General features: G+C 54.1%; 108 protein-coding genes and 1 other RNA gene (2 of these 109 cut by a window edge). 67 read left to right on the forward strand and 42 right to left on the reverse strand.

Going from position 1 to position 115,343, the window contains the following annotated elements; all coding sequences use genetic code 11:
• The 5 genes from C7433_RS19755 to C7433_RS19775 form a co-directional block, all read left to right on the forward strand.
• Window positions 1–872, forward strand: partial view of an adenylosuccinate synthase gene (locus tag C7433_RS19755; protein ID WP_033740036.1) — the 3' portion only. The gene continues 427 nt to the left of window position 1, outside the view; only the last 872 of its 1,299 coding nucleotides appear in the window; its start codon lies off the left edge, out of view; its stop codon occupies window positions 870–872.
• 222 nt (window positions 873–1,094) lie between these two features.
• Entirely contained in the window at window positions 1,095–1,538 is a 444-nt protein-coding gene (nsrR, locus tag C7433_RS19760; RefSeq protein ID WP_006120936.1) for a nitric oxide-sensing transcriptional repressor NsrR, read from the forward strand.
• A gap of 16 nt (window positions 1,539–1,554) precedes the next feature.
• The gene (gene rnr, locus C7433_RS19765) at window positions 1,555–3,990 is read left to right on the forward strand and encodes a ribonuclease R (protein ID WP_006120935.1); all 2,436 of its coding nucleotides are present in this window, start codon (window positions 1,555–1,557) and stop codon (window positions 3,988–3,990) included.
• 66 nt (window positions 3,991–4,056) lie between these two features.
• Window positions 4,057–4,791 carry a 23S rRNA (guanosine(2251)-2'-O)-methyltransferase RlmB gene (gene rlmB / locus C7433_RS19770; protein ID WP_033740035.1) on the forward strand — a complete coding sequence of 245 codons (735 nt, stop codon included), beginning with the start codon at window positions 4,057–4,059 and terminating at the stop codon, window positions 4,789–4,791.
• An 85-nt stretch (window positions 4,792–4,876) separates the two neighbouring features.
• Window positions 4,877–6,505 carry an isovaleryl-CoA dehydrogenase gene (locus tag C7433_RS19775; RefSeq protein ID WP_110268758.1) on the forward strand — a complete coding sequence of 543 codons (1,629 nt, stop codon included), beginning with the start codon at window positions 4,877–4,879 and terminating at the stop codon, window positions 6,503–6,505.
• Here C7433_RS19775 and bsmA read toward each other — a convergent pair.
• Both bsmA and C7433_RS19785 read right to left on the reverse strand, forming a co-directional pair.
• On the reverse strand, window positions 6,479–6,805 hold the full coding sequence (bsmA, locus tag C7433_RS19780; RefSeq protein WP_033740034.1) for a biofilm peroxide resistance protein BsmA: 327 nt from the start codon (window positions 6,803–6,805) through the stop codon (window positions 6,479–6,481). The two genes, C7433_RS19775 and bsmA, sit on opposite strands and share 27 nt — an antisense overlap.
• Before the next feature lie 57 nt (window positions 6,806–6,862).
• Complete coding sequence (locus C7433_RS19785) at window positions 6,863–8,794, reverse strand: methyl-accepting chemotaxis protein (RefSeq protein ID WP_054633018.1); 1,932 nt, start codon at window positions 8,792–8,794, stop codon at window positions 6,863–6,865.
• Window positions 8,795–8,948: 154 nt separating this feature from the next.
• Here C7433_RS19785 and yjfP point away from each other — a divergent pair, with 154 nt between their 5' ends.
• From yjfP to rplI, 5 genes are all read left to right on the forward strand, one after another.
• Window positions 8,949–9,698: an esterase gene (yjfP, locus tag C7433_RS19790; RefSeq protein ID WP_054633019.1), complete on the forward strand. Its 750-nt coding sequence runs from the start codon at window positions 8,949–8,951 to the stop codon at window positions 9,696–9,698.
• 261 nt (window positions 9,699–9,959) lie between these two features.
• Window positions 9,960–10,355 carry a 30S ribosomal protein S6 gene (gene rpsF, locus C7433_RS19795; RefSeq protein ID WP_006120928.1) on the forward strand — a complete coding sequence of 132 codons (396 nt, stop codon included), beginning with the start codon at window positions 9,960–9,962 and terminating at the stop codon, window positions 10,353–10,355.
• 6 nt (window positions 10,356–10,361) lie between these two features.
• Window positions 10,362–10,679, forward strand: coding sequence for a primosomal replication protein N (priB, locus tag C7433_RS19800; protein ID WP_006120927.1), 318 nt, complete (start codon window positions 10,362–10,364; stop codon window positions 10,677–10,679).
• A gap of 4 nt (window positions 10,680–10,683) precedes the next feature.
• Window positions 10,684–10,911 (forward strand): 30S ribosomal protein S18, encoded by a 228-nt coding sequence (gene rpsR / locus C7433_RS19805; RefSeq protein ID WP_000135199.1) that lies wholly within the window; start codon window positions 10,684–10,686, stop codon window positions 10,909–10,911.
• Between the two features lie 39 nt (window positions 10,912–10,950).
• A complete protein-coding gene (rplI, locus tag C7433_RS19810; protein ID WP_006120926.1) occupies window positions 10,951–11,400 on the forward strand; it encodes a 50S ribosomal protein L9 in 450 nt (149 codons plus the stop codon).
• Between the two features lie 379 nt (window positions 11,401–11,779).
• Here rplI and C7433_RS19815 read toward each other — a convergent pair whose 3' ends face one another.
• Entirely contained in the window at window positions 11,780–12,445 is a 666-nt protein-coding gene (locus C7433_RS19815) for an OapA family protein (RefSeq protein ID WP_158281346.1), read from the reverse strand.
• 220 nt (window positions 12,446–12,665) lie between these two features.
• Between C7433_RS19815 and fklB the strand changes: the two genes are divergently transcribed.
• On the forward strand, window positions 12,666–13,286 hold the full coding sequence (gene fklB, locus C7433_RS19820) for an FKBP-type peptidyl-prolyl cis-trans isomerase (protein WP_006118358.1): 621 nt from the start codon (window positions 12,666–12,668) through the stop codon (window positions 13,284–13,286).
• 34 nt (window positions 13,287–13,320) lie between these two features.
• Here fklB and C7433_RS19825 read toward each other — a convergent pair whose 3' ends face one another.
• The gene (locus C7433_RS19825; protein ID WP_033740025.1) at window positions 13,321–15,261 is read right to left on the reverse strand and encodes a bifunctional 2',3'-cyclic-nucleotide 2'-phosphodiesterase/3'-nucleotidase; all 1,941 of its coding nucleotides are present in this window, start codon (window positions 15,259–15,261) and stop codon (window positions 13,321–13,323) included.
• A gap of 294 nt (window positions 15,262–15,555) precedes the next feature.
• Between C7433_RS19825 and cysQ the strand changes: the two genes are divergently transcribed.
• On the forward strand, window positions 15,556–16,299 hold the full coding sequence (gene cysQ, locus C7433_RS19830) for a 3'(2'),5'-bisphosphate nucleotidase CysQ (RefSeq protein WP_006118356.1): 744 nt from the start codon (window positions 15,556–15,558) through the stop codon (window positions 16,297–16,299).
• A 37-nt stretch (window positions 16,300–16,336) separates the two neighbouring features.
• Here the strand turns inward: cysQ and C7433_RS19835 are convergent, their stop codons facing one another.
• Complete coding sequence (locus C7433_RS19835; protein ID WP_110268759.1) at window positions 16,337–16,900, reverse strand: YtfJ family protein; 564 nt, start codon at window positions 16,898–16,900, stop codon at window positions 16,337–16,339.
• Between the two features lie 310 nt (window positions 16,901–17,210).
• On the opposite strand from C7433_RS19835, the gene C7433_RS19840 reads away from it, so the two are divergent.
• Window positions 17,211–17,417: a DUF1107 domain-containing protein gene (locus C7433_RS19840; RefSeq protein WP_003855513.1), complete on the forward strand. Its 207-nt coding sequence runs from the start codon at window positions 17,211–17,213 to the stop codon at window positions 17,415–17,417.
• A gap of 32 nt (window positions 17,418–17,449) precedes the next feature.
• Here C7433_RS19840 and C7433_RS19845 read toward each other — a convergent pair whose 3' ends face one another.
• A complete protein-coding gene (locus C7433_RS19845; protein WP_033740022.1) occupies window positions 17,450–18,769 on the reverse strand; it encodes a hemolysin family protein in 1,320 nt (439 codons plus the stop codon).
• 513 nt (window positions 18,770–19,282) lie between these two features.
• On the opposite strand from C7433_RS19845, the gene C7433_RS19850 reads away from it, so the two are divergent.
• The 4 genes from C7433_RS19850 to C7433_RS19865 all read left to right on the forward strand — a co-directional run bounded on the left by C7433_RS19850 (window position 19,283) and on the right by C7433_RS19865 (window position 26,930).
• On the forward strand, window positions 19,283–20,998 hold the full coding sequence (locus C7433_RS19850) for an autotransporter assembly complex family protein (protein WP_199227872.1): 1,716 nt from the start codon (window positions 19,283–19,285) through the stop codon (window positions 20,996–20,998).
• Window positions 20,995–24,762, forward strand: coding sequence for a translocation/assembly module TamB domain-containing protein (locus tag C7433_RS19855; RefSeq protein WP_110268761.1), 3,768 nt, complete (start codon window positions 20,995–20,997; stop codon window positions 24,760–24,762). Before C7433_RS19850 ends, C7433_RS19855 begins: the two co-directional genes overlap by 4 nt.
• A gap of 2 nt (window positions 24,763–24,764) precedes the next feature.
• Window positions 24,765–25,121 (forward strand): gamma-glutamylcyclotransferase, encoded by a 357-nt coding sequence (locus tag C7433_RS19860; RefSeq protein WP_058708626.1) that lies wholly within the window; start codon window positions 24,765–24,767, stop codon window positions 25,119–25,121.
• Window positions 25,122–25,448: 327 nt separating this feature from the next.
• Window positions 25,449–26,930 carry a glucosyltransferase domain-containing protein gene (locus C7433_RS19865; protein WP_110268762.1) on the forward strand — a complete coding sequence of 494 codons (1,482 nt, stop codon included), beginning with the start codon at window positions 25,449–25,451 and terminating at the stop codon, window positions 26,928–26,930.
• A 132-nt stretch (window positions 26,931–27,062) separates the two neighbouring features.
• Here the strand turns inward: C7433_RS19865 and ppa are convergent, their stop codons facing one another.
• From ppa to C7433_RS19880, 3 genes are all read right to left on the reverse strand, one after another.
• On the reverse strand, window positions 27,063–27,593 hold the full coding sequence (gene ppa, locus C7433_RS19870) for an inorganic diphosphatase (protein ID WP_006118350.1): 531 nt from the start codon (window positions 27,591–27,593) through the stop codon (window positions 27,063–27,065).
• 100 nt (window positions 27,594–27,693) lie between these two features.
• The gene (locus tag C7433_RS19875) at window positions 27,694–28,143 is read right to left on the reverse strand and encodes a DUF441 domain-containing protein (protein WP_039341815.1); all 450 of its coding nucleotides are present in this window, start codon (window positions 28,141–28,143) and stop codon (window positions 27,694–27,696) included.
• Window positions 28,144–28,201: 58 nt separating this feature from the next.
• On the reverse strand, window positions 28,202–28,612 hold the full coding sequence (locus C7433_RS19880; RefSeq protein WP_110268763.1) for a lysozyme inhibitor LprI family protein: 411 nt from the start codon (window positions 28,610–28,612) through the stop codon (window positions 28,202–28,204).
• A gap of 177 nt (window positions 28,613–28,789) precedes the next feature.
• Here C7433_RS19880 and C7433_RS19885 point away from each other — a divergent pair, with 177 nt between their 5' ends.
• Window positions 28,790–30,349, forward strand: coding sequence for a methyl-accepting chemotaxis protein (locus tag C7433_RS19885; protein WP_039341822.1), 1,560 nt, complete (start codon window positions 28,790–28,792; stop codon window positions 30,347–30,349).
• Between the two features lie 36 nt (window positions 30,350–30,385).
• Here the strand turns inward: C7433_RS19885 and fbp are convergent, their stop codons facing one another.
• Window positions 30,386–31,393 carry a class 1 fructose-bisphosphatase gene (fbp, locus tag C7433_RS19890; protein ID WP_006118345.1) on the reverse strand — a complete coding sequence of 336 codons (1,008 nt, stop codon included), beginning with the start codon at window positions 31,391–31,393 and terminating at the stop codon, window positions 30,386–30,388.
• A 167-nt stretch (window positions 31,394–31,560) separates the two neighbouring features.
• Here fbp and mpl point away from each other — a divergent pair, with 167 nt between their 5' ends.
• Window positions 31,561–32,916, forward strand: a complete 1,356-nt coding sequence (gene mpl, locus C7433_RS19895; RefSeq protein WP_033740016.1) for a UDP-N-acetylmuramate:L-alanyl-gamma-D-glutamyl-meso-diaminopimelate ligase — start codon at window positions 31,561–31,563, stop codon at window positions 32,914–32,916.
• A gap of 84 nt (window positions 32,917–33,000) precedes the next feature.
• Here mpl and yjgA read toward each other — a convergent pair whose 3' ends face one another.
• Window positions 33,001–33,546, reverse strand: coding sequence for a ribosome biogenesis factor YjgA (yjgA, locus tag C7433_RS19900; protein WP_033740015.1), 546 nt, complete (start codon window positions 33,544–33,546; stop codon window positions 33,001–33,003).
• Window positions 33,547–33,659: 113 nt separating this feature from the next.
• Here yjgA and pmbA point away from each other — a divergent pair, with 113 nt between their 5' ends.
• A complete protein-coding gene (gene pmbA / locus C7433_RS19905; RefSeq protein WP_006118343.1) occupies window positions 33,660–35,000 on the forward strand; it encodes a metalloprotease PmbA in 1,341 nt (446 codons plus the stop codon).
• 95 nt (window positions 35,001–35,095) lie between these two features.
• Window positions 35,096–35,482 carry a cytochrome b562 gene (gene cybC, locus C7433_RS19910; RefSeq protein WP_006118342.1) on the forward strand — a complete coding sequence of 129 codons (387 nt, stop codon included), beginning with the start codon at window positions 35,096–35,098 and terminating at the stop codon, window positions 35,480–35,482.
• A gap of 32 nt (window positions 35,483–35,514) precedes the next feature.
• On the opposite strand, the gene C7433_RS19915 is transcribed toward cybC, so the two are convergent.
• Together C7433_RS19915 and C7433_RS19920 are read right to left on the reverse strand one after the other, a co-directional pair.
• Window positions 35,515–36,315, reverse strand: coding sequence for a DeoR/GlpR family DNA-binding transcription regulator (locus C7433_RS19915; RefSeq protein ID WP_133745666.1), 801 nt, complete (start codon window positions 36,313–36,315; stop codon window positions 35,515–35,517).
• A gap of 34 nt (window positions 36,316–36,349) precedes the next feature.
• Window positions 36,350–37,246, reverse strand: a complete 897-nt coding sequence (locus C7433_RS19920) for a sugar kinase (RefSeq protein WP_110268764.1) — start codon at window positions 37,244–37,246, stop codon at window positions 36,350–36,352.
• Window positions 37,247–37,412: 166 nt separating this feature from the next.
• On the opposite strand from C7433_RS19920, the gene yihU reads away from it, so the two are divergent.
• From yihU to C7433_RS20005, 17 genes are all read left to right on the forward strand, one after another.
• The gene (gene yihU, locus C7433_RS19925) at window positions 37,413–38,318 is read left to right on the forward strand and encodes a sulfolactaldehyde 3-reductase (RefSeq protein ID WP_110268765.1); all 906 of its coding nucleotides are present in this window, start codon (window positions 37,413–37,415) and stop codon (window positions 38,316–38,318) included.
• A gap of 14 nt (window positions 38,319–38,332) precedes the next feature.
• Window positions 38,333–39,208, forward strand: coding sequence for a sulfofructosephosphate aldolase (yihT, locus tag C7433_RS19930; RefSeq protein WP_110268766.1), 876 nt, complete (start codon window positions 38,333–38,335; stop codon window positions 39,206–39,208).
• A 13-nt stretch (window positions 39,209–39,221) separates the two neighbouring features.
• Entirely contained in the window at window positions 39,222–40,463 is a 1,242-nt protein-coding gene (yihS, locus tag C7433_RS19935) for a sulfoquinovose isomerase (RefSeq protein ID WP_033740011.1), read from the forward strand.
• 26 nt (window positions 40,464–40,489) lie between these two features.
• Window positions 40,490–41,332 carry an aldose-1-epimerase gene (locus C7433_RS19940; RefSeq protein ID WP_110268767.1) on the forward strand — a complete coding sequence of 281 codons (843 nt, stop codon included), beginning with the start codon at window positions 40,490–40,492 and terminating at the stop codon, window positions 41,330–41,332.
• A 40-nt stretch (window positions 41,333–41,372) separates the two neighbouring features.
• The gene (locus C7433_RS19945; protein WP_110268768.1) at window positions 41,373–43,430 is read left to right on the forward strand and encodes an alpha-glucosidase; all 2,058 of its coding nucleotides are present in this window, start codon (window positions 41,373–41,375) and stop codon (window positions 43,428–43,430) included.
• Window positions 43,431–43,442: 12 nt separating this feature from the next.
• Window positions 43,443–44,354: a sulfite exporter TauE/SafE family protein gene (locus C7433_RS19950; protein WP_006118334.1), complete on the forward strand. Its 912-nt coding sequence runs from the start codon at window positions 43,443–43,445 to the stop codon at window positions 44,352–44,354.
• A 43-nt stretch (window positions 44,355–44,397) separates the two neighbouring features.
• Entirely contained in the window at window positions 44,398–45,792 is a 1,395-nt protein-coding gene (locus C7433_RS19955; RefSeq protein ID WP_033740007.1) for an MFS transporter, read from the forward strand.
• Between the two features lie 25 nt (window positions 45,793–45,817).
• Window positions 45,818–47,257 (forward strand): MFS transporter, encoded by a 1,440-nt coding sequence (locus C7433_RS19960; RefSeq protein ID WP_110268769.1) that lies wholly within the window; start codon window positions 45,818–45,820, stop codon window positions 47,255–47,257.
• Between the two features lie 297 nt (window positions 47,258–47,554).
• On the forward strand, window positions 47,555–47,899 hold the full coding sequence (locus C7433_RS19965) for a glycine dehydrogenase (protein WP_044241509.1): 345 nt from the start codon (window positions 47,555–47,557) through the stop codon (window positions 47,897–47,899).
• A gap of 28 nt (window positions 47,900–47,927) precedes the next feature.
• On the forward strand, window positions 47,928–48,284 hold the full coding sequence (locus C7433_RS19970; protein WP_006118330.1) for an SFCGS family glycine-rich protein: 357 nt from the start codon (window positions 47,928–47,930) through the stop codon (window positions 48,282–48,284).
• Window positions 48,285–48,287: 3 nt separating this feature from the next.
• Window positions 48,288–48,584, forward strand: a complete 297-nt coding sequence (locus tag C7433_RS19975; RefSeq protein WP_033740005.1) for a DUF4312 family protein — start codon at window positions 48,288–48,290, stop codon at window positions 48,582–48,584.
• 33 nt (window positions 48,585–48,617) lie between these two features.
• Window positions 48,618–49,394, forward strand: coding sequence for a DUF4311 domain-containing protein (locus tag C7433_RS19980; RefSeq protein WP_006118328.1), 777 nt, complete (start codon window positions 48,618–48,620; stop codon window positions 49,392–49,394).
• 13 nt (window positions 49,395–49,407) lie between these two features.
• A complete protein-coding gene (locus tag C7433_RS19985; RefSeq protein WP_054633034.1) occupies window positions 49,408–50,052 on the forward strand; it encodes a DUF4310 family protein in 645 nt (214 codons plus the stop codon).
• A 53-nt stretch (window positions 50,053–50,105) separates the two neighbouring features.
• Complete coding sequence (locus C7433_RS19990; protein WP_054633035.1) at window positions 50,106–51,239, forward strand: amidohydrolase/deacetylase family metallohydrolase; 1,134 nt, start codon at window positions 50,106–50,108, stop codon at window positions 51,237–51,239.
• The gene (locus C7433_RS19995; RefSeq protein ID WP_110268770.1) at window positions 51,223–52,338 is read left to right on the forward strand and encodes a DgaE family pyridoxal phosphate-dependent ammonia lyase; all 1,116 of its coding nucleotides are present in this window, start codon (window positions 51,223–51,225) and stop codon (window positions 52,336–52,338) included. The genes C7433_RS19990 and C7433_RS19995 overlap by 17 nt, the downstream gene beginning before the upstream one ends.
• Window positions 52,338–53,078 (forward strand): KDGP aldolase family protein, encoded by a 741-nt coding sequence (locus C7433_RS20000; protein WP_033740000.1) that lies wholly within the window; start codon window positions 52,338–52,340, stop codon window positions 53,076–53,078. The genes C7433_RS19995 and C7433_RS20000 overlap by 1 nt, the downstream gene beginning before the upstream one ends.
• A gap of 118 nt (window positions 53,079–53,196) precedes the next feature.
• Complete coding sequence (locus C7433_RS20005) at window positions 53,197–55,110, forward strand: transcription antiterminator (RefSeq protein WP_110268771.1); 1,914 nt, start codon at window positions 53,197–53,199, stop codon at window positions 55,108–55,110.
• Window positions 55,111–55,148: 38 nt separating this feature from the next.
• On the opposite strand, the gene C7433_RS20010 is transcribed toward C7433_RS20005, so the two are convergent.
• Window positions 55,149–56,048 carry a LysR family transcriptional regulator gene (locus C7433_RS20010; RefSeq protein WP_033739998.1) on the reverse strand — a complete coding sequence of 300 codons (900 nt, stop codon included), beginning with the start codon at window positions 56,046–56,048 and terminating at the stop codon, window positions 55,149–55,151.
• Window positions 56,049–56,177: 129 nt separating this feature from the next.
• On the opposite strand from C7433_RS20010, the gene C7433_RS20015 reads away from it, so the two are divergent.
• Window positions 56,178–56,882 (forward strand): pirin family protein, encoded by a 705-nt coding sequence (locus tag C7433_RS20015; protein WP_006118324.1) that lies wholly within the window; start codon window positions 56,178–56,180, stop codon window positions 56,880–56,882.
• 203 nt (window positions 56,883–57,085) lie between these two features.
• Here the strand turns inward: C7433_RS20015 and dolP are convergent, their stop codons facing one another.
• The 4 genes from dolP to C7433_RS20035 are packed head-to-tail and all read right to left on the reverse strand — an operon-like array spanning window position 57,086 to window position 60,667.
• Entirely contained in the window at window positions 57,086–57,658 is a 573-nt protein-coding gene (dolP, locus tag C7433_RS20020; protein WP_006118323.1) for a division/outer membrane stress-associated lipid-binding lipoprotein, read from the reverse strand.
• A 14-nt stretch (window positions 57,659–57,672) separates the two neighbouring features.
• Window positions 57,673–58,260, reverse strand: coding sequence for a DnaA initiator-associating protein DiaA (gene diaA / locus C7433_RS20025; RefSeq protein ID WP_006118322.1), 588 nt, complete (start codon window positions 58,258–58,260; stop codon window positions 57,673–57,675).
• Window positions 58,261–58,274: 14 nt separating this feature from the next.
• A complete protein-coding gene (locus C7433_RS20030; protein WP_006118321.1) occupies window positions 58,275–58,670 on the reverse strand; it encodes a YraN family protein in 396 nt (131 codons plus the stop codon).
• A complete protein-coding gene (locus C7433_RS20035; RefSeq protein WP_110268772.1) occupies window positions 58,628–60,667 on the reverse strand; it encodes a penicillin-binding protein activator in 2,040 nt (679 codons plus the stop codon). Before C7433_RS20035 ends, C7433_RS20030 begins: the two co-directional genes overlap by 43 nt.
• 62 nt (window positions 60,668–60,729) lie before the next feature.
• Between C7433_RS20035 and rsmI the strand changes: the two genes are divergently transcribed.
• The 5 genes from rsmI (at window position 60,730) to tdcC (ending at window position 66,008) form a co-directional block, all read left to right on the forward strand.
• Window positions 60,730–61,590 carry a 16S rRNA (cytidine(1402)-2'-O)-methyltransferase gene (rsmI, locus tag C7433_RS20040; protein ID WP_006118319.1) on the forward strand — a complete coding sequence of 287 codons (861 nt, stop codon included), beginning with the start codon at window positions 60,730–60,732 and terminating at the stop codon, window positions 61,588–61,590.
• 54 nt (window positions 61,591–61,644) lie between these two features.
• Window positions 61,645–62,020: RNase P RNA component class A (gene rnpB / locus C7433_RS20045), an RNA gene on the forward strand.
• Between the two features lie 460 nt (window positions 62,021–62,480).
• Window positions 62,481–64,091 (forward strand): glucan biosynthesis protein, encoded by a 1,611-nt coding sequence (locus C7433_RS20050; protein WP_110268773.1) that lies wholly within the window; start codon window positions 62,481–62,483, stop codon window positions 64,089–64,091.
• Between the two features lie 431 nt (window positions 64,092–64,522).
• Entirely contained in the window at window positions 64,523–64,669 is a 147-nt protein-coding gene (locus C7433_RS23660; RefSeq protein ID WP_155550063.1) for a hypothetical protein, read from the forward strand.
• Between the two features lie 10 nt (window positions 64,670–64,679).
• Complete coding sequence (gene tdcC / locus C7433_RS20055) at window positions 64,680–66,008, forward strand: threonine/serine transporter TdcC (protein ID WP_054633048.1); 1,329 nt, start codon at window positions 64,680–64,682, stop codon at window positions 66,006–66,008.
• Between the two features lie 58 nt (window positions 66,009–66,066).
• Here the strand turns inward: tdcC and C7433_RS20060 are convergent, their stop codons facing one another.
• Complete coding sequence (locus C7433_RS20060; RefSeq protein ID WP_006118315.1) at window positions 66,067–67,041, reverse strand: glutathione S-transferase family protein; 975 nt, start codon at window positions 67,039–67,041, stop codon at window positions 66,067–66,069.
• A gap of 257 nt (window positions 67,042–67,298) precedes the next feature.
• On the opposite strand from C7433_RS20060, the gene C7433_RS20065 reads away from it, so the two are divergent.
• The gene (locus C7433_RS20065) at window positions 67,299–68,219 is read left to right on the forward strand and encodes a formyltransferase family protein (RefSeq protein ID WP_110268774.1); all 921 of its coding nucleotides are present in this window, start codon (window positions 67,299–67,301) and stop codon (window positions 68,217–68,219) included.
• A 26-nt stretch (window positions 68,220–68,245) separates the two neighbouring features.
• On the opposite strand, the gene C7433_RS20070 is transcribed toward C7433_RS20065, so the two are convergent.
• The 11 genes from C7433_RS20070 to C7433_RS20120 form a co-directional block, all read right to left on the reverse strand.
• The gene (locus C7433_RS20070) at window positions 68,246–68,938 is read right to left on the reverse strand and encodes a VIT family protein (protein ID WP_006118313.1); all 693 of its coding nucleotides are present in this window, start codon (window positions 68,936–68,938) and stop codon (window positions 68,246–68,248) included.
• Window positions 68,911–69,534, reverse strand: a complete 624-nt coding sequence (locus C7433_RS20075; protein ID WP_039341887.1) for a cytochrome b/b6 domain-containing protein — start codon at window positions 69,532–69,534, stop codon at window positions 68,911–68,913. Before C7433_RS20075 ends, C7433_RS20070 begins: the two co-directional genes overlap by 28 nt.
• A gap of 174 nt (window positions 69,535–69,708) precedes the next feature.
• On the reverse strand, window positions 69,709–70,119 hold the full coding sequence (locus C7433_RS20080) for a DoxX family protein (RefSeq protein WP_033739992.1): 411 nt from the start codon (window positions 70,117–70,119) through the stop codon (window positions 69,709–69,711).
• Between the two features lie 202 nt (window positions 70,120–70,321).
• Entirely contained in the window at window positions 70,322–70,606 is a 285-nt protein-coding gene (locus tag C7433_RS20085) for a YqjK-like family protein (RefSeq protein ID WP_006118310.1), read from the reverse strand.
• Entirely contained in the window at window positions 70,606–71,001 is a 396-nt protein-coding gene (locus tag C7433_RS20090) for a phage holin family protein (RefSeq protein WP_006118309.1), read from the reverse strand. The genes C7433_RS20085 and C7433_RS20090 overlap by 1 nt, the downstream gene beginning before the upstream one ends.
• Window positions 71,002–71,003: 2 nt before the next feature.
• Window positions 71,004–71,309 (reverse strand): YqjD family protein, encoded by a 306-nt coding sequence (locus tag C7433_RS20095; protein WP_006118308.1) that lies wholly within the window; start codon window positions 71,307–71,309, stop codon window positions 71,004–71,006.
• Between the two features lie 35 nt (window positions 71,310–71,344).
• Window positions 71,345–71,719 carry a DUF1090 domain-containing protein gene (locus C7433_RS20100; RefSeq protein WP_033739991.1) on the reverse strand — a complete coding sequence of 125 codons (375 nt, stop codon included), beginning with the start codon at window positions 71,717–71,719 and terminating at the stop codon, window positions 71,345–71,347.
• A gap of 184 nt (window positions 71,720–71,903) precedes the next feature.
• Window positions 71,904–72,251: an EnvZ/OmpR regulon moderator MzrA gene (gene mzrA / locus C7433_RS20105; RefSeq protein ID WP_006118306.1), complete on the reverse strand. Its 348-nt coding sequence runs from the start codon at window positions 72,249–72,251 to the stop codon at window positions 71,904–71,906.
• The gene (locus C7433_RS20110) at window positions 72,248–72,922 is read right to left on the reverse strand and encodes a DedA family protein (protein ID WP_006118305.1); all 675 of its coding nucleotides are present in this window, start codon (window positions 72,920–72,922) and stop codon (window positions 72,248–72,250) included. Before C7433_RS20110 ends, mzrA begins: the two co-directional genes overlap by 4 nt.
• A gap of 313 nt (window positions 72,923–73,235) precedes the next feature.
• Window positions 73,236–74,012, reverse strand: a complete 777-nt coding sequence (gene exuR, locus C7433_RS20115) for a transcriptional regulator ExuR (protein ID WP_006118304.1) — start codon at window positions 74,010–74,012, stop codon at window positions 73,236–73,238.
• Window positions 74,013–74,099: 87 nt separating this feature from the next.
• Window positions 74,100–75,404, reverse strand: a complete 1,305-nt coding sequence (locus tag C7433_RS20120; RefSeq protein WP_110268775.1) for an MFS transporter — start codon at window positions 75,402–75,404, stop codon at window positions 74,100–74,102.
• A gap of 399 nt (window positions 75,405–75,803) precedes the next feature.
• Between C7433_RS20120 and uxaC the strand changes: the two genes are divergently transcribed.
• Genes uxaC through C7433_RS20135 form a run of 3 tightly spaced genes read left to right on the forward strand, consistent with a single transcriptional unit; the run spans window position 75,804 to window position 80,163 of the window.
• Window positions 75,804–77,219 (forward strand): glucuronate isomerase, encoded by a 1,416-nt coding sequence (gene uxaC / locus C7433_RS20125; protein WP_033739988.1) that lies wholly within the window; start codon window positions 75,804–75,806, stop codon window positions 77,217–77,219.
• 2 nt (window positions 77,220–77,221) lie between these two features.
• The gene (locus tag C7433_RS20130; protein WP_110268787.1) at window positions 77,222–78,673 is read left to right on the forward strand and encodes a tagaturonate reductase; all 1,452 of its coding nucleotides are present in this window, start codon (window positions 77,222–77,224) and stop codon (window positions 78,671–78,673) included.
• Entirely contained in the window at window positions 78,673–80,163 is a 1,491-nt protein-coding gene (locus C7433_RS20135) for a UxaA family hydrolase (protein ID WP_110268776.1), read from the forward strand. The genes C7433_RS20130 and C7433_RS20135 overlap by 1 nt, the downstream gene beginning before the upstream one ends.
• Window positions 80,164–80,218: 55 nt before the next feature.
• On the opposite strand, the gene C7433_RS20140 is transcribed toward C7433_RS20135, so the two are convergent.
• Together C7433_RS20140 and C7433_RS20145 are read right to left on the reverse strand one after the other, a co-directional pair.
• Window positions 80,219–81,190 carry a TerC family protein gene (locus C7433_RS20140; protein ID WP_033739986.1) on the reverse strand — a complete coding sequence of 324 codons (972 nt, stop codon included), beginning with the start codon at window positions 81,188–81,190 and terminating at the stop codon, window positions 80,219–80,221.
• 259 nt (window positions 81,191–81,449) lie between these two features.
• Window positions 81,450–82,430 carry a Gfo/Idh/MocA family protein gene (locus C7433_RS20145; RefSeq protein WP_039341902.1) on the reverse strand — a complete coding sequence of 327 codons (981 nt, stop codon included), beginning with the start codon at window positions 82,428–82,430 and terminating at the stop codon, window positions 81,450–81,452.
• A gap of 134 nt (window positions 82,431–82,564) precedes the next feature.
• On the opposite strand from C7433_RS20145, the gene C7433_RS20150 reads away from it, so the two are divergent.
• Window positions 82,565–84,253, forward strand: coding sequence for a chloride channel protein (locus C7433_RS20150; protein WP_110268777.1), 1,689 nt, complete (start codon window positions 82,565–82,567; stop codon window positions 84,251–84,253).
• On the opposite strand, the gene C7433_RS20155 is transcribed toward C7433_RS20150, so the two are convergent.
• Window positions 84,250–84,753, reverse strand: coding sequence for a M48 family metallopeptidase (locus C7433_RS20155; protein ID WP_110268778.1), 504 nt, complete (start codon window positions 84,751–84,753; stop codon window positions 84,250–84,252). The genes C7433_RS20150 and C7433_RS20155 overlap by 4 nt on opposite strands.
• A gap of 82 nt (window positions 84,754–84,835) precedes the next feature.
• Here C7433_RS20155 and rlmG point away from each other — a divergent pair, with 82 nt between their 5' ends.
• Window positions 84,836–85,954, forward strand: a complete 1,119-nt coding sequence (gene rlmG, locus C7433_RS20160; protein ID WP_033739973.1) for a 23S rRNA (guanine(1835)-N(2))-methyltransferase RlmG — start codon at window positions 84,836–84,838, stop codon at window positions 85,952–85,954.
• Here rlmG and C7433_RS20165 read toward each other — a convergent pair whose 3' ends face one another.
• A complete protein-coding gene (locus C7433_RS20165; RefSeq protein WP_110268779.1) occupies window positions 85,955–87,976 on the reverse strand; it encodes an NADPH-dependent 2,4-dienoyl-CoA reductase in 2,022 nt (673 codons plus the stop codon).
• Window positions 87,977–88,146: 170 nt separating this feature from the next.
• Complete coding sequence (locus tag C7433_RS20170) at window positions 88,147–88,854, reverse strand: polyphenol oxidase family protein (RefSeq protein ID WP_110268780.1); 708 nt, start codon at window positions 88,852–88,854, stop codon at window positions 88,147–88,149.
• A gap of 109 nt (window positions 88,855–88,963) precedes the next feature.
• Between C7433_RS20170 and C7433_RS20175 the strand changes: the two genes are divergently transcribed.
• The 4 genes from C7433_RS20175 (at window position 88,964) to C7433_RS20190 (ending at window position 94,137) form a co-directional block, all read left to right on the forward strand.
• On the forward strand, window positions 88,964–89,773 hold the full coding sequence (locus C7433_RS20175) for a 5'-nucleotidase, lipoprotein e(P4) family (RefSeq protein WP_110268781.1): 810 nt from the start codon (window positions 88,964–88,966) through the stop codon (window positions 89,771–89,773).
• 571 nt (window positions 89,774–90,344) lie between these two features.
• Window positions 90,345–90,977 (forward strand): carbonic anhydrase, encoded by a 633-nt coding sequence (locus tag C7433_RS20180; RefSeq protein WP_033739968.1) that lies wholly within the window; start codon window positions 90,345–90,347, stop codon window positions 90,975–90,977.
• Window positions 90,974–92,449, forward strand: coding sequence for a SulP family inorganic anion transporter (locus C7433_RS20185; protein WP_110268782.1), 1,476 nt, complete (start codon window positions 90,974–90,976; stop codon window positions 92,447–92,449). Before C7433_RS20180 ends, C7433_RS20185 begins: the two co-directional genes overlap by 4 nt.
• A gap of 263 nt (window positions 92,450–92,712) precedes the next feature.
• The gene (locus C7433_RS20190; RefSeq protein ID WP_033739966.1) at window positions 92,713–94,137 is read left to right on the forward strand and encodes a GGDEF domain-containing protein; all 1,425 of its coding nucleotides are present in this window, start codon (window positions 92,713–92,715) and stop codon (window positions 94,135–94,137) included.
• Window positions 94,138–94,156: 19 nt separating this feature from the next.
• On the opposite strand, the gene ddlA is transcribed toward C7433_RS20190, so the two are convergent.
• Entirely contained in the window at window positions 94,157–95,254 is a 1,098-nt protein-coding gene (ddlA, locus tag C7433_RS20195) for a D-alanine--D-alanine ligase (protein WP_110268783.1), read from the reverse strand.
• A gap of 527 nt (window positions 95,255–95,781) precedes the next feature.
• On the opposite strand from ddlA, the gene C7433_RS20200 reads away from it, so the two are divergent.
• Window positions 95,782–97,359: a diguanylate cyclase gene (locus tag C7433_RS20200; protein ID WP_033740108.1), complete on the forward strand. Its 1,578-nt coding sequence runs from the start codon at window positions 95,782–95,784 to the stop codon at window positions 97,357–97,359.
• Between the two features lie 27 nt (window positions 97,360–97,386).
• Here the strand turns inward: C7433_RS20200 and C7433_RS20205 are convergent, their stop codons facing one another.
• Window positions 97,387–99,168, reverse strand: coding sequence for a GGDEF and EAL domain-containing protein (locus C7433_RS20205; RefSeq protein WP_006118233.1), 1,782 nt, complete (start codon window positions 99,166–99,168; stop codon window positions 97,387–97,389).
• A 342-nt stretch (window positions 99,169–99,510) separates the two neighbouring features.
• On the opposite strand from C7433_RS20205, the gene C7433_RS20215 reads away from it, so the two are divergent.
• The 3 genes from C7433_RS20215 (at window position 99,511) to C7433_RS20225 (ending at window position 104,043) form a co-directional block, all read left to right on the forward strand.
• Window positions 99,511–100,980 (forward strand): methyl-accepting chemotaxis protein, encoded by a 1,470-nt coding sequence (locus tag C7433_RS20215; RefSeq protein WP_039341927.1) that lies wholly within the window; start codon window positions 99,511–99,513, stop codon window positions 100,978–100,980.
• A gap of 392 nt (window positions 100,981–101,372) precedes the next feature.
• Window positions 101,373–101,612, forward strand: coding sequence for a hypothetical protein (locus tag C7433_RS20220; RefSeq protein WP_033739962.1), 240 nt, complete (start codon window positions 101,373–101,375; stop codon window positions 101,610–101,612).
• A gap of 331 nt (window positions 101,613–101,943) precedes the next feature.
• Window positions 101,944–104,043 (forward strand): EAL domain-containing protein, encoded by a 2,100-nt coding sequence (locus C7433_RS20225; protein WP_033740106.1) that lies wholly within the window; start codon window positions 101,944–101,946, stop codon window positions 104,041–104,043.
• Window positions 104,044–104,650: 607 nt separating this feature from the next.
• On the opposite strand, the gene C7433_RS20230 is transcribed toward C7433_RS20225, so the two are convergent.
• A complete protein-coding gene (locus tag C7433_RS20230) occupies window positions 104,651–104,893 on the reverse strand; it encodes a biofilm development regulator YmgB/AriR family protein (RefSeq protein WP_033739960.1) in 243 nt (80 codons plus the stop codon).
• A gap of 743 nt (window positions 104,894–105,636) precedes the next feature.
• On the opposite strand from C7433_RS20230, the gene C7433_RS20240 reads away from it, so the two are divergent.
• From C7433_RS20240 to C7433_RS20255, 4 genes are all read left to right on the forward strand, one after another.
• Entirely contained in the window at window positions 105,637–105,942 is a 306-nt protein-coding gene (locus C7433_RS20240) for a hypothetical protein (protein WP_033739956.1), read from the forward strand.
• 277 nt (window positions 105,943–106,219) lie between these two features.
• A complete protein-coding gene (ycgZ, locus tag C7433_RS20245; protein WP_033739954.1) occupies window positions 106,220–106,459 on the forward strand; it encodes a regulatory protein YcgZ in 240 nt (79 codons plus the stop codon).
• A gap of 134 nt (window positions 106,460–106,593) precedes the next feature.
• On the forward strand, window positions 106,594–106,863 hold the full coding sequence (locus tag C7433_RS20250) for a hypothetical protein (protein WP_033739952.1): 270 nt from the start codon (window positions 106,594–106,596) through the stop codon (window positions 106,861–106,863).
• Window positions 106,864–106,994: 131 nt separating this feature from the next.
• Window positions 106,995–107,267, forward strand: coding sequence for a biofilm development regulator YmgB/AriR family protein (locus tag C7433_RS20255; RefSeq protein WP_054633066.1), 273 nt, complete (start codon window positions 106,995–106,997; stop codon window positions 107,265–107,267).
• A gap of 105 nt (window positions 107,268–107,372) precedes the next feature.
• Here C7433_RS20255 and C7433_RS20260 read toward each other — a convergent pair whose 3' ends face one another.
• The 3 genes from C7433_RS20260 to C7433_RS20270 form a co-directional block, all read right to left on the reverse strand.
• Window positions 107,373–107,570: a hypothetical protein gene (locus tag C7433_RS20260; RefSeq protein ID WP_033739941.1), complete on the reverse strand. Its 198-nt coding sequence runs from the start codon at window positions 107,568–107,570 to the stop codon at window positions 107,373–107,375.
• Window positions 107,571–107,695: 125 nt separating this feature from the next.
• Entirely contained in the window at window positions 107,696–107,953 is a 258-nt protein-coding gene (locus C7433_RS20265; protein ID WP_033739939.1) for a hypothetical protein, read from the reverse strand.
• A 279-nt stretch (window positions 107,954–108,232) separates the two neighbouring features.
• Complete coding sequence (locus C7433_RS20270; protein ID WP_054633067.1) at window positions 108,233–110,161, reverse strand: methyl-accepting chemotaxis protein; 1,929 nt, start codon at window positions 110,159–110,161, stop codon at window positions 108,233–108,235.
• 910 nt (window positions 110,162–111,071) lie between these two features.
• Between C7433_RS20270 and C7433_RS20275 the strand changes: the two genes are divergently transcribed.
• A complete protein-coding gene (locus tag C7433_RS20275) occupies window positions 111,072–112,616 on the forward strand; it encodes a methyl-accepting chemotaxis protein (RefSeq protein ID WP_110268785.1) in 1,545 nt (514 codons plus the stop codon).
• A 100-nt stretch (window positions 112,617–112,716) separates the two neighbouring features.
• Here C7433_RS20275 and C7433_RS20280 read toward each other — a convergent pair whose 3' ends face one another.
• Entirely contained in the window at window positions 112,717–113,301 is a 585-nt protein-coding gene (locus C7433_RS20280) for a phage repressor protein (RefSeq protein WP_006118225.1), read from the reverse strand.
• 426 nt (window positions 113,302–113,727) lie between these two features.
• Between C7433_RS20280 and C7433_RS20285 the strand changes: the two genes are divergently transcribed.
• The 4 genes from C7433_RS20285 to C7433_RS20300 all read left to right on the forward strand — a co-directional run.
• Complete coding sequence (locus C7433_RS20285) at window positions 113,728–114,096, forward strand: hypothetical protein (protein WP_033739936.1); 369 nt, start codon at window positions 113,728–113,730, stop codon at window positions 114,094–114,096.
• A 66-nt stretch (window positions 114,097–114,162) separates the two neighbouring features.
• Window positions 114,163–114,381, forward strand: coding sequence for a DUF2732 family protein (locus C7433_RS20290; RefSeq protein ID WP_006118223.1), 219 nt, complete (start codon window positions 114,163–114,165; stop codon window positions 114,379–114,381).
• A complete protein-coding gene (locus C7433_RS20295) occupies window positions 114,381–114,608 on the forward strand; it encodes a TraR/DksA C4-type zinc finger protein (protein WP_006118222.1) in 228 nt (75 codons plus the stop codon). The genes C7433_RS20290 and C7433_RS20295 overlap by 1 nt, the downstream gene beginning before the upstream one ends.
• A protein-coding gene (locus C7433_RS20300) for a replication endonuclease (protein WP_233255803.1) crosses the window boundary here: on the forward strand, window positions 114,605–115,343 show its 5' portion. Its footprint extends 1,343 nt past the window's final position; the window shows 739 of its 2,082 coding nt (coding positions 1–739); the start codon lies at window positions 114,605–114,607; the stop codon falls past the right edge of the window. The genes C7433_RS20295 and C7433_RS20300 overlap by 4 nt, the downstream gene beginning before the upstream one ends.

The raw sequence follows: 115,343 nt of genomic DNA on the forward strand, positions 1-115,343 counted from the left end.
CCCGTCGTGCACTGCGCGTCAGCGACCTGTTCAACAAAGAAACCTTTGCTGCCAAGCTGAAAGAAGTGATGGATCTCTATAACTTCCAGCTGGTGAATTATTACAAAGAAGAAGCCGTCGACTACGATAAAGTGCTGAACGATGTCATGGCGGTTGCCGACATTCTGACCGGCATGGTGGTCGATGTGTCTGAACTGCTGGATACGGCGCGTAAGCGTGGCGATCTGATTATGTTTGAAGGCGCGCAGGGAACACTGCTGGATATCGATCACGGTACCTATCCTTATGTGACCTCGTCCAACACCACCGCCGGTGGTGTGGCGACAGGCTCAGGTATCGGCCCGCGTTTTGTCGATTACGTACTGGGTATTGTTAAAGCCTACTCAACGCGTGTGGGTGCGGGTCCGTTCCCTACCGAGCTGTTCGATGAAACCGGTGAGTTCCTTTGCAAGCAAGGTAACGAATTTGGTGCCACTACAGGCCGCCGCCGTCGTACGGGCTGGCTGGATGCCGTTGCGGTCCGCCGTGCGGTGCAGATCAACTCACTGTCTGGTTTCTGTATGACCAAGCTGGACGTACTGGATGGTCTGAAAGAAGTAAAAATTTGCGTGGCTTATCGCATGCCTGACGGCAGTGAAGTCACCACTACGCCGCTGGCTGCTGAGAACTGGGAAGGCATTGAGCCGATCTATGAAACCCTGCCGGGCTGGAGCGAAACCACTTTTGGCGTTAAAACGCTGGAAGGCCTGCCTCAGGCGGCGCGCAACTACATCAAACGTGTAGAAGAAGTGACCGGTGTTCCGATTGATATTATTTCAACCGGCCCTGATCGTAGCGAGACAATGATTCTGCGTGACCCATTCAGCGCGTAATCATCAGCTGGCCGGACAATGTCCGGCCTTTGTTTTTTATGTGATTTAATGCCACTAAAATTCCCTTCGCTTGTCCAACTCTACACTGGCTGAAAAAAATACACAGCCGCCAACACTCTGGTTTATCATCGTAGCGAAATACGTCAGAACCAGTTCAATATTGAAATAAACAGCAGGACGGGCGAGCATACAGGTGCCACCGAATGATTGACTGAGGTCACTGTGCAGCTAACAAGTTTTACCGACTACGGCCTGAGGGCGTTGATTTATATGGCCACGCTGCCGGAAGGCAGACTAACCAGTATTACAGAGGTCACCGATACGTATGGCGTGTCGCGTAATCATATGGTCAAAATTATCAATCAACTTAGTCGTGCTGGGTTTGTTGCGGCCATACGTGGCAAAAATGGGGGCATTCGTCTGGGAATGCCTCCGGGAAATATCATCATTGGTGATGTGGTTCGCAAAATGGAACCTTTGCAGTTGGTTGACTGCGCCCGGTGCTCTATCACGCCTGCCTGTCGCCTTAAGCAGGCCTTACATGATGCCGTGCAGTTATTTTTAAAAGAACTGGACGGCTATACGCTGGCAGATTTAGTGGAAGGTAATACGCCTTTATATGAAATTGTATTGTCTGAACCGCCGGTGGCAATGAATACTCAATGACATCGGAGGAACCGTAATGTCAAAAGATCCTTTTCTGGACAGAGAAGCTGAAAAGTACGAAAACCCTATTCCAAGCCGTGAATTTATTCTGGCTTTATTAGAAAAACGCGAAAAACCCGCCAGCCGCGAAGAGCTGGCACAAGAAATGAATTTGCAGGAAGAAGAGCACCTCGAAGCCTTACGCCGTCGTTTACGTGCAATGGAACGTGATGGCCAGTTAGTTTTCACCCGCCGCCAGTGTTATGCCCTGCCTGAACGTCTTGATCTGCTGCGTGGAAAGGTCATTGGTCATCGCGATGGCTATGGCTTTTTACGCGTTGAAGGGCAAAAAGACGATCTGTATCTTTCTGCCGAACAGATGAAATTTTGTATGCATGGCGATGTCATCCTGGCGCAACCGCTGGGGGCCGATCGAAAAGGTCGCCGCGAAGCGCGTGTCGTTCGGGTTCAGGAACCGCGCAATAATCAAATCGTCGGCCGTTATTTCACCGATGCCGGCGTCGGCTTTGTTGTGCCCGACGACAGTCGTCTGAGCTTCGATATTCTGATCGGGCCTGAAGAAACCATGAATGCCCGCATGGGGTCCGTCGTGGTCGTTGAGCTTTTACAACGTCCAACCCGGCGTTCGAAGGCAATCGGTAAAATCGCCGAGATTCTTGGCGATGATATGGGCACCAGCCTGGCCGTGGATATGGCGCTGCGCACCCATGAAATTCCGCACAGCTGGCCGCCAGAGGTTGAAGCTCAGGTGAGCAAGCTGAGTGAAGAGGTGCCCGAGTCGGCGAAAAAAGGCCGGGTCGATCTGCGCCAGTTGCCGTTAGTCACTATCGACGGTGAGGATGCCCGCGATTTTGATGACGCGGTTTACTGCGAGAAAAAGCGCGGAGGTGGCTGGCGTCTGTGGGTGGCCATTGCGGACGTCAGTTACTATGTTCGCCCCGGCACACCGCTGGATAACGAAGCACAGCAGCGCGGGACATCGGTATATTTCCCTTCGCAGGTAGTGCCGATGCTGCCGGAAGTGCTGTCGAACGGCTTGTGCTCGCTGAATCCTCAGGTCGATCGCCTGTGTATGGTGTGCGAAATGACCGTATCGGCAAAAGGTAAACTCACCGGCTTTAAACACTATGAAGCGGTGATGAACTCCCATGCGCGTCTGACCTACACCAAAGTGTGGAATATTCTGCAAGGCAACCCGGAGCTGTGTGAGCAGTACGCGCCGCTGGTCAAAGACCTGCAGGAACTGCACAACATGTACCAGGTGCTGGAAACCGCCCGCGAAGAACGGGGTGGTATCTCCTTTGAGACAGAAGAAGCGAAGTTTATTTTCAACGCTGAACGCCGCATCGAACGCGTTGAACGCACCTCGCGCAATGACGCCCACAAGCTGATTGAAGAGTGCATGATTCTGGCAAACATTGCTTCTGCCCGCTTCGTGGAGAAGAATCAGGAGCCTGCGCTGTTCCGCGATCACGATCGCCCCAGCGACGACAGCATCAAAAGTTTCCGCACCGTATTAAATGAACTTGGCCTGAGTTTGCCAGGAGGCAATAAACCGCAGCCTGTCGACTACGCCGCGTTGCTGGAGCAGGTTGCCGATCGTCCGGATGCGGAAATGCTGCAAACCATGCTGCTGCGCTCCATGAAACAGGCGGTGTACGACCCGGAAAACCGTGGGCACTTTGGCCTGGCGCTGGCGTCATATGCTCACTTCACTTCACCCATTCGCCGTTATCCGGATTTACTCCTGCACCGCGCCATCAAGTATTTGCTGGCTAAAGAGCAGGGCGACGTGAAGGGCCTGACGACACCAACGGGCGGTTATCACTACGATATGCAGCAGATGCTGCAACTGGGCCAGCACTGTTCCATGACCGAGCGTCGTGCCGACGAAGCCACCCGCGATGTCGCCGACTGGCTGAAATGTGACTTTATGCAGGATCAGGTCGGTAATGTCTTCAATGGTGTCATCTCCAGCGTTACCGGCTTTGGCTTCTTTGTCCGTCTCAGCGATCTGTTTATCGACGGCCTGGTGCATGTGTCGACACTGGACAATGATTACTACCGCTTTGATCCGGTGGGGCAGCGGTTGATCGGTGAATCCGGTGGACGCACGTATCGCTTAGGTGATGCGGTTGAAGTGCGTGTTGAAGCGGTCCATATGGACGAGCGCAAGATTGACTTTGCGTTGATCTCCAGCAAGCGTCAGGTGCGCGGCGAAGGGAAAACCGAACGTGACAAGGCGAAGCGGGACGGTAAAGCACCAACCAAACGCCGTCGCCAGGCCAGCCGTAAAACCAACTTTGAACCGGATTCCGCTTTCCGCAAGAGTGGCAGCAAGCCTGCTGCGGCAAAGACTGAGAAAAAAAGTAAAAAAGTTTCGGAGAAAACCCGTAAAATCGCCGCCGCCACTAAGGCGAAGCGCGCCGCGAAGAAGGCGAAGCCTGCCTGATGCGCCCAGGCCTCTGCGTTCGCGCAGGGGCTGTTATCCATTTATTTCCAACCACTGAGCAGATTGATGAGCGAAATTATTTTTGGTATCCATGCCGTGCAGGCGTTGCTGGAACGTGACCCGCAACGTTTCCAGGAAGTCTTTATTCTCAAAGGCCGCGACGATCGTCGCCTGCAACCGCTGGTGACCGCGCTGGAAGCTCAAGGGATCGTCATTCAGCTGGCCGACCGCAAATGGCTGGACAGCCAGGTCGAAGGCGGCGTACATCAGGGCATCGTGGCACGTGTTAAGCCGGGTCGGCAGTATCAGGAGGGCGATCTGCCGGATCTGCTGCAGAGCCTGGAGAAACCCTTCCTGCTGGTGCTGGACGGCGTCACCGATCCGCATAACCTGGGTGCCTGCCTGCGCAGTGCCGACGCGGCGGGGGTACATGCCGTTATCGTGCCGAAAGATCGCTCTGCGCCCCTGAACGCAACCGCTAAAAAAGTGGCCAGCGGTGCAGCGGAAAACATCCCGTTAATCAGGGTCACGAATCTGGCGCGTACGTTACGTCTGCTACAGGAATATCACATCTGGGTTGTGGGTACCGCTGGTGAAGCCGACCACACCGTTTATCAAAGTAAGATGACAGGCCCGATGGCGCTGGTCATGGGCGCGGAAGGCGAAGGCATGCGCCGCCTGACGCGTGAGCACTGTGACGAACTGATCAGCATTCCAATGGCAGGAAGCGTTTCCTCGCTCAATGTTTCAGTCGCAACGGGCGTCTGTTTGTTTGAGGCGGTGCGTCAGCGCAACGCGTGATCGCCGCCGCAAATTAGGTTTTCTGTCCGGTCATAATGGCCACTCACCTTACATACTGAGTGAGTGACATCCGCGAGGAGCCGTTATGACCTGGACAACTCACACCGTTTTTAATCAACCTTTTCCTCTCAGTAACAGCAACCTGTTTCTGTCTGACGTGCCGTTATGTGACGCGCTGTTGCGTGAAGGCGGCGGAGGGGACAGCGACTGGCTGGCATCGGTAGGCAGTCAACTGGGCAGTGCAGAGTCGCTGGAGCTGGGGCGGCTTGCGAATACCTGTCCTCCTGAACTTCACCGCTATGATGCGCGCGGCGTAAGAGTGGATGACGTGCGCTTTCATCCTGCCTGGCATCTGCTGATGCAGGGCGTGTGCAGCAGCCGTCTGCATAATCTCAGCTGGCAGCCTGATGTACAGCCAAACGCCAGCGTGGCGCGCGCGGCCCGGTTTATTTTGCATGCCCAGGTTGAGGCCGGCACGCTTTGCCCGGTGACGATGACGCACGCCGCGATTCCCTTGCTGCAACGCTATCTGCCCACCGCGTTTCGGGGCTGGCTTGAGCCATTACTCAGCGATCGTTACGACACACATGCGATGCCGGGCGATCAGAAGCGTGGACTGTTGATCGGCATGGGGATGACTGAAAAGCAGGGCGGCAGCGATGTGCTGACGAATACCACGCGCGCAGAGCCGCTGCAGGGACGGGGAAGTGGCGAAGCGTATCGCCTCATCGGCCATAAATGGTTTTTCTCTGTACCGCAAAGCGATGCCCACGTCATCCTGGCGCAAACGCAGCAGGGACTCAGCTGTTTCTTTCTGCCTCGCCTGCTGCCGGACGGGTCACATAACGCCATTTTCATTGAGCGCTTAAAAGACAAACTCGGTAACCGCGCCAATGCCAGTAGTGAAGTGGAGTTCAAAGACGCAACCGGCTGGCTGCTGGGTGAAGAGGGCGAAGGCGTGCGCCTGATCCTGAAAATGGCCGGCATGACGCGCTTTGACTGTGCGCTGGGCAGCCACGGACAAATGCGCCGGGCCTTCTCCGTCGCCCTTTACCATGCCCACCAGCGCCAGGTGATGGGAAAAAATCTGGTGGATCAGCCCCTGATGCGTCAGGTGTTAGCGCGTCAGGCGCTACAACTGGAAGGGCAAACGGCCTTACTGATGCGGCTGGCGCGTGCCTGGTCGCAGGCGGATGACGCGAATCAGGCGGCGTTTGCCCGGCTGTTAACCCCCGCGGCGAAGTTTGTGATTTGCAAAGCGGGCATGCCGTTTGTAGCGGAATCCATGGAAATGCTGGGAGGAAATGGCTACTGCGAGGAAAGCGAACTGCCCCGGCTTTACCGTGATATGCCCGTTAACAGCATCTGGGAAGGCTCAGGCAATGTGATGTGTCTGGATGTTCTGCGTGTGATAAGCAAAAAGAGCGGCATCGTGGAGGCGTTAATTCGGGAATGTGATGAGGTAAAGGGCGTTAACCGCCACTTCGACAGACGCTGGCGTCAACTGAAGCTGCGCCTGGGCAAACACGATGAAGCCCAGGCGCGGACGTTAACACAGGACATCCTGCAGTTGGCCACAGCGGTTCAGCTGTTACGCCACGCTGAACCGCGACTGGCGGATGCCTGGTGCGGCCAGTGGCTGGATACGCGGGGCGAACCCACTATCGATGCGGCACTGGCCGATCGCCTACTGGCGCGCGCCAGCGGCCGGTGAGGCACCGTAGAGGATCGCGGTGGTATACCAGATGCCAGGCGTTATCGTTTCGTCGACCATCAGAATCTGATAATAAACGGCGCCTGCCTGATTCGCGCGCGCAGCAATCGCCCGCTCCGCGTCATCCGGTGAGCCTCTCACGCTGGCGCTAATCGTACCGAGCTTCGGTAAACCATAGCTTTGCGCGCGGGTAATCGACTGCGCCTGAGCCGTTGGCGCGGGCGGGGCTTTCGGCGTCTCCTGAAACGCCGCGCAGCTACTCAACAACAGACTCAACGTCAGTAACACAACATAACGCATAGCTAATCCTTGAGAGTCACCTTAACAGGATAAGTGTAAGCCACCGCCCCGCGATCATCACGACTTAATCGAGAAAACGCTGACAAGCTGCGTCAGGTGGTGGCCTTTATCACTCAGGCTCTGGGCTGTCTGTTCTGCCTGCGTAACCAGTTCACTGTTCTGATGCGTGGCCTGGCTAATCTGATTCATCGCCAGGTTAACCTGGCCAATGCCGGCCGTTTGCTGTTGTGCGGCGACGTTAATTTCACCCATTAACGCCTGAACCTGCTCAATATGCGTCACAATTTCGCTCATCGCATCGCGGGTTTGTTCCGACAATGCATGGCCTTCAGCAACGTGACGTATTGAGGTCGCAATCAACGTATCAATTTCTTTTGCTGCCTGGGCGGAACGCTGTGCCAGCGCCCGTACTTCGGCGGCAACCACGGCGAAGCCGCGCCCGTGCTCACCCGCCCGGGCGGCTTCAACCGCGGCGTTCAGCGCCAGAATATTGGTCTGGAAGGCAATGGACTCAATAACGTGCGTAATGTCAGCGATGCTCTGCGACGAAACGTTAATGGCGGACATGGTGTTGACCGAACGGGTGACCGTCTGGTTGCCGTTATCCACGATACTGCTGGCCTCGGCCACCAGCGACATGGCCTGACGCAGGCTGTCGGCGGTATGCTCAACGGTCGCACCAAACTGCTCCATGCTGGCCGATGTCTCTTCAACGCTGCTTGCCTGGCGCCCAATTTGCTCACTGATGTTGTGACTGCTGGCGGCAATGGTATCCGTGCCATCGCTGATTTCCTGCGCGGCACGGCGAACCTGCGCGACTATTTTCTCCAGCCCTTCGCCAATCCCGTTAATGGCATTAATCAGCTGACCCACTTCATCGTGGCGCGTCGTAGCCAGATGAACCAGTAAGTTACCGGCCGCGTATTGCTCAGCCAAATGGATGACCTGCTGTAACGGACGCGTAATGGCACGACGGCTGTACCAGACAAAACACGGCGCAAACAGCAAGACCAGAATCAGGCCGGTTATGAGGAACATATTGCGGCTGTGAATCACCGGTGCCAGCAGGCTGTCGCGGTTGACCTCACCGACCACAATCCAGTTCCAGCCAGGCAACTGTTGCCAGGCCAGCATTTTGGTTTCCCCATCAATATCGGCTTGCTGTACGCCCTCAGGCTGCGTCAGCATCGCGTTCAGCACGCCCTCCTGCCAGTCGGGACGTTTACCTTCAGCCTGTTTATCAAACAGGTACTGCCCCTGCATAGCACCTGGCGTGCCGTTTAACACGTAGAAATGCCCACTGTCGCCCAGACGACGTGCCAGCACTTTTTCGCGCATCAGTCCGTACTGTTTATCGATCTGTACGCCAACAAAAATGATGGCAATCACGGTACCGCTGTCGTCTTTAACGGGCTGATACTGCGTGATATAACGGTGACCAAACAGGGTGGCCAGTCCACGGTAGATCTCGCCTTGCGTCACTTTTTTCCAGGCCCCACTGGTCCGATCAAGCTGGGTGCCAATGGCCCGGCTGCCATCTTCTTTTTTCAGCGAGGTGGAAACACGAATGAAATTATCACCATCACGCACAAAGATGGTGGCGACGGCCGACGTACGATCCGTAAAATCATCTACGGCAATTTGATCGAGGTTCAGCGTTTTGAGCCCGGCGCGCAGGGTCGGTGTTGAAAACTCGCCCACCTGAATACGTGAAGTTTCATCGCGGCTGAAACGCTTAGGCAAAAAGCTGACAAACAGTTGAGTATAATTGCCCACTTCCTGCGTCAGCGTCGCGTTAAACATGGACGCCATTTCAGTAATGCCCTGCACCTGATTGACCATGTCATCCATGGCGAGACTTTCCAACTGGCGTGAAGCATTTTGACTTTGAATCAGCGTCAAAACTAACAATAAAACGCCTACACTTACTGAAGTTATGGCGCACAGCTTCACTCCAAGGCTTGTTCTGCTGAGAGAGAAACGTTTCATAAAGTACCTTTATTTTTTGTCAAATATGCACTAACAACGGCAGCGCGGCGCAAATGTTTAGTTAAGAAATTATTGCCTTTATGATGTTGTGAAGCGCGGAATTACATTAAACCCCTAATATGTCGTCTCAATTTGTCGTCGGAGAGGAGAAAAAATGATAGAGCTCACCACGGAAAGGTTTGCAGGAATCGAGTGCCTGCATGCTGCGCCTGCGGGTCAGCGTCGCCAGCGCTTACCCACCCTCGTTTTCTATCACGGGTTTACCTCATCCAAAGAGGTGTACGCTTACTTTGCCGTTGCGCTGGCGCAGGCAGGCTTCCGTGCCGTTATGCCCGATGCCGACATGCATGGTGCGCGTTATAACGGTGATGCCGAGACGCGGTTGCGCCATTTCTGGGACATCCTCAGACAGAACATTGATGAATTTCCGGCTATTGAGGCCGCCTTACGTGCCGACGATCTGATTGCCGATGCGCGCTTTGCCGTTGCTGGCGCCTCAATGGGAGGCATGACGGCGCTGGGGATTATGGCGCGCTATTCACACATCCACAGCGTTGCCTGCATGATGGGGTCAGGCTACTTTATGCAGCTCAGTCATACGTTGTTTCCGCCTGTGGTGGTAACGAATGAAGAACAGAAAGCCCAGTTCACAGCACGTATGGCATCGCTGGCAGACTATGATCCTTCAGCCCGGCTGCAGAACCTGGCGAACCGGCCACTTTTGTTGTGGCACGGTGATGCCGATGAAGTGGTGCCTTTTGCTGAAACTCAGCGCCTGGATCGGGCATTACGCGAAAAGGGGCTTGATGCCCACCTGACCACGCTGTCCGAAACGCATATCGGACATAAAATTACGCCGTCAGGTCTGACCGCGCTGGTCAGCTTTTTTAAGCGTCAACTCTGATCCGTTAACGAAACCGCCCTCTTGCTTTGGCCCTTGCTTGCTTTTCACACATAAGCGCGTGAGCGGGGCGGTCTCCCGCCGATTTAAATGAAATCCCCGCTTGAGTTTGTCCGCCCACGCCAGTATGATTACGCGTCAATTTTTCAGCTGCATTCAGAGGTGTGTGTCATTTCGGTGATTCACAACCTATAACGTTCCTTGCTTCCGTGGGCCGCAGCTGACCCTGACAGGAGGCTGAATAATCCGTAAGGAGCAATTTCGATGCGTCATTACGAAATCGTATTTATGGTTCATCCTGACCAGAGCGAACAGGTTCCTGGCATGATCGAGCGTTACACTGGTGCTATCACTGGTGCAGAAGGCACGATCCACCGTCTGGAAGACTGGGGCCGCCGTCAGCTGGCTTACCCAATCAACAAACTGCACAAAGCACACTATGTTCTGATGAACGTAGAAGCGCCGCAGGAAGTGATTGACGAGCTGGAAACGAACTTCCGCTTCAACGACGCCGTTATCCGCAGCATGGTTATGCGCGTTAAAAACGCGGTAACTGAAGCATCACCGATGGTTAAAGCGAAAGACGAGCGTCGTGAGCGCCGCGAAGATTTTGCTAACGAATCCGCTGATGACTCAGATGCTGGGGATTCTGAAGAGTAATCCATCGTGACGGTTAATCGGCTGCGCCTGTCTGGCACCGTGTGTAAGACGCCAGTTCGAAAAATTAGCCCGTCAGGAATTCCGCACTGTCAGTTCGTGCTTGAGCACAACTCGGTGCAGATGGAAGCCGGATTTCACCGGCAAGCCTGGTGTCGAATGCCTGTTATTCTTAGCGGCAGCGCCCATCAGGTGATTACTCAACATATAACGGTCGGCACGCAACTCATTCTCGAAGGCTTTATTAGCTGCCATCAGGCGCGAAATGGTCAGAGTAAAATGGTGTTACATGCCGAGCAGATTGAATTGATAGATTCTGGAGACTAGCCAAATGGCACGTTATTTCCGTCGTCGCAAGTTCTGCCGTTTCACCGCGGAAGGCGTTCAAGAGATCGATTATAAAGATATCGCAACGCTGAAAAACTACATCACTGAAAGCGGCAAGATTGTACCAAGCCGTATCACTGGTACTCGCGCAAAATACCAGCGTCAGCTGGCTCGTGCTATCAAGCGCGCGCGTTACCTGTCTCTGCTGCCGTACACTGATCGTCATCAGTAATCGGCAACTGTCCATTAACGACTTTAAGAGGATAAGGTAATGCAAGTTATTCTGCTTGATAAAGTAGCAAACCTGGGCAGCCTGGGTGATCAGGTTAACGTTAAAGCGGGCTACGCTCGTAACTTCCTGGTTCCACAGGGTAAAGCTGTTCCTGCTACCAAGAAAAACGTTGAATTCTTCGAAGCACGCCGTGCAGAACTGGAAGCCAAACTGGCTGACGTTCTGGCAGCATCTAACGCGCGCGCAGAAAAAATCAACGCACTGGGCACTGTTACCATCACGTCTAAAGCAGGCGATGAAGGTAAACTGTTCGGTTCCATCGGTACCCGCGACATCGCTGACGCTGTTACTGCAGCTGGCGTTGACGTTGCTAAGAGCGAAGTTCGTTTACCGAACGGCGTTCTGCGCACCACCGGTGAGCACGAAGTGGACTTCCAGGTTCACAGCGAAGTATTCGCGAAACTGATCGTGAACGTGGTTGCAGGTTAATTTTTATTAGCCTGCCGCACCTGAACGCCGACACTTGTGTCGGCGTTTTTGTTTTCAGTCGTTAACACCCTTTCTTTTTCTGCCCGGCCCCATCCCTCTTCACCGGCACCCGCATCTTCGCCATCACATAAAGGCGTACCGGACAACCCGATCCTCATGCGATCAACGCGCTGTTTGCCGATTAAAAGGTGACGATGATATGTGCGGCTAAACCCTCAGCGCATCAGGGTGACGACGCGACATCAGCGACCACGCTCCGTCATCTGTGCTGACGCGGCTATCCGCTTGCGTTGCGGTTGGTCTGCCCGGAAACCGGGCGGGCAAATAAAATGACGGCCATGAAGGGCGCAACCGGTGACGGACCGCCACCGGGGAGGACTTATTCTACACGTAAAAAGCTGCCGTCCGGCTGGCGGGTAAACAGGACAGGACCGTTAGCGCCTTCCAGCGTTAAGCCTGTAACGACGCCATTCGCATCCCGACGGATCTTCACCTGCTGCCCCTGCTTCAGCGTACTGAGCGGCTGATCGTTGCCCTCAACGCGTGCCATGGCAAACACATCATTGACCGGCAGATTATTGTCGCGGAACAGCTGTGCCAGCGTTTGTCCGGCGGCAATCTGATAGCTGTGCCAGTCACCCTGCGTGTCCGCCTTCGGTTCGGATTGTGCAGAGGAGCGAGACGGTTTGTTATCGTAGATATCCGCCTGCATCGGCACGTCTTTTTCGGCCGACGGTGTCACAGGCCGTTCGACCGGATACTGCGGCGTACTGGAGGGCCAGAGAAAGGCCAGCAGCAGTATGATGACGGCAATGACGATCCCCCGACGGTGGAAAGCCGGGAGCGGGTCCATCCAGCGAATATCGTCTGTAAAATGCCAGAGGCGATACAGCCAGTTGGGCAGGCGAGACGGGACGTCTGAAGTCATATCGGGTTCCTCCGCTCCGGCACCTTGCGACCGCGTTCGTTGCGGCAGTAAGTTCTGTAACCGGGTTAAAATACGCAGTGCATGCGTCCTGCGGCGACGAGGGGCTATCTGGCCCATATTCTCTCTCTTTCTTATAGTGCCACTGACAAGGGGGAACTTGTCACTTATACAGTATGGGCAATGTGGACGCGAAGTGCCTGCCAGCATTGGTAAATTTGACCTGCGTATTGTTTCTCTTTCGCCGACAAAAGTCATCTGTAGCGCTGCGGATTTTACGCCAGCGGCCTGCGCTGTTATGCTGCCCGTCTTACTATATCCGAGAGTGAAAGGAACGAAGATGACTACCCCTTCTTTCGACAGCGTCGAAGCACAAGCAAGTTACGGTATTGGTTTACAGGTTGGCCAGCAGCTGCTGGAATCTGGTCTGCAGGGGCTGCAGCCAGAAGCACTGCTCGCGGGCCTGCGCGACGCGCTGGAAGGGAACTCACCTGCGGTGCCTGTCGATGTGGTACATCGCGCCCTGCGTGAAGTACATGAGCGTGCGGAAAGCGTGCGTCGTGAGCGCGTGGAAGCCATGGCCGCAGAAGGCCAGGCTTTCCTGCAGGACCATGCTCAGCGTGAAGGCGTCAGCAGCACCGAGTCAGGTTTACAGTTCAGCGTGATTACGCAGGGCGAAGGCCCGATTCCTTCGCGCCAGGACCGCGTACGCGTGCATTACACCGGTAAACTGATCGACGGCACGGTGTTTGACAGCTCTGTTGCACGTGGCGAGCCGGCGGAATTCCCGGTCACCGGCGTGATTGCGGGCTGGATCGAAGCGCTGACGCTGATGCCGGTTGGCTCGAAGTGGGAACTGGTGATTCCCCACAACCTCGCCTACGGCGAGCGTGGAGCGGGCGCGTCCATCCCGCCATTCAGCACCCTGATTTTTGAAGTTGAGCTGCTGGAAATCCTGTAAGGATAAAGGGCGGTGCGATGCCGCCCTTACCCCTCTACTGCTGTAAGTTTACCTGCCAGAGAGCGAATCCCGTCTCGTCATTCCCTGTCGCCTTCATGGGATATTGCGCATGCTGCTGAATAAAGTGTGTGGCTTTATCGCCGGGTGCGGTTTCAAAGCGAATATCAAGAGGCTGCGCGGCAGGTATTGCAGCCAGTCGCCAGTTATTATCCGCCTGTGGGCGCACTTCACCGTGCTTTTTGGTTTCGGCACTGATATACGCCGCCAGAATCGCGCGGTTTTCATCAGGCGAGGCAAAGGCAATGTATTTGTCGCCCGTTCCGGCAAACTTGCCCGCGTAGGCCCGGTAGTTATTGGTTGCTACCAGGAAGGTCGCCTTAAGATCGATGGGTTTTCCCTGCCAGCGAAGATCTTTAATGCGTGACGCGTCCGGATGGATCAGGTTGCACTCTTCGTCGTAACGGGCGGGTTGTGTGACATCAATCTGATAGCTCACGCCGTCAATCACATCGAAGTTATAGGTGCGGAAATTCCAGTTGATCAGCGGCTGTGTGCGGCGACTGGTCGGATCGATTTGGTTAAACTGACCCGCAGAGCACTCCAGCCAGTCTTTCACCTGCTCGCCGCTGACTTTCATCACCACCAGCGTATTCGGATACAGATAGAGATCGGCTGCGTTGCGGAAGGTCAGGTTGCCTTTCTCAACTTCCACATAGCTGGCAGGATCGTTTTTACGTCCCCCGGCTTTAAACGGCGCGGCGGCAGACAGTACCGGCAAGTGCGCCAGATCGGGATCGCCCTGGATAAAATGCTCGACGTAGGCGCGCTGGGCGTTATTCACAATTTGCACAGTAGGATCGTCCTGCACCAGCGACAGATAGCTGTACATCACATCCGCAGATTTTCCGATAGGCTGGGCGACAAAGGTGCGAGTGGCATCATGATCGTCTTTCAGAACCTTAACCAGTGCAGGATCTTCAGCAGCCAGCGCAGTTTTATGCGCGATATCGTAGATCGGACGCGCCTGCGCGGTACCGCTTGTCACCTGCCAGTGATCGCCCTCCTTGCTCAGCACCAGGTCCACCACACCAAGATGATCGCCCCACATGCCGGGCATGACCGCAGGCACACCGTTTAATGTTCCTTTCTCAATGTCTGCACCTTTGATCCCCGCAAACTCTTTCCCGGGGAATACGGCATGCGCATGACCAAACATAATGGCACTGATGCCCGGAACTTCGCTGAGGTAATAAACCGAGTTTTCTGCCATCGCCTGATACGGCTCGCTGCTTAACCCTGAATGGGCTAATACGACAACCACGTCCGCTCCTTTAGCGCGCATTTCGGGCACGTAGCGCCGGGCGGTTTCTGTAATATCGTCCACCCGCACTTTGCCCTGCAGGTTGCCTTTATCCCACACCATAATCTGCGGCGGGACAAAGCCGATATAGCCGATGTTCACCGTCTGCGTGTTGCCGTCGCGATCGGTCACTGTGGTGGGTTTAATCAGATAAGGCGTAAACAGTGGCTTACCGCTCTTCAGATCGATGACGTTGGCATTGACGTAAGGAAAATGCGCGCCCGCCAGGGCTTTTTGCAGATAGGGCAGACCATAATTGAATTCATGATTGCCCAGCGTTCCCGCGCTGTAATCCAGCGTATTCATCGCCTTATAGACGGGATGGACTTCACCCTGTTTGAGCCCTTTTGCAGCCATATAGTCGCCTAACGGGCTACCCTGGATCAGATCGCCATTGTCCACCAGCACGCTGTTCGTGACTTCCTGACGCGCGGCATGGATCAGGGACGCAGTGCGCACCAGACCATATTTTTCTGTGGGCGTATCTTTGTAATAGTCGAAGTCCATCATATTGCTGTGCAGATCGGTCGTTTCCAGCACGCGTAAATCCACGGTGGCTCCCTGTGCTGCAACTGAAACGCTCAGTGCCAGTAACATCATTCCCGCCTTAACCATGTTCACTCCCAACGTTAAAAGATCAAGGCTACAAAAGTAATGTAAAAGGCTAATGAAAGGGCAGATTAAAACGTGATGCAAATAACGTTTTGAGCCTGACTGGTGCTGCTTCAGTCATATCAGTGCAGAGGCCAGCGTGAAAAGAGGTCTTTGCCATTGTGGGCTATTGTGTTGATATAGCTGAAAAAGGATTCAAAATGTTTACCTGAAACCAGGGGCGAGCATGAAGCTGCTAAAATGTACCCCAACAGGCATAACAGTTAACGCGTAGCATTCGCATACATGAGGTGACAAATGTTAGAGCAAATAAGCCAACTGGCGCGTGAGGCAGGCGACGCGATTATGCAGGTCTATAACGGTTCGGTTCCCGCTGATGTTTCGCATAAAGCAGACGATTCGCCCGTCACAGCAGCCGATCTGGCCGCGCATGATGTGATTGTGAAGGGCCTGAAACAGCTGACACCGGATATTCCGGTGTTGTCAGAGGAAGATCCGCCCGGTTGGGAAGTCCGTCAGCACTGGCAGCGCTACTGGCTGGTGGATCCGCTTGACGGCACCAAAGAGTTTATCAAACGCAATGGTGAGTTTACGGTCAATATTGCGCTGATCGAGCAGGGCAAACCGATCATTGGCGTGGTGTACGCGCCTGCGCTGGGCGTGATGTACTCGGCAGCAGAAGGTAAAGCCTGGAAGGAAGAGGGCGGAGAAAAGCAGCAGATTCACGTTCTGGATGCACGTCCACCGCTGGTGGTGGTGAGTCGTTCCCACAACGATGATGATGAGATGAAAGAGTACCTGAAGCAGCTAGGGGAACATCAGACGGTGGCAACCGGCTCATCGTTAAAGTTTTGCCTGGTCGCTGAAGGTAAGGCCCAGCTTTATCCGCGCTTTGGACCCACGAATATCTGGGATACCGGCGCGGGTCATGCCGTTGCTGTCGCGGCAGGTGCCCACGTCCACGACTGGCAGGGAAGAACGCTGGATTATGCGCCGCGTGAATCTTTCCTGAATCCGGGCTTCCGTGTATCGCTGTTCTGACGTCAGACGGGAGGCACTCGCCTCCCGACTTCACCTGTCAGGATGCTTTTAACAGCGTTTTTAACAACGTAATGACTTCTTTGACTTCCTGCTGCGTCAGTGCCCCGTCTTTGACATATTTCACCTGACCGTTTTTATCCAGCACCACAATGGTCGATCCGCCTTGCTGCAACTGCCAGGCGTGCTGCACATTGCCCTTGCTGTCGACGATAAACTGCGACCATGGATACTGCTTTTTATTACTCTGAATGCTGCTGCGAACAAACAGGCTGGTGCCGGGAATGGCATCATCGGTGTTCACAATCGTCGTGGTCTGATAGCGATCGTGCGGCAGTTTCGCTGACTTGATGGCCTCAACCAACGCTGCATTCATCTCTTTAGCCGATGAGCGGCCTGCAATGTGCTGTATGACACGTACTTTTCCGTTCAGTTGCGCGCTGTTCCAGTCTTTATAACTGAATTTTTCCTGCGCCAGGATCAACTCGCCTTTGTCATTGACGCCCACGGGCGGCACGCGTTTTCCCGTCTCAAGATTGTGGGCCAACGCACTTACAGGAAGCAGCAGTGACAAGGCCAGTGCGGCCAGAGTAATACGCCTCATTATTTTCTCCAGTGATCAGACCAGTTAGTCATCCAACTGTAATAGTAAGCAGGGATGATGCGGCTGTCTCAAAAAGCTGTCAGCTTTGTTATCAACCACACAATTCTGTAACGAACGAAGGTTTATACTGAATAGTGAAAAGTAAATAACAGAGTATTCTGTAATGTTCTGTCAGCACGGTAAAAAAAGTTATTTCTGGTCGTGCGAAGTAAGCAGAGTGTTCTATAGTTTATCTCGCATTCGCGCTTCATGGACCCGTACCGAATTTGGCAACGGTGAAGCGTGCTTAAAAATTAAGGAGTTAAGAAGTATGAAAATCTTCCAGCGCTATAATCCGCTACAGATAGCAAAATATGTTAAGACGCTGTTTAAAGGAAGGTTGTACATCAAGGATGTGGGCGCGTTTGAGTTTGATAAAGGTAAAGTCCTGATCCCCCGGGTCAAAGACAAACAGCACCTGAGCGTGATGTCAGAAATTAACCGCCAGGTCGTTCGTCTCAAGCTAGAGTTTAACTAAAAAACAGGGCGCCGATGGCGCCCTGAGTGTTTCTATTCTTCGCTTTTCGTCACGTTCAGCATCGGCGGTCGTTCATCAATCCGTGTCACCAGCAGCTGATCAATGCGGTAACTGTCGATATCGACCACTTCAAACTTGTAGCCCGCAAATTTCACAAAGTCGGTACGTTTCGGGATTTTACGCAGCATATACATCATAAAGCCGCCAATCGTTTCGTAGTTACCCGACTGCGGAAAATCATCGATATCCAGCACGCGCATAACATCATCAATCGGCGTCCCGCCTTCCACCAGCCAGGAGTTTTCATCGCGCGCAACAATCTGTTCTTCCATGCCCTGACCCACCAGGTCGCCCATCAGCGTTGTCATCACATCATTCAGCGTAATGATACCGACCACCAGCGCATATTCGTTCATGATGACCGCGAAGTCGTCGCCCGCCGTTTTAAAGCTTTCCAGCGCCTCAGACAACGTCAGCGTATCCGGAACAATCAGCGCGGAACGAATCTGCACGCCGCTGTTCAGCGCCATGCTCTGATTGCCCAGTACGCGCAGCAGCAGCTCTTTCGAATCGACATAGCCAACGATGTGGTCGATGTCCCCATTACAGACCAGGAATTTCGAGTGAGGATGTTCAGCGATTTTTGTTTTCAGGCTGACTTCGTCTTCGTGCAGATCAAACCAGACGATATTTTCACGTGACGTCATGGAGGAGGGCACGGTGCGTGATTCCAGCTCAAACACGTTCTCAATCAGTTCGTGTTCCTGCTTACGCAGCACGCCAGCCAGCGCACCGGCTTCCACAACCGCGTAAATATCGTCGGACGTGATATCGTCTTTGCGTACCATCGGCAGCTTAAAGACGCGAAAAAAGACGTTGGCCAGGCCGTTAAACAGCCAGACCAGCGGCCGCATCACCAGTAAACAAAAGCGCATGGGATTGATAATCCGCAGGGCAATGGTTTCTGGCGCGATCATGCCTACCCGTTTTGGGGTTAAGTCGGCGAACAGAATAAACAGGCTGGTGACGATGGTGAATGAGCAGATAAAACTGAGCTGTTCGGCCAGTTCGTGAGACATAAAGCGATTGAAGAGGGCGGAAAATGCCGGGGAAAAGGCCGCATCACCGACGATACCACCCAAAATAGCGACGGCGTTCAGGCCAATTTGCACCACGGTGAAGAACATGCCGGGCGTTTCCTGCATCTTCAATACCCGCTGAGCGTTAACGTTGCCTTCGTCAGCCAGCAGTTTCAGCTTAATCTTGCGGGCGGCAGCCAGCGAGATTTCGGAGAGAGAAAAAAAAGCACTGATTACGATCAGTAGCAGAATGACAAGTAAGCTATCAAGCATAAGTAATCCAAAGAGTTATCCACTTGTCATTTTTGGCCTGGGCAGCGTGCGGTTGAGGCGCTTATTCCCTGTACGTACGACGCAGAGGAGCTATCCGTGCCAAAAATGTCTGCGCCCGTTCGACAAGGTTGTAAGGGGAAAGGGGCAGAAATGAAGACAGGCGGGATGCCTGCGGTGGGTGATTATAGCAGCAGCGAGGAGGCCGCCGCCAGAGGGCAAACAGTGGCTTATAATGAGGTTTTCAGCTCAGGATGCATGTGTAATGCAGGAGAGCGGTCTACTGGCGTGCGGCCTGTCTGGACAACAAGGTCGTTGTATCGTGCGTCCGTTTTACCGACAATAATGCGCAATTTGACTTAGAACGCGTTACAGACTGCCCTTTGGCAAAAAGTGCGGCTATGATGAGTAAGTTGCCGTTGCGATTGTGACGGCAACAAGGATTAACACGCGCCCTGCGGAATGGGGCGGGCATGAGAGACAGGAGTACAGGTGCCACGATTTTATGTTTATTGCATGGCGGGCTTATTGCTCGTCGCGCCCGCCTTTGGGGCGGCACCGGTTCGACTACAGCTTGAAGGGCTGACCGGCGAACTGCAAAAAAACGTCAGGGCACGCCTGTCGACCATCAGCAGCGACGAAGTCACCAACGATGGCCGTTTCCGCGCGCGTGTATCGGCCGCTATCAAAGAAGGGCTTCGCGCGCTCGGCTACTATGAGCCTGATATCGACTTTGAATCACGCCCTGCCCCTGCGCAAGGTGGCCGTCCGGTGCTCATCGCGCGCGTGACGCCTGGCCAGCCGGTAAAGATTGCCGGTAGTACGATCATTGTCACCGGTCAGGCAAAAAACGATGCAGACTATAAAAACTGGATCGCCCGGGGCCGCCCTAAAGTTGGCACAATCCTCAATCATGGTCAGTACGATAAATTCAAAAGTGGCTTTACCAACCTGGCGCTGCGCAACGGCTATTTCGATGGCGAATTTGAAAAAAGTCAGTTAGGCGTTTCCGTGGCGCGCCACGAAGCCTTTTGGGATATCGACTACAATAGCGGACCGCGTTACCGCTTCGGCGATGTCACCTTCCAGGGCTCACAGATCCGTGACGCCTATTTGCAAAATCTGGTGCCGTTTAAAAAGGGCGACTATTACAGTTCCCGTGATTTGGCTGAACTGAATCGCCGCCTGTCGGCGACGGGGTGGTTCCAGTCGGTGGTCGTCGCGCCGGAATTTAAAGAGGGACGCAAAACCAAAGTCCTGCCGTTAAATGCGGCCGTTTCCCCTCGGGCAAAAAATATTGTTGAAGCCGGTGTCGGGTATTCGACGGATGTCGGGCCGCGTCTGAAAGGCACCTGGAGAAAGCCCTGGGTTAACGACCGTGGCCACAGCATGATGGCCAGTGCCTATATTTCTGCGCCTGAGCAGCAGGTGGATCTCAGCTACAAAGTTCCGTTACTCAAAAGCCCGCTGGAGCAGTACTACACTTTTTCAGGCGGGCTCAAACGCACCGATCTGAACGACACCAAAGCGGACACCAGCACGCTGGCAGTATCGCGTAACTGGGACAGCAGCAGTGGCTGGCAAAGGGCTGTCAATCTGCGCTGGAGCCTTGACCACTTTACCCAGGGGAATGTCACCAATACCACGATGTTGCTTTATCCCGGCGTCAGTCTGAACCGCACGCGCTCACGCGGTGGCCTGATGCCGACCTGGGGCGACTCGCAGCGTTATTCTGTCGATGTGTCCGATACCACCTGGGGATCGGATGTCGATTTCCTGATCCTGCAGGCGCAAAACGTCTGGATTCGTACGCTGGGCGAAAAGAACCGCTTTATTGCACGCGGCACGGTGGGATGGATTGAAACCAACGACTTCGATAAGGTGCCGCCGGATCTGCGCTTTTTCGCCGGGGGTGACCGCAGTATTCGCGGCTATAAGTACAAAAACGTCTCGCCACGTGACAGTGATGGCAAACTGACCGGGGCCTCAAAAATGGCCACCGGTTCACTGGAATACCAGTACAACGTCAGCGGAAAATGGTGGGGCGCGGTGTTTGTTGACGCCGGTGAGGCCGTCAATGACATCAGCCAAAGCGATATTAAAACCGGTGCCGGTATCGGCGTGCGCTGGGCATCGCCTGTGGGACCCATTAAGTTTGATATTGCGCGTCCCATTGGCGACAGGGAGGAGCACGGTTTGCAATTTTACGTAGGATTGGGGCCTGAACTATGAAGCGCTGGAAAAAGGTCCTGACTGGCTTTCTGATTTTTTTGGTCTTGTTGTTGGCTGGCGTGGCATTTTTGATTGGTACGACGCCGGGCCTGCATTTAGTGTTAAACGGCGCGTCGCGCTGGGTACCGGGATTATCCATCAACAAAGTGGATGGCGGCTGGCGTAATCTTACGCTCAGCGGTCTGCGTTACGACATGCCGGGCGTCAGCGTTAACGCGGGCAATATCCATCTGGCATTAAATCTCAATTGCCTGCTGCACTCGTCGGTCTGCGTCGATGACCTGACGCTAAAAGATATCAGTGTGGTCGTTGACAGTAAAAAGATGACGCCGTCGGCGGCGGCACCCGAAGATGATAACAGCGCGACCAATCTCAGTACGCCGTACCCCATCAGCCTGCGCCACGTCGGGCTGCATAACATCAGTGTGAAAGTCGATGATACCGCGATTTCGCTGGTGGATTTTTCCACCGGCTTACACTGGCAGGCGCGGGCGTTAACGCTGAATCCTACCCACATTCAAAGCCTGTTAATTGCGCTGCCTAAAGCGGCAGCGGTCGCGAAGGAACAGGTGGTCGATCCGAAAGTACAGCAGCCGCAGCCAAACGAGAAGCCGCTGGGCGAAACGCTGCAGGCGATGTTTGCCAAACCCCTGCTACCGACACTGCCGGACTTCCAGTTACCGCTGGATATCGATGTTCAGGACATCGTGGGCGAACAGCTCCGCATTACCGGCGATACCGATATCGTTGTGAATCAGCTGCGTGTGAAGGCCAAAACGCTTGACCGCCATATACAACTGCAAACGCTGGACGTGGACTCAAACCTCGGCAGGCTCAACGGCAGCGGCCAGGCCACGCTCGCAGACAACTGGCCCGTTGATTTTGCCCTGAATGGCGATGTGAATGTTGATCCGGTTAAAGGGGAAAAGCTGAATCTGACCTTACAGGGCGCGATGCGTGACGAGCTGAAGCTGGCGCTCAACCTCTCTGGCCCGGTCAGGGCGCAGCTGGATGCCCGCGCTCAGCCTGCCGTTGCCGGTCTTCCGCTGGCATTAACCCTGACCAGTCCGCAACTGCGCTGGCCACTCACCGGGGCGGTTCAGTACCAGGCGGACAATCTCGACTATCAGTTCAAAGGCAAGGCGACCGACTACGTGATGTCGCTGCGCACGGCGGTGAAAGGCGAAGCGGTGCCGCCTGCCACGATTACGCTGGACGGTAAAGGGAATAGTGAACAGTTCAGCCTGGACAAGCTGCGTGTGGCAGCGTTACAGGGCACTATCGATCTGACGGCGCTGGTGGACTGGAGCAAAGCCATCAGTTGGCGCAGTGAACTGACGCTGGCGGGCATCAATACCGCCCGCCAGTATCCGGACTGGCCAGCCAGACTGGAGGGTAAAATCACTACGCGCGGCAGCCTGTATGGCGGCAGCTGGCAGCTGAGTGTGCCGCAACTGATGTTGAAGGGTAACGTCAAACAGAACGCGGTCAGTGCGGACGGAACATTACGGGGCAACAGCTACAACCAGTGGGATATTCCGGGTATTAAGATTGCGCTGGGCCGCAATCATCTGGATATCAAAGGCAGTCTGGGCGAAACGCTGAACCTGGATGCCAACGTGGATGCCCCCCATCTTGATAACGCATTGCCGGGACTTGGCGGTGTGGTCAAAGGGGATATCAAAGCCCGCGGATCGCTGAAAGCCCCTCAGCTGCTGGCGGATCTGACGGCCACTGGCTTACGTTGGCAGCAACTGCTGGTCCGGCGCGTAACGCTGAAAAGCGATGTACGCTCCAGCGACCAGATCGCCGGTAAGCTGCAGTTGCGCGTTGAACAACTGAAGCAGGATGCGCTTAACATTAATCTGTTGACGCTCAATGCTGATGGCGACGAAAAGCAGCATCAGCTTAAACTTAACGTGCAGGGCGAGCCGGTATCGGGTCAGCTCGCGCTGAACGGTAGCTTTGACCGCAAGACGGAGACATGGAAAGGCAGCCTGAACAATACGCGTTTTAATACGCCCGTCGGGGAATGGCGTCTGACGCGCGCTATGGCGATCGACTATGTTAATCAGAAGCAGACTGCGTCAATCGGCCCGCACTGCTGGCAAAACCCCAACGCGCAGCTTTGTGTGCCAGAACCGATTGAAGCCGGCCCCAGCGGTCACGCTCATGTGGTATTAAACCGCTTCGATCTGGCGATGCTAAAACCCTTCCTGACTGACCAGACCCAACTGAGCGGCGTGTTCAGCGGTGATGCCCGCGTTAACTGGACGGCGGATGGCAAACTGCCCGTCGGGACGCTGGCGCTGAAGAGTAATAATGTGAAAGTCGCGCAGGATGTGCAGGGCAATACGCTGCCCATCGCGTTTAACACAATTAATGTCAATGCGGCACTGCGGGACGGACGTGCACAGCTCGACTGGCTGATTCGCCTCGTCAATAACGGCCAACTGGATGGCAATGTGCAGATTACCGATCCGCAACAGCGCCGTGAGCTGGGTGGCAATGTGAATATCCGCAATATCTCGCTGGCGATGATCAATCCCGCCTTAATGCAGGGCGAGAGCATCAAAGGCCTGCTGAACAGCGATCTGCGCCTGGGCGGCACAGTGCAGCAGCCGCAGCTTTTTGGGCAACTGGGTCTGAAAGATGTGAATGTGAAAGGCAACTTCATGCCGGTGGATCTGACCAGTGCTAGTCTGAACATGGTGTTTAACGGCATGAGTTCGACACTGAATGGTCTGCTACAGACCGCACAGGGCAATATCAACCTGAGCGGCGATGCGGACTGGAGCCAGTTGGATAACTGGCGTGCGCGCGTAGCCGCCAAAGGCAGCCGGGTCCGTGTCACGGTGCCGCCAATGGTGCGCATGGATGTGTCGCCGGATGTGGTATTTGAAGCCACGCCAGCCGCCTTTAATCTTGACGGGCGCGTCGATATTCCCTGGGCACGTATCACGGTACAGGAGGTTCCTGAGAGCGCAGTCGGCGTATCGTCTGATGAAGTTATGCTGGATAAAAACCTTAAACCGATTGCGCCTAAAACGGCCTCAATACCGATTAACAGTAACCTGACCATTCATGTTGGAAACGACGTGCGTCTGTCGGCCTTTGGACTGAAAGCCCGTCTGAATGGCGATCTGAAAATGGTCCAGGATAAATCAGGACTGGGACTCAACGGACAGATCAATATTCCATCCGGCCGTTTCCATGCTTACGGTCAGGACTTGATCGTGCGTAAAGGCGAGCTGCAGTTTGCGGGCCCGCCAGACCAGCCTTATCTCAACCTGGAAGCGATTCGTAATCCGGATGCGACCGAGGATGGCGTAACGGCAGGATTGCGCGTTACGGGGCTGGCGGATGAACCGAAAGTGGAAGTGTTCTCCGATCCGGCGATGTCACAGCAGGAGGCCCTTTCTTACCTGTTACGCGGTCAGGGACTGAATAGCGACGGCGACAGTAACGCGTTAACGTCAGCGTTAGTCGGCTTAGGGGTTGCACAAAGTGGGCAGGTTGTGGGTAAAATCGGCGAGACATTCGGTGTCAGTAATCTTGCCCTTGATACGACCGGCGTTGGCGACAGTCAGCAGGTACAGGTCAGTGGCTATGTGTTGCCGGGTCTACAAGTAAAATACGGGGTTGGCATCTTTGATTCACTGGCAACGTTAACCTTACGTTACCGACTGATGCCCAAACTCTATTTGGAAGCCGTGTCCGGTGTGGATCAGGCTCTTGATTTGCTCTATCAGTTTGAGTTTTAGTAATGCGAATAATTGTCTATGGCAGTTTACGGCGCAAACAGGGAAACAGTCACTGGATGACACATGCGCAATGGTTGGGTGATCACCAGATTGAGGGTTATGAACTCTACAGTCTGGGTCACTATCCTGGCGTGATCACGGGCGAAGGAACGGTATATTGCGAAGTCTACCGAATTGATGCCTCCATTCTCGCCGAGTTAGATGCGCTTCGGACCAAAGGTGGTGAGTACAAACGCCATCTGATTCAGACGCCGTTTGGTAGTGCGTGGCTTTATGTCTATCAGCGTTCGGTCGCGGGTCGCCAGCGTATCCAGAGTGGAGACTGGCTGAAGCGTGATGAGGAGCAGGAAAGCCACTAATACGTTGCGGTTGCGTGTATCAGGCTAAATGCTTCTCAGGTAAAAGGGTTCATGATTGTTATGTGCCCTTTTATCCATGCACTAAAGTGGCTTAAAGCCCTCTCTGTTTCTTCCTGCGCCAACCTGATAGCGGTAATTTTCCGATCATTCACTTTTACAGCGTAATCGTACATCCGCGGGGTTAGTTATAAAAAAGCGGTTTGCGAAAAAGAAATATACATTGATAATCGCGCCCACATGACGCTTGCGAGTCTGTACGCATGCGAGAAAATCGCATAATGGTGCCATTATCACGACGCCAGCAAAACTTTACCAAAGTGAAAAGCAATGAAAAAAACAATCAATATTTATCTTATCGCAGTTTTTTTATTTTCATTACCGTTGTTGCTTGCCAATACTTTTTACATTGATGACAACGGAAGAGCCATTACAGGGAATGCGCTTTGGGGCCGGGATGGGAGGCCTTTAGCTGACCTGCTAATGAAAATATTATTTCTTAGTTCTCACGTTTCAGACATTTTTCCTTTACCGCTGATCATCACAAGTGTGCTTATCGCAGTGGTATTAGCGCACTATCATCGCCGCCACTTTACGTCACTCAAAACCTGGGTCGGTGCTTTAGCCGCGCTGAGTTTTTTTGCTAACCCTTATCTTGCTGAAATCTTTTCCTATCGTTTTGACGTGCTCACCATAGGTTGCGCGCTGGTGTTGAGCATCGCATGGATTTTATTTCCTGTGCAGAAAACATGGATACAGTTCTTAGTGGCTGTACTGGCTATCGTTGCCATCTTTAGCCTCTATCAGATTGCGGCAAACATTGCTGTGATGATGGTGTTCGTGATCGTCTTTGGACAGATGGTCAACAATGCCCCTGCCACAGAGATCATTCGTGGGCTTATACTGCGAAGCGCAGAGTTTATCGTCGCCTCAGCTGTTTACCTCAAAATTGTTTTACCATTGACTTTTTCAGGTGAGTACGCAGCTAATCATCCGGCTATAGCCTTTGAGCAATTGTGGCTCACCGCTTGCAATAATGCGCTCGCATACTGGCACTTCGTTAATGCCACCTTTTATAAAGATGGTAAAGGAATGGCTGTGCTCATGGTTGTCCTGAGTGCGTCAGTGGTTTCCGCAGCAATAATCGCTTCGCGTTATATAAAGCAACAACGTAATCCAGCCAGGATTATTGTTGCAGTTATAGCGCTGTTTTTACCTTTCGCTGCATTCCTGATGATTCCCGGTAGCCTGCTCATTTTACAAAATCCATTACTTGCACCTCGGGTCATGCTGGCAGTGAGTGGGTTTATGTTGTTCAGTGCAACATTACTGGCGTGGGCGATGAAAGGAAAATGGTCATTCGTAAACATGGTTATCGCAATTCCTTTGCTCTATGCCTTTACAGGTATATATGCCTATGGGAATGCCATTCATCAGCAAGATGAGATTAATGCCGCAATCACACAACGGTTAAAACAGGACACCAATGCATTATCCGTTGGCTCCCTCTATATGCAGTTTTATGGGGCCTCGCCGCGTTCCCCAGTATATCTTAATTCCCTAAATAACTATCCGGTTCTCAGCGCGCTGATTCCTGAATATTTCGCTAACTGGTGGTTTCCATTTCCTTACATGGCGATAAGGGGCTTTCAGGCTAAAAATCCTATTCAGGACAATATTACTGTGAGCAATGAAGATTTGGTTATGGCGCTGTGTCACGGAGAGCGCATTGCACATAATCAGGATTATGATTTATATAAGTACCATGACCGACTGACCGTCGACTTTACGCTAAAGGGTTGCCAGCACTAATGTATAAGAGCTTGCTGTAATTTATTAGTTTTGAGACAAAAAAACAGGCCCATTGCTGGGCCTGTTTATATCAACAGATTTAGCGTGTATCCTGTGCTGCAACTTCAGTTTTATTTCACAGCACAAGTGGCATTACTTCTTCGCCGCACGCTCAAAAGACGAGACGATCTCGGCTTTGGCTGCTTCGGCGTTATCCCAGCCGTCAACCTTAACCCATTTGCCTTTTTCCAGATCTTTGTAGTGCTCAAAGAAGTGGGTGATCTGCGCACGCAGCAGTTCTGGCAGGTCGTTCACATCTTTGATGTGATCGTACTCTTTGGTGAGTTTGGTGTGCGGGACAGCAACCAGTTTGGCATCTTCGCCAGACTCGTCGGTCATTTTTAACACGCCAACCGGACGGCAGCGGATCACTGAGCCGGGCTCCAGTGGGTACGGTGTTGGAACCAGTACGTCTACCGGGTCACCATCCAGCGACAGCGTATTGTTGATGTAACCATAGTTGCATGGATAGAACATTGCCGTAGACATAAAGCGATCCACAAACAGGGCTCCAGAATCTTTATCAACTTCATATTTGATCGGATCGGCATTCGCCGGGATCTCAATAATTACGTAGATATCTTCTGGCAGGTCTTTACCTGCTGGCACCTGGTTCAAACTCATCGGGTATTCCTTCAGTCGTCGTATGTTGAGTGTCGGCTATTATAGCCAACTGACTGTGAAAGTACGCCCCCTTTTTGGCGTTTCAGAATGCTCCTCAACGCTATTTGGCCGTGACAAACAGGGATACAATGCCCGCAGCAATCAGTGGCCCTACCGGAACGCCACGGAAAAACGCCACGCCGATTACTGTTCCTATCAGCAATCCGCCAATGACTGAAGGCTGTACGCTCATAAAACTCACGCCGCGCCCGCCCAGCCAGGCCACGAAAATGCCTACCAAAATCGCGACAATCGACTGCCAGTTGGCAAAGGATTTCAGCAGGGATGACGCAGGCAGCGAACCACTGGCCAGCGGGGCCATTACGGCTACGGTAAGGATAATAATGCCCACTGTAATGCCCTGTTTTTCCACATAAGGAAAGAATTGCGACAGCGGTGTCATTTTGATGATCAGCAGGATCAGAATGGACAGGGTCACGGCAGTGTTGTGGACGAAGTAACTCAGTACAGCAAGGCAGATCAAGATCAGCGTGGAGGCGTAAGCAACCATAGTTTTTCCCTGAAAATGAATGAAGACAGTTATGACTGACTTTAAAGGGTTACATTAATCAACAATCGTCGGGGTTCGCGCAACTGCCAGTGGCTAAAGATTGCAACTGTAGAGTTTGATTGCGGACCAGCGCGGTGCTCTGGGTGGCCAGCGCAACGGGGCCGAGAGTGCCCTGCGTGTTGAGTTGGCTGCGGCTCACCGCTAACCAGGCTTCCCGGTAACGCAGCCAGGCGCGCTGGGCGATACGCAGTTTCTCTCTGGGTTCTCCGCTTAATTTTTTCATCAATGCACTGTACTGCGCGTTCATTTCCGCGTCCCATTGCTGGGTTGCCGTATCCTGACATTGCATCAAGGCCAGCGTGGTATCGGCTTGATTAAGGCATTGATTTAACGTGACATCAATCGTGGACTGCTCAGCCACTGCAAGCTTACAACTCAAGAACGCTATCAACATTACCCTTTTTTTCATCGATTTCCCCTTTGTTTCCTTAACAAAATACCTTCAATTTCATTAACAGGTTAGCGGCAAGCACGGGATTAATCATTCACAGGCGTTAAAGTTTGCGAATCGCAATGCCGATACTTTCTCCGTTTAAGGGTTGTCGAAATTATTTCGCCTTTTACTACTCATACGGAAACGATCAAGATGAAACAGTTATCACTACGCACGGGGTTGCTGGCGTTGCTGGCATTCATGACACTGCTGTTGTTGGCGGTGAGTGTGATGGGCATTGTGGCAATCAACAAGGGCAACCGCTCGCTGGATGTGATTAACCGCATTCAGGGGATTGAGTTAAACAGTCTGTATCGCAGTAACGCCGATTTAATGCGCGCGCGTGCCAGTGCTGCGCTTGCAGTACGCAAGATTGAGATTGGCTTACTGGATGAGGGCGCGCAGGTCACCAAAACGGCGCAGGCCGATGTCGAGTCCTCTCAGCGCAATTTAAAACGTTTTGTGGATGCCGGAACCGTGACGGCGGAAGGCAAAATCATGGCCGATGCCATTGCATCAAGCTATAAGGATTACCTTGATCAGGGCATCCTGCCGATGATGAAGGCGCTCGACAAGCAGTATAACGATGAATATTACCAACTGCTGGAAGGTAAACTGGAGCCTTTATCGGCGAAGTACACCAAAGCGGTAGAGACCTTTGGCGCAAAAGCCGACGAAATTACCCAGGCACAGTTAGTTGAAGCTCAGCGCAATGAAATCATGATGAAAGTGCTGATCGCCGTGGCGGTGGGGCTCTCCGTGCTGCTGCTGGTACTGGCCTGGGTGCTGCTGCGCCGCATGTTACTGACGCCGTTGAACAATGCGATTATTCACCTTGAGCAGGTGGCGGCGGGCGATCTGTCTCAACCGTTGCCGCTGGCGGGCAACAACGAACTGGGTCGTCTTAACAATGCGCTGGCGGGCATGCAGCAGGCTCTGCGTGACTCGGTGAATAAGGTGCGTGAGGCCGGGCTGAAAATCGACAGCGGCAGCCGCGAGCTGGCGGCGGGCAACGTTCACCTTTCTCAACGTACCGAAGAATCCGCCGCGTCGCTGGAGCAAACGGCGGCCAGTATGGAACAGTTGACCGCAACGGTTCGTCTGAACGCCAGTAACGCGCAGCAGGCTCACCAGTTGGCGAATGCCGTTTCTGACAGTGCCGATCGCGGGGCGGAAGTGGTGAACTACGTGATGGAAAAAATGCGTGAGATCACCGAGAGCGCCAATCGCATCGGCGATATTCTGAGCGTGATCGACGGCATTGCCTTCCAGACCAACATTCTGGCGTTAAACGCCGCCGTGGAAGCGGCACGTGCCGGTGAACAGGGGCGCGGTTTTGCCGTCGTCGCGAATGAGGTGCGCACCCTGGCGCAGCGCAGTGCCAGCGCGGCGAAAGAGATTCGCACGCTGATCAGCGATTCACAGACGCGGGTGAAAGAGGGCAGTGAAATGGCCACGCGTGCAGGCGAAACCATGGATGATATCGCTGGTGAAGTCATGCGCGTGACGGCACTGATGAAAGAGATTTCGATGGCTTCAGAAGAGCAAAGTCGGGGCATCGATCAGGTCAACCATGCGGTGACGCAGATGGATGAAGCGGCGCAGCAGAACGCAGCGCTGGTGGAGCAGGCCACCGCCGCCACGCATTCACTGGAGGCGCAGTCAGAGCAGTTGCAGGCTGCTATGGCGCTGTTCCGGCTTCAGCAGGCATAAGACAAAATAAGGGCGCGACACCCGCGCCCTTTATGCTTAGCCCTGACGACACTCCGGGAACTCTGCCAGGAAGCGCTCTACGTCATCCACCATGGCGGTGTTGCCACAGTAGAACGGGCAGCGCTGATGCAGCGTTACCGGGGGGATATCCAGAATACGGTTTTGCCCGTCGCTGGCTTTACCGCCCGCCTGCTCGGCCAGGAAGGCCATGGGGTTGCACTCATACAGCAGGCGCAGTTTACCCTTCGGATGGCTGGCCGTGCTGGGGTAAAGGTAGATACCGCCTTTCAGCAGGTTACGATGGAAATCCGCCACCAGTGAACCGATGTAGCGTGAGGTGTAAGGACGGTGCGTTGCCACATCCTCTTCCTGACAGAATTTCAGGTATTTTTTCACGCCCTGCGGGAAACGAATGTAGTTACCTTCGTTAATGGAATAGGTGTAGCCCACTTCCGGATACGTCATCCGTTCGTGACTGAGGCAGAACACGCCCAGTGACGGATCGTAGGTAAACGCGTGTACACCACAACCGGTGGTGTAAACCATCATGGTAGACGAACCGTAAACCACATAACCGGCCGCGACCTGTTTGTTGCCCGGCTGCATGAAGTCTGCTTCGACGACCGGTGTGCCGGGTTCACTGACGCGACGATAGATTGAGAAAATGGTGCCGACAGAGACGTTAACGTCGATGTTTGATGATCCATCCAGCGGATCCATCAAGACCACGTACTTGCCGTTTTCCTCGCCCTCAAAGATGACAAATTCGTCCTCTTCTTCAGAAGCGATACCGGCAACGATACCGCGCGCTTTCAGTGCGGCTTTGAGTTTTTCGTTGGCGAACAGATCCAGTTTCATCTGCTGTTCACCCTGAACATTCTCGACGCCGCTGGCCCCCAGGATATCCACTAAACCGGCTTTGTTAATATCGCGGTGGATAATTTTGGCACCCAGCTTAATCGCTGAGATAAGCGCCGTCAGTTCACCTGTAGCGTGCGGAAAGTCGTGTTGCTTCTCGACGATAAATTCGCCCAACGTTTTCATAACACATTCCCTGAATCATCGATGGAGTGGCAGCGGCATACTTCACTGCCGACGGATGCGTACGCAGTTTAGCCGATTGAACTTCAAAAACCATAGTCCTAATCCGTTTCTTCCGCTCGCAACCGAGGTTACACTGTGCGCCGAACTTTTGAGTTATGGACGTTTTTATGCGCATTCACATCCTCGGGATATGTGGCACGTTTATGGGCGGGCTGGCGATGCTGGCACGCTCCCTTGGCCATCAGGTGACAGGCTCAGATGCCAATGTTTATCCGCCGATGAGCACCCTGCTTGAGCAGCAAGGTATTGAATTAACAGAGGGTTATGATGCCAGTCAGCTTGATCCTCAACCAGACCTGGTCATCATCGGCAATGCCATGACGCGCGGTAATCCCTGTGTGGAAGCGGTTCTGGAACGCAACATTCCCTACCTTTCAGGTCCCCAATGGCTGCATGATTTCGTGCTGCGTGACCGGTGGGTGCTGGCCGTGGCCGGCACGCACGGTAAAACCACGACGGCAGGCATGGCAGCGTGGATTCTGGAGGCGTGTGGTCTGGAACCGGGCTTTATTATCGGCGGTGTACCCGGCAACTTCGATGTTTCAGCAAAATTAGGAAAAAGCCCATTCTTTGTGATTGAGGCTGACGAATATGACTGCGCGTTTTTCGATAAGCGCTCTAAATTCGTTCATTACTGCCCACGTACGCTGATTCTGAATAACCTGGAATTCGATCATGCGGATATTTTTGACGATCTGCGGGCGATCCAGAAACAGTTCCATCACCTGGTGCGCATCGTGCCGGGCCAGGGGAAGATCCTGCTGCCGGAGCACGATCATAACCTGAAGCAGGTAATGGCGATGGGCTGCTGGAGCGAGCAGGAACATGTCGGCGACGGCGGTCACTGGCAGGCGAAAAAACTGACGCCTGACGCCTCACACTGGGAAGTCTGGCTGGACGGCAACAAAGTGGGTGAAGTGAACTGGGCACTGGTCGGCGAACACAACATGCACAATGGTTTAATGGCCATTGCGGCAGCCCGTCATGTTGGCGTGAAACCCGAGGATGCCAGCCAGGCACTGGACAGCTTTATCAATGCCCGTCGTCGTCTGGAACTGCGCGGCGAGGTCAACGGCATCAAGATCTATGATGATTTTGCCCATCATCCGACCGCGATTCTTGCCACGCTGAGCGCGCTGCGCAGCAAAGTGGGCGGGACGGCGCGTATCCTGGCCGTGCTCGAACCGCGTTCAAACACCATGAAAATGGGCGTGAATAAAAATGAACTTGCCCCGTCACTGGCGCGTGCCGACGAAGTGTTTCTGTTCCAGCCGAGCCATATTCCCTGGCAGGTCGCGGATGTCGCAGAAGCCTGCATGCAGCCTGCGCACTGCAGCGCGGATATTGATGCGCTGGTAGAAACGATCGCCAAAACGGCGCAGCCGGGCGATTCCATCCTGGTAATGAGCAACGGGGGCTTTGGTGGGATTCATCAGAAGCTGCTGGATCGTCTGGCTCGTTAACCGGTAGCCGATCCTTTTCTCCCCGAACGAGGGGAGAGAAAACCCTGCGGCTGGGCACTGCTCAGCCGCACATCACCGCCAGGGTCAGACGGCTTCTGCTAATTCGCGCAGGTACTGAAAAATCTGACGGGCAGATTTTGGCGGTTTGTTACCCGCTTTTTCCTTCTGTGCATTACGAATCATGCTACGCAGTTGCTGACGATCGGCCTGAGGATAAAGGGCAAGCACGTCGGTCATCGCCTCATCGCCTTCTTCAATCAGGCGATCGCGCAGCATTTCCAGCTTGTGAAACAGCGCAACCTGCTGGTTATGGCGGTTTTTAAGCTTATCCAGTGCGGTACGAATCGGTTCAACGTCGATGCTGCGCAGCAGCTTACCAATTAACTGTAACTGACGGCGGCGGCCTTCTTTCTTAATACGCTGCGCCAGTTCAATCTCGGTACGCAAACGCTCATCCAGCGGAATTTTATCCAGCGAGTTTTTCCCCAGGTCGACCAGTTCGGCCCCCAGGCGTTTCAGCTCTTCAGCATCGCGTTTGATTTCGCTCTTACTAACCCAAATAATCTCTTCATCTTCTTCTTCGTGATTATCGGGCACATCATCGAGCCACTCTTCAGGCTGCTTAGTCATATCTGGCTCCAAAAAAAAGAGGCTAATCCTACCAGTTTATCGGGTGACTGCGAAATTGTTCTCTGACTCTGATAGACTCAAATTATTCAACCATAAGATTAGACGGCAGGTCGATGAACGTATCAACTCAAGTTGCAGAACAGCGAAAAGCACTGGAACAGGCAATTGCACAGGCGCTTGAACTGGCAAAAGCAAGTACGGATGGCGCGGAAGTCGCGGTGAGCAAGACCACCGGTATTGGTGTCAGTACCCGTTACGGCGAAGTGGAAAACGTCGAATTCAACAGTGATGGCGCACTGGGCATCACCGTTTACCACCAAAACCGTAAAGGCAGTGCCTCATCGACCGATCTCAGCCCGGATGCCATTAAACGAACCGTGCAGGCGGCGATTGATATCGCACGCTATACCTCGCCGGATCCCTTTGCCGGCCCGGCGGATGCCGAACTGCTGGCTTATGACGCACCGGATCTGGATCTCTACCATCCGTGGGAGATCGATGCCGATTATGCTATCCAGCTGGCGGCACAGGCAGAGCAGGCGGCATTGCAGGCAGATAAACGCATCACCAATACTGAAGGCGGTAGTTTTAACAGCCATGTCGGTATCAAAGTCTTTGGTAACAGCCACGGCATGCTGCAAAGCTACTGTTCCAGCCGTCATTCGCTGTCCAGCTGCGTCATTGCTGAGCAGGACGGCAATATGGAGCGTGATTATGCGTACACCATTGGCCGCGCCATTGAGGACTTAAAGAGCGCGGACTGGGTTGGGGCTGAGTGCGCTCGCCGGACGCTGTCGCGCCTGGCACCGCGTAAGCTCGATACCATGAAAGCGCCGGTCATTTTTGCGCCGGAAGTCGCGACCGGCCTGTTCGGCCATCTGGTCGGCGCCATCAGCGGCAGCAGCGTCTATCGTAAATCCACATTCTTACTGGATGCGATGGGCAAACAGATTCTGCCTGAATGGCTGACCATTCAGGAGCAGCCGCATCTGTTAAAAGGCCTGGCCTCCACGCCGTTTGACAGCGAAGGCGTACGTACACAGGCCCGCGACATCATTAAAGATGGCGTGCTGCAAACCTGGCTGATGACCAGCTATTCTGCGCGCAAGCTGGGCCTGACCAGCACCGGTCACGCGGGCGGCATTCATAACTGGCGCATCGCCGGTCAGGGGCACAGCTTCAACGACATGCTGAAGCAGATGGGCACCGGGCTGGTCGTGACCGAACTGATGGGACAGGGCGTCAGCGCCATCACGGGCGATTATTCGCGTGGCGCAGCCGGTTTCTGGGTGGAGAATGGCGAGATTCAGTATCCGGTAAGTGAAATTACGATTGCAGGTAACTTAGGCGATATGTGGCGGAACATTGTTACCGTAGGCGATGACATTGAAACCCGCAGCAATATTCAGTGTGGTTCTGTTCTGTTACCCGAAATGTATATTGCCGGACAGTAAAATCTCTTTTAAGTTGTGTAGGCGATAGCAAGCGGAGGGCATCGACCCTCCGCTTTTTTATAAGCAGCGTTTTCACAATAAAAAGGAAGCTGAGCATGCGTAAAGCGTTTATGTCGTTGTTAGCTGTTGCCTTGTTATCTGTTAATGTCACCGCCGGTGCGGCTTCTCTTGAGCACGATATGAAAGAGATGGCGGGTATTTACAAGTCGCTGGATGGGGCGAAAAGCGCCGATCAGCTGCACAAAATGTTAGGTGATTTGCGCGCCAAAGCCGAAGATGCCAAAAAAGGCACCCCGGACAAACTGGAAGGCAAAGCACCGGACAGCCCGGAAATGAAAGACTTTCACAAAGGCATGGATGATTTGATTGCCCAGATTGATAAAGCCGATGCACTGGCTAAACAGGGCAAGCTGGATGAAGCCAAAGCAGAAGCGCAAAAACTGGCTGCTATCCGTAACGAAAACCACAAGAAGTTCCGCTAAACACACGCTAACCCCGGCACTGCCGGGGTTAATTATTCCGCCCCCTCATCGCCACCCGGCTTAGCCAGGATCACTTCAACCTGATGGGTTTTTAGCAGGTTTTGCAGCGCCGTACCCGGCAGTTTATCAGTGAACAGGGCTGTCGCCTGCGCCACGCTGCCCATCTCCACCGCGGCCGAGGCCTGGAATTTAGTATGATCGGCGGCGAGCAATATATGACGCGAATGCGCCATCATCGTTTGTGCAACGTTGGCCTCATTGACGTCAAATTCCAGCAGCGCACCGTCACTCTCAATGGCGCCCATGCTGGTGACGAGATAATCCGCCCGGAAACTGGCCACAAAGGCCGTGGTCACCGGACCAATAATGCCACCATTGTGTGGGCGCAACGTGCCGCCGGGCACCATGACTTCAAACTGGGGGCATTTATACAGAATATGTGCCACCCGCAGGCTGTTGGTGATAACCCGCAGATGCTTATGGTTCATCAGGGCGCGGGCCACATGCTCCACGGTGGTGCCAATCGTAATAAACACCGTGGAACCATCAGGAATGTAGTCAGCGATGGCGTCAGCGATAGATCGTTTTTCATCGGTTTGTGAGACTTCGCGCTGTTCAAAGGCGGTATTGACCACGCTGGATGCGCGGCCTGCGCCGCCATGATGACGGGTAATCAATCCCTGTTCGCTGAGTTTGCGAATGTCGCGGCGTACCGTTTGCGTCGACACATCCAGTAGCACCGCAAGTTCATCAATATTCATGTAGCCACGTTCGGCGATCAGGCTGAGTAAACGATCGTGGCGAGGATTACCGGTTACGTCCGTGAGGATCATGAGCTGCTCTCTGAAGACCACTTTGGCTGTCAGTTTAACCATTAACTGACATAAAAGAACAGGTTTGCTCATAATCGGGAATACCGGCCCGGCCACCCGGGCGCGTACATTTTAAGGCCGCGACAGCGCTGGCAAAGCGCACCGCTTCCGCCACGGCGGGCTTTTGGGCCAGCCTGAATGCCAGTGCGCCATGAAACACATCGCCGGCACCGGTCGTGTCGACCACCCTGACATGAAAAGCTGGCTGATGCTGTAATCTGCCCGCATCAAGCCAGAGGCAACCCTGAACGCCTTGTGTCACATAGACATGTCCCTTTGTGAGCATTTGTGCTTTTTTCAGCGCACTGGCGTCACTTTCCATACCGGTCAGGCGCTGCAAACCGGGTGCGGAAAACGCCGCGTGGTCGCTCAGCGTTACCAGTTCAGCAATGTTTTGTGGCGTCACATCGCCATCCAGAATGGTGGGAACGCCGGACCTGCGTGCCAGCGTAAAGGCGCATTTTGCGCCCTGATGCCAGCGGACATCCGCCAGCACGGCATCCCACTGAGAAAAATCGATTTCCGTTAGCCAGTCTGCCTCGTCGGGTAAATCCGGGCTGGGATAGTTGGCGATGATACGTTCGCCTTCAGCATCCACAAGAATGGCAGATTGCGAGGAGCGGGCAGCTTTAAAAATCTTTGTATAACGTGTATTTACGCCGTAACTGTTTAACTCGGATAGCAGCCTTTTCCCGGTGTCATCGTCCCCGACCCGGCCAATAAAATCTACCTGCGCACCCAACTTTGCAGCCGCGACGGCTGCCGTGGCCGCCGGGCCACCGCCGACTTCCCGATAGTTGCTGGCGACATATTTTCCGCCCTGATGCGGTAACGTTTCCAGGTACCAGATGCGATCCAGTACGGTGATCCCTACACAAGCTATGCGCGTCATCACTCTTCCTCAGACATTTTCTCGTGCTGTCATTTTAATTTCATCAAATGTTTTAAAAGTGACACCTGTCAATTTTTTGACCATAAATTACAAATATGATCCGAAAAAGACAGTAAAAATCATATATCGGACAAAATGTGACATTCATCGGGTTTGGGAGAGCGGTATGGCGGAAGTAGCGTTTATTGGACTGGGGCAAATGGGGGCGCCGATGGCGAGCAATCTGCTTAAGCAGGGCCATCAGCTCAGGGTGGTTGACGTCAATCCCGAGGCGGTTGCCAGGTTAGTGGAAAAAGGCGCACAGGCTGCCCGTTCTCCAGCCGAGGCCGCCGAAGGGGCTGAATTCGTTATCACCATGCTGCCCAATGGCGATTTGGTGCGCGCTGTCCTGTCAGGTGATCAGGGCGTCTGTACCACCCTGTCGCCTTCGGCACTGGTGATCGATATGTCGACGATCCATCCGCTACAGACCGACCAGATGATTAACGAGATGCGGGCGAGCGGCTTCAGCATGATGGACGTGCCGGTTGGGCGTACATCCGATCATGCTATCGCCGGCACGCTGTTGCTGCTGGCAGGCGGAACACTGCAACAGATTGAGCGGGCAAAACCGCTGCTGTTGGCTATGGGAAATGAGGTGGTGGTGGCTGGCGGACCGGGCATGGGGATTCGCGTCAAGCTGATTAATAACTACATGAGTATCGCCCTGAATGCGCTCTCTGCAGAGGCGGCGGTGCTGTGTGAAGGGCTGGGGCTGCCGCTGGACGTTGCGCTACAGGTCATGAACGGCACGCCAGCAGGGAAGGGGCACTTCACCACGACCTGGCCAAATAAGGTGCTGAAAGGCGACCTGTCACCGGCCTTTATGATCGATCTGGCTCATAAAGACCTGGGCATCGCGCTGGATGTGGCTAACCAGCTGCATGTGCCCATGCCGCTCGGGGCCGCCTCACGTGAGGTTTACAGCCAGGCGCGCGCCGCCGGACGCGGACGTCAGGACTGGACCGCCCTTCTCGAACACGTGCGCGCCAGCGCAGGCCTCTCACCTTCGACAACTCCTTGTGACGCTTAATCAGAGGAAAGCACATGACTCATTACACCCTTAAAGACATCGCCCGGCCATCAGGTGGTTTCGCCATGCTGGCTGTGGATCAGCGTGAAGCGATGCGGCTGATGTTTGCCGCCGCGGGTGCGCCACAGCCGGTCAGCGATCAGGTTCTGACCGAATTCAAAGTGAATGCCGCCAGCGTGTTATCGCCTTATGCCTCCGCCATCCTGGTGGATCAGCAATTTTGCTTTCAGCAGATTGTGGAGCAGCGGGCTGTGTCGCCCGGTTGCGGCATCATTGTCGCGGCGGATGCGTTTATACCGGGTAACGGCATTCCGGTTGACAGTGTGGAGATTGATCACCGCGTCGATCCTCAGGCCGTCAAACGTGACGGGGCAAAGGCGCTCAAGCTGCTGGTGCTGTGGCGCAGCGATGAAGACGCACAGCAGCGGCTCGATATGGTGAATACCTTCACTGCGCGCTGTCACCGCCATGGTCTGCTCAGCATTATCGAACCCGTTGTCAGACCGCCGCGCCGGGGCGATCGCTTCGATCGCGAGCAGGCGATCCTCGCTGCAGCGAAGGAACTGGGTAACAGCGGAGCGGATCTTTATAAGGTGGAAATGCCGCTGTACGGCAAAGGTTCACAAGCCGACCTGCTGACGGCCGCGCAGAAACTTAACGATTTGATCATGATGCCGTGGGTCATCCTCTCCTCTGGCATTGACGAAAAATTATTCCCACGAGCCGTCAGAGTCGCCATGCAGGCGGGTGCCTCCGGATTCCTGGCGGGCCGCGCAGTCTGGTCTTCGGTTATTGGTTTGCCCGATACCGACCTGATGCTGCGGGATATCTCTGTTCCCAGACTGCAACGGCTGGGCGAGATCGTAGATGAAATGATGGCGAAACGTTAATAGGGAGAAGCAGATGAAATGGTTTAACACCTTAAGCCACAATCGCTGGCTCGAACAGGAAACCGATCGGATTTTCAGTTTTGGCAAGCATGCGGCGGTGCCAACCGGATTTGGCTGGCTGGGTAATAACGGTCAGGTCAAACCCGATAAGGGAACGCACCTGTGGATCACCGCCCGCATGTTGCACGTCTATGCGGTGGCGGCCTCAATGGGGCGGCCCGGGGCTTATCAACTGGTTGAACATGGTATCAATGCGTTAAACGGTGCGCTTCGCGATAAAAAATATGGCGGCTGGTACGCCTGCGTCAACGATGAAGGCGTTCTCGATGCCTCCAAGCAGGGCTACCAGCATTTTTTTGTATTGCTGGGCGCCGCCAGCGCCGTTACCACCGGTCATCCGGCGGCACGTCCATTGCTGGATGAGGCGATCAAGGTCATTGAACGTTACTTCTGGAGTGAAGACGAGCAGATGTGCCTGGAATCCTGGGACGAGGCATTCAGCAAGACCGAAGACTACCGGGGAGGGAACGCCAATATGCACGCCGTTGAAGCGTTCCTGATCGTGTATGACGTCACGCACGATAAGAAATGGCTGGATCGCGCGCTGCGCGTCACGTCCGTAATCATCCATGATGTCGCGCGTCAAAATAATTATCGCGTGAATGAACACTTTGACACGCACTGGACGCCACTGCGCGATTACAACAAAGACAACCCTGCCCACCGCTTCCGTGCTTATGGTGGCACGCCCGGCCACTGGATTGAGTGGGGGCGACTGATGCTGCATCTGCACGCCGCGCTTGAAGCGCGCTTTGAAACCCCACCGGCCTGGTTAGTGGAAGATGCCAAAGGGTTATTTCACGCCACCCTGCGTGATGCCTGGGCGCCCGATGGTGCAGACGGTTTCGTTTATACCGTGGACTGGGACGGCAAGCCCGTGGTGCGCGAGCGGGTACGCTGGCCTATCGTCGAAGCGATGGGAACCGCCTATGCGCTGTATACCGTCACCGGTGAGGCGCAATACGAAGCCTGGTATCAGAAGTGGTGGGACTACTGCATGACCTATCTGATGGACTTCGAAAACGGTTCCTGGTGGCAGGAACTGGATTGCGAAAACAAGGTGACGACCAAAGTCTGGGACGGCAAACAGGATATCTATCACCTGCTGCATTGCCTGGTCATCCCACGCCTTCCGCTGGCACCGGGCCTGGCTCCCGCTGTCGCCGCCGGATTACTGGACTGTAACGCAAAATAATTCCAAAACAGACGGGAGTACCAGCTATGCACAGCAGCGGAAAAACCCTTGTACTGCGGGCCGGAGACTATCAGGCCACCCTTGTCACCGTGGGCGCGGGTCTGGCTGAACTGACATACGCAGGTCAGCATCTGGTGCTCCCCCATTCCCCTGAAACCCTGCCGCTGGCGCACATGGGGAAGGTACTGATTCCCTGGCCCAATCGCGTCGCGAAGGGCACCTGGTACCATAACGGTAAATGGCTTCATTTACCGATCAATGATCACGAAGGGGGAACCGCCATTCACGGTTTGCTGGCGTGGCGTGACTGGCAGATTGCGGAACATACCGACAGCACAGCGAGGCTGACAATCTTTTTACCGCCCAGCTACGGGTATCCGTTTGCCCTGGTTTCAACGGTGACGTACCGGCTGGATGCCATGCAGGGCCTGCTGGTGACGCTCGACAGTCAAAATACAGGACGTGAACCTGCTCCTTATGGCGCAGGTGCGCACCCGTATCTGACCTGCAACAGAATGCCGCTGGACGAGTGCCTGCTCACGTTGCCTGCCGCGATAGCGCAAGGCGATTTCCTTTCCCCACGTCTGCTCGGCGCAACGCAAATTGATGACAGCCTTCGCACAGGCACGGACGGCCAGCAGTGGGAAGTGCGCCTGACCAGCCGGAAGCCGTCCCTTTCTGTTTACTTACGTAGCGATCAGCCCTGGCTGCAAATTTACACCGGCGAAAAACTGGGCCGCACCGGGCTGGCAACCGAGCCCATGAGTTGCCCGCCTGATGCGTTTAACTCCGGCGTTGATCTGGTCTGGCTCGCACCGCAGGCGACGCATCGGCTGGCCTTCACCCTTGGCTGCGATCGCCCCGGATAAAGATCACCTTACCGCCTTACCCTACAACTAAGAGGCCAGTATGCACTTACAACATCTTGAAACGGCAGGGGTAAAACTCACTGCCACTGATAACGGCTTTTCACTGGTTTATCACGGCCGCGTTATTCTGAGCCACAGCCCGGAAGCGCCCTGTCTGTGGATGGGGCACGGTCGGGCCGACATTAAAATGTTTCGTGGCAACTTCAGTATCAAAGATCGGCTGAATGAAAAGCTGGCTCTGACTGAGGTCACCATGACGTCGCAGGCCGACTGTTGGCACATCCGTTTCTCGCGCGGCAACGTCATCAGCGCCACGCTGACGGTTGGGCTGGATGCCGGCGGGCGTTTACTGCTCACACTAAATAATGACGCCGACAGTCATAACCGCATCTGGCTACGGCTGGCAGCGCAGCAGGCGGATCACATCTACGGCTGCGGCGAACAGTTTTCCTGTTTTGACCTGCGCGGGAAACCGTTCCCGCTCTGGACCAGTGAGCAGGGCGTCGGACGGAATAAAAACAGTTATGTTACCTGGCAGGCGGACTGCGCGGAGAATGCCGGCGGCGATTATTACTGGACGTTTTTCCCTCAGCCCACCTTCGTCAGCAGCCAGAAGTATTACTGCCATGTGGACAACAGCGGCTACATGAATTTTGACTTCAGCGCACCCGATTATCACGAACTGGCGTTCTGGGAAAACCGCGCGACGTTACGCTTTGAATGCGCCGACAGCTATATTGCGCTGCTGGAAAAACTGAGCGCCTTGCTGGGCCGCCAGCCTGAATTGCCTGACTGGGTTTACGATGGCGTGATTCTGGGCATTCAGGGCGGCACCGACGTGTGTCAGCAGAAGTTAGACAAGATGCGTCAGGCGGGTGTGAAGGTTAACGGTATCTGGGCTCAGGACTGGTCCGGTATTCGCATGACGTCGTTTGGCAAACGTGTCATGTGGAACTGGCAGTGGGACAGCGAACTCTATCCGCAACTGGATACACGCATTCAGCAATGGAAAGCCGAAGGCGTCCAGTTTCTCTCTTATATCAATCCTTATGTCGCCAGCGATCGCCCTCTGTGCGACGAGGCCGCCCGGCACGGCTATCTCACCAAAACGGCTTCCGGTCAGGACTACCACGTTGAATTTGGTGAGTTCTATGCGGGCGTTGTCGATCTGACTCATCCTGATGCTTATAACTGGTTCAAAGAGGTTATCAAACAAAATCTGATCGGCCTGGGCTGTGGCGGCTGGATGGCGGATTTTGGCGAATATCTCCCAACCGATACGGTTCTGCATAACGGTGTCCACGCCGAGATTATGCATAATGCCTGGCCTGCGCTGTGGGCAAAATGTAACTACGACGCGCTGGCAGAAACCGGCAAGCTCGGCGAAACGCTCTATTTTATGCGCGCGGGTTATACCGGCAGTCAGAAATACGCCGTGATGATGTGGGCCGGGGATCAAAACGTTGACTGGAGTCTGGACGATGGCCTCGCGTCGGTAGTGCCTGCCGCCTTGTCGCTGGCAATGAGTGGGCACGGTTTGCATCACAGTGACATTGGTGGCTATACCACGCTCTACGGTATGAAACGGAGCAAAGAACTGCTGCTGCGTTGGTGTGATTTCAACACCTTTACGCCCATGATGCGTACCCATGAAGGTAACCGTCCCGGCGATAACTGGCAGTTTGACAGCGATGACGAAACCATGGCGCATTTTGCCCGTATGTCGACGATCTTTACTTCCTTAAAGCCTTACATCAGGCAGGCGGTGGCGCAGAATGCCCGCAGTGGTCTGCCTGTTATGCGGCCACTTTTCCTGCACTATGAAGCGGATGCCCGCACCTACTCGCTGAAATACCAGTACCTGTTTGGTCGTGATTTGCTGGTCGCGCCGGTGTATGAAGAGGGCCGCCACGACTGGACGCTCTATCTGCCGGAGGATCGCTGGATAAACCTCTGGACCGGTGAAGCGGCCAACGGTGGCGAGATCACGGTGGCCGCACCGCTTGGCCAGCCGCCCGTATTTTACCGGGCTGAAAGTGAATGGCAGGCGTTATTTGCCTCATTACGGCTGATCGACAGTGCCGGTTCGACGCGATAAAGGAGAAAGGGTATGGATTTCTTCACGCTTTTTACTCCCGACGGGCTTGAGCTGAGTATTGAGGTTGTCTGCATCATCATCGCCATCATGTTCCTGTATACCTTCATCGGTATCTGCGCAGGCTTTGGTGGCGCGCTGGTGACGATGCCGCTGATCACCTTGTTGCTGCCGGTCAAAATGGCGGCACCTATGTCGGTCATTGTCGGGACAGCCACTGCGTTATATGCCACCTGGTTGTCACGTAACGAAACCCACTGGCGATCTGCGCTGGTGCTTATCCTGTTCTCCTTTGCCGGCATTCCCCTGGGGATTTATGCGCTCGCCAGTTTCCCGGACAACATCATGAAAACCGGGCTGGGCACTTTCCTGATCCTGTACGCGTTTTACAGCCTGTTTGTTCCTCGTCTGCCCGTCTGTGACAAAAACTGGCTAGTGGTGCCGACGGGCATCATCGCCGGCGCTCTGGGGTCGGCTTTTGCGACCAACGGCCCGCCGGTAGTGATTTATGGCATGTTGAGAAATCTGGCTCCAGCGGCGTTTCGTGGCACGCTCAATGCGTTTTTTACCGCCAGTAACATCGCCATTATTGGCGGCCTGACGACCAGCGGCATCTTAACGCTGTCAACCGTCAAGCTGGTGCTGTTCTGCGTGCCCACCATGATCCTGGGCTCGCTGGTGGGCCAGTATGTTCACCAACGCATCTCTGTCAGCACTTTCCGGCTGATGGTGCTCCTGCTGCTGATCGCATCCGGCGCCATGCTGATCAAGGGGGCGTTGGCGATTCCGGCATGGTCGGTACTGGTGCCGGTGTTTGGCCTGCTGGCGATTATGCAGTGGGTATTGGGCAAAAAAGTTGCGGCGATACGCGCGGAAACACAGCAGCAAGCGGAAACACAGCAGCAAAACGCTTCCCCTTCATCCTGAGCAAGGTTACCCGCCAGGCGGGCGGGTAAACCGGAGAACCATCATGAATCAGCAAACTGTATCTTCTGCCGGCGAGCCTGCGACGCTGCGGTTGCCGTTCCGGGAAAAAGTGGCCTATGGCATGGGCGATCTGGGTTCTAACATCCTGTTAGATATCGGGACGCTTTACTTACTGAAGTTCTATACCGATGTGCTGGAGCTGCCGGGAACGTACGGCGGAATTATCTTTCTGGTCGCCAAATTCTTCACGGCGTTTACCGATATGGGCACGGGCATCATGCTGGATTCGCGGCGCAGGATTGGCCCGAAAGGGAAGTTCCGGCCGTTTGTCTTGTACGCCGCGTTTCCGGTCACGCTTTTGGCTGTCGCCAACTTTATCGGTACGCCGTTTGAAATCACCGGTAAAGCGGTCGTCGCCACGGTGTTGTTTATGTTGTATGGCCTGTTCTTCAGCATGATGAACTGTTCGTATGGGGCGATGGTGCCCGCCATCACCAAAAATCCTGATGAGCGCGCCTCCCTGGCCGCCTGGCGGCAGGGCGGTGCAACGCTGGGGTTACTGATTTGTACTGTGGGTTTTGTGCCGGTGATGAACCTGGCAGAAGGCAGCGCGCAGTTCCGCTATATCGCTGCAGCCACACTTTTCTCGGCATTTGGTTTGTTCTTTATGTGGTGGTGCTATGCCGGTGTAAAGGAGCGCTATGTCGAACAGCCGTCTGCCCACCCCACGCAAAACCCGGGCCTGTTAGCCTCCTTCCGCGCTATCGCGGGTAACCGTCCGCTGTTTATTCTCTGTATTGCCAACCTGTGCACACTGGGGGCGTTCAACGTCAAGCTGGCGATTCAGGTCTATTACACCCAGTACGTTCTGAACGATCCCATCCTGCTGTCATGGATGGGCTTCTTTAGCATGGGCTGCATTTTTATCGGTGTCTTTATGATGCCCGGCGCCGTCAGGCGCTTTGGTAAGAAAAAAGTGTATATCGGCGGTTTGCTGATTTGGGTCGTGGGCGATCTGCTCAACTATTGCTATGGGGGCGGTTCCGTCAGTTTCATCGTGTTTTCCTGTCTGGCTTTTTTTGGATCTGCCTTTGTGAACAGTCTTAACTGGGCTTTAGTCTCTGATACGGTCGAATACGGGGAATGGCGGACGGGCGTGCGTTCTGAAGGCACGGTTTATACCGGTTTCACCTTTTTCCGTAAGGTCTCACAGGCACTGGCGGGCTTTTTCCCCGGCTGGATGCTGACCCAGATTGGCTACGTGCCTAACGTTGTCCAGCGCGCCGGTACGGTCGAGGGCCTGAAGCAACTGATGTTTATTTATCCCGGTGCGTTAGCCGTGGTCACGATTGTGGCCATGGGGTGTTTCTACAACCTCAATGAAAAGATGTATGTCCGCATCATTGACGAGATTGACGCCCGTAAGCGTCAGCACTGATTTGGCTCTGTGATAAGGATCCGTTATGAACACAGGTTCTGATCCCTTAACGCTGAAACTGCCTCTGCGTGAGAAGTTTGCTTACGGCATCGGTGATTTCGGCTCCAACCTGATGCTGGCTATCGGGACGCTTTACTTACTTAAGTTTTACACCGATGAACTGGGGATGCCGGCCTGGTATGGCGGCGTGATTTTCCTCGTCGCCAAATTCTTTACGGCCCTTACCGATATGTTTACGGGCATCGTGCTGGATTCACGGCGGACAATTGGCGCAAGAGGAAAATTCAGGCCGTTTATCCTGTATTTTTCGCTGCCGGTCGCGCTGGTGGCGGCGGCGCAGTTTGTGGCGCATGACCTCAGCCTGACATGTAAAACGGCTGTCGCCACCGCGCTGTTTATGCTGTTTGGCCTGTTTTACAGTCTGATGAACTGTTCCTACGGGGCAATGGTACCTGCCATCACCAGGAATCCCACCGAGCGCGCTCATCTTGCCGCCTGGCGGCAGGGCGGGGCCACGTTAGGATTGCTGGTTTGTACAGTATGCTTTATGCCCATCCAGTCGCTGTTTGTGGGCAAAAGTGCGCTGGGTTATCAGGTGGCGGCTGCCGTCTTTGTCACTGGCGGATTGCTGTGCATGGGGCTTTGCTACAGCGGCGTGAAAGAACGCTATGTCGAGGTCACGCCCGCCCATCACAAACCTGGCGTTGCAACCGCCTTTCGCGCCATCTTTCACAATCCGCCCTTGCGGACGCTGTGCCTGGCGAACCTGTGTACCCTGGCGGCATTCAACATCAAGCTGGCGATTCAGGTTTATTACACCCAGTACGTGCTGAACGATGTCAGTCTGCTCTCCTGGATGGGTTTCTTCAGCATGGGCTGTATTCTGGCCGGTGTGCTGCTGGTGCCCGCTGCGGTGAAACGTTGGGGTAAAAAGCAGGTGTATCTCGGTGGTTTAGTATTCTGGGCTGTCGGCGATCTGTGCAATTTTCTCTGGGGCAGCACATCGCTAATGTTCGTCCTGTTCTCCTGTATGGCGTTCTTCGGCACAGCGTTTGTGAACAGCCTTAACTGGGCGCTGGTGCCGGATACCGTCGAGTACGGTGAATGGAAAACCGGTATCCGCGCAGAGGGCGCCTGCTATACCGGCTACACCTTCTTCCGTAAAATCTCTGCCGCCATGGCGGGTTTTTTGCCGGGCCTGATGCTGACACAAATCGGCTATGTGCCGAATGCCCTTCAATCGGATGCCACGCTGGCGGGGCTGCGGCAGTTGATCTTTATCTGGCCCTGTACGCTGGCCATCGCGGCGGCACTGATTATGGGATGGGGTTACAGGCTCAATGAAGCGCGTTTCGCGCGCATTGTCGCGGCCATTAACCAGCGTAAACGGCACGCTCTTGCCCCTGCTGCTATCCCAACGCGCAACGAGGCCTGCGTTCAGGTGACGGGTGCGGAAAAGCCATAAGTTTCTCTGTTAAGACGTGATGGCAGGTAACTGTTTGTCGGTTTTGTGACAGCGGTACAGCACCGGCCATCGCGCATTATGTGTTCACAGGCGCATCACTGCGCACAGGTAAGACAGCCTAACCTGTTGTTTTATATAACCTGACTCTCCATTCTCCCCCTGTTCATTCCCCACTTTGCGGCACCGATCACGCTCAGGTGCAGGATTTCCACTTCGAAACGGAAAAAGTCGTTCTCCACAGCCGCGCGGACTCTGTTTAGTTTGTGATCACGCTGAATGCGTAACGGGATGCAGACGATGAGCACGTGTAATGGAGCGGTAGCGATGAACGCGTCACAAGACGAGCAGCAAACGATTCAGGCCCTGGCGGATCGCGTAATGACCCAGATCGGCGCGCTGTTTGCCGAGCGGTCCATTAAGCCGAATGCGGTACAGCTGCAAATGCTGGCTTCGCATGTCCGCGCAATGGCATTGCGATCGGTAACCGGTGAAGGGCTGCCGGAGGTGGAGGCGGATCTGTTCGATGAGATCTCGCCAGCGTCAATGGCACTGGCGCAGCAGGTCGTGGATCTGTTTGGCAATTTACCGCCGGAAGAAGCCTGGCTGCTCTCCGTCCACTTTGAAGTGGCTAAGAACGACTGATTTTCACCACCATGAGAGGTACAGACATATGGTAACCGTAGTAATAGGCGATCGATTAGGTAAAGGACAGAAAGTGGCGGCCGGCGTTGAGAAAGCGGGCGGGCGTGCCGTTGTCGTGCCCGGCGTGGCGGCTGACATGAAGTTGGGCGATGTGATGAAGGCTGAGAATGCCGATTTTGGCATTTCTTTTTGTGGCAGCGGCGGTGCGGGGGCGATTACGGCACAAAACAAGTATGGCTACAAAGCCAAACACGGCATGCGCTCAGTGGATGAAGGTGTGACAGCCATCAACGAAGGCGCCACCGTGCTGGGCTTCGGGTTTATGGATAAAGAAGAGCTGGGTGAACGTCTGGTTCAGGCCTGGCACAAAAAACACGGTGGATAAGGAATGAAAGAGACCTTTACAACCTCGGTAGCCGTAAGCGGCAAAGGCGATACCAAAGCGAAAGCGTTCTCTGATGCGCTCAGCCGGGTGCAGCACGAAGTCCTGCGCAACGCCAACAAGATTTTGCTGCGCATCGAACCCCAGGACGTAAAGGTGGTGCGCGCGCAGGAGCGCGTCAGAACCGAAAAATTTCTTTTCTTTTTCCTGGCACGCGAGCGCAGGCACTTCAGTGTCGATCTGGAGGTCACCATCAACGTGACCTGTCTGGACGGCGATAAAGTTGCGTTCACCCGCGTGTAAGTCAGCCTCAAACAACATAAATAAGGAAAGAGGATGTTTCTCATCATTTTGCTCAAGTCGTTAATCATCGGCGGCCTTGTGGGCGTCGGTGTGGGTGCTGGCGCTGCCCGCATGTTCCACGCGCCGACGACACAAGGTATGGGCGCGTTTCGCACACTGGGTGAACTCAACTCCTGTGAAGGCGATCCCGCTTCTCACTTCTCTTTTGGGTTGGGTTTCTTTTTCAATGCCTGGGCTTCCTCCGTTGCGGCGGGTGCATTCACCCAGGATGTGGATCACCGCATCATCCCCAACTGGGGCGCGGCGGCCATCATGGTCAAAAACCGCAACGTCGCGCAAACGCTGCACGATCCAAAAAAGATGGCTATCGCCTGCGGCATCATCGGCATGGTGGTGGTCGCGTTTTTGAATTCGACGGCCTCTGCCGTTCCGGCGGCCCTGCAGGTTACGGCGGTCAAAGTGCTGGTCCCTGCGGCGAATCTGCTGGTGAACACGGTCATGCCCGTGATCTTCTGGCTGGCCGCAATCGATGCCGGTAAGAAATCGGGCTTCTGGGCCACCATTTTTGGCGGTCTGGCGCAGCTGATTATGGGCAATGCGGTACCGGGCCTGGTGCTGGGAATTTTGATTGGCAAAGGGGTTGAAGAGAGCGGCTGGCACAAAGTGACCAAAGTCATGATGACCGCCATCGTTGCCCTGTTTGTCCTCAGCGCCTTCTTCCGCGGTTTCGATATGAAGATGCTGCAATCCTTCCAGCTCGGCATTCCTGGCTGGCTCGACAGTATTCATAACAGCCTGAGCGGCAAATAACGGAGCGTCTGCAATGGAAGAATCAAACAAAGGTTTCTGGTATGCCGACTGGTCATTCCCGATTTTTGTCGGTTTGCTCTCCTCCGGCGTGTTTGCCGGGACACATATGTACTACCTGTACGGCATTGGAGCGTTTAACGAAGTCGCTTTCGTGTCCATGCTCCGGGCCGGAATCGATACCGGCGTCTATGGGGCGGTGGCTGCCTTCGGAGCCAGCTTCCTGTTCGCCCGCATCATTGAAGGATCGCTGGTCGGGATTCTGGACATCGGTGGTGCGATCCAGACCGGTGTCGGTCTGGGCGTGCCGGCGCTGCTGCTCGGGGCGGGTTTTGTTTTCCCCGTCGCCAACTTTGCGGCTTCGCTGGTCACAGGCCTGATTCTCGGTGTGGCAATCGGTTACGTCATTATCCTGGCGCGTAAGTTCACCATCAATCAGAGCAACAGCACGTACGGTGCGGACGTCATGATGGGGGCGGGCAATGCATCAGGCCGTTTCCTGGGACCCTTGATCATTCTGGCCGCGATGGGTGCCTCAATTCCTATCGGCCTCGGATCCTTGCTGGGCGCGCTGGTGTTCTATCTGTGGAATAAACCGATCACGGGCGGTGCGATCCTGGGTGCCATGATCCTGGGCGCGATCTTTCCTGTGGCGATCTGACCCTGTTATCTCCCGATCGGTTCAGGCCGATCGGGGCAGTTAAGGAGGTTCCTGTGTACGATCTGATTCTGCGGCGTGCGCGTTTGCCCGATGAAACCCTGATCGATATTGCGATACGTGACGGCAAGATTGCCGCCACAGGTGAAATCAGCGGCCACGCAACCGTCGAGAAAACGCTGGCAGAAGGCTGTTATCTCAGTGCGGGCTGGATTGATTCGCATGTGCACTGCTATGAAAAATCCCCCGTCTACCACGATCATCCCGATCGGGTTGGCGTGGAAAGCGGCGTCACCTGCGTGGTGGATGCAGGCAGTACTGGCGCGAATGACATTGACGATTTCTGGCAGCGCACCCGAGCGGTGAGCACGCAGGTTTACGCGCTGCTGAATATCGCACGCACTGGCATCATTACCCAAAATGAACTGGCGGACATGACGCAGATTGATCGCCAGGCCATTGCCGACGCGGTAAAACGTCACCCCGACTTTATTGTGGGGCTTAAAGCCCGTATGAGCAGCAGCGTAGTGGGCGAAAACGGCATTAAGCCGCTGGTCCTCGCGAAAGCTATTCAGCAGGAAAACGGCCATCTGCCGCTGATGGTGCATATCGGTAACAACCCACCCAACCTTGATGAGATCGCGGAACTGCTGACCTCGGGTGACATCATCACTCACTGCTATAACGGCAAACCCAATCGCATCCTGACACCCGACGGCGAACTGCGTGCCGCCGTCAAACATGCGCTGGCACGCGACGTACGGCTTGATGTCGGCCACGGCAGCGCCAGCTTTAGTTTCGAGGTCGCGCGTGCGGCCATCGCACAGGGCATTTTGCCTGACACCATCAGTTCGGATATTTACTGCCGTAACCGCCTCAATGGACCGGTTTATACCCTGGCCCATGTGATGTCGAAGTTTTTCAATGTCGGCATGACCCTGCCACAGATTATCGCCTGTGTGACTCACCAGGCAGCCAGCGGCCTGTGTTTACGCCACAAAGGCCGTATTGAGCCCGGCTACGATGCCGACTTTACGCTGTTCACCGTCGCGCAAGAGCCGGTGTCCTTTGTGGATGCGGAAGGGCTGGCGGAACAGGGCGATCGTCACCTGATCCCCCTTGCCGCCATTGTCGCCGGCGAGTGCTGGATTACTGAACAAGGAAAAAAATACCATGTCTTCTCTGTATGAAAAATATGGCCTGAAGCAGGTCATCAACGCCTCCGGTCGTATGACCATACTGGGCGTTTCAACGCCATCGGATGAGGTGATCGATACGGTTAAGTACGGTCTGGCGCACTACTTTGAAGTAAAGGATCTGGTCGATAAAACCGGCGCGTATATTGCTAACCTGCTGAAAGTGGAAAATGCGCTGGTGGTCTCCTGCGCCTCGGCAGGGATAGCCCAGAGCGTGGCCGCCGTCATTGTGAAAGATGATGACTGGCTGCTGGATAATTTACACAGTGCACCGCTGACCGTGCCGCGCGACATCGTGGTGCCAAAAGGGCATAACGTGAACTACGGTGCGCCGGTGGGCAGCATGATCGCGCTGGGTGGGGGCCGGACGGTTGAAGCGGGTTACAGTAATGAATGCTCGGCTCAGCAGCTTTCCGCCGCGGTGACCGATCAGACGGCCGCCATTCTCTACGTGAAGTCACATCACTGCGTACAAAAGAGCCACCTGAGCGTTGCACAGGCCGCAGAAGTCGCACGTAAGCATGGTGTGCCACTGATAGTGGATGCCGCCGCCGAAGAAGACTTGCAGTGTTACTACCAGGCCGGTGCCGATCTGGTGATCTACAGCGGCGCCAAAGCGATTGAAGGCCCAACCAGCGGCCTGGTTATCGGTAAGCATCAGCTTGTTGAGTGGGTGAAGCGCCAGAGCAACGGCATTGGCCGCACCATGAAAGTGGGCAAAGAGGGGATTCTGGGGCTGACGCAGGCCATTGAGTCCTATCTGACTCTGCCGAAAGTGACCGGCGCACAGATGGTAGAAAAAATGACGCCCTTTATTAACAACCTCAATGGGCTGGACGGCGTAACTGCGCGCGTCGTCTGGGATGCGGCCGGACGCGATATTGCACGCGCCGAAATACACTTTGATGAAGCCAAAATTGCGCGTCAAACCGGCGATCTGGTTCAGGCATTGAAAAACGGCGATATCGCCATTTACTTCCGTGGCTACAAAGCGAATGAAGGCATTATCGAAGCCGACGTGCGTAGCGTCAGCGCTGAGCAGCTGCATATCATTTTTACCCGTATTCAGGCGCTGATAACCGGAGAACACTAATGACGCTTACCCCTGATTTTTATCAAGACCGGCTGTGCCTCAACGTGCTGGCCGGCTCAAAAGAAAATGCGCGCGCTATCTGGCAGGCGGCAGAAGGGCACGTTCTGGTCGGTGTGCTATCGAAGAATTACGCCAGTCATGACGCCGCAATCGCGGATATGCGCGACTATGCTGCGCTGATCAATAATGCGCTCTCGATTGGCCTGGGCGCGGGCGATCCCCGGCAGTCACGCATGGTCAGCGAACTGGCCGCTGAGCTACAGCCTCAGCATGTTAACCAGGTCTTTACCGGCGTTGGTACCAGCCGGGCGCTGCTTGGCCAGTCACAAACGGTGGTGAACGGCTTGATCTCGCCGACAGGGACGCCAGGAAAAGTAAAAATTTCGACCGGTCCGCTCAGCTCACAGCGCAACGACGGCATCGTGCCCATCGACACCGCGATCGCCATGCTGATCGATATGGGCGGCAGCTCGGTAAAATATTTCCCCATGGGCGGTCTGGACAGGGTGGAAGAATACCGCGCCGTGGCGGAGGCCTGTGCACAGCAGGATTTTTGGCTGGAGCCGACAGGCGGGATCGATCTGGCAAATTTTAGCGAGATCGTAAAAATTGCGCTGGATGCGGGCGTCAGCAAGGTGATCCCGCATATTTACAGTTCGATCATTGATCAGGCCAGCGGTGAAACCCGCGTGGATGACGTCAAACAGCTTCTGGCAATGAGCAAGTCCTTGCTGGCCTGACGTAGGTTGTGCGCTGGCGCAGAAAACTGTGGCCGGCGTGCCCTTTCCTGGACGTACAGCCGCGTTTCCTGCACTCTGTGAGTGTTGCTCTTTTCTCCATTCAGTCAGGTAAACCGACGTGAGATTTCCTAATCAGCGCCTTGCGCAACTGTTTGACGCTTTGAAAAACGAAACCTTGCCTCAGGACGAGCTGGCCCGGCGCTTTGCCGTGTCAACGCGTACCGTACGCACGGATATCACCGCCCTGAATGCCTTACTGGAAAAGCACGGCGCGCAGTTTGTGTTGAATCGCGGGGCCGGTTATCAGCTTAAAATTGCCGACGCGCAGCGTTTTACTATTCTCCAGCAGCAAACGCGTGCCCCTCTCCGGGTGCCGCGTACCTCTCAGGAGCGGATCCGTTATCTGCTGGTGCGCTTCCTGACCGCCGCCTATTCGCTGAAACTGGAAGCGCTGGCAGAAGAATGGTTTGTCAGCCGCGCGACCTTGCAGAATGACATGGCCGACGTACGTGAATGGCTCGGACGCTACCAACTCAGCATTGAAAGCAAACCGCACCACGGCATGAAACTGTTTGGCAGCGAGGTGGCGATCCGCACCTGCTTAACCGATCTGTTGATCGAGATCGATCAGTCGCAGCCAGACAGCCCGCTGATCACGCCGGAATCCCTGGAAGGTGGCCTGCTGGAAAGTCTGGAACCGTGCCTGCAACGCTGTTTTGCCCAGCACCATATCCGTCTCAGTGACGAAGGTGAACGCTATTTACAGTTTTACTGTGCGGTGGCGGTCCGGCGCATCAGCGAAGGTTATCCGGTTAACGATCCCGCGGACACGGAACAGATGGACGATGCCATACGCGACGCGGCACAAACCCTGATTCATTCGCTGCTGCCGCTTATCGGCAAGCCCGTTTCGCCGGCGGAGGAGAGCTGGCTACAGGTTAATATCGCTGCCCGGCGCATTCAGGACAGCGCACCCAGCACGATCAATGCGGATGACGCGGATGCGCTGGTCGACTATCTGCTCAGCTTTATTAACACACACTACTATTACGATCTGCAGAACGATCCTCAGTTGCGTGCCGATCTGCTCACCCATATTAAAACCATGATCACGCGGGTGCGTTATCAGATCCATATTCCCAATCCCCTGTTAAGTAATATCAAGCAGCACTATCCGATGGCCTATGACGTAACGCTGGCGGCGGTTTCCAGTTGGGGCAAATATTCGCCTTACGTCATCAGTGAGAATGAAATTGGCTTCCTGGTGCTGCATATTGGCGTCGGGCTGGAGCGCCATTACAACGTGGGCTATCAACGTCGCCCTCAGGTGCTGCTGGTGTGCGACAGCGGGAATTCCACGCTGCGCATGATTGAAGCGATGCTGCTGCGAAACTATCCCCAGTTGCAGGTAACCCAGTGCCTGTCTCAGCGCGAATACGAAGCGCGTCAACGTATTGAAGAAGACTTTGTCATCTCTACCGCGCGGGTCAGCGAAAAAGAAAAACCGGTGGTGGTGGTGGCGCCGTTCCCGACCGAATTCCAGCTGGAGCAGATTGGTAAGCTGGTGCTGGTGGATCGTACCCGCCCCTATATGTTGGAGAAATTTTTTGATGCCCGGCATTTTCGGATTGTTGATGCGCCCATGAGCCAGTCGGATCTGTTCCGGTTATTATGCGATCAGCTTGAGAATGAAGGGGTGGTGGATGAGGCTTTCTTTGCATCCGTGGAGGAACGCGAAGCCATTGTCAGTACCATGCTGGGCGAGGGCATTGCGCTACCGCACTCGCTGGGGCTCATGGCCCGGGAAACGGTCGTCTACACCGTGCTGGCTCCACAGGGTATTCCGTGGGGCGACGATACGGCTTACGTGATTTTTCTGCTGGCAATCAGTAAAAGCGAGTATGAAGAAGCCATGGCAATTTATGACCTTTTCGTCACGTTTATGCGTGAGCGGGCGATGACGCGCCTGCGCGACAGCACTGACTTCAGCAGTTTTAAAACCGTGGCGCTGGACTGCCTGAGTCGGCTGTAAGTGGGGGCAAGGTGGGCTGGATAGCGTCCAGCCCGTTATCAGTGTTTCTTTGCTAACAGGCGGGGGATTTCGCGCAGGCACCAGGCTTTCGCTTCGCCCATACTGTCACGACGCCAGGCCATGATGATGTCCACCTCGCGAGAATATTCCGGGCTGACGACCCGTAACCGCCCCTCCGCGATATCCTGCTCTACCATGTTATAGGGCATGGTCGCCACGCCTAAACCGGCCAGAAGCGCACGCCGCTTATCGTCCATTGTACTGACGGTCAGGCGTTGCTGTTTATCCAGCAGCTGTACGGTCAACACCGGCCTTTCGCGTGCGGTATCGGCCACGGCAATCCCCCGATATTTTACCCGGGTGACCTCTGAAAGCGGCTCGGGTTCGTTATGAATAGGATGGTCAGGGCTGGCTACATAAACGCTGACGATGCTGTAGAGTTTGCGGGTATTGATCTCAGTTGAAGCGCGAAAGTGCATATCCGGTGCGATAACGATATCTGCCCGCCCCTGTTCCAGCCTTTCCCAGGCACCTGCCAGCACTTCTGTCATAATGGATATCTGGGTGTTAGCCTTGTCAGCCAGCTTTGTAACCAGCGGGAACAGCGCATCGGTAGGGACAAGGGCTTCGGTCACGATGGTCAACTGCGTTTCCCAACCGCGCGCCAGCGCTTCGGCATCGGTCGTGAGTTTGTCAGCGGCTTCCAGCAACACCCGACCGCGCTCAAGCAGCATGCGTCCGACATTCGTAAACTTTGTGCGATGGCCAGAGCGGTCAAACAGCACCACATCCAGCTCCTCTTCCAGTTTCTGCATGGTGTAACTGAGTGCCGAGGGCACGCGCCCTAACTCATCGGCGGCGGCGGCAAAACTGCCCCGGCGATCGATAGCATCCATCACACGTAAAGCTTCAAGGGTTAACGCACGGTCTTTTGCCATCCTGGTTCTCTGTCAGGAAATTTGAATATGCCCGGCAGATTAACTGGCTAACAATCCGGCGTCCAGACTTTTACCATAAGGGAATCATACCCGTCGTCGATTCTTGCCGACGGATGCAGGAGGTAAACAATGATAACCACACGCAGTGCATCCGATTGTGGTCAGGCTGATTATGGCTGGCTACAGGCACGCTATAGTTTCTCTTTTGGCCACTATTTCGATCCCAAATTAATGGGTTATGCCGCTTTACGTGTTTTGAACCAGGAAGTGCTGGCACCCGGCGCGGCGTTTCAGCCGCGCACCTATCCTCAGGTGGACGTGTTGAATATTGTCCTGCAGGGTGAAGCGGAGTACCGCGACAGCGAAGGCAATCACATTACCGTCGGTGAAGGTGAGGCACTGCTGCTCTCTGCCCAGCCGGGCGTGAGCTACAGTGAACTGAATCCCAGTAAAGAGCGCTCACTGACCCGCATGCAGCTCTGGCTGGCGGCCTGCCCGGAACGGGAAAACGCACGTATGCAGAAAATCAGCCTGACCGCAGGAACGTGTTCGCAACTGGTGGCTTCGCCGGATGGCCGCGACAACAGCTTGCAACTGCGTCAGCAGGTCTGGATCCACCAGCTTGAGCTGGCGGCTGGCGAGCAGCATCTGGTGCCGCTGCATGGCGCGCGCGCCTATCTGCAGTCGATCCATGGTTCGCTTGAAGCCTCTGCAGGTGCATCGCATCAGGAAACGCTCGGCTGTGGTGATGGCGCGTTTTTGCAGGAAGAACAGCAACTGTGGCTGGCTGCCATCACACCGACGCGGGCGCTGGTAATCGATATCCCTGTCTGACGCGCTTCTGCTGGCGTGGCGTTGTGGCGGTATCACAATAGTGGATATCCGCGCAGAGACGGATAGCCGACAGCAAAGGGCGAAGTGGTGTGCATCAGCCTGGTCATGGGATCAGACGCCAGAAACGAGAAAAGCCGTCCCTGAAAGGGGACGGCTTTTTTATTCACGCGATTCAGGCAGGCAAGACCACCCTGACCTCCGCGTTATTTCACCATGGTAAAGGCCGTGGTGACGTGTTTCACCCCGCTCACCCGGCTGGCAATATCCGCAGCGGCTTTCGCTTCTTCCGGCGTGACCAGACCCAACAGGAACACCTCACCGTTTTCAGTGGTCACCTTCACGCTTGATGATTTCACCTGATCGCTGCCCAGCAGCTGCGAGCGGATCTTCGTGGTGATCCAGGTGTCAGCGGAGGACGTACCCAGGCTGACTTTCGGCCCAATCCGAATCTCGTTATAGACTTCGGTGGCACCGTCAACGCCCATGGCGATCTGTTTCGCGCGGTTAGCGACTTCCTGATTCGGTGCCTGGCCGGTCAACAGAACCTTGCCCTGGTAGGCGGTGGCAATGACGCGGGCATCGGTTTTGATTTGCTGATCTTTAGCCAGCGCATTGCTGACGCGTAACTCCAGCGTGCCATCATCAACCTGCGTGCCCACAGAGCGGGGATCGGTGGCGGTTTTGGTCGCGACAGCGGCACTACCGGCCACCACCGCGACGCAGCCTTGCAGCAGCATGGCGGTTAAAACAATGGCTACAGCGTTCAATGCTTTCATGGGTGCTCCTTCCGTCATTCCTGGTGGGGAAACAAGGTGTTATCAATCAGATCGCACAAACAGTTGAGTGTTAACATATGCATCTCCTGAATGCGAGCACTGCGATGTGAAGGAATACGAATTTCCACATCCTGCGGTCCCAGCAATCCGGCTAATTCTCCCCCATCATAACCGGTAAGCGCAACGATCGTCATATCGCGCGTGACGGCGGCCTCGACAGCCTTGACGATGTCACGCGTATTGCCGCGGGTCGAGATGGCGAGCAGCACATCACCGTTTTGCCCGAGGGCGCGCACCTGCTTGGCATAAATCTCATCATGCAGGCGGTCATTACTGATCGCAGTCAGCATGACGTTATCCGCACTTAAAGCCAGCGCAGGCAGGCTGGGGCGTTCGGTTTCAAAACGATTGATCATGCTGGCGGCAAAATGCTGTGCGTTGGCGGATGATGCGCCGTTACCGCAACTCAGTATCTTGTTACCGTTGAGAAGGGACTGCACCATGGTCATTGCTGCACGTGAGATGGCATCAGGTAATGCCTCAGCCGCAGCGATTTGAGTTTGGATACTTTCAGTAAAACACGCTTTAATTCTTTCCTGCACACGACCACCTGGTTCTAAACGTCTGCATTAAAGGCATTGGGCAACCATTCGAGCGCCGGGCCTGTAATGGCGATGATGTCGAAACGGCAATTCACTGTTTCAAAACTGCCGCCGCGTTGCGCCAGCCAGAGAGAGGCAGCACGCAGCAGCTTGTGTTGTTTCTGTCGGGTAATGCTGGCCAGACTGCCGCCGAATCGTGCGTTACGGCGGTAACGCACTTCGACAAACACCCAGCATTGGTTGTCTCGCATTATCAGGTCAAGTTCACCTGCGCGATAGTACACATTGCTGGCGACCCATGTTAACCCCGCCCGCTCAAGATAGCGGCGGGCGCGTTGTTCATATTCGGCACCTGTACGGCGGCGGTTTAGCTGGCCGGTACGATATTGCCCTGACGATACTGGTTCCATGTCAACTTCCTGTTGATCACGCAATCAGGCGTCGCGCTGAGCTTGCCGGTATTGCCATCAAGAGAGAAGCCAGGCACCTGACGCATCTGATTGAAGTGGTTAGCCAGCGTCCAGGCATCCATCCCCATGGCATACAGGCGCACCAGTGAATAATCGTTGTTAAACGACCGGGCGGCCTGCTGCATCAGGCCTGGATTGGCGCCGGACAGCAGAGGGATATCGCTGTACTGCAGGCCTTCCATTTCCAGACGGAAATCCGGGCCTGCGCCAGCCTGAGCACTACGGGAACTGGCGTAGAGCGCGACATTACTGCGGCTGCCGGTGCGCATGCTGATCATCGGTTTAATCAGCTGCAGTTCATCCTGCGTCGACACGATATAGGCCGCATCTACCGCACCCGATTCGCTGGCTGCCGGTGCGCTGGTTTGGGGGGCCGGTATAGTCAGCCCTGCAACGGACACGTTCTGCGGTTGGGACGCAGAAGGGATAACCACCGGCGTCCCGCTCATGCTGATTCCTGCACCGCTGTTGATGCCCTGCTTAAGCTCTGAAACCGAACCGAAACGCTGCTGGAGCACGGTGCCACCGCCCAGTGACTGCCACTCTTTCGCAAAGGCCGTTGCGACGCGATCGCCCAGGCCATTACGTGGGAGCAACAGCAGCGGCTGGCGCTTACCCTGATCCCAGATATGGTGAGCCGCATCGCGCGCTTCATCTTCTGGCGACAGCGCAAAGTAGCACATATTGGGATGGTTCTGGATGTGTTCCGGCTCATTCAGGGCCAGAACGTTCAACGGTGTCTGGCTGTTGGCGACGGTTTCGACGTTGTTTTTCAACAGCGGGCCGACGACCAGTGTCGCGCCATCCTGTTGCGCCTGCTGCATCACCTGGGCGATGGGCTGGCTGCTGGTGTCATAGACTTTAACCTGCGCATTACTGGCCGGTTGCGCCGACGGCTGTTGCTGCTGTTGAGGCTGCTGGGCGGTCGTGGCAGGTTGCTGAGCCGTGCCCGTCTGCGTTGTTGCCGCAGGGGCGGCTGAGGGGCTGACAACCACGTTGGCATCAGCAGGCTGCTGCTGATTCATCGCGATGGGATCCTGTGCGCTGCCCGGCGTTGCCTGAGGTGCCGCCGGGATAACACCGTTCTTCGCGTCGTTGAAGCCTTTCTGGATGGCGCTGGCAAACATCTGAGCCTGACCGTTGAGTGGCAGCAGCAGCGCGATGGTGCTGGTGGACGCTTTGGTGAAGTTCTGCACCTGGCTCAGCTGCGTCGGCAAGGTTTTGGACGCGGGATTGTCAGGATAGCGCGTCTGCCAGTCTTTAATGGCCGACTTAAGCATGTTGGCATCCTGCGCATTGGCGTGCCAGGCGGTCAGCAGATCCAGCCAGCCCTGCAGAATGTTTTCATCGGCATTGATGACCAGCGCGTTCATGTCTTGCTGTGACAGTTGCGTCAGTGCCTGCCAGGTTGCATCAATGTTCTTCTGACGTGCGTCACCCTTCAGCAACGGTTCCTGGGCAATGTAGGCACGGAGCAGGGCCAGAGAGGTTTTCCCCTGTGCGCTGGCGATCTGCAAATCGTAGTAGCGCGCCAGTTGATCCTGAGACAGTTCACTGGTTTTCACCTGGCTCAACAGTTGCTGCGCGTCAGCCACTTTTTGCTGTCCAATCAGCGACTGGGCTTTCAGCAAGCGTAATTCCTGTTGCTGTGTTGAGGACAGTTGATTAGGCAGTTCGCCAATCGCCTGGTCGGCCTGAGGATATTTTCCCTCTTTTAACAAGGCGCGGATTGCGAGTAATTGCCAGTCGGTCTTGCTATCATCGCTGCTTTGCTGCACCTGTTGCAGATAGTAAGCAGAATTATTGGTGGCTGGCCCCTGAATGTCTACGGACTGGCTTTTGGGACCCTGGCCACTACACGCGGCTAAAATCAGACCAGCAAGAAGGACAGGCACAAAGCGTCCTGCTTTATGACGAACGATTTTTGAAGGAAGCATACTGTATCCAGTGATGTTTTTTTCAAGATGCTCAATATTAAATCGGCAATTCGGATGAAACAATGAAACAACTCGATCGGGCAGACATTTCCGCCAGCACGCTTTACATCGTGCCAACCCCAATAGGTAATTTGGCTGACATTACCCAGCGGGCGCTAGCGGTACTTTCCAGCGTCGATCTGGTCGCAGCGGAAGATACACGTCATACCGGACTGTTGCTACAACATTTCGCCATCAATGCGCGACTCTTCGCACTTCATGACCACAACGAACAGCAGAAAGCAGACATCCTGCTCGCCAGGCTGCAACAGGGAGAAAGCATAGCTCTGGTTTCTGATGCTGGCACGCCGTTGATCAACGATCCCGGTTACCACCTGGTTCGCCGCTGCCGGGAGGCCGGTATTCGCATCGTTCCTTTACCGGGTGCCTGTGCAGCGATTACAGCATTAAGCGCAGCGGGATTGCCGTCTGATCGTTTCTGTTACGAAGGGTTTCTGCCAGCCAAAACCAAGGCACGCTGTGATGCGCTGCGGGCCCTTGCCGACGAGCCACGCACCTTAATTTTTTATGAGTCGACTCACCGTCTGTTAGACAGCCTGCAGGACATGGTGACCGAGCTGGGTGCCGATCGTTATGTCGTGCTGGCGCGCGAGCTGACTAAAACCTGGGAAAATCTCAATGGTGCGCCCGTGGCGGAACTGCTGGCCTGGGTCAAAGAGGATGAAAATCGCCGCAAAGGTGAGATGGTGCTGATTGTGGAAGGCCACCAGCCTGATGAAGAGGCTTTGCCAGCGGAGGCCTTGCGCACACTGGCCCTGTTACAGCAGGAATTGCCTCTAAAGAAAGCGGCCGCCCTGACAGCGGAGATCCATGGGGTGAAAAAGAACGCCCTCTATAAATATGCGCTGGATCAGCAGGCGTAAGCCGCCTGTTTTGCCTGCGTGACAGCGCCGGCTAAACGCTCTATAATGCGCGCCGAAGCTGACCAGACAGTCGCCGCTTTGTCGTCGTCCCTCTCTGAGGGAGACGGGCAAAGGGGAGGAAAGTCCGGGCTCCATAGGGCAGGGTGCCAGGTAACGCCTGGGGGGGAAACCCACGACCAGTGCAACAGAGAGCAAACCGCCGATGGCCCAGTAATGGGATCAGGTAAGGGTGAAAGGGTGCGGTAAGAGCGCACCGCGCGGCTGGTAACAGTCCGTGGCACGGTAAACTCCACCCGGAGCAAGGCCAAATAGGGGTTCACATTGTACGGCCCGTACTGAACCCGGGTAGGCTGCTTGAGCCAGTAAGCGATTACTGGCCTAGATGAATGACTGTCCACGACAGAACCCGGCTTATCGGTCAGTTTCGACTTATTCATGCAAACCCCGCGCAAGCGGGGTTTTTGCTTTATGGCGCAGCTATGCAGGCTTTGCTGTCTCCATCAGGCACAGGGGAAAGACGCGCACGACGTTGCCACGGGAGCCACTGTTAGGCGCGAGTCATACAGGATGGTTTCACGATGCCGTGGTAAAAAAATGCGGCAGGGCGGTTCTGTGCGGGCGTCCGGGCGAAAGAAGGCCATTATACCCTTTGATCGGGGAAGATAAGCGGCCGGTTGCCAGAGGGCGTGTTTCTCAGGCAAATCCCATGCAATTTCTCGCCAATGCCCTATACGCTCATCCGATGTGTTACATGATGGCTTGCCATCTGTTTGGGAGGCAACGGTTTCTCTCGTCTATAGTTGAAGGCAGCTCGCCAGACGTCACTGATTTTACGTTTTGCCCCATTGGGCACGCATTCATTGAATGAAGATTAAAAAAACAGGTGGATCATGGTTACAAGAAGGGATTTATTAACGTATTCCGGGGCGTTTGCTGCCTTATCTGCTTTAGGCATTTCTCCCGGCGCGATGGCAGCAGGTGTGCTCAAACTGGGTAACAGCGAAACATTTAATTTTCAGACATTGATTGCCCGGGCTAAAGCGCTGGCAGCCAAACCTTACGAAAAACCCACCGAATTCGATCCGTCATTGTTGTCCAACATCACCTATGACGCCTACATGAAGACCGTGTACAAACCGGAATATGCCCTGTTCAAAAATGCCGGGCGTTTTCCTGTCACCTTTTTCATGGTTAACGGCCTGCACCGCATGCCGGTGAAAATGCACGTAGTGGAAAATAACGCCGCGCGAGAAATCATTCAAAATATTGATTACTTCACCACGACGGATAAAAGCGTCAGGTTGCCGGCGCTGGAAGGAAACGTATTTTCGGGTTTCAGAGTGCTGGCAAGCCAGGACGCGTTAAAAACCAATCCCCAAAATGACTGGATTTCCTTCATGGGGGCGTCCTATTTCCGCGCTATTGGTGAATTAGGGCAGTTTGGTTTGTCCGCTCGCGGTATTGCCCTGAATACCGTCCAGCCCGGTGTGGATGAAGAGTTTCCTGATTTCACGGATTTCTGGTTCGAAGCGCCGAAAGATGACAGCAAAAACCTCACGGTCTATGCCCTGCTCAACGGGCCGAGCATAACGGGTGCCTACAAGTTTATCCTGCATCGTGGCAAAGGCGTGGTGCAGGACGTGGAATGCACGCTTTTCCTGCGTAAGGATATTCAGCGTTTCGGCATCGCGCCTCTGACGTCCATGTACTGGTTCTCAAAAACGGTCAAGGGGGCTGCGACAGACTGGCGTCCCGAAGTGCATGACTCCGATGGTCTGGCAATGTGGACCGGCAGCGGTGAACATCTCTGGCGACCGCTGAACAATCCGTTGCGTGTGGTCACCTCAAGCTTCCACGACGAGAATCCGCGAGGCTTTGGATTACTGCAGAAAGACAGGAATTTTGACAGCTACCTGGATGCTGCGCACTACGAGCGTCGCCCGGACCTGTGGGTCGAACCGCTAGGGAAATGGGGCAAAGGATCGGTACAACTGGTGGAAATACCGACCGATGACGAAATCTACGACAATATCGTCGCCATGTGGGTGCCGGATGCGCCAGCCAAAGCGGGTGATGAACATTATTTCCATTACCGGCTGCACTGGCTGTCCGATGAACCTTATCCCTCAACGTTGGCGCGCTGTGGTGCGACCCGACTGGGACGTGGCGGCGTGCCGGGATCTGACCGTCCGCATGACAGTCGTAAATTCACCGTTGAATTCCACGGTGGCAACCTGAATCACCTGCCGTCAGGCGTTGCGCCGGAAGCCGTGCTGTCCGCCTCGCGCGGGACGTTTGAGAACGTGCTGGTCTCTAAGCTGCCTGATGACTCCGGCAACTGGCTGGCGCAGTTTGATTTGGTGGCGGGGGACGGTGACCCGGTGGAGCTGAAGCTTTATCTGAAAGCGCAGGAAAACGTGGTATCTGAAACCTGGTGTTATCAGTACCATCCGTTTAACTCCCCCGCGAAGCCCTGGCCGGTCGCCTGCGACAAGAAGTAATGTCCTCATCACGCCCACTCATCCAGTGGGCGTTTTTTTCGCGCACTCATCCCCTGTTTTTATCCCTGCTGGCAAGAAAATGTCCAGTATTGCCGGGCAGGGCGCCATCGGTCTGGCGATGCCTGACGAACTTTTCGGTGTCGGTTTCGCCATGGGCGGAGGGCCGGTAGGGTGGCTGCCCTGAGATCAAGGAATCCAGCGTTTACCGTCAACGGTGCGCAATCTGTTGATCCTGACGGTATGGCAGCCTCCATTTTTGCTGGTACCATGACGCCCCATTGTTGTACTCGGGTACCCTTGCGGATGGCCGCGATGTCGCCTGTTCGGGTGAACTCACCTTCGCGGTTATGAACGAACAGGTCGATCAGAAGGGGTGACTAAGTGAAGGCGACATTCGTAAGTGTTTGATTGAAAAGACTCAGCGAAACCAGATGGTTACGGAAAGCGTCAGTGCGTTAGCCTGCGCTGCGTCGCTCAGCGGCAACGTGGACCATGACATTCAGGGGCGGAAAACCGTTTACACGCTCTCTGGCGGCAATATTGATTTGTCCCGGGTTTCGGGTCTCGCTGACGCATAAAGGATAAGTTATGAGTAATTCTGAAAATATTCTCAACCGGGAAAAAGCGTCGATCTGGCGTCAGTCCGATACCACATGGACACTGGGACTTTTTGGTACCGCCATTGGGGCAGGGGTCCTTTTCTTTCCTATCAGAGCGGGCTATGGCGGCCTGATCCCCATTCTGATTATGTTAGTGTTGGCGTATCCGATCGCCTTTTTCTGCCACAGGGCACTGGCTCGCCTGTGCCTGTCCGGCAGTAACGTATCGGGCAATATTACCGACACCGTAGAAGAACACTTCGGTAAAACCGGCGGCGTGGTCATCACCTTTCTTTACTTTTTTGCCATTTGCCCGCTGTTATGGATTTATGGCGTCACCATCACCAACACGTTTATGGCGTTCTGGCAATATCAGCTACTGTTGCCCGCACTTAATCGTGGCGTCGTCGCGCTGTGTCTGCTGCTGCTGATGGCGTTTGTGATTGGGTTTGGTAAAGATCTGATGGTCAAAGTGATGAGCTGGCTGGTGTTTCCGTTTATTGCCAGTCTGGTGCTGATTTCACTGTCGCTCATCCCGTACTGGAATCGCGCCGTTATCGATCAGGTTCACCTGAACGATCTGGCCTTTACCGGGCATGATGGCATTCTCGTCACGGTATGGCTTGGCATTTCTATCATGGTGTTCTCGTTTAACTTCTCGCCCATTGTGTCTTCTTTCGTGGTGTCGAAACGGGAGGAGTACGAGCCGGAAATGGGCCGGACCTACACAGAAAACAAGTGCAGTCAGATTATCTCCCGCGCCAGCATCCTGATGGTGGCAGTGGTCATGTTCTTTGCCTTTAGCTGTCTGTTTACCTTGTCGCCGCAGGACATGGCGGATGCCAGGGCACAAAATATTCCTGTGCTGTCTTATCTGGCGAATCACTTCTCCAGTATGGCGGGTGAAAAGTCTACCTTTTCCACGGTGCTGGAATACAGCGCGTCGGTCATCGCCCTGGTCGCGATTTTTAAATCCTTCTTTGGACACTATCTGGGCACGCTGGAAGGGCTGAATGGGTTAATCATCAAGTTCCGCTACCACGGTGATAAAGACGCCGTGTCCCATCGTAAGCTGAACACCGTAAGTATGGTCTTTATTATGGGGTCCACCTGGCTGGTGGCGTATCTCAATCCCAATATTCTTGACCTGATCGAGGCGATGGGTGCGCCCATTATCGCCTCGCTGCTGTGCCTGTTACCGATGTTTGCTATCCGCAAGGTTCCGGCGCTGGCGAAATATAAAGGCCGCGCTGACAACGTTTTCGTGAGCGCGATTGGCGTGCTGACGATTTTGAATATTGCGTATAAGTTTTTCTGACGGGCCGCGCAGCCGTTTTGACCTGACATGTCCCCCATGTCAGGTCTGCGTCATCCTGTTAACCGCGACCGTGAGGTTCATCCCAGTTGAACGCCGGGCCGACAGAGATTACGCCGTGCGGGTTGATGGTTTTATGGCTGCAGTAGTAGTGATGGCGAATATGGGCCAGATTCACGGTCTCAGCAATGCCAGGCATCTGGTAAATATCCCGCAGGAAACCGCTCAGATTCAGGTAGTCACTGATACGGTGACGGTCACATTTAAAGTGGGTGACGTAGACCGGATCGAAGCGCACCAGCGTAGTCCATAAACGTAAATCCGCCTCGGTCAACGTGTCGCCGGTCAGATAACGGTGCTGGCCCAGGATTTGTTCCAGACGGGACAGCGACTGAAAGAGTGCCGTAACCGCTTCATCATAAGCCGCCTGTGACGTGGCAAACCCCGCCTTATACACGCCATTATTGACCGTGTCGTAAATCCAGCCGTTGAGGTCATCAATCTTGTCGCGCAGTGCCGGCGGATAATAGTCGCCCGCACGTGCGCCCACGCCGTCGAAGGCGCTGTTAAACATGCGAATGATATCGGCAGATTCATTACTGACGATGGTATTCTGCTGCTTATCCCATAACACGGGCACGGTCACCCGACCGGTGTAGTCCTTATCCGCGTGCAGATAGAGCTGATAAAGAAATTCATTTTGATGCAGCTTGTCACCGGTTGCCGCCGGGAAGCTGTCATCGAAGGTCCAGCCATTTTCCAGCATCAGCGGATGCACGACTGACACATCGATCATGTTCTCCAGCCCTTTCAACTGACGCATCAGCAAGGTACGGTGTGCCCAGGGACAGGCAAGCGATACATAAAGATGATAGCGATCGCGCTCTGCCGCAAACCCGGCGTTGCCACTCGGGCCGGCGCTGCCATCCGGCGTGACCCAACTGCGCCATGCGGATTCCGAGCGCTTAAAACGCCCGCCGGTTGATTTTGTGTCATACCAGGTGTCATGCCAGACACCATCAATTAACTGGCCCATCTTGTCTCCACTCTCTGTCGTGCAATGAAATGTTCTCGTCTGATTAACCATAGGTGGTGATGCGCGACTGCGACAGCGTTGTGCGCGCATGGCGTCAGACATTTTGTGCCATCGTCTCAACGGCCTCTCACTGAGAGAAGGGTTGATGACGTAAACCGGTAACGATTCCTTTATGATGTCGGACATTCTGCCTGCCCCAGGCATCTCATTCCACCAGCCTGTCCGTGCGGAGAGGCGGAGAGAAAAAGGAAAGTGCAATGAAAGCCGTCGTCTTTGGATACCATGAAATGGCCTGTACCGGATTACAGGCGCTGCTGGATGCCGGATTCAGTATCAGTGCGTTGTTTACCCATGCCGATCCCGGCAACGCCACACCATTTTATGGTTCCGTTGCTGAGCTGGCGCGTCGTCACGCTATTCCGGTATTCATCACCGAGGAGGTGAATACCGCCGAGTGGCAGGCCCGTATTGCCAGTTTCGACGCGGACTACCTGTTCTGCTTCTCCTACCGTCAGGTCCTGAGCGAGGCCATCCTGTCTTCGGTAACAAAAGGCGCCTATAACGTTCATGCCGCGCTGCTGCCAGCCTACCGTGGCCGCGCCCATCTCAACTGGGTCATTATCAAGGGCGAAACCCGTACAGGCGTTACGCTGCACCGCATGATTAAACGGCCAGATGCCGGTCCCATACTGGCGCAGCAGGCGGTGGATATTCTGCCGGAAGATAATGCTCTGGCCTTGCATACGCGCTTAGTGGCAACGACGGGCAAGATGTTGCCGGGCTGGCTTAAGGCGCTGGTGGCGGGCGAGCTGACAGAAACACCGCAGGATGAACGGGCCGCCAGCTGCTGGGGCAGCCGCAAACCCGAGGACGGCGAGATCCACTGGCAGGACAGTGCCGTCAATATCCACAATCTGGTTCGGGCGCTGGACTTTCCCTGGCCGGGGGCGTTCAGCTTTACCCGCACGCAAAGGTTTACTGTCTGGCAAACCCAGGTGATGAACGGCGATAACAGCGGGCGTGCGGGTGAGGTTGTATCACTATCGCCCCTGATCATTCGCTGTGGACAAGGGCAACTCGAAATCCTGCAAGGGCAGGGCCCGGACGGTGAATCTGTTTCAGGCCGGGTTCTGGCCAGTCAGCTTGGGCTGGTGGTGGGCCAGCCCGTGAAGGCCTGATAGGGCATGTGGACGGCCTTATGCGGCTAGCCCAGTACCTGACCCGTAAGGTAGCCGACGGTCGCCGAAAAGCTCATTGCCAGCAGGCTCCAGAAGCAGATGCGCATGATACTTTTGCGTACGGGCGCATCCCCCGCTTTAGCTGCCAGGGCACCCAGTAGTGCCAGCGCCAGCAGGGCCGACAATGCAATCGCGGGCAGGGCGAAGGGCCCGGTAATGAGCAGGGCGACAGCAAACGGCAGCACGCTGCCGGAGGCAAAGCTGATAGCGGAAAACAGCGCGGCCTGAAGAGGTTTCGCGCTGCTGAAGTCGGTAATGCCCAGCTCGTCCCGGGCATGTGCGGCCAGGGCATCATGGGCCATCAGTTGCTCTGCTACCTGATGAGCCAGGTCAGCAGACAGCCCGCGCGCCTGGTAAATCGCCGTCAGTTCAACGGTTTCCGCCGCAAAGTCAGCCTCCAGCTCGGCTTTTTCTTGCTGCAGAGAGGCCTGTTCGCTATCTGACTGTGAAGACACGGAGACATATTCTCCCGTGGCCATCGACATCGCGCCGCCGACGATTCCCGCCAGCCCGGCGAGCAACACCGTGTGGGGGGCACTACTGGCTGACACCACGCCTGCCAGCAGGCTCGCGGTTGAGACAATCCCGTCATTAGCCCCCAGAACGGCCGCGCGCAGCCAGCCTGCGTGTTCTATTTTATGCGTTTCACTGTGTTGCATTCGTTATCCCTGTGATCAGCGACCCGACGGGTACGCTTATTTTCATAGTGCGAAAGCAGAATATGCAGCACGCCCATTGCACCGTGGCTGTAGAAATAGATTTCGACAAACGTGGTCAGGAACCTGTGCCAGTGCAGCACTGCATGCGTCAGACCCGGCGACGCGAACGATGTGCTGTTAAGTAAAAACCATAGCGCGCCTGAGCAGGCCACCACAAGCAACGCGCTAACGCCCAGCCCCTGTACGGTGGCAGCGATGCCGCCACTGTGCGCGTCGGGTAATTTCATGCGCGCCAGACAGGCGAGATCGTCCCGAATACCGCGGAAATCCAGCGTCAGCCACGAAAAGTACCAGTGTAAGCCGCGCTGCATGCGCATCCAGATCAGCATAGCGAATCCGGCGACAATCAGTAACAGGCCAGACAGGATATGAAACCAGGTGATCACCGTTTCCAGACTGTGCCCACCCAGCGCTTCACGTTCGGTGAAACCGGAATTGATGATCTGGGAAAGGATGAGGACGGCAACGAAGAGATGGAGCCGTCGAAAAAAAGGCGCATCGTGATGAGGGAGCCACTGCCTGTAAGACATGTTCATAGCAATCCTGAAATGAAAAGAACAGGACACTATATTTTCATGCCTAGATTAGGCTTACCTTAAGCGTTTCTCCGCGGTACCGGAGAAGCGGCGAGACGGCAGGCAGCAAAAAAGCAAAACGCACCGGAAAAAGCAGCCGGTGCGTTCAGCTAAAGCGGGATTGCTGGCGGTGAATTAGCGCGCCAGAACACCCTGTGGCTTTTTACTGATCAGGCGATCGATGCTGTACGCGCCCGGTCCAACCAGACCTAACACCAGGAAACCGCCAGCGATAGACAGGTTTTTCATAAACATCAGCTGGTTCACGCCTTCGGCAAAGTTACTGTGAAACAGGAAGGCGGTCAGAATCGTGAAGCCCGCGGTGAACAGCGCGGTGAAACGGGTCAGGAAGCCAAACATGATCGCCAGACCGCCGCCAAACTCCAGCAGGATAACCAGTGGCAACATGAAGCCGGGGACGCCCATCGCTTCCATGTAGTGCTGTGTACCTGCATAACCGGTAATTTTGCCCCAGCCTGCGGTGATAAACAGAATGGTCATCAGGATACGGGCGGCCAACAAACCACTGTCTTCGAATTTTTTCATCATCTACTCCAACGCTATAAGTTTGCAAGGCAGGAATGCCCGCAGTGAATATTCCCGTTGGCCGCCTGATAGCAAACCGCTGGGCTGATAGCTGGAGATGATAGTCGCGAGGCGTGACAGTTGTAAGCGATATAAACTGTCGATGTTATTCAGTAAATCTGACAAAAGAAAAAGCCAGTCACAATGGACTGGCCTGGTGATGTCAGCGCGGGGGGAAGGTTGACTTAACCATGCGCCAGGTGCTCCACAGGCCAAAGCCGCGCTTGGCCCAGCGTAACAGGCGGTTGGGACTGCGGATGGAGTAAATCGCTAACGCGCTGCTGCCAATGGCCAGATAGCGTTTAAGGCTCAAAAAGGTAAACCAGCCACGGTCGTAAGGTGCCGTGATTTCGAGCCAGCCACGCCGCGCCGCGCTGAGATCAAGGCGCTGTTGCTGAACCTGTTTAAGCAACTCTTCTATACGCGCTTCACGTTCGCGGCGGCTCATTAGCGGTTATCCTCAAGTAAATCACGATCGTTGGCCAGCTCTTTACGCGTATGACGCAGCAGCGTCGACTGGCGTGATTTACGCAGTGTCCAGAGCCCAAAAATCAACGCCAGCAGGAACAGTACGCCGGTGGTGATGGCTATCGCCATAAGACGGTACTGCGCATCGACTGCCCAGATAATCAGCACCATCAGGCTCATCAGGCCAAAAGCAGTAAAAAGCATCGTCAGGCCAAGCATCAACAACATCTGTATCAGATTGGCCTTTTCTTCTTCCAGCTCTGCCACTGCCAGACGAACGCGTGTTTCGACCATACTGACCAGCGTCGTAACGATACGCTGACCAATCGTGATCACCCCTTTAGCTGGTCCGTGGTTCTGCTGTGAATCGGTCATGGTTAACGACGCGAGATCAGCATACCGATAGCGACACCGATCGCCGCGCCAATACCGACACCATGCCACGGGTTATCACGTACATAACCGTCTGCTTTTTGTGCCGCTTCGCGCGTAGTGGCTGCCAGGCGCTCGCCGGATTCACCTAAACGCTCGCGGGAGCTGTCCAGCGCCACGCGCGCTTTATGACGCAGTTTATCCAGTTCACTTTTCGATTTTTCTGTGCCGCTGCTCAGCACTTCTTCCAGCGTATCCGCCAGGTTTTTCAGCTCAGCACGCAAATGTTCCGATGATGTGTCTTTAGACATAAAATACTCCTTTAACATCAGTAGAGTGAATCCGATTAATAGGGCTCCGCCTGTAACTTCTTAAGCTCCTGGCGTGCTTCTTCCAGCTTATGTTCGCGTTTTGCTATCTTGTCCTTATCATGACCTTCATCGCGCTCTTCCTTGAGTTCGCGTTCACGCTCAGCCACTTTCTGTTTCTGCGCGTTGATTTTTTCCAGATGTGAAGCTTTCAGCTTTTTGTCCGTGCAGCCCGCGCGCACCTCAGTAAGGGCGCGCTCAAGGCCGTTTACCCGGCGCTGATTGTTATGCTTCTTCGCCATCTCAATTTCGTGCTGTATGTCCTGTTCTTTTTGCTGGCACAGCGATTCCGCCGCCATCAATGAACCTGAAAGCGAAAACAACACGATGCCCAGCAGTAATTTATTTTTCATTAGGCGTAGTACCTTCCATTGTTGCCTGATTTACATCAACGCGGCGCAACCGCTTCACGGTGTGCGTTGAAACCCGCCTTAGTTTAAGCATAGACATCAGGTGGAAAAAGTCCAAAGATCACCGATATACGGGGAAACGTTCAGCGCGCGGTCGATAAACGCTGAACGTATAAAGAAACGCGCATCAGGCGAGAGAGAGGTGAGGCGATTGATCGTGTTGCGCGACGATAAAGCCCTCAGGCAGCAAGCGACGCAACACTTTTTGCGCGGCCAGGCTCTGCTCTTCATTGTCGAAATGAATAACCAGCGCATCACCTGCGGGTGTGATGCTTTTGATGCGAATACCTTGCGCGCTCAACTGCTGGTATAAATAGAAGCCGTCCGGCATCGGGGCTCCCGCGTGCGAAACACGAATCTGTACCACATTTTCATGGCGCATCAGACCTGGCACCAGGCTTATCGCAATCAGCGCGAATGCACCGCCAATCAACCAGGGCCGCCAGTGTTTAGGTATGGCCTGTAATGTTTTCATAAGCCGGTCCCCCGCTGATTTGCACGGCGCTTGCGCCAGAGAACAACCAGCGAACCGATTAATCCCACCACCAGTAACACCAGCGGCAGCATCATCAGAAAGAACATCAGCTCATCTTCATAACGCCGAAAAATAGGGGTTTTACCCAGCGCGAAGCCCAGAACGGTCAGAATCACCACCCACAGGAAGCCACTCATCCAGTTAAAAAACTGGAAACGGGCATTACTTAAACCGGACAGCCCGGCAATCGTGGGCAGTAAGGTGCGGACAAAGGCGATAAAACGGCCAACCAGTAAGGCGGATAATCCGTGGCGATGAAACAGATTATGGGCCCGCTGATGATAGCGGGCGGGAAGGTGCGATAACCAGTTTTGTACGGTGGGCGTATTGCCGAGCCATCGGCCCTGAATATAGCTGACCCAGCAGCCAAGGCTGGCACCTGTTGTTAAGACCAGGATCGTCAGCGGGAAGCTCATTGTCCCCTTGGCAATCAGCACGCCAACCAGAATCAGCAGACTGTCCCCGGGAAGGAAAGCGGCAGGCAGTAAACCGTTTTCCAGAAAAAGAATCATGAATAAAACGCCGTAAATCGCCCACACCAGTGTTGGATCAGAAAGCGTTTCATAATCCTGTTGCCATAAGGCATGCAGCAGCGCTTGCAAAATTTCCATCAATCATTCCCGAACATCATCGTTGAACATGTCCCAGTGGGACTAAAGCGCAGACTGACAGTTAGTTATAAATTCTGGGGTGACCGTCTGAGCATGCATGTCTGGATCCTTCCAGAACTGATTGTTAAATCAGCGATTTGATAAGCCCTTAACGCAAAAGGTAAGAAAAGGGTGATAACTGTAACAAAAATCCAGCTTCGGAGACAGAACTACTCCTAAACGAACAGGAGTTTTACCCTCTCCATTACGATGTAAAAAGGAGTTTTACATGTTCTGACACTATTGCAGATTAACTGACTGTTTTTAGGTCAGATTAGCGCTGAATCGTATCGGCATCAGGTAAGACAACCGGATTTTCGCTGAACATGTAGCGGTCGACATTAAATTCAAAATCGTCGGCGGTGGCATTAAATAACATCTGCTTAGTATTTTCGAGATGTTGCCACATTGCCAGCTTACTGGCGGCAGGATCTTTGCGGATGAGTGCTTTAAGAATCTGATCGTGATCGTCACACCAGCTGAGAATACTGCGCTGATCGATATGCTCGTGCAGTTTGAGCCAGTAGGGATTGTGTAACCGGTGCAGCCACATTTTTTCGACAATGGCCGCGAGGGCACTGTTCTGTGTGGACTGCGCAATACGAACATGGAAGTGCATATCCCATTCTGAGTCCCTGAAATGGTCCTCCTGACGGGCTTTCTCCTGAATCGCCATCAGGTCGACAATATCCTGACGCGTTACCTGCGTGGCGGCGAATTCGGCGACATTACTTTCAATCAGCTGACGCGCCTGAAGGAGTTCAAAGGGACCAAAGGTGGCGAACTCCAACTGACTGCTGGACTCAGCCACACGGGTTTGCTGCTGGCTGGCTATCACATGAATACCCGAGCCTTTGCGTACCTCAACATAGCCTTCTACTTCCAGCATGATGATGGCTTCGCGGACCACTGTGCGACTGACCTGCATTTCTTCGGCAATCAGACGCTCTGCGGGCAGCTTGTCTCCCACCTGATAAACGCCATTTTCAATGCGCCGTTTTAATTCGCTGGCCAGTTGTTGATAAAGTCGACGCGATTCGGTGAGGTCCATAGCACCATCCAAAGTAACAAGCAGATAAGTTGTTATACCACTTTGCTGTAACTGAAGAAAAGGGCTGGCGCAGGCCAGCCCGGGAGATTAGCTGCGAACGGGCGCAACCTGAGAAGGCGAATGTGGCGTCTGCAGTTCCGACACCGGTTGATTTTTCAGGACGGTCCAGATGACGATGGCGCCCAGCAAATCAAACACGGCCAGCGCAGCGAACAGGGGACTGAAACCTAACGTATCTGCCAGCGCGCCAACCACCAGCGCAAACAGCGTGCTGGCTGTCCAGGCCGCCATACCGGTTAAACCATTGGCGGTGGCCACTTCATTACGGCCAAAAACGTCAGACGAGAGCGTAATCAACGCGCCAGAGAGCGCCTGATGGGCAAAGCCGCCAACACATAACAACGCGATGGCAACGTACGGGCTGGTGAACAAACCAATGGTGCCCGGGCCTATCATCAATATCGCGCCCATTGTGACCACCATTTTGCGCGACACGATCAGGTTTACACCAAACCAGCGTTGAAACAGCGGAGGCAGGTAGCCACCCAGGATACAGCCAAAGTCAGCAAACAGCATGGGCATCCAGGCAAATAGCGCGATCTCTTTCAGGTTGAAACCGTAAACCTTAAACATAAACAGCGGGATCCAGGCGTTAAAGGTGCCCCACGCAGGTTCGGCCAGGAAACGCGGCAGCGCAATGCCCCAGAACTGGCGGTTACGCAGGATCTGCAGTGCCGACATTTTGGTCGTGTTACCTGTCTGATGCTGCAATTCCTGACCTGAAATGATGTAGTTACGTTCTTCGTCGCTCAGCTTGTTTTGCTGCTTAGGATGCTTGTAGAACACCAGCCAGCACAGCGCCCAAATCATGCTCAGTACGCCTGCGATGATAAACGCCATTTGCCAGCTGTGCGCCACAATAGCCCACACGACCAGCGGCGGCGCGACCATGGCACCAATGGATGAGCCCACATTGAAGTAGCCCACTGCGACGGAGCGCTCTTTTGCCGGGAACCATTCGCTACTGGCTTTGAGCCCGGCGGGGATCATGGCTGCCTCGGCGGCACCGACAGCGCCACGCGCCAGGGCCAGTCCGCCCCAGCTGCCTGCCAGCGCGGTCGCGGCGCAGAATGTGGCCCACAGTACGGCAAAGACCGCATAACCGACTTTGGTGCCTAGCAGGTCGAGCACATAACCCGCAACGGGCTGCATCACGGTATAGCAGGCGGAGTACGCCGCCACAATGTACGAGTATTGCTGGGTGGTGATGTGCAGCTCGGTCTGTAAGGTTGGCGCTGCTACGGCAATAGTGTTACGCGTCAGATAACCCAGTACCGTCCCCAGCGTCACCAGGCCAATCATATACCAGCGTAATCCTTTGATCTTACGCATTCTGTACCTCTTCCAGTTGTGTATGCGGTCAAACCGCTGTTGTTATCTGGAGCGGGACATCTCGTGATACAGCTCTGCTCACGCCCGCCGGCCCTGCCTGAGCGACCGTTATCTGCCTTGCCTTATGTCAGAAGTTTGTTACCTTGCGGTAAAGCGAGAGCCTAACTTGTTATACAACTTTAAAAGTTGAAAGCCATCACAAAAACCCGTAATCGCATGTGGGATACTGCAAACAGATGAGAACACAGCCAGTTAGCGCGCTGCCGGCGGCAAAAAGGTCGCTTTTCGGGGGAAAAATCTCGCTTAAATGTGACCTGAGTCGTAAAAAAAACGGCAGTCAGTGAAAATTGGTATGATAACTTTGGGCCATTCGGGGTGTATCCCATAAGGAAGCTTTTTATGTCGCGTTTCATGACCGAGGATTTTTTGCTGGACACAGAGTTCGCCCGTCGTCTTTACCACGACTACGCCAAAGACCAGCCTGTCTACGACTATCACTGCCATTTACCGCCGCAACAGATCGCTGAAAACTACCGTTTTGCCAATCTCTACGATATCTGGCTGAAAGGGGATCACTATAAATGGCGCGCGATGCGGGCAAACGGCGTGGCTGAGGCGCTGTGCACCGGTGATGCCAGCGATCGCGAGAAATTTAATGCCTGGGCACGGACCGTACCGCACACCATCGGCAACCCGCTTTACCACTGGACGCACCTGGAGCTGCGTCGCCCGTTCGGGATTACCGGCGTCCTGTTGTCAGAAAAAACGGCGGATGAGATCTGGCAGCGCTGTAACGATCTGCTGGCTCAGGACGCTTTCACCGCGCGCGGTATCATGCAGCAGATGAATGTGAAAATGGTCGGCACCACCGACGATCCGCTGGACGATCTGGTGCACCATCGTGCGATCGCCGAAGACGGCAGTTTCAACGTTAAGGTGCTGCCAAGCTGGCGTCCGGATAAAGCGTTCAACATCGAAGCGGACACCTTCCTGCCGTGGATTGAAAAGCTGGAAAGCCTTACCGATGTCAGCGTGCAACGCTTCGATGATTTGCGTCAGGCGCTCAGCAAACGGCTGGACCACTTTGCCGCACACGGCTGTAAGATTTCCGATCATGCGCTGGATGTCGTGTGTTATGCCGAGGCCGATGAAACGACGCTGGACAGGATTCTGGCGCACCGTCGCAGTGGTGCCAAACCCGATGCACAGGCGATCGCCCAGTTCAAAACGGCGGTGCTGGTCTGGCTGGGCGGCGAGTACGCCCGACGCGGATGGGTGCAGCAATACCACATTGGTGCGTTACGCAATACCAATCAGCGCCAGTTCCAGCTGTTAGGCGCGGACGTCGGTTTTGACTCCATTAACGATCAGCCTGTGGCAGAACCGCTGGCTCGTTTGCTGGGTGCGCAAAACCTCAATAATGCGCTGCCTAAAACGGTCCTTTATTGCCTGAATCCGCGTGACAACGAAGTGCTGGCAACTATGGCCGGCAACTTCCAGGGAGAAGGCCAGGCCGGGAAAATGCAGTTTGGCTCCGCCTGGTGGTTTAACGATCAACTGGATGGCATGCAACGTCAGATGACGCAGCTGGCCCAAATCGGTCTGCTGAGCCGTTTCGTGGGCATGTTAACCGACAGCCGAAGCTTCCTCTCGTATACCCGCCACGAGTATTTCCGTCGTCTGCTGTGTCAGATGATTGGTCGTTGGGTGGATCACGGCGAAGCCCCGGCCGATGAAGCCTTGTTAGGACAGATGGTGCAAAACATCTGCTTTAACAATGCGCGCGACTATTTTGGCATTGAGCTGGGAGCCTGATGATGACGCGGCTGAACCGCCACGACTTTCCCGGCGCGGTCTACCACGATCGCGTGATTCAGTTTGGTGAAGGCAATTTTCTGCGTGCTTTTATCGACTGGCAACTGGACTGGCTCAATGAGCATCAGGGAACGGATGCCGGTGTGGTGGTGGTCAGGCCGCGCAATCGCGAAGTCAGCGACACGTTGAATCAGCAGGACGGCCTTTATACGACCCTGGTTCGTGGCCTGAACGCGCAGAGTGAGTCGGTGAGCGAAAGCCGCCTGATCCGCAGTGTGAACCGTGAAATCCAGCCTTACACGCAGTTCGATGCGTTTATGGCGCTGGCGCGCCAGCCCGACATGCGCTTTGTTTTCTCGAATACCACCGAAGCGGGCATCGCGTTTAGCGAAACGGATCGGCTGACCGATTCGCCCGCCGCCAGCTTTCCCGGCAAACTGACGCAGCTGCTTTGGGCGCGTTATCAGCACGTTGCCGGTGACGAAAGCAAAGGCTGGCTTATCGTGCCGTGCGAGTTGGTCGATCATAATGGCGATATGCTGCGCGCGCTGGTGCTGCGCTATGCCGAACACTGGCAGTTACCGGACGCCTTTACACGCTGGGTAACGACAAGCTGTGCGTTCTATAACACGCTGGTGGATCGCATCGTCACCGGGTTTCCGGCCGACAGCGCCGCGCTTGAGGCACAACTGGGTTATCAGGATCACTTCCTGGTAGCGGGTGAGGTCTATTATCAGTTCGTTCTGCAAGGCCCCGCCGCGCTGTTTGACGAACTCAGGCTGACGGCGCTGGCACCCAACGTGCGCCGGGTGGAGGATATCGCCCCGTATAAAGCCCAAAAAGTGGCCATTCTGAATGGCGCGCACACCGCAATGGTGCCGGTGGCGTTTCTGGCGGGCCTGGAGAGCGTGGGCGAGGCGATGGAGGATACACAGATCGCTGGGTATATTGACGATCTCCTGCGCAAAGAGATCATCCCTACGCTCGATCTGCCCGCTGATGAGCTTAACGCCTTCGCCGACGCGGTACTGCGTCGCTTTCGTAACCCCTTTATCCACCATGCGCTGCTGTCTATCGCTCTTAATGGCATGACCAAATTTCGCACACGTTTGCTGCAGCCATTACTGACTGCCCATCAGCAAACCGGCCAGTGGCCAACAAACCTGACGTTTGCGCTTGCCGCCCTGATCGCGTTTTATCGGGGCGAACAGGCAGACAAGCGCTGGACCTTGCAGGACGAGCCGTACTGGTTGCAGCGTTATTCAGAGAGCTGGGCTGCCGTCAGCGCACAACGTCTTTCTCCCGCGGCGTTGGTTCAGCAGGTTTTAGGTGAGGCATCGCACTGGGGACAGGATTTAACTCAGCTACCCGGCCTGACCGAAACGGTCAGCCACCATCTGCAACGCATTCTCGCGCATGGAATACGCGACGCGCTGAGCCACCGGAGATCATGATGCAAGACGCCATAAAAATTCATCCGCAGGACAATGTCGCCGTGGCGTTGCAGGATATCGACATCGGGACGTCAATTGCGCTGGCGGATCACCCCGTGACGTTACGACAGGCCGTGGAGCGGGGGCATAAGTTTGCCTTACGCTCGCTGGAGAAAGGCGAAACGGTCGTGAAATACGGGTTGCCCATCGCGCACGCCACGCAGGCTATCGGGGCCGGAGAACGGGTGCATTCGCACAATGCACGTACCAATCTTAGCGATCTCGACCAGTACGACTACCAGCCAGAGCCGCCAGCCTTAACGCCTCAACCTGGCGATCGCGACGTGCAGCTCTTCCGCCGCGCTAACGGTGAGGCAGGCATTCGCAACGAGCTGTGGATCTTACCGACCGTCGGCTGTGTTAACGGAATTGCCCGGCAAATTCTGCAGCGTTTCCTGAAAGAAACCCAGGACGCGGCCGGAACCGACGGGGCGTTTCTTTTCAGCCACACATTTGGCTGTTCACAGTTGGGCCAGGACCATGAGAACACCCGCACCATGTTGCAAAACATGGTGCGTCATCCAAACGCGGGCGCGGTGCTGGTGATTGGCCTGGGCTGTGAGAACAATCAGGTCGATGCCTTTCGTGAGACATTAGGGGCGTTTGAAAGCGACCGCGTTGCGTTCATGGTCTGCCAGCAGCATGACGATGAAATAGAAGCCGGGCTGGAACGCCTGCACGCACTGTACGAAAAAATGCGTCACGATCGCCGTACACCGGGCAAACTCAGCGAGCTGAAATTTGGTCTGGAATGTGGCGGCTCTGATGGCTTCTCAGGCATTACCGCCAATCCGCTGCTGGGGCGTTTTTCTGATCAGATGATCGCCAACGGCGGCACCACGGTGCTGACCGAAGTCCCCGAAATGTTTGGTGCCGAGCGCATTCTGATGGGGCGCTGTCGCGACCGCGCGACCTTCGATAAAACCGTGGCAATGATCAACGATTTCAAACAGTACTTTATCGATCACCATCAACCTATTTATGAAAATCCGTCTCCGGGCAATAAAGCCGGCGGCATCACTACGCTGGAAGAGAAATCGCTCGGTTGCACACAAAAAGCGGGGCAAAGTCAGGTGGTGGACGTACTGAAGTACGGTGAACGCCTGACGGTACCCGGCCTTAATCTGTTAAGCGCACCGGGCAATGATGCAGTGGCGACCAGTGCTTTGGCGGGCGCAGGCTGTCATATGGTGCTGTTCAGCACCGGACGCGGAACCCCTTACGGCGGATTCGTACCGACCGTTAAGCTGGCCACCAATACGCCGCTGGCTGAAAAGAAACCGCACTGGATTGATTTTAATGCCGGAAGGCTGGTTGAGGGCATGAGCATGGAGGCGCTGCTGGCGGATTTCGTGGACACGATTGTGGCCATTGCCAACGGGCAACGCACCCGTAACGAACAAAATGATTTTCGTGAGCTCGCGATTTTCAAGAGCGGTGTGACGCTGTAAATCACAAGGGCGGCACCCATGCCGCCCTTGTTCCGTGTTTTTCCTTGCCGTGCCGTTACGGCTTATTCAGCTTCTTTTTGTCATTCTGACGGTTAACCCAGGCGTTGATCAGCAGCGTCGACGCCAGAATCGTTCCGACGATGCCCAGCGATATCGCTACAGGAATGTGGTAGATATCGACAATCAACATTTTTATACCGATAAAGACCAGCACGACAGCCAGACCGTATTTCAGCATTGAGAAACGTTCCGCCACGTTAGACAGCAGGAAGTACATGGCCCGCAGACCCAGAATCGCAAACAGGTTTGAGGTCAGAACGATAAAGGGATCGGTGGTGACGGCAAAGATGGCCGGAATGCTGTCGACGGCAAAAATGACATCGCTCAGTTCGACCATGATCAGTACCAAAAGCAGCGGCGTCGCAAACAGCACGCCGTTTTTCCGCGTAAAGAATTTTTCCCCGTCCAGCGTATCGGTCATGCGCAGATGTTTACGCAGCCAGCGCACAACCGGTTTGTCACCTACGGCTGCATCGTCCTCTTTCGCCATCGCCATTTTGATACCGGTAAACAGCAGGAAGGCACCGAATACATAGAGGATCCAGCTAAACTGCGTTACCAGCCAGCTACCCGCAAAAATCATGATAGTGCGCAAAACGATAGCGCCCAGTACACCGTAGATCAGGACGCGGCGTTGCAGGTTGGCCGGAACAGAGAAGTAGCTGAACAGCATCAGCCAGACAAAGACGTTGTCTACCGCCAGCGATTTTTCCAGCACGTAACCGGTCAGGAAAGCCAGCGTCTGACTGGTCGCCACGTCACGCCCGGCGGTACCGTCCAGATACCACCAGAACGCCGCACTGAACAGGAGCGAGACGGAGACCCAAATCAGCGACCAGACGGCAGCCTGTTTGAAGGACATGGTTTGCGAACCGCGACGGCCCTGCAGGAACAGGTCAATCGCCAGCATGATAAGTACTACAACCGCAAAACTGCCCCAGAGGAGTGGCGTACCTACAGTTTGCATAATCGTATCCTGTCTGAAATAAAAAAACGGCTGAGGTCAGAAGACGTCAGCCGCTTATTCTGTGTAAGCAAACCTCGCCTTCCGGCAAGGTCTCACTTACAACTCAGGAATGGATTCTGGGTTGCCTGATGACCGGATGCGTACGCAACGTAGTGACGATCAATCAGCTTACAAGTTACTCCCCTTTGCAAGCCGATAAATTACGTGGCTGGCCGTCAGGAATCAATCGTCTGCCCGTCATATTTTGAAATATTTACATTCAGGCACTGTCGGCCGGAAAGACCACGCCGGTCTGACGTCGGATCTCGGTCAGTAATTTTGCAACGCTACGGGAAATGTCCAGCGCCGGATGGCTGACATGGCGCTGTTCTACCAGTCGTACAAAGGTTTCTGCTTCATACAGCAGGGTATTGATGTGTTGAGGCTGGCTCCAATCCTGTTTCTCCCCGACACGCGGAATAAAGGTCACAGATGGACACTCAGAAATACGTGTCACCACCAGCGATCCCGCTTCCCCCTGGATTTCACTGGCCAGTACCGAGTCGCTGACTTTTGAATGCACTATCGTGACATCAAACTCACCATAATTCAGATTCACTGTGCCGTGGCCGTCCACGCCACTTTCCAGCAGGGTGGCCGAGGCAAGCACCTGCCGGGGCTCGCCCCACAGCGTGACGGCGACCGCCAGGCAATAGTAGCCGATATCCATGATGGATCCGTTGGACCAGCGAGGATCAAAGGTGTTGGGATGTTCGCCGTTCAGGTAACGCGGATAACGGGACGAGTACTGACAATAGTTCAGCAGCGCTTTGCGCACTGTGCCAAGCGCAGGCAGCCCTTGTTGGAGTTGAATAAAGTTGGGTAAGCTGGCGGTCTTGAAGGCTTCGAACAGCACCACCTGATACTGGCGGGCGCAGGCGATCATGGCTTCGACCTCGTGCAGATTCGAGGCCAGCGGTTTCTCACAAATGACGTGCTTGCCCTGCGACATAAACAGCATGGCCTGCTGACAATGCAGGGCATTGGGACTGGCGATATAGACGGCGTCGATATCAGGACAGGCGGCCATGGCCGCCAGCGACGTAAAGCGCTGGTCGCAAGGATAGTCATGGCAGAATGCCGCCGCCTGCTCCCGGGTACGTGAATAGACGGCACACAGCCTCATCTTGCCGGTTTCGTGTGCCGCCTCGATGAACTGACGCGTTATCCAGTTCGTTCCCACAATGGCAAAGCGAATCACAGTGATCTCCTGCGCAGGTAAAAGTGCAGAGTAGCATCTGGCATCCGGCAGGCAACATCAGACGTTGATCCTGAGATCGCCATTCCAATACTATGTCTGAATACCGCACGTTAAGCACAAGACGGGGAGCGCAGGTGAAAGGAAGCAAACACGCATTAAACTGGACCACATTAGTGATTGCCGTGCCGGTGGGCTGTGCCGCCTCGTTAGTTACTTTGCTGTTCCGCGAAACGATTGAGTTCATCAATTATCTGCTGTTTGGCCGCAGCAACGACATCACCGAATCCATCCATCTCTGGCCCATGCTGTTCTGGCCCGTTCTGGTCGGCGTGGGCGGTCTGCTGGCCGGTTTCTTCCTGCGCTACGCGGTCGCGATAGAGCGGCAGCAAACCGTCAAGACCGACTATCTCGAAGTCATTAATGCCCGCCTTGACGCCGTGCCGACGAAAACCTCCCTTTTCCGGGCGCTGTCTTCGGTTGCCAGTATTGGCAGCGGCGCGTCAATCGGTAAAGAAGGCCCAATGGTTCAACTGGCCGCGCTCTGTGGCAGCATGATCGGCCGCCTGTTGCCGCCTGGCGTGCAGTTAAAAAACAGCGACGTCGTCGCCATGGCCGCCGCAGCTGGTCTTTCCTCGGTCTACCATGCGCCGCTGGCATCGGCCATTTTCGTGGCAGAGATCGCGTTTGGTATCTCCGCCCTGCAACGCCTGATTCCGCTGGTGGTCTCCTCCGCTGTTGCGGTCATGACCATGTGGGCGCTGGGCTTTCGTAATGCGCTTTATCCGCTGGCCGAGGTGAGTTTCACGATGGATGTCAGCAGCCTGCTGATTACCGTCCTGATTGGCTTACTGTCCGGGCTGGCCGGTTTGCTCCTGATTCGCCTGATCGCCCGTGCTAAAACGCTGTTCAGTCGGGTTCGGTCCTTACCGCTACGTCTTGGGGCGGGTGGCTTTGCCGTGGGCCTGCTGGCGCTGGTCTCGACCGATATCCTGGGGAACGGCTATGAAGTCATTGTAAAGGTGATGGCAGGGCATTATGTGTTATCAGGTTTACTGCTGCTGCTGGTCTTAAAAACGCTCGCGACCAGCCTCTCGGTAGGCTCCAATGCGGTAGGCGGGTTGTTTACACCGTCCTTGCTGATCGGGGCGCTGCTGGGTATGGTCATCGCGTTATGTGGGGTTGCCCTGCATCTTCCCCTGAATAATGTCCTGCTGTTCGCCGCTGTTGGCATGGCGGCCGTCCTGGCGGCCGTCAGTCAGGCGCCGTTAATGGCCATGTTAATGGTGCTGGAAATGACGCTCAACAGCAGCCTGCTGTTTCCGGTGATGATAGCGTCCGTTCTGGCGACAATGGTGGTCTACCGCCTGCAAATGGCCAGTACTTATCCCGTCGTGACGCACCATTTCAACCGTTCTGAAGCCAAATATGACTTCGATAATATGCGCATCAGCGAACTGATCATTCCGGGGGCGGCCCTGCAACCTGAGGCCTCGGTTGGGGAAGCACTGGCGGTGAGTTCGCTTAAGCGTGAGCGCTATGTGTACGTCATCAATGCGCAGGGCGCGTTTCTGGGCGTGGTTTCCATTCACGAAATATCCCGCCGGGTGCTGGCGCAGGAGATTAATCTGGACTCGCCGGTGCAGTGCGTGATGGATGAGGATTTCCCGGTGGCCTATCAAAACCAAAGCCTGCGGGAAGGATGGGAAGCTTTTGCAGCCGTCACGCTGGAACGTCTGCCTGTCCTGAATAATCCCCAGGAGCGCCGTTTTTTAGGCGCGCTGACCAAAACCAGCCTGATTCAGAAAGCGCAGGAGTTTCTCTAAGCCGCATTGCCCTGCAAAGCCTGTTCTGTCATCCACAGGCGGGCGTCGAATTCGAGCTGGTGATAGTCCGGTTCCATATGGCAGCACAGCTGATAAAACGCCTTGTCGTGATTTTCCTCTTTCAGGTGCGCCAGCTCATGTACCACGATCATGCGTAAAAAAGGCTCAGGCGCCTGGCGGAAAAACGTGGAAATACGAATCTCCGCTTTGGCCTTCAGGTTGCCGCCCTGCACACGGGAAATGGCCGTGTGCAGGCCCAGCGCGTGCTTCATCACCTTGATTTTGTTATCCCAAATCACCTTATTGATGGGCGGCGCGTTGCGCATGAAGCGGTTTTTCAGTGCCAGCGTAAAGTCATACAGCGCCTTATCACTCATCACATCGTGTCTGTCGGGATAGCGCTGTTGCAGCACCGGGCCCAGACGCTGGCGATCGATGAGCGTTTGCACCTGTTCAAGGATGGACTCAGGATAACCCTGAAGATAGATCAGTGAGGACATTAGAGATTCCCGGCGAAAGACAGTATACTGCGCCCCCTTTTTGGGGCGAAAATCAACCAAAGTGTACCACGCCGGAGAATTCATGAGCCAACTTGAACTGAACGATCGCACACTGATCCTGCACCGTTTCCCGCAGATGCGTGACGAAAGTCCGTTACAAGCCTGGGATGCCGCTGATGAATATCTCCTGCAGCAAAGCCTGCCGCCTGGTCCAGCGTTAATCTTTAACGACAGCTTTGGGGCGTTAACCTGCGCACTGAACACCCGTCCGCTGTGGCATATCAGTGACTCCTGGCTGAGTCAGCAGGCCACGCGTCAGAACCTGCGCCTGAATGCGCTGGACGACAGCGATGTCCAGTTCCTTGACAGCCTGGCACCGTTGCCGGCCGCACCGGCACTGGTCTTGATCAAAATTCCTAAAACCCTGGCGTTGCTGGAGCAGCAACTGCGCGCAGTGCGTCAGGTTATCACGCCAGAGACCGTGATAATGGCGGCGGGGCGTGCGAAAGAGATTCATACCTCCACTCTGCAATTGTTTGAGCAAATCATTGGTGAGACCAAAACCTCACTGGCCGTCAAAAAAGCGCGCGTGATTTACAGCCAGTTCACCCAGCCTGCGCTGCGCGAAAAATCGCCTACCCAGGTCTGGTCGCTGGACGGTACGCCTTATCAGATCCATAACCACGCCAACGTCTTTTCCCGCTCTTCACTGGATATTGGCGCGCGCTTGTTCATGCAGCACCTGCCGGAAAATATTGAAGGCGAGATTGTCGATCTGGGCTGTGGCAACGGCGTGATTGGCTTGATGGCGCTGGCACAAAATCCCGAGGCGGAGGTGCATTTTCTTGATGAGTCATACATGGCGGTGGCGTCCAGCCGGTTAAACGTAGAGATCAACCGCCCGGACGATCTGTCACGCTGTCAGTTCCGGGTCAATAATGTCCTGAGCGGTTATCCTTCCGATACGCTGCATGCGGTCTTGTGTAATCCGCCGTTCCACCAGCAGCACGCGGTGACCGATCACCTGGCCTGGCAGATGTTCCGTGACGCAAAGCGCTGCCTGCAATACGGCGGGGAGCTGCGCATTGTCGGCAACCGTCACCTGGATTATCACCACAAGCTGAAGAAGCTCTTTGGCAACTGCACCCTGGTTGCCTCCAACAAAAAATTTGTGGTGCTGCGTGCAGTGAAAATGCGTTAACTACAGCGTTAACGCCAGCGCGGTGGCCTGGGCTATCGCCCGACGGGCATCCAGCTCCTGCGCGACGTCGGCCCCGCCAATCACCTGCACGGGTTTACCGTTTGCCCGCAGCGCCGCTTCCAGCTCGCGTTGCGGCTCCTGACCGGCACAAATAATCACGTTGTCGACCGGCAGGAGCAGGCGCTCGCCGTCGCGCCGGATATGCAGCCCTTCATCATCAATCGCCAGATACTCAATCCCGCCCCACATTTCAACTCCCCGTGACTGGAGACTGCTGCGATGGATCCAGCCGGTCGTTTTCGCCAGCGTGGCACCGGGCTTGCCGGGCTTGCGCTGAAGCAGCCAGATTTGACGCGGTGAAGGCTGTGGCGCGGGCGCAATCACGCCGCCGCGCTGCGTCAGGCTCTGATCGATGCCCCATTCGCGATAAAAATCCCCGGTGGTTTCGTTTGCGGGCGGTTCAGACAGATATTCAGCCGTATCAAACCCGATCCCGCCCGCGCCAATAATCGCCACGCGTGCACCAACCGGACGCTTATCCGCCAGCACGGCCAGATAGCTCAGGACTTTGGGATGATCAATACCGGGGATATCTGGCGTACGCGGTTTAATGCCGGTCGCCAGGATGACTTCATCGGCGTCTGCCAGCAGGGGAGCGGTGACCCGACAGCCTGTTTTGATTACCACGCCCGCCGCCGGCAAACGATGGCGAAAATAGCGCAGGGTTTCGCGGAATTCCTCTTTCCCTGGGATCTGTCGGGCGATATTGAACTGTCCGCCGATCTCATCGGCCGCCTCATAAAGGGTGACCTGGTGGCCGCGTTCAGCCGCCTGTAAGGCAAACGCCATACCTGCCGGACCGGCCCCTACAACCGCCAGCCGTTTGGGCATGTGCGCCGGTGTCACCGGCATGAGGGATTCGTGGCAGGCACGCGGGTTGACCAGACAGGCGGTGACGTGACCGGCAAAGATCTGATCCAGACAGGCCTGATTACAGGCGATACAGGTGTTGATACTGTCGTCATCCCCCCGTTGCGCCTTGCTGACAAACGCGGCATCGGCCAGGAACGGTCGGGCCATGGAAACCATGTCCGCACAGCCATCCTGCAAAAGCTGTTCTGCCACCTGTGGATGGTTGATTCGATTCGTTGCCACCACGGGCACGGCAACGTGTTGGCGCAAGCGGCGCGTGACCCACGCGAAGGCGGCGCGGGGCACGCAGGTCGCAATGGTCGGAATGCGAGCTTCGTGCCAGCCAATGCCGGTGTTAAACAGCGTCACGCCACAGCGTTCCAGCGCTGTTGCCAGTCGTAGCGTTTCGTCCAGCGTACTGCCTTGCTCAATTAGGTCCAGCATCGACAAGCGGAAGATAATGATAAAACGGTCGCCGGTGGCCTGACGGACCGCGCGGGTGACCGCTAAAGCAAACTGCATGCGCCCGGTAAAATCGCCGCCCCAGCGGTCCTGACGCTGGTTGGTGTGCGGTACCAGAAACTGATTAATCAGGTACCCTTCGGAGCCCATGATTTCTACGCCGTCGTAGCCCGCTTTTTGCGCCAGACGGGCACAGTGCGCGAAGTCGGCAATGGTCTGCTCAACCTCGGCGTCGCTCAGTTCCCGCGGCGTAAAACGGTTAATGGGGGCCTGTATTGCAGAGGGCGCAACCAGATCGCGCTGAAAACTGTAACGGCCGGTATGCAAAATCTGCAGCGCGATTTTTCCCCCGTGCTGATGCACGGCGGCGGTGATTTGCCGGTGCCAGTCACACTGTGAATCCTGGTTCAGCACCGCACCGTGTGCGGCGGTCACGCCCTGAGGATTGGGCGACACGCCGCCCGTCACGATCAGCGCCACGCCTTCCCGTGCCCGTTCGCCATAGAATGCCGCCAGCCTGGCCGCGCCATCTTCACGCTCTTCCAGACCGGTGTGCATAGATCCCATCAAAAAGCGGTTTCTGAGCTGAGTAAACCCCAGATCAAGGGGCGTAAACAACGCCGGGTAGGATGAGGGCAGCACAGTCATAATCACTCACAGATAAAGTGGTCGGATGAGTTAGCTTTAACCATTTTTCTGTTAAAAAAAAGTGAAATGGCATCAGGCTGTGAGAAACATCATAAAAGCGGCCTTAGCCGCCACATAAAACGGCCAGGCCGGGGAAATGCAGGGGAAGGCCAGCGGATGTGCGCGCAACCTCAGCGGCGGCGAATCCAGGAATAGCGAGAACGATAGCCACTGCCGTGATGCGTGTTGAAACGGTAGCTGGAGCCCGCCTCGGTAGTGCAATAGGTGCACTGGTGGACAGGGTCAATGTTTTCTGCCGGAATGCCTGCTTTTATCAGCATTTGCGTCGCCAGATACGGTAGATCAAACCAGACACCGCCACGGGTAGCAACGGCCTGGGGGCGCTGAGCGCCGGGATTGTGGGGCTGCGCCGCATAATAGCGCAGTGGCAATGGCATGTCGGGCATCTGTTCAATCTCTGCCAGACGTTGACGATCCAGCTCAAAACAGCAGGGAGCCAGCGCCGGGCCAATCGCCACCGTCAGGCTCGCTGGCGTGGCACCGCGTTCGCAAAGATGCGCTACCGCCCGATACAGCACGCCAGCCAGGGTCCCCTGCAGACTAGCATGAACAGCGGCAACCTGTTTCTGCTGGCTGTCGGCAAACAGCACCGGTAAACAGTCGGCCGTGTAAACCGCGACGGGGCGGTGGCCGGTGGCGATCACGCCATCTGCATCACCGCTTTTGGGTGGAATAGTGTGAGTGTCGGTTAACACGACGGCGCTGTGACGCTGATGGGCATAGGCGGCATCATCAGGAGGCGGTTCGCCTGCGGGCTGAAACGCATAATCGACCCAGTCAAGTGCATCAAGCAACGGCGAACGCGGTGTAGCGGACATCTTCATCTCCTGTTGAAACAGCGTGTAATGTTGCTGCCCTCAGCTTACGTTAACTGCTACATTTTTGAAGCGTTACCCACTTAAATCTTTCACACCTTAGGATAAAACGATGAAACATTCAGTGAATTTCGCGCTGTCGGCGGTGGTTGCGCTGGCACTGGCAGGTTGCGCGCAACCTGCCCGACAGCAGGCACAGCAGCAACTGGGGCAACAAACGGTCCTGGCCCTGAACTGGTTCCAGCAGTCCGGCGAATATCAGGCGCTCTGCTGGCAGGCATTCAACAGCGCCCGTCTGGCCTTTGATCAATCGGCTTCGCTGGTGGGCAAGCCTAAAGCGGTCATTGTCGATTTAGATGAAACTATGCTGGACAACAGTGCCTATAGCGCGTGGCAGGTGAAGAATGGCCAGCCTTTCAGCGACAAAACCTGGTCAGCCTGGACACAGGCGCGGCAGGCAAAAGCGGTTCCCGGCGCGGTGGAATTCGCCCGCTACGTCAACAGCCATGGCGGCACCGTTTTTTACGTCTCCAATCGCGATCAAAAAGACTATGCCGCCACGGTGGCCAACCTGCAGCAGCTTGGCTTCAGCGGAGTCAGTGAGAAAACGGTCAGCCTGAAAACCGACTCCTCAAACAAGCAGGCGCGTTTCGATGCCATTAAAAATGCGGGCTACAATGTCGTTTTATATATCGGTGACAACCTGAATGATTTTGGCGGCGCAACCTGGCATCAGGGTAACGCGCAGCGTCGGGCATTTGTCGACAATAATCACGCGCTTTTCGGTACGCAATTTATTGTTTTACCCAATCCATTGTATGGCGACTGGGAAAGCGGCATGGCGGAAAATTACAATAAGCTGACACCACAACAACAGCTTTCCGTTCGTGAGGCGCGCCTCAACGCCTGGAACGGTAAATAAAATGTCAATATGAAGCGCCTGCACTGGGCGGGCGCCTTCACGTTGGCTCAAATATTTACTTACATCCGTCACTATTTTCACGCAAATTAAATTAACTATCTCTCGCTTTAATTTACCCCTTCATTAAGACGGATTCACTGCCTGCATTAAATAAAGGCGGTTAATCGTGCTATTTATAAATTCTGCATTTAAGACTAATCCTGGTCTGTGGCGTCGCTGTTATTTTAATTACTTAGTTCGCTATGAAAGTTTTGTATTTATTTGTCAATCTATAAATCATGACTTTAATTTTATGTGTCTGATTTTAAATGAATAAAATTAAAATAACTGCAAAATTTGGTGGTATGACCTCTTAATCTTATTTACGTTTTGATGACGTTAGTTGAATAAAGTCTTACACAGGCAGGCAGTATTTTGGCGCGTGTAATATTCCAGGTGCATTGAAAATGATAAGCGGCTATAACCTTTTAATGTGATGGAGTTCAGGTTTCATTAGCCCCTCGCCCAAATAAGGTGAGCGGGTTCACTCCGTGGTTCGCCTGGAAATGATATTCCCGGTAGTTAAGAGAAGATGATTGTGACGACACTTAAACCCTTATTAGCGAAAAATCGCAGTTGGGCCTTACAGCGCCGCCAACGTAACCCCGCCTATTTTGAAAAATCGCTCTATCAGCAAAAACCGCATTCATTATGGATTGGCTGCTCAGACAGTCGGGTACCGGCGGAGGTGTTAACGGGTTCCCATCCTGGCGAGCTGTTTGTTCATCGTAATATCGCCAATATGGTCGTGGCGGAAGACGACAATCTGCTGAGTGTTCTGCAATATGCCGTCTTCTTTCTTGGCGTGAAGCGCATTGTATTAAGCGGTCACTATGGTTGCGGCGGCGTTCAGGCGGCTCTGAATCTGCCTGGCAGTCCGTTAGCGACGGAGGATTCTGCACTGGCGCGTCGTATTACCTGTTTGCGCGACGGCCTGGCAAGCCATCTTGGCGACCCGACGGCGCAGGAAACAGAGGGTGAGAAACTGAACCGTCTGGTGGAGGCAAACGTGCGGGTGCAGTTTGCCAGGCTGGTGGCTTCCGACCCTGTCCGTCAGGCCTGGCAATCTGGTCAGGAACTGGATGTGTTTGGCTGTGTTTACGACCTGCAATCGGGTCATCTTAAAGAGTTGATTCAGCAATCTGCAGAGGAGTCTTCACCATGAATCTGGATACGTTACGCCGCGATGTGCCGGCAGGGCTGGTTGTGTTTCTGGTCGCACTCCCGCTCTGCCTCGGTATTGCTCAGGCCAGCGGTTTACCGCCTTTTGCCGGCTTACTGACCGGTGTGATTGGCGGGATAATCGTGACATCACTCAGTCCGTCACGCTTCGCCGTCAGCGGTCCTGCGGCAGGACTGGTCACTATCGTGGTCGCCTCGATGGCCACGCTGGGAAGTTTTTCCGCGTTTCTCACTGCGCTGATCATCGCCGGGCTTTTACAGTGCCTGTTTGGTCTGCTGCGCGCTGGCCGTTTTATTGCACTCGTGCCCGGTAGCGTGATTAAAGGTATGCTGGCGGCGATTGGCCTGCTGCTGATCATGCAGCAAATACCGGTGGCGCTAGGAGCCGGCGGCAGCGTAAAACTGGTGTCGCTGGTAAACGGTGAAATGACCTTTTCGCTCTCGGCGCTGTTGGTGTCGTTGGTGGGCTTGTTCATTTTGTTTGCGTGGACAACCGGCCCCATCAAGCGCATCAAGGCGATAGCCTGGATCCCGGGTCCGCTCTTTGCGGTTCTGTTTGGCTGTGGGGTGACAGTATTGGGGGCGCGACTGTTCCCGTCACTCACCGACGCCTTACCGCGTATTTCACTGCCCGCTTTTGACAGCGTTTCGGCGATGATAGCCGAACTTGAAACGCCGGACTGGATGGCCTGGCAAAATCCGCAGGTGTGGGTTGTCGCGGTGACGCTGGCGCTGGTGGCCAGTCTGGAAACGCTCCTGAGCCAGGAAGCCCTGAAAAAGCTACGTCCGCAAAATCCTGCGCCATCGCCCAACAGAGAAATGTTTGCTCAGGGCATTGGTAACATAACGGCGGGCTTCTTTGGTGCAATGCCTATCACGGCGGTTATTGTTCGCAGCTCAGCAAACGTCAACGCAGGCGCACAAACCAAACTGTCCATTTTGCTTCATGGAGTGATGTTGCTGATTTGCGGTATGTGGTTTAGTGAGATGCTGAATGCCATTCCGCTTGCCAGTCTGGCTGCGGTCCTGCTCTATACCGGTTATAAGCTGGCTGCACCGCGACTGTTTATCGAACAGTTTCGTATGGGCGCACAGCAGTACGTCCCGTTCCTGGCGACGATTATCGGAATTATCACGTTGGGAATGCTGGTGGGAATCGGCATAGGTATTGCCACTCAAATTATCTACAGCATCTACAAGAGTCATCGCAACGCCTTGCAGCTTACGCGCTATGACGACCACTATGTGCTGCGTTTTCAGCAAAATTTGACGTTTTTGCACAACCCTAAACTTCAGGGCCTGCTGGAAAAAATTCCCGAAAATAGCGTGGTAATTGTTGATAACGATAATGCAGAATACATCGATCCGGATGTAAAAGCCGTGTTGAAAGATTTTGGTGAAAATGCTGATAAACGAAACATACGCCTGAGTCAGTGGCCGGTGGCGGTGAAATAACCAGACATCGGTATTCTGGAATTTACAGCAGAAAAATCGGATATCTCGGATATCCGATTTTTTTATTTGTAAGACATAATAGGCAGGGATGTCTGCCAGCCCATTCGTTACCGGTAACCTGTTTCAATACCCTGACGTTCGCCTGTTTACTGTTGTTTTTCTCTGAATGGCGCAGACACGAATCAGGCTTTAATGATGATGATAACGCCACATACTTTGTGGGCGGCGAGATAGTGAGCCTCTTTGTGACAAGGTCCGGACGTATGCGCGCTAAGCTGTTTGAAGAGCATAATGCTAAAAAGAGTGCCTTCTGGCTGTTTATGATTACGCTGATGTTTTGTTTCGTTGGCGGTCATCTGCGCATTCCCCACGATTTATCCCTGTTCTGGCCGGTAAACGTGTTTATTGCCGGTATGATGCTGCGTTATCCCTTTCTTCACCGAACCCGTTTTTATCTTATTTGCTTTAGTGCGATGGTATTTAACGATACGGTCTTTTCGGGCTGGACGTTACCGGCATTTACGCTCAATGTCGCCAATATTCTGTTTATCCTGATATGCGTACTAGTGATGGGAAAACAGTATCAGCATGATTCCAGCAGTGAACGCATCTCGAATGCCTTACGGATCTTCCCCGCCTGCCTGCTGGCGGCGTTCGGTTGCGCCACCTGGGGCGCACTGGCACAGGTAGGCAGTGTCAATGCCGCGTTCGCCGATGCCTGGATGAACTGGTTCAGCGAACAGTTTTCGACCGGCTTAATGCTGTTGCCGTTTCTGTTGACCCCAAACTGGCGCGTGATGTTCTCAGGGCTACGGGTAAAGGTGGGGACGATTCTGCCGCTTATCGCCGTGGGGCTGTCCTTAACGACGGGTGCCTTAATGGGCGGCGCAGGCAGCCTGACGCTGCCGGTGCCGGCGTTAATCTGGTGCGCCATTGTCTTGCCCATCCCGCTCACCAGCCTGGTGACACTGATAACCGGCATCAGCCAGATCATTTTGGTTTCCCATGGCGTCATGCATATCCAGGGCGATTCAAGCCTGCTGCCCATCAGTCATCTGACGTCAGCGCGACTGGGCGTGGCTACGCTTGCCATCAGTCCTCTGATTGTGGCGGTCAGCGTGGATGCTATCCGTCAGCTCAATGAGCGGCTGGCTCTGCGCGCCGATTACGATTTTCTTACCCAGTTATTATCGCGATCCGGCCTGTATGAAAGACTGCGTAACGAGCCCAGCTATGCGCAACGTCAGGTCGGCGTGATCCTGCTGGATGTGGATTACTTTAAATCAGTCAACGACAATTTCGGCCATGATGCGGGCGACAGCGTGCTGGAAGAGATTGCCCGCCGCATTTCGCCGCTGGTTGGCAGCAAAGGGCACATTTGCCGTTTTGGCGGAGAAGAATTTGTGGTGGTGCAGTTCGATCTGTCTCCAGAGAAAATCTATTCGCTGGCGGAGGGGATTCGGCAGAGCATTGTCCGCGAGAAATTTGTGCTGCAGGGCAATGCCGTCACGGTCACGGTGAGCCTGGGCCTGGCAAACGGCGAAGCCCAACCGGGTACGGCCTGGGCTGAGACGATTAACAACCTGATCTCCGCAGCCGACAAAAATCTCTATATTTCCAAGCGAAATGGCCGCAATCAGACATCGCCGGGCAAAGCCCATAATGAAATGACCAGCGACGTTGCCTGAGCAGGTCGCTGGACGCACATTAATGAATACTGGTTTTCAGCAGGGCGCTCTGTTGATGGCGTGCGATAGCCAGTTCAATCAGTCGGGTAATCAGGTCCTGATAGCTCAGGCCCGCCGCCTGCCACAGTTTGGGATACATGCTGATATTGGTGAAACCGGGTAGTGTATTCACTTCGTTGATCACGATTTCGCCTTCCTCGGTATAAAACACGTCGACACGCGCCATGCCAAAGCATTCCAGTGTGGTAAATGCCTTAATCGCTACCTGGCGAATCGCCGCATCGACGTCCATTGGGATGGCGGCAGGAATCACCGTTTGTGCGCCGGTTTCGCTGATGTACTTTGTGTCGTAGGAATAGAAACCTTCTTTCACCACCACTTCGCCACATGGGCTGGCCTGTGGCTCTTCGTTACCCAGCACCGCACATTCGATCTCCCGGCCTTTAATGGCTTTTTCAATCAGGGCCTTACGATCGAACGTAAATGCCATTTCCAGCGCGGGCAGGAGCGCTGCGGCATGGGTCACTTTACTTACGCCCACCGAGGAGCCCTGATTGGCAGGCTTAACAAACAACGGCAGGCCGAAGCGGGCGATGACGGCTTCGGTGTCCAGTTGGTTCAGTTGTGAAGACGTGACGCTCAGCCAGGGGGCAACCTGCAAGCCGGCATCGCGTAACAGGCGCTTGGTGAAATCCTTGTCCATGCTGACCGCCGACCCCAGCACATCCGACCCGACAAAGGGCAGCGACGCCATGCGCAGTAACCCCTGCAACGCGCCATCTTCGCCTTGCGTACCGTGAACCACCGGAAAAATGACATCCAGCTGTGACAGGGAATGCGCATCGTCACGGGCAATGAGTGCCTGCTCAGGTTCGCCGGGAATCAGGGCAATCTGTTTTGCCGTGCGATTGAGGGCAATCAGTGACGGATTTTCTGCATTCAGCAGGAAGCTGGAGGCGTCATTGAGGTGCCATTGTCCTTGTTTGTCGATACCCAGTAGCACGACCTCAAACCGGGTCTTATCAATGGCATCAACGATATTTTTTGCTGACTGCAACGACACTTCATGTTCTGAAGATTTCCCGCCAAAGACGATGCCAACCCGCTGTTTTTTCATCAAAGGTATCCACATAAACGCAAATCACTACCATAGCATGCGCATTGTCATAAAAAATAGCCGGATGAACGAGAGCGCCTTCTGTTGTGCGTCGTGATTAGCACGCCGGGCAAGGTCGGAGAGAAAGGGGGGAAGACACGCGATTCAGAACGCTTGCAACGCTTCATTACTTCGCAAGGAGTAGCGCCTGAATTTCTTTCAGCGTACTCCTCAACACGGGGTTAACGAACTGACGTATATTTAAGAAAGAATCTACCATCGAATAACTGGATTATTTTGTTTAAGGCAAAATAATTAACTACTCTTATAGCGGTATTGCGTGCGGGGCCACTATGATTGATGCCAGCTCAGATGACGCCTCAACACGGTGAGAATCTGCACACAGGTAAAAAAGTGTCGCTTGCTGCCTGCGGATGAATACTGCCACTCATTCAGTACTGTAGAGAACAAAAGTGACGTTTATTCTGCCCTTTGTCTGGCTGATTAGCGTTTACTATCTGCATAATTTATTCTCAGCACATCCCGTTATGTATCGCAGAAAAATCCATCTTCGAACGTTACTCACCGCGTTATCGATAGGAAGTGTCATTGTGACTTCCGGCTTGCTGCTGGGCGCGCTGTTTCTTTTTCAAAAAAGTAATATTGAAGAGTCGCTGCTGGACAGCAATATTGCCTATGCCCGTAAGCTGGCCGACACCACCGATCATTATCTTGCCATTGCCCAACGTGAACTGGCCTGGAGCGCCGGTCAGATCGCTGACCTGAATAACGTTCAACTGTTACATCGCGAAACTACGCGCCTGTTACAACAGTCAGGTTTTTTCAACTCGGTAGTCGTGCTGGATAACCATTCCATTATCGCCTCCATCTCGCCTGAAAGCCTGTCTCTGCTGGGTGTTAAGGTGGACACCGCTGAAACGGAACAGGCGAATAAGCTACAAAAACCGTTTATTTCTTCGCCTTTTATCTCACCCTCGGGCAACTATGTGGTCTTTATCTCGCATCCCCTGTTTGCGCATGACGGTCATTATCTCGGCTTTATTGGGGGAACGATTTACCTGAAAAAACAGAGTATGTTGAGTGACATCCTGAGCCAGCATTATTACGGTGATGGCACATCGGTCAGTATTGTCAGTGATGATGGCACGATTATTTTCAGTCAGGATCCGACGCGTGTCGGGACGCGCATGGCGTTAAGTCAGCCGTTACAGAAACGCCTGGCGGCCACGATGAGCGGCCAGTTTATGATTCAGGACGCGGGCAAAAAGTACCTTATCGGTTACGCCAGCCTGCAAAAAACGGACTGGAATATCTTTATGTCCGGTACCTCAGAAACGGTAAATGGCCTGATGATGCATACGGCCAGAAATGCCTTCTGGTTTATTCTGATCATCATCGTCCTGACTGCAACCTGCATGGCCTTTTTGGCGTCCCGCATCTCTTATCCGCTGGAAAAACTGGCAGGCATGGTGCGTGACGGGGGAAGTGAGGCCAGCCCGGATCCGCTGTCATCCGTTAACACCTGGTACAACGAAGCTGACAGATTAAGAGAAGCGGTTCAGCATCACCGGCGTGCGGTCGCAGGGCATGTTGCGGACCTGAACGATAAAGCCATGACCGATCCGCTGACCGGATTAAATAATCGTCGCGGTTTCTATGCACAGGCGGCTCAGCACCGCGAGGAGCCTGTGCAGAGTGCGATTGCCATCGATATCGATCACTTTAAAATCATCAACGATCGCTATGGACACGATGCTGGCGACAAAGTCCTGGTGAGCCTGGCGGGTTTGTTAAGAAAGCGCTGCCGTACGCTGGATGTAATCAGCCGGTTCGGCGGCGAAGAGTTTGTGCTGCTGCTGCCGGGCACCTCTATGGGCGACGCGGCCGCAATGGCAGAACGCATCCGTGAGGCCGTCAGTCATACGGTGTTCCCGTTTATCAACAGCATGACGGTTTCCCTCGGCGTCGCTACCTTAAACGGTTTGGGCGACGACGCCTCACTACTCAGGCGGGCAGATGAAGCGTTGTATGCGGCAAAAGACGAAGGCCGTAACTGCGTCATGGTGAACCATGAGGGGAACATTTCTCGCTATCCTGCCAGGTAACGCCGTGGGCGTGAACCCAACGGCGTCTTAACACATTTCGCGGAGTTTCCAGTGCAGCCAGTGGTCCAGTTCGCTGTCTGCCAGGGGACGGGAATAGAAAAAACCCTGGGCCTGATCGCAGCCATATTCCGTTAACGCTTCCACGGTATCGACACATTCCACGCCTTCGGCCAGTACCACATAATCCAGCTCTTTCAGCATGGTAATAATATTACGAGCAATAATGCGTGAGGCCATATCGGATGAAAGCTCACTAATTAGCGAACGGTCCAGCTTGATCACATCCAGCGGCATCCGGCGCAGATAACTGATATTGCTGTAGCCGGTACCAAAATCATCAAGAGAAATGCCAAAGCCGCGCAGTTTCAGCATCTCAAGCCCCCGCATGGACGAGGGGCTCTCAACAATGCGCTCCGTTTCCAGACACTCGATTCCCAGCAGGGAGGTAGGGAGTTTTGCCTTAAGCATTTTCTCTTCCAGGCTATCCGCAAAACCGTCAAGCGAGAAATCGCGCTCACTCACATTAATCGTAACAGGCAACTGAATACAGCTGTTGCGCAGGCGCTTCAGGCGGGCGATAACGTTGTCAATCACCCATGATGTCAGGGCAGTAAGGGTTTCGGTCTGCTCGGCAAGCGGGATGAAAGTGGCCGGTGAGAGTTCGCCTCGTTCAGGATGATGCCATCGAATCAGGGCTTCAAGCCCGATGGGTTTACCGCTTTGCAGGCAAATTTTAGGCTGATAAACCAGATAAAGGCCCACATCTTCGCGCAGCGCGCGCGCCAGATCGTTGATTAACGTGAAATCCTGCGTACGTCTGATATCCGTGGCTTCACTAAAGCGTAAAGAGGGTAAACCGCGCCCAATGGCCTCGTGCAAGGCGCTGACCGCCTGGCGCAGGGTTTCATGGGGCGGGAAAATACCGGAGACGAAATCGACCTCGCCGGTGTGGGTGCTGAGCCCCACTGACAGGCCTTCACCCAGGTCGGCGCTGATGCCTTCCATCTGACAGGCGACCCAGTGCGCACTGATGCGGCTGTCCGCACGCGTCAGCACCGCAAAACGCCCGGTGGCAACAGTATAAATAATGTCACTGGCCGCAGGACGCAGCCGAAGGGGCAAAAGGGTAGCGACATCCTTGAGCAGGCTTTCAACGGGCCCCATGCCCATCGACCGGGCCAGTTCATAGGCGCGCGGCATATCAATACAGTCAATCAGGACCAGGCGGCGTAAGGTTGTATCGCCTGCTGCCGATAAATAATGCATGTCACGAATCAGGCGCTGGCGGTTGGGCAGCCCGGTCACCGGGTCGACAAAGCCCGCAGAATGCCAGGCCTCCAGAAACGACATCACTAATGATGACAGTAACTGAAGCGTCGTAATTTGTGAGGCGCTGAAGGGGTGCGGTTGAACATCCGTGACGCACAGCGTACCCAGGTTTATGCCATCACGGTTTTTCAGTGGGACGCCCGCATAAAACCGAATAAAGGGCGCCCCAACGATCAGGGGATGGGCCGCAAAGCGGCTGTCGAGATAGGTATCAGGCACGACGACGGCGGTGTCACCATCTACCGCATAGCGACAAAGTGAATCCTCCCGGGATGAACGTTCCAGCTTAAAATTGTGTGAGGCACGCACATACTGAAACTCATCATCAATGATAGAAATAAAACTGCCGGGAATGTTCAGTGCCTGACTGGCCAGTCTGACAAATTTTCTCAGTATGTCATCCCGACTTTCATCAGGATGACGAAGTGCCTCAAGGGCACGGATGCGGCGTTCAGGATCGCCGTCGAGACTCATAAGCATGTGTGTCCTCCGCTCCGTACTGATAACGGCGCGAAATTAAAAAGAAAAAGTGTCGGATAGAAGCACCGCAACGCTGGCCAAAGGGCGCGAAAGGAAAAACAGGAAATAATTTTATTTTCACTAAATAATAGGCGTGTTCTGGGTTTATGTCTCTTTTTATTTTCTTTAATAAATTTCTTAGTTATGAACGATGCACACATTTAATCAATTTTTACGTTTTATTTTTTCATTAACACTGCCACAATTATTTTTATAAAGAGTAGCGCGCTATTGTTTTGCCCGCAACTATTAGGCATGAATATTTTTATTGACGTTTTTACACAGCCACACCGGGGAAATACTATGAATATTCTAAAAAATTTTACGATAAGACGTGTCGTCTTATGGATACTCATTATCGCCGTGATCGTCATTGCGCTTGCGGGTGCCTATGGTTCGGTGATTCTCAAAGACATTAATCGGGAAGTTACACGCAGTAACAGCCTGACAGAGCAGCTTATTTTCCTCAATCGTGCCAGTTTGCAGATGCAGGAGAATGCGACAGCGAATCGTGCTGCGCTGGCGGCAGACGTGCCTGCGGGTGATGAGTGGCAGCGCTACCGTGCCGCGCTGACCAGCGCGCCACAGGATTATCCTGCGGCTGCGCAGGAAAGACTCCGTGCTCTGACGCAGCAGATTTCCAGCAATAACGCGCCGCTGAGCGTAGAGCATCAGAGACTGGTAGAACTCTTTTTGATTACGTTGGCTGCGGTCACGGGGCTGCTTTTCTTTTGTGACCGCTATCTGGTTGTCCATCTTGTTCGCCCCGTAGCAAAACTGCGTAATCACTTCCGCATCATTGCTGACGGCGATCTGACCCAGGAACCCGAAGATCTTGGTCGGAATTGTGTCGGGCAAATGGTGCCGTTACTTAAAGAAATGCAACAAAGTTTGCTGAAGACCGTTCTGGCGATTCGCGACAATGCATCCGTGTTACGGGATGAGGCCAGCGATATCGCTAAAGGCAATGCCGATCTGTCGAACAGGACGGCGACTCAGGCAGCTGCGCTGGAAGAAACGGCGGCCAGCATGGAGCAGTTAACCGCGACCGTGCGCTATAACGCAGAAAACAGCCGTGAAGCGCGCGCGCTGTCAGGCATCACTGCGCAAACCACTCAGCAGGGCGAACAACTGGTGAAAACGGTGGTTGGCGCGATGGAAGGCCTGTCTGTGGGCGCAGAAAAAATACGTCAGTTTACGGCTACCATTAATGGTATTGCGTTCCAGACCAATATTCTGGCGCTCAATGCCGCCGTCGAGGCGGCGCGCGCCGGAGAGCAGGGGCGCGGTTTTGCTGTAGTGGCCAGCGAAGTACGCTCTCTGGCGCAACGCAGTGCCGAAGCGGCGAAAGAGATTGAAGGATTAATTGCGGATACGGTCGCCGGTATCAGTCAAGGACGTGATGCGGCCAACACGGCGGGCAGCACGATGGAAGAGGTGCTACGTAACGTCGGCAGCGTGAACGACCTGATTGGTCAGATTGCTCTGGCTTCCGAAGAACAGAGTAAAGGTATTTCTCAGGTCACACTCGCCGTAGCGGAAATTGACCGGGTTACGCAGCAAAACAGCAGTCTGGTGCAGACTATCTCAGCCTCTGCGGAAAGCATGAGCAGCCAGACTGAGACACTGACCAGCGTCATTACACGGTTTACACTGCCCGTGACAACCTCGTCTGTTGTCCGTTCAGCCAGCCATAAGGCCACGCAACCTCTTCGTCCTTCGGTCTCTGTGGCGACAAAAGATGATGCGGCCTGGATTGCGTTTGGCAAATAAAGATATATAAGCCAGCCGGTGGTCTGTTTTCAATTGAAAATAACCACTGTGGTTTTCATGCCCCCGCCTTATGGCGGGGGAATTTATTGTTGAACGTCCTGTTTTAAATTTATATTTCCTTACATCTTACGTTACGAAATAAACTCAAATTATTGGTTTTTTTAAAAGTCATGCCGTTTCGCTTAAGGGAAAGTGATATAAGTTGATCAAAGCATAGATTCGGACCCATAAAATTCCTGCCAGAACGGCCTTCCCTTGATTGACATTTCCCCTGTTAAGATTAAGTATTCTTATGAAATGTGTGCTGCGGCGGTGGCTGATGACCGTGTGAGAGAACCGATACGGGCTGCGCTAAGGCACTGTTACCCTAAGTCAACAACAGGGAGCCTGGTTTGGGAAATTCAATCGTCCGACGGCCCGTGCCCGTCCAGAATAACGTCCGGGAGCTGCGTATTGCGGCAGGTCTGTCACAGGAGGGCGCAGCCGAACGCTTTGATCTCAGCTTACGCGCCTGGCAGACAAAAGAAGCCACGGCGAAAGTCGCGTTACTGAGTCAGGGCGAGTATGAATTGCTGCTGCTGTTAGCAGGCAAGCATCCCTATTATGAACTGGTGCCACAGTCCAAAAAATAGCGATTTTTACCGTTTTACACAGATAAGCAGCCTCAGACTATGAAGTTCATCTCTGAGAGGACGATAACAGTAAAAACGGGGTCGAAGTTAAAGGCGATCCCGTGATCAGAGCAGATGACTGAGATTGGGATTTTTGCTGTACAGGCGGGCCTTTGTTGCGGTTTCAGGTTGGCAGATGACGTTTACCTGGTTCTGTCTGATTGCAGGCGTCCTCTTTTTACTGTGAGATGCCCGGCCACAGTATACGACCTCAGGAGGACATACTCTGAAGCACTCAACCGAAAACGGCGCTGAAGAAGCGCGCTTGCGTGCGCTGGCCCAGTATCACCTGATGGACACGCCGCCGAATGAAGCGTTCGATCGCCTGACGATTCTGGCCGCGCGACTGTTTAGCGTGCCGGTGGCGTTTGTGTCGCTGATTGATGAAAAACGCCAGTTTTTCAAGTCTCGCTATGGTCTGCAGATTACTGAAACCTCGCGGAGCGTGGCGTTCTGCCATCATACGCTTGAGAGTGACTCGATTCTTTGTGTGCCTGACGCGCTCAACGATCCCCGCTTCTGTAACAGCCCGCTGGTGCTGGGTTATCCCTATATTCGATTCTATGCTGGCGTCCCGCTGATTACGCCCGACGGGCACAGAATTGGGACATTATGTCTGACCGATAATCATCCCCGCCCTGCAATGAGCCCAACGGATCGTCAGAACCTGACCGATCTGGCTGCGCTGGTGATGGACCGCATGGAGGTTCATCGTATGGAGGTGCTGCGCCACGCGAGTCAGCAGCGGCTTGAAGCCATATCGGTCACCTCACCTGATGCTATTATTTGTACCGATCTGAATCGCGGGATTACATTCTGGAACCCTGCCGCGACCAACATGTTTGGCTATGACGCCAGCGAAATGATGGGAAAATATGTCGCCGGACTGATCCCGGAACGCTGCCAGACCGACTACCGCAACGAACTTGATCGGCTTGAGCATGACGATGACGCGATCGCAGTCCCTCGTACTCTGCAGATTTGGGGGAAACGCTGCAACGGTGAAGAGTTTCCGGCAGAAGTTTCTTTCTCGGGCTGGCGCGAAGGGGAGGAACGCTATGTCGGCATGATTATCCGTGATGTTACGCTGCGTTATGAAAGCGAGGCGCGACTGTGTGAGCTGGCGTCACTGGATATGCTGACGCGTCTTGCCAGCCGCAGTGCGTTTATGACCCAACTCAGTAAGCTGACGGAATCCGGCGTACCTTATACCTTGCTGATGACGGATTTAGACAGTTTTAAAGAGGTGAACGATACACTAGGCCATGCCGCAGGCGATGCCTTGCTGTGCCATGTGGCTGAGCAGATTCGCGCGGTTTGTACCCATGCGATTGCGGCAGCCCGACTTGGCGGCGATGAGTTTATTGTCCTGCTACCCAATGGTTGCGATGAGGCCATGGGGATAGCGCACATACTCACTGCGGCCATCCAGATGCCATTTGATTACATGGGATCGGTGCTGACGGTGGGAGCCAGCACCGGTGTGGCCTGTTTTCCCTTACATGGCACCGACACGTCATCGGTCATGTCAGCCGCCGATTTAGCGCTGTACCGCGCCAAAGCGCGCGGGAAAGGCCAGTCTGTTCTCTTTCAGCCTGAATTTCGTGAGGCGGAACAGGGACGACGCCGTTTTGAGCGTGAACTGGAAGCTGCGGTACGTCAGCATCAGTTCGTTCTGCATTACCAGCCGCGTTTTAATGGGGCCGATGGGACATTGATTGGCTGCGAAGCACTGGTGCGCTGGATGCATCCCGCGCGTGGCATCCTTTTTCCCGCTGAGTTTATTGATATGCTGATTAAAAGTCCGCTGTCAGTCAAACTTGGGGAGTGGATCATTCAGTCCGCTGTCAGTCAAATTAAGCAGTGGCGGCGTCAACACGCTGCCTTGCGTGTCAGTATTAATCTGTTCCCACGTCAGTTGCTGGAAACGGGCCTGGCCGATGTTATCCGTCACTGTGCCGGGGAAGATGCAGGCTTTATCGAACTGGAAATCGATGAACCGCTGCTTACCGACGCCGATGAGATAAAATTACAGGTTCTGGATGCGGTTAAAAATACGGGGGCCTTATTTATCATCGACCATTTTGGTCGCAGCCTGGCCTCGCTCAGCCTGTTGCAGCATCGCTGTGTTGCCGGCCTCAAGATAGATAAATCGCTGACGGGCCAACTTGAGCAGAGCAATAAAGCCCGACTGCTGTTTAACGCGATTGCTTCGTTAGGCAAAAATATGGGCATCACGGTCGCGGCTGAAGGCATTGAGAACCGTGCACAGCATGAATTCATTTGTGCTGCGGCATGTGACATTTTACAGGGCAAACAGATGGGGGCACCCGTCAGCGCGCCTCGCTTCGAAAAGCTTTATGTTACGCCGCTCAATTGCCCCCAACCCTGATTTGCTGTTCTTCCGGCGTTAACGCTCAGGGTCCTGAGCGTTAACGAAGATGACGCTGTCCTGACCGATGAGGCAGAAAAAACGGCACCGCGAGGGTGCCGAAATGAGCAACGTTTGTCAGGACAATCATTGTGATAATCAACTCACACTAAGATTATCGGCCCTGTGCCAGGAAGATTGAGCGAACCGATGACACGTTTGTGAAAACGTGACGCGACGCAGGTTTTAAGCGGTCTGAGGGCATTTATCCGCAAAAAAAGAGAGAGGCATTTCAGGTATAGAGAAAATTTGTTTGATCCCGGGTGGCGACAATCCAAAGCGTGAACTAGTGTAATAACGCTGTTTGGAAGTCATTTAGGATTTCCCTGAGAACTCCGGCCCGGCCCTTTAACGAGGTTCGGGCATTTTTTTGCACTTTAAACAGCGCCTTGCCTCTCTGTTACACGTTCAACGCGTCAGGGAAGGCCGTAAATCTGCCTGCAGGCCAGCGCTGACGGAAGCCCGTTTTCTGTGCATAACGACAGAGGACAGAGTAAGAGAAGGAAGGGCATTAACGTCAGCGTGGTAATGGTGAGTCGAGAGGCAGGTAAGCAGGCGCGTGTAACGTTTATTGCCTGAAGAGCAGCGTCAGAAGTTCACGATAATGTGACGCATCGTCCTCATTCGTTGCCGTTTCAAGACAACCAATCAGCTTCAGACAGATGATGCGTCGACTCACAGGCTTATTTTCCCGAAGAATTTCGACTGCGATCCTGCCAAGTGTTTCAAGTTGATGTGGGTGATCAATCTGGCTGAAATAATGGGCCAGATTGCTGGTTTTTCCTGAGGGCGGCAAACCGTCCTGGCGCATAGTGTTCCTTGAAGCTGAGTAGGAGTATTTGTGCGCAAGTTAACCGATCCTGGGGGCCGCTGTACAGAAGTATTACCGATTACTGGCGAGAGAAAGGTTGCCAGCCGTCTGGCTTAGATCTGGCAGGGTAAAGCGGCGATATGTAAGGCGGGCACTGGCGCTTCAGAGCTGGCTGACAGCGGCGACTGGCTTCCCATTGTGCGTGAATATTTCAGTCTGTGATAAGAGCATAAACGCCGCTAAATGATCAGGCACAGGCATGGCGCACGTTAATAATAACGTTTTAGTGCGAAGCATTACCGAAGAGAATAACATCATCATTAGCAGGGTTTTATTCATGGGGCGTAAACAGTCGCCAGGAAGTATAACCATCAGCGCCACAACAAAAAATATTAATACTGCTCTTACAAAATGCTGAACGATAATATCTCGACGTTGACGGATATCTGTCTTTACGTGCCTTTGAAAATACACGCATAACGCCGGGCCAGGCCTGGCAAGGCCTGCAGGTGTTGTCAGGCGTACTATAGATATATTCAGAATAGTCTTTATCAGACAGCATTCAGGCCAGGAATTTAATAAAATTATTGCAATTCATTAAGTTAAAACAGGCATTTCAAAAGTATCATTTTTATCACTTCAGGCTACTATTCTTTCGGCAGAAAAAGGCTTTTGTCATCTGTTTGATTATTACTAGAATGTGAAAAACAATAGTGATTAATTGCCCGATTGAGGAACGTAAAGTGTTATTTCACGACGATGAGAAAAGTCATGTCATTCTTGGCGAAGCGGTGGTCAATCTTGCCCTTGGTGAGAAAGAAATTAGTATTGATACACTCATTGCGGAGCTCAATATGATGGCCGAGTCAGAAACCTGTGATAACAGATTAGCCGACATTTTTTCGGCGCGACGCTGGCTAAAGCAGTTCAGACCTTCACCCGTCAGGAGGGATTCCGGCCTGCGCTGGTTAATGACAGCCAGTCAGGAAGGAAAAACAGATGAAAATGTTATTCGTCTTAATCCGGAAGAGGATGACGACCGTGCATAGCCAAACGTTGGCAAGTTAGTCAAGAAAAGGTAATCAATGACCTCTCTGCCTCTGCTTTACCGCCTCGCCTCTGCCCTGTGGTGTAATCGCAACGCTGTAAGACGGTTAGCGATCTGATACTTACGCAAGTGACTGTTAAGTATGATATAGCACTTTATGCACAATAACCCTGCCAGCCAGTTAAGAGAATTCCTGTACAATTTTCCAGATGTTGTATAAGTTTAGTGAACATTGCGTTGACTAACGTTTATACTATTTCTCATTTGGGAGATTCATGATGCGTCAGAACGAAAATACGTCCAATACGGTTCACGATATTGCCCGTTACTTTGGCAACGACACGCTCCCTTCCGAAAAAGCGACGCTGGGTCAGGTCATCGTGGAGATCCTTCATGCAGGCAAAAGCCTTAACCGTAAGGCCATTTGTAGCGCGCTGATTCGTCGACTGAGTCAGTCGGCCAGTCCGCTTGAAGAGCAACATTATCAGAAACTGATCAGTATGCTTTTTGACCGCTGAACGCTGCGACGCACACGTGCATTCACGTCCCGCAGCAGTAATCTGATTGGTCAAATAAGCAGGTCACCAGAGGCCTGAGCATTTGAGGCTGGTTTGCCCGGTTACAGGGGCACAATGTCATCAGGAATGCGGGTATGCAAAAAGATAAACAAGAGAAACTTATTGAAATTGTCATGGGCGAGGCGATTACCGCGTTGCTTGACAGCAATGACACCATCAGTGGTGCGACACTGGCAAACAGACTTAAGATCATGCTCCGGGATGAAACTCACGACGAGCGGCACGAGGCTATTGAAATGGCGCTCACGGAAGTTCGCAACGAGTTTGCCTCCGCACGTGACCCGATTGATGCCACCGTACTGGCATTTGGTCAGAGCATTCCGGACAACAGTCGTAAGCACTAAGTCTGGGCGGCCTTCAGGGCGATGCATGCAGGGTAAAAACGCAGCGGTTGCTGGTATGCACGCAGGATTGCAGCACTGAACAGTCAGTATGACGTCACTTACCTTCACAGATACAGATTAAGAAGATCATCATGCCGAATACTATCGACATTGAGCAAAACACGACAGAAGCAGAAATACTGCATCTCTTTCGCCGTGCGGGTGACACACTTCAGGCTGAAAATGCAGTGCTGGATGCGGTGATTCGTGACATCGTCATTCAGGGACAAAAGGTGACCAGTAAGGCCATCATCATACGTCTGATTGCCGAACTGGAATGCACGGAAGATAGCACCGAGTTGGCCGTGTTACGCCATTGCCTGGAAATTGTTGTGGGGCGAACATCCTCCAGGGACGATGCGTAAGATACAGCCTGCGCGGTCTCGCTGAATCTGTCATGGAATAAAAGCGCATCGCCCTGTACTGATAAAGCGGTATCGGTGCCACCGCTAGTCCGGTGCTTCATCATCTTAATGAAACTGTCGGGAAAGCAGGCGTATCGCTTCCTGACACGCTTTCTTTTCAAGCTGCTCTGTGCTCTGTTCACTGTAATTATGCAGTGAACTGACAATATCCTGAAGATGGAGCTCGCCATCGGGTTTAAGCAAACGCGCAACTATCGTACCAATAATGGTATAGATGTCTTGCATGGCGGTGTCATCACTCATTCGACCTCCGTCAGCGAAAACGTGCCTTTATTAATCAGCGCGTCGGTTATGTGAATACCTTTCAAGGCGCTTACTCGTGCAAAGCGTTTTTCAGAAAATGGGGTAAGCCGCTGCCTGGCAGCGACTTAATGAAGGTGATGGATACTGAGATCACCGAGTTCTGTCGTTTGCGATTCAGCCGGACGAGAAATCATCTCCGCACGGATTTCTTCAATGGCCCGCAATGCTGCGCGAATGCGTACCTCATCACTTTCGGTATCCAGAAGCTGTTGCAGCCGCTCAAGGAGAAGGCGCCAGGAAATTGCCGCATCCTCATTCAGTAGCTGCGTCACCATCTCTCCGATGATGATGTCCGTCATTTTTTCGTCAAAAACGTTATTCATATACTCCCCGGAAGGCGGTTCTGAGACCGAAAGATTAGCACAGGTTTTTCCAGTGGGGGTTTGCTCAGCATCAAAATGAGACTGCACGGATGTGCAGGCGGCACTGCAATGGCACCGAAAACCTTTACTGGCTTTTTTTTGCGGGCAACAGAATAAGTTTCTTTGAGCAATCATTCAATTGTACATTGACGTATTTTTCATCTTTGCCAAAGAAACAGCCCGGGCAGTGCCGGGCTCTGGCGGTCATGCTGCTGCATCGCCGGTTAACTGAGAAGACGGTCAGGCTGTACGAAACACAGAAACCATGTCGCGCAAATCACTGGCCCGTTTTGCCAGTTCATCTGCGGATGACGCCGACTGCTCAACCAGTACCGCATTTTGCTGTGTCACCTGATCCATCTGGTTAACGGCAATATTAATCTGGCTTACGCCGCTGCTCTGCTCTTCAGACGATGATGAGATATCGCGAATCAGCTGAGAGGTTTGCTCTATGGCCTCTACGCTCTGCTTAACTTTGCTGCCCGCATCCTGCGCCAGCGTTAAGCCTTCATTCGACTGAACGACAGATTGCTCTATGAGACCTTTAATCTCTTTCGCGGCACCGGCTGAGCGCTGCGCCAGTGCGCGCACTTCGGCCGCAACTACGGCAAATCCTTTACCCAGTTCGCCGGCGCGAGCCGCTTCAACGGCGGCGTTAAGCGCCAGTATATTGGTCTGAAAGGCGATGCTGTCAATGACGGCGGTGATTTCCTCAATCTGGCTTGAGCTGCCACGAATCTTCTGCATTGTCGCCATGACAGCGTTCATCGCATCACCACTCATTAAGGCCGCATTAGTCGCCGATACGGCCATATCGGAGGCGTAACGTGTGTTATCGGCATTCTGTTTAATAATGGACGACAGTTGCTCCATACTGGCGGCGGTTTCAGCCAGCGAGGCGGCCTGTTCCTCCGTACGCGATGAGAGGTCGTTATTACCCATCGCAATTTCTTCCGACGAGTTGGCAATGGTTGACGCGTTATTTTTAATACTGGTCACTAACAGCGAAAGACGTAGCTGCATCTGCGCCAGGGCATTCAGCAGTTCGGCGATCTCATTATTGCCCGATACCGTTATTACAGTGGTTAGATCACCCGCTGCAACTTTACTGGCCACTGCCACCGCCTCTTTTACAGGGCGCGTGACCGAACGACTAATCATAAACGCCACAAAGACTGCAATGAGTGCTAACACCAGTAATGCGGCCAGCAGGATATACTGCGAATGACGACGTTGATCGATTTGATCGTTGAGCGTGATTGCCAGTTGCTGGCTGAGTTTGGTGCCAAGATCGTTATAGGCGTTAATCGCCTGGGTAAAGGCTTTTACGTAGTCCAGAGGCGTAATCTGCACGGTTTTCGTGATAAAGACGTTTTCCGCCATCTTAAGTACGCTGGCCGAACGTTGATAGGCGTCCTGCGCCTGCGCGGCAAAGTCAGTTTTCAGTCCTGGCTCCACGGTAAAGGCTTTATTCAGTACATTACTGAATTTTTCCAGTGCATTTCGGCCGCCTTCAAGTTGATATTCCATGGCGCCACGATAGGATTCGTCAGCTTTATCCCCCGCCGCAATGATGGACGTACCACTTGCCCGGATGCGCCCGAGCGTTTCGGTCAGCTCTGGCAGGCGGCCATAAATACTCATGATAAGTTGATAAGTATTCAGGTCGGCATCTAAAGAGAGACTGTACAAATCAAGAATGTCTTGATTCGTGTCCAGCAGGTTTTGAATGAGTTGGGCATGATGCGTCAGGCTGCTCGACAGTGTTAACTTCCCCGTTAACACGTCCTGTTGTAGCTGTGACCATGCGGTCTGAACGTTTATAAAACGCTGAGTGGGTTGTGCGCTGGCATCATATTGACGCAATTCAGAGGCTATTTTTTCATACATTGCATCGATCTGAGAAGCCAGCGCTACGCGTGGCGCGTTATCCAGCTTATTTTGGGAAATAGCGATGGCGCTTTCCGCACGATGGCGCTGTATCAGGTTAAGTAATGTCAGGATATCTTTTTCGATCGGTACGCCCTGTAACTCTTGTGTTTTTACGTTAATCGCTTCATTACCCGTCTGAATAAATAGATAGGTAGGTAATATAAATAAAACCAGAGCAAAAATACCGAGGATAAGAAATTTTGTCGGCAGGCCGAGTTTGTCGAGAATGTTTTTCATTACTTGCGGTCCAGGTGGAGTGGTGTCTTTTGATAAAATCATCAAAATATAATTATGTTATGTTTTTACTGTAATAGAATGGAAATTTTTCGCTTATTATCAACGATCTGTTTGATTTAACGGCAGGGCGGGGCCCATTTTTCACAGTGAAAGACAGTATAGAGTGCATTCTTCTGTTTATCATGTTAAAGATTCACTAAATTTTCTTTTCAGTGTGGCTAAGCCAAATTATTTTTCTTTTTAAATTTTCATCTAATCATAAATAGGTATATATGGGATGCTTGTTATAAAAAAGCAGCCTCGATCCCAAAGAATGAAAAAAAATTAAAGTTATCCTGAGGGGTGACGATAATGGCGGTCCTTATTTTTTTAGCCAACAATAAAGTCTTCCAGGGGCTTTTACCGGGTAATATTCTGGTCAGATAATTAAAGTCATATGACTTACGATGAGTATCGCCACGTGCTCAGGACCGATTAAACATACATTCCGCTTACTCCCGCAAGACGCTTCCGAAGCTGAGGGTTGTGTTGCAATCCCTGTGACGCGTTTTGTGTCGCTGCGTGCGTCATCGCCTGCGTGTTTTCCTGCGCTTAAGCACTGTTTACAGTGAAGAAGTGGTGCACGCTCTGACGCCGCAGCGGCAAACGGTGAGTGTTCCCTGTTAACCACGATTGAATATTTTTTTCTTATCGCCAGAAAGTAACCAATACAATGTTTTATTCTCTTTTTCTAAATGAAATTCTTCTCGTTTAGTTTAAGATTTAATATTCGTCAAATTATTTTTGTTTTTATTAAAAAACCATAATTATCAATTGCTTATTATTTTTTTATTACGGGGCTCTTAATTTTTACTGTGGATTTTACTTTTTTAACCGATACCTGTTTTTCACCATAAGCAGGGAGTCCATAATGAAAATTTCAACGCGCCTGACGATGAGTTTCGGCCTTTTAATTACGCTGTTTATTATCTGCACCTCAGTGGCCTATACCGGTATGAATAATGCCCGTAACGGCATGGATGAAGCCGTAAATGTCAAAATGAAGAAATACCGTGTGGGGATGGACATGTACGGTGGGTTACGTGACATGGCCGTCATTGTGCGTAACCTTGCCCTGATTACGGATCCCGACCAAATGCAGCGAGAGTGGCAACGTATTGTCACGCAAAAAGCGAGCTATATAGAGAACCGTGAGCGTCTGGCTGCAATGGTTGCCAGAGATTCAACGCCAAAGGCCAGAGAGGCCTTTGATAAGATAGTAAGTAGCGAGGGCCCGGTGCTGGCGGCGCTGGAACATGCCGGCCAGCTTGGCTTACAAAACAAGCAGCAGGACGCGACGTCTTATCTGATAAAAACGGTTCGGCCATTGCAAGGGCAATTACTTGAGTCGCTGAAAGAGATGACCAGGCTGCAAATGGAAGACAGTGAAAAGTCCGTTGAAATCACCAGTCAAAATGTGCGCCGGGCCACGCTGATTCTGTTGATTCTTGCCTCTCTGTCGGTGGTCGTTTCCGTCGCAGCGGGGTATATGATTATACGCGTGCTGATGCGTCAGCTCGGTGGTGAACCTGCTCAGGCGCAGGCATTATCTGCGGCGATTGCCGGCGGCAATTTAACCGCACCGGTCTCCTTGCGTGCCAACGATTCAACCAGTCTGCTCGCCTCTCTGGCGAATATGCAGACCAGTTTGCGTCGTCTGGTTAGCCAAATCAAAGAGACCGCCGGATCGGTCGCCTCGGCATCCGATGAAATCGCTCAGGGCAATACTGAGCTGTCATCACGTACTGAACAGCAGGCTGCCGCCCTACAGGAAACGGCGGCCAGTATGGAACAGCTCACCGCCACGGTGAAGAGCAATACGGCCAGTGCACAACACACGGCTACCGTTGCCCGCGAGGCTGCAACCCTGGCGCGCAGCGGCGAGTCCGAAGTGCAGCGGATGTCTCATACCATGAATGACATCGCCCTGAGCGCGACAAAAGTACGCGACATCACAGGCGTGATTGAAAGTATTGCGTTTCAGACCAATATTCTGGCGTTAAATGCGGCGGTTGAGGCAGCGCGGGCGGGCGAGGGTGGGCGCGGTTTTGCCGTCGTCGCTGGCGAGGTCAGAATCCTGGCACAGCGTAGCGCCACTGCCGCAAAAGAGATCAAGGAACTGATTGAACATGCGGTGGAACAGGTGGATAGCGGCGTTCATGTCGCCGCCGGGACCGGAGAAAGTATTCTGAAGGTCGTGGGCATGGTCAATGCACTGGCGGGCGCGATGGATGAAATATCAATGGCTTCGTCAGAGCAGATGCAGGGGATCTCGCAGGTCAGCGTTGCCGTCAGTCAGATGGATGGGGTCACCCAGAATAACGCGGCGCTGGTTGAAGAATCCTCATCCGCCTCGCACTCCCTGTCAGAGCAGGCGCACGCCTTACGCGGCATGGTTGAAGCATTTCAGGTTTGATCGCTTAGCAGGGGCGGTAACGCCCCTTTTTTATATCACAGAGTCTGGCTTGCCCAGCCTCACGACAGGACATCCCCGCGTCGCCAGGCAATCGGGCCTGTCACTGAATGGTCAGAACAACCCGGCCAATCAGTTTGATGTCATCAATCCCACAATCAAAGGCCACGCCAATCCCGCTGACGTGGACTTTCCTGACCGGAATACGCGTCAGCGTTCTGACGCTGGCTGTGCCTTCGATTTCGACCAACCAGACGCCGTCATGCATATCTTCGAAGTCAGTATCGATGATGTATTGCGTGGTTTCGGCCAACAGTAAAAAAGCGTTGCGCGGTTCCTGCTTCAGGGGCGCATATAAGGCTTTATCCAGCATCACATAACCCGCATCCTCGATTTTTCCGCTGATTAGTTTTTTTCTAATCAGTGTCGGTGTGTCAGGTTTGCTTTCTGAGAACTTACTTCCTTTACCCGTAATCAACCATTGCAAGTCCGCCCCCGTTTCCATAACGCACTGCAAAACGATATCTGACGGAAAAACATCACGTTTATAGCGTGCAGACAGGCTGCTTGCGGCAATTCCAAGGTGATCTGCAAGCTGCATTTTCATGGTAAAGCCATAGGCATCGACAACGCGATCCAGAGCTTCAGCGCTCGAGTTCGGAAATTTGAAATTAGTATAAACGCTCATTTTCATTGACACTTAGATTTAGTCTAAGTATCCTCCGGTTTTAGTTAGCCTTTGATTGATGCAGCAGCAGGCGGCTTTATCAGATAACGAAAGATTTTGCCTGATGAGGCCCATTTTTACAATCGTCATGCCGGAACCTTATCGCGTCGCTCACCTGTCTGCGTGTAACGGTCAGCACCGGTGAGATAAGGCAACACGGGCGATTGTGTCGGTAAGCGCCGCGATTGCACGCAAGATGTGAGTGAAAGTGGTTTAACGCCTTGTCGTGCTGACACTGAGGCCAGTTTTATTACCGTTTCGCTTAATGCTTAACAAAAGCCAGCGATGAGACAGGCGCGAATCCGTCATCAGGTACAGACACCATGATGTCAGTGACGGTGGCGACTGGTCAGTCAAACCCGATGCAAACTTTATCGGAGGAAAACAATGAGTCGCACCGTCCAGATAAAAAGCCCGCTATCCGCTTCGCATGCTGAAGCGCGTTTTGACAACGGCAGCAGCGAAAAGATGACCTTTGATGAATTTCGTCAGCGCTGGCGTTTGCTGCGCGACAGCAACCGTAACCCTGCGCTGCGGTACTTCAATCACCAAAATGACGATTTCAAATTCTGTGTTTTAACGCTGGTCAATCGTGACTGGCCCGGCAGTTTCAGGCAGGAAGATATTGGCAAACCTTTCGAGTGTTTCGATCAGTTACGTCGTGAACGCATCATCATGGCGATGAACAAGCTGGCGCGCTGGGGAAAGATATTGCCGCGACAGTTCTCAACGGCGGACTGCTTTTTGCCTGAATAAACCACCTAATCGTAACGCAATGACGTAAACCCGTCGGGCATGACTTTGCCCAAAATCTGGAGAGAAATGATGAACAGCGAAACCCATTCACTGAATGACGCCACAACCTTTACCCTCAACAAGCTGCTTGATAACGAAAGAAAAGCCTGCGCACTGGCGGTCGCCAGACGGCTGAATGTTATGGCGGCGCATATTACGCGTCAGACATTAAACGGCATTGAGGCTGCGGAACTGCTGCGCAACGAAGCTGAACGTTATGAAAACGAATCAGGAGCGCTGCGCTGATGGCCGATACCATTGATGTCGCGCAGCAGCGCAGCGAAGAAATCCTGGCGCACAATATTGCCCAGGTCACGCAACGGCCCGTGGCAATCAGCGCTTCGTTTTGTGAAGAGTGTGATGCACCGATTCCCGAAGCGCGCCGTCGCGCCGTTCAGGGTGTCACCCGCTGCCTGTCCTGTCAGGAAGTCTGCGAGTTACGCACACGTCTTCACCACGGACAGGCGCGATGATGACTTTTGCTTACCCGTGGAATGCCCCCCGGCTGGCGATTGCCAGCCCGTATCCCACTTATGACCAGCAGCAACACCGCGATCGCCTGATTGCGGCGTGGCTGCATGGGCAGAAAACCCTTAATGCCCAGGCCAGGATGGTGCAACTGGACGTCCGGCGTCGCATGGCGTTACTTGAAAAGCAACAGGGCACAGCCCGGGCTAATGCGTACTTAGCAAAAACCTTTGTTGAGCGTACATTACCGCGTGTTGAGTCAGTCAACCAGCGCTACCAGTTGCATGCCATGCGTCCCGGCATCGTGGCGCAACTATCCCGAACGCTGTCGTGCCCGCAAGGTGCAGCCAGAGCGGCCGGCACATTGTGGGAACTGATGAAGCGGTTTAACCGCCTGCCGGATATGTCCCGTGCTGATGTTGATTTACTCGCGGGCGATATTGCCAGCTTTATTCATGCAGAACTGGTGCAGTTGCATGCCAGCATCAGTGACAGGACGGATTACCGTTATGTCCATCACCTTTACACAACCGCAGCTATCATCACCCGTGAACTGGGACAAACGCCACCGCTCTGGGAAACGGTCAGTACTCGCTTCTTCTGTCCCGACGATGTTACCGCCGCCATCCTGCGTATGCAGGCAGAGAAATGGTGGAAAGGACAGTTGCGTCGTCTCAGCGCCTTCTGGCGAGAACATCTGCATATTGCCTTAGCCAACGTCAGCAAAAAGCGGTCACCTT

It is taken from the genome of Pantoea sp. PNA 03-3, assembly GCF_003201175.1.
Taxonomy (GTDB): domain Bacteria; phylum Pseudomonadota; class Gammaproteobacteria; order Enterobacterales; family Enterobacteriaceae; genus Pantoea; species Pantoea stewartii.

Excerpts from the sequence above, each read along its gene's own strand:
- C7433_RS20170 (WP_110268780.1), bottom strand. The coding sequence starts at position 88,854 with ATGTCCGCTACACCGCGTTCGCCGTTGCTTGATGCACTTGACTGGGTC.
- C7433_RS20250 (WP_033739952.1), top strand. The coding sequence starts at position 106,594 with ATGCAAAAAGATAAACAAGAGAAACTTATTGAAATTGTCATGGGCGAG.
- C7433_RS19980 (WP_006118328.1), top strand. The coding sequence starts at position 48,618 with ATGTTTCTCATCATTTTGCTCAAGTCGTTAATCATCGGCGGCCTTGTG.
- C7433_RS20270 (WP_054633067.1), bottom strand. The coding sequence starts at position 110,161 with ATGAAAAACATTCTCGACAAACTCGGCCTGCCGACAAAATTTCTTATC.
- C7433_RS19970 (WP_006118330.1), top strand. The coding sequence starts at position 47,928 with ATGGTAACCGTAGTAATAGGCGATCGATTAGGTAAAGGACAGAAAGTG.
- yjgA (WP_033740015.1), bottom strand. The coding sequence starts at position 33,546 with ATGACTAAGCAGCCTGAAGAGTGGCTCGATGATGTGCCCGATAATCAC.
- rnr (WP_006120935.1), top strand. The coding sequence starts at position 1,555 with ATGTCAAAAGATCCTTTTCTGGACAGAGAAGCTGAAAAGTACGAAAAC.
- C7433_RS20215 (WP_039341927.1), top strand. The coding sequence starts at position 99,511 with ATGAATATTCTAAAAAATTTTACGATAAGACGTGTCGTCTTATGGATA.
- ppa (WP_006118350.1), bottom strand. The coding sequence starts at position 27,593 with ATGAGTTTGAACCAGGTGCCAGCAGGTAAAGACCTGCCAGAAGATATC.
- C7433_RS19950 (WP_006118334.1), top strand. The coding sequence starts at position 43,443 with ATGGATTTCTTCACGCTTTTTACTCCCGACGGGCTTGAGCTGAGTATT.
- C7433_RS20120 (WP_110268775.1), bottom strand. The coding sequence starts at position 75,404 with ATGCGTAAGATCAAAGGATTACGCTGGTATATGATTGGCCTGGTGACG.
- rpsR (WP_000135199.1), top strand. The coding sequence starts at position 10,684 with ATGGCACGTTATTTCCGTCGTCGCAAGTTCTGCCGTTTCACCGCGGAA.
- uxaC (WP_033739988.1), top strand. The coding sequence starts at position 75,804 with ATGTCGCGTTTCATGACCGAGGATTTTTTGCTGGACACAGAGTTCGCC.
- C7433_RS20275 (WP_110268785.1), top strand. The coding sequence starts at position 111,072 with ATGAAAATTTCAACGCGCCTGACGATGAGTTTCGGCCTTTTAATTACG.
- C7433_RS20010 (WP_033739998.1), bottom strand. The coding sequence starts at position 56,048 with ATGGCAAAAGACCGTGCGTTAACCCTTGAAGCTTTACGTGTGATGGAT.
- C7433_RS19860 (WP_058708626.1), top strand. The coding sequence starts at position 24,765 with ATGCGAATAATTGTCTATGGCAGTTTACGGCGCAAACAGGGAAACAGT.
- C7433_RS20280 (WP_006118225.1), bottom strand. The coding sequence starts at position 113,301 with ATGAGCGTTTATACTAATTTCAAATTTCCGAACTCGAGCGCTGAAGCT.
- C7433_RS20165 (WP_110268779.1), bottom strand. The coding sequence starts at position 87,976 with ATGACTGTGCTGCCCTCATCCTACCCGGCGTTGTTTACGCCCCTTGAT.
- C7433_RS19835 (WP_110268759.1), bottom strand. The coding sequence starts at position 16,900 with ATGAGGCGTATTACTCTGGCCGCACTGGCCTTGTCACTGCTGCTTCCT.
- fklB (WP_006118358.1), top strand. The coding sequence starts at position 12,666 with ATGACTACCCCTTCTTTCGACAGCGTCGAAGCACAAGCAAGTTACGGT.
- C7433_RS19985 (WP_054633034.1), top strand. The coding sequence starts at position 49,408 with ATGGAAGAATCAAACAAAGGTTTCTGGTATGCCGACTGGTCATTCCCG.
- rsmI (WP_006118319.1), top strand. The coding sequence starts at position 60,730 with ATGAAACAACTCGATCGGGCAGACATTTCCGCCAGCACGCTTTACATC.
- C7433_RS23660 (WP_155550063.1), top strand. The coding sequence starts at position 64,523 with ATGGTTACGGAAAGCGTCAGTGCGTTAGCCTGCGCTGCGTCGCTCAGC.
- C7433_RS19875 (WP_039341815.1), bottom strand. The coding sequence starts at position 28,143 with ATGGTTGCTTACGCCTCCACGCTGATCTTGATCTGCCTTGCTGTACTG.
- C7433_RS19920 (WP_110268764.1), bottom strand. The coding sequence starts at position 37,246 with ATGACGCGCATAGCTTGTGTAGGGATCACCGTACTGGATCGCATCTGG.
- C7433_RS19975 (WP_033740005.1), top strand. The coding sequence starts at position 48,288 with ATGAAAGAGACCTTTACAACCTCGGTAGCCGTAAGCGGCAAAGGCGAT.
- C7433_RS20155 (WP_110268778.1), bottom strand. The coding sequence starts at position 84,753 with ATGTCCTCACTGATCTATCTTCAGGGTTATCCTGAGTCCATCCTTGAA.
- C7433_RS20060 (WP_006118315.1), bottom strand. The coding sequence starts at position 67,041 with ATGGGCCAGTTAATTGATGGTGTCTGGCATGACACCTGGTATGACACA.
- C7433_RS20265 (WP_033739939.1), bottom strand. The coding sequence starts at position 107,953 with ATGAATAACGTTTTTGACGAAAAAATGACGGACATCATCATCGGAGAG.
- C7433_RS19845 (WP_033740022.1), bottom strand. The coding sequence starts at position 18,769 with ATGCTTGATAGCTTACTTGTCATTCTGCTACTGATCGTAATCAGTGCT.
- pmbA (WP_006118343.1), top strand. The coding sequence starts at position 33,660 with ATGAACGTATCAACTCAAGTTGCAGAACAGCGAAAAGCACTGGAACAG.
- bsmA (WP_033740034.1), bottom strand. The coding sequence starts at position 6,805 with ATGCGTTATGTTGTGTTACTGACGTTGAGTCTGTTGTTGAGTAGCTGC.
- C7433_RS19960 (WP_110268769.1), top strand. The coding sequence starts at position 45,818 with ATGAACACAGGTTCTGATCCCTTAACGCTGAAACTGCCTCTGCGTGAG.
- C7433_RS19855 (WP_110268761.1), top strand. The coding sequence starts at position 20,995 with ATGAAGCGCTGGAAAAAGGTCCTGACTGGCTTTCTGATTTTTTTGGTC.
- C7433_RS20085 (WP_006118310.1), bottom strand. The coding sequence starts at position 70,606 with ATGAGCCGCCGCGAACGTGAAGCGCGTATAGAAGAGTTGCTTAAACAG.
- C7433_RS20140 (WP_033739986.1), bottom strand. The coding sequence starts at position 81,190 with ATGCAAACTGTAGGTACGCCACTCCTCTGGGGCAGTTTTGCGGTTGTA.
- C7433_RS19945 (WP_110268768.1), top strand. The coding sequence starts at position 41,373 with ATGCACTTACAACATCTTGAAACGGCAGGGGTAAAACTCACTGCCACT.
- C7433_RS20100 (WP_033739991.1), bottom strand. The coding sequence starts at position 71,719 with ATGAAAAATAAATTACTGCTGGGCATCGTGTTGTTTTCGCTTTCAGGT.
- C7433_RS20185 (WP_110268782.1), top strand. The coding sequence starts at position 90,974 with ATGAATCTGGATACGTTACGCCGCGATGTGCCGGCAGGGCTGGTTGTG.
- exuR (WP_006118304.1), bottom strand. The coding sequence starts at position 74,012 with ATGGACCTCACCGAATCGCGTCGACTTTATCAACAACTGGCCAGCGAA.
- C7433_RS20095 (WP_006118308.1), bottom strand. The coding sequence starts at position 71,309 with ATGTCTAAAGACACATCATCGGAACATTTGCGTGCTGAGCTGAAAAAC.
- C7433_RS19940 (WP_110268767.1), top strand. The coding sequence starts at position 40,490 with ATGCACAGCAGCGGAAAAACCCTTGTACTGCGGGCCGGAGACTATCAG.
- C7433_RS19840 (WP_003855513.1), top strand. The coding sequence starts at position 17,211 with ATGAAAATCTTCCAGCGCTATAATCCGCTACAGATAGCAAAATATGTT.
- C7433_RS19880 (WP_110268763.1), bottom strand. The coding sequence starts at position 28,612 with ATGAAAAAAAGGGTAATGTTGATAGCGTTCTTGAGTTGTAAGCTTGCA.
- yihT (WP_110268766.1), top strand. The coding sequence starts at position 38,333 with ATGACTCATTACACCCTTAAAGACATCGCCCGGCCATCAGGTGGTTTC.
- C7433_RS20290 (WP_006118223.1), top strand. The coding sequence starts at position 114,163 with ATGATGAACAGCGAAACCCATTCACTGAATGACGCCACAACCTTTACC.
- C7433_RS20225 (WP_033740106.1), top strand. The coding sequence starts at position 101,944 with ATGGACACGCCGCCGAATGAAGCGTTCGATCGCCTGACGATTCTGGCC.
- cysQ (WP_006118356.1), top strand. The coding sequence starts at position 15,556 with ATGTTAGAGCAAATAAGCCAACTGGCGCGTGAGGCAGGCGACGCGATT.
- C7433_RS20230 (WP_033739960.1), bottom strand. The coding sequence starts at position 104,893 with ATGCGCCAGGACGGTTTGCCGCCCTCAGGAAAAACCAGCAATCTGGCC.
- yihU (WP_110268765.1), top strand. The coding sequence starts at position 37,413 with ATGGCGGAAGTAGCGTTTATTGGACTGGGGCAAATGGGGGCGCCGATG.
- C7433_RS20180 (WP_033739968.1), top strand. The coding sequence starts at position 90,345 with ATGATTGTGACGACACTTAAACCCTTATTAGCGAAAAATCGCAGTTGG.
- C7433_RS20255 (WP_054633066.1), top strand. The coding sequence starts at position 106,995 with ATGCCGAATACTATCGACATTGAGCAAAACACGACAGAAGCAGAAATA.
- C7433_RS19815 (WP_158281346.1), bottom strand. The coding sequence starts at position 12,445 with ATGGGCCAGATAGCCCCTCGTCGCCGCAGGACGCATGCACTGCGTATT.
- C7433_RS20295 (WP_006118222.1), top strand. The coding sequence starts at position 114,381 with ATGGCCGATACCATTGATGTCGCGCAGCAGCGCAGCGAAGAAATCCTG.
- yihS (WP_033740011.1), top strand. The coding sequence starts at position 39,222 with ATGAAATGGTTTAACACCTTAAGCCACAATCGCTGGCTCGAACAGGAA.
- C7433_RS20035 (WP_110268772.1), bottom strand. The coding sequence starts at position 60,667 with ATGCTTCCTTCAAAAATCGTTCGTCATAAAGCAGGACGCTTTGTGCCT.
- C7433_RS20200 (WP_033740108.1), top strand. The coding sequence starts at position 95,782 with ATGTATCGCAGAAAAATCCATCTTCGAACGTTACTCACCGCGTTATCG.
- C7433_RS20205 (WP_006118233.1), bottom strand. The coding sequence starts at position 99,168 with ATGCTTATGAGTCTCGACGGCGATCCTGAACGCCGCATCCGTGCCCTT.
- ycgZ (WP_033739954.1), top strand. The coding sequence starts at position 106,220 with ATGCGTCAGAACGAAAATACGTCCAATACGGTTCACGATATTGCCCGT.
- C7433_RS19915 (WP_133745666.1), bottom strand. The coding sequence starts at position 36,315 with ATGATCCTCACGGACGTAACCGGTAATCCTCGCCACGATCGTTTACTC.
- C7433_RS19955 (WP_033740007.1), top strand. The coding sequence starts at position 44,398 with ATGAATCAGCAAACTGTATCTTCTGCCGGCGAGCCTGCGACGCTGCGG.
- C7433_RS19995 (WP_110268770.1), top strand. The coding sequence starts at position 51,223 with ATGTCTTCTCTGTATGAAAAATATGGCCTGAAGCAGGTCATCAACGCC.
- C7433_RS19885 (WP_039341822.1), top strand. The coding sequence starts at position 28,790 with ATGAAACAGTTATCACTACGCACGGGGTTGCTGGCGTTGCTGGCATTC.
- C7433_RS19825 (WP_033740025.1), bottom strand. The coding sequence starts at position 15,261 with ATGGTTAAGGCGGGAATGATGTTACTGGCACTGAGCGTTTCAGTTGCA.
- C7433_RS19850 (WP_199227872.1), top strand. The coding sequence starts at position 19,283 with ATGGCGGGCTTATTGCTCGTCGCGCCCGCCTTTGGGGCGGCACCGGTT.
- C7433_RS20190 (WP_033739966.1), top strand. The coding sequence starts at position 92,713 with ATGCGCGCTAAGCTGTTTGAAGAGCATAATGCTAAAAAGAGTGCCTTC.
- mpl (WP_033740016.1), top strand. The coding sequence starts at position 31,561 with ATGCGCATTCACATCCTCGGGATATGTGGCACGTTTATGGGCGGGCTG.
- C7433_RS20080 (WP_033739992.1), bottom strand. The coding sequence starts at position 70,119 with ATGAAAAAATTCGAAGACAGTGGTTTGTTGGCCGCCCGTATCCTGATG.
- C7433_RS19965 (WP_044241509.1), top strand. The coding sequence starts at position 47,555 with ATGAGCACGTGTAATGGAGCGGTAGCGATGAACGCGTCACAAGACGAG.
- C7433_RS20015 (WP_006118324.1), top strand. The coding sequence starts at position 56,178 with ATGATAACCACACGCAGTGCATCCGATTGTGGTCAGGCTGATTATGGC.
- C7433_RS19865 (WP_110268762.1), top strand. The coding sequence starts at position 25,449 with ATGAAAAAAACAATCAATATTTATCTTATCGCAGTTTTTTTATTTTCA.
- C7433_RS20135 (WP_110268776.1), top strand. The coding sequence starts at position 78,673 with ATGCAAGACGCCATAAAAATTCATCCGCAGGACAATGTCGCCGTGGCG.
- C7433_RS19785 (WP_054633018.1), bottom strand. The coding sequence starts at position 8,794 with ATGAAACGTTTCTCTCTCAGCAGAACAAGCCTTGGAGTGAAGCTGTGC.
- cybC (WP_006118342.1), top strand. The coding sequence starts at position 35,096 with ATGCGTAAAGCGTTTATGTCGTTGTTAGCTGTTGCCTTGTTATCTGTT.
- C7433_RS20110 (WP_006118305.1), bottom strand. The coding sequence starts at position 72,922 with ATGGAAATTTTGCAAGCGCTGCTGCATGCCTTATGGCAACAGGATTAT.
- C7433_RS20030 (WP_006118321.1), bottom strand. The coding sequence starts at position 58,670 with ATGGAACCAGTATCGTCAGGGCAATATCGTACCGGCCAGCTAAACCGC.
- mzrA (WP_006118306.1), bottom strand. The coding sequence starts at position 72,251 with ATGAAAACATTACAGGCCATACCTAAACACTGGCGGCCCTGGTTGATT.
- C7433_RS20075 (WP_039341887.1), bottom strand. The coding sequence starts at position 69,534 with ATGAACATGTCTTACAGGCAGTGGCTCCCTCATCACGATGCGCCTTTT.
- C7433_RS20000 (WP_033740000.1), top strand. The coding sequence starts at position 52,338 with ATGACGCTTACCCCTGATTTTTATCAAGACCGGCTGTGCCTCAACGTG.
- rlmG (WP_033739973.1), top strand. The coding sequence starts at position 84,836 with ATGAGCCAACTTGAACTGAACGATCGCACACTGATCCTGCACCGTTTC.
- C7433_RS20285 (WP_033739936.1), top strand. The coding sequence starts at position 113,728 with ATGAGTCGCACCGTCCAGATAAAAAGCCCGCTATCCGCTTCGCATGCT.
- C7433_RS20175 (WP_110268781.1), top strand. The coding sequence starts at position 88,964 with ATGAAACATTCAGTGAATTTCGCGCTGTCGGCGGTGGTTGCGCTGGCA.
- C7433_RS20070 (WP_006118313.1), bottom strand. The coding sequence starts at position 68,938 with ATGCAACACAGTGAAACGCATAAAATAGAACACGCAGGCTGGCTGCGC.
- C7433_RS20130 (WP_110268787.1), top strand. The coding sequence starts at position 77,222 with ATGACGCGGCTGAACCGCCACGACTTTCCCGGCGCGGTCTACCACGAT.
- yjfP (WP_054633019.1), top strand. The coding sequence starts at position 8,949 with ATGATAGAGCTCACCACGGAAAGGTTTGCAGGAATCGAGTGCCTGCAT.
- rlmB (WP_033740035.1), top strand. The coding sequence starts at position 4,057 with ATGAGCGAAATTATTTTTGGTATCCATGCCGTGCAGGCGTTGCTGGAA.
- tdcC (WP_054633048.1), top strand. The coding sequence starts at position 64,680 with ATGAGTAATTCTGAAAATATTCTCAACCGGGAAAAAGCGTCGATCTGG.
- fbp (WP_006118345.1), bottom strand. The coding sequence starts at position 31,393 with ATGAAAACGTTGGGCGAATTTATCGTCGAGAAGCAACACGACTTTCCG.
- dolP (WP_006118323.1), bottom strand. The coding sequence starts at position 57,658 with ATGAAAGCATTGAACGCTGTAGCCATTGTTTTAACCGCCATGCTGCTG.
- C7433_RS20050 (WP_110268773.1), top strand. The coding sequence starts at position 62,481 with ATGGTTACAAGAAGGGATTTATTAACGTATTCCGGGGCGTTTGCTGCC.
- ddlA (WP_110268783.1), bottom strand. The coding sequence starts at position 95,254 with ATGAAAAAACAGCGGGTTGGCATCGTCTTTGGCGGGAAATCTTCAGAA.
- C7433_RS19775 (WP_110268758.1), top strand. The coding sequence starts at position 4,877 with ATGACCTGGACAACTCACACCGTTTTTAATCAACCTTTTCCTCTCAGT.
- rpsF (WP_006120928.1), top strand. The coding sequence starts at position 9,960 with ATGCGTCATTACGAAATCGTATTTATGGTTCATCCTGACCAGAGCGAA.
- C7433_RS20090 (WP_006118309.1), bottom strand. The coding sequence starts at position 71,001 with ATGACCGATTCACAGCAGAACCACGGACCAGCTAAAGGGGTGATCACG.
- C7433_RS20065 (WP_110268774.1), top strand. The coding sequence starts at position 67,299 with ATGAAAGCCGTCGTCTTTGGATACCATGAAATGGCCTGTACCGGATTA.
- rplI (WP_006120926.1), top strand. The coding sequence starts at position 10,951 with ATGCAAGTTATTCTGCTTGATAAAGTAGCAAACCTGGGCAGCCTGGGT.
- C7433_RS20260 (WP_033739941.1), bottom strand. The coding sequence starts at position 107,570 with ATGAGTGATGACACCGCCATGCAAGACATCTATACCATTATTGGTACG.